The following is a 115,343-nucleotide window of genomic DNA, read 5'->3' on the forward strand; positions in this document are numbered from 1 at the left end:
CGATCGTCACCCGCTGGTACGACCACGAGCTGTATCCCACCGGCCGGTGGCGGGCACGACGACACCGCCTGGCCACCTTCAACCGAGACCACACGGCCACGGACGGCAGTTCGTGGGCACTGACGGCCCGGCCCGTGATCGTCCATCCCGAAACGGTCGTCCTCGCCCGCGCCCTCGCTCGTACGCGCCTGGCGGCGACATCCCGACCCGACCGACACCCGGCCGTGGGCGCTTTCCGCGAACACACCGCCCACACACTCGGACTCACACACCTCACGCCCGGATCCGACGACCTCCTGTGGTCCTGGATCCGCCACCACACCCGACCCTGAAAGACCCCGCCCCTCGGGCCGATCCCCCGGGGCCACCCGAAACGGGCCGCCAAACCCTGCCGCCGCCTATGGCATCCCCAACCGAACTGCACAAAATCTCAACGCATCCCACAACACCCGCGAAACCCAACAGAAGTGCGAAAACCCCAGCTCAGGCATACCACCGAGCCATACCCGAACACCCCACACCCGCACCCCGAAACCCACCCCGCCAGCCCTACACCCCCGAAAACATTCCGACACAACAGCGAAACCCCACCCCACACACACCACCCACACCCACCACCAACGACCACTCACAACCGACCCCGGCGGCGAGAGTGCGGGCGAGAGCGAAGAGGCGAACGGGCAGGATCGGGGCGAGGACGTCGGGCCGTCGTCGGACGCGCCCAGGGTCGGGTTCGGGCTGTATGACGCGCAGGCCGAGGCGGAGTCGTGGTGAACACCCCGGCCGGCGCGGCCCGTTCCCCGATACCTGTGGCGGGGACGGCGAAGGCGGCGCGTGTGTCCGGTGATGCGAGCGGGGCCGCGTGCCCTGCCCCGGAGGCGGGTGATCGGGCGGGGCCGCGGTCGCCGGCCACCTGGGAGGGCTGGCGGGACTTCGTCGACGCGCCCGTTTGCGTCCCTCCCCCGCCCGGCGCCGAACCGCGGGGCCCGGAGGAACGCCTCGCCTACCACTCCGACCGCCTCGTACCTGAACCGCCTCGCGGACGCCTATCGCGTGGAGGTGCCCCGGTTGCCGGCGGCATCGGCATCGAACTCCACGGCCCGGGAGGGCGGACGGGACCGGGACCGCCGCGCGTCGAGATCCACCTCGACCACGCGGCGCTACACCGCCTGGCCGCGTTCACCCGGATCCCCCACGACCACCTGGCACACGCCCTGCCACGTCTGATCACCACGCCCCGCGACCCGCCCCGCCGGGCGGAGGCCACCGGCCTCGACGACAAGGCCGCGGCGCGAACGCGGACGGCGAGCGCGCGGGTACGCGTCCTGGACACCGACGAACAACCCGTCCGGGCCTGCCCGCTGTGTGTACGGCGCCGGACCCGCGGGGCGGGCGATGTGGCGTGGACGTATCCGCCCGCGGACCGCATGTGGTGCCCCCGCCACCGGTATTGGGCGAGCGAGCCCCGACTGCCGGGCCCCCTCGACACGGATGGGCTCCCCGAGATCGACCTCGCGTACCGGGCCCACCGGCGCCTCGCACGAGGCGACGACGGCATGGCCGCGTACGCCTGGGCGGCGGCGGTCACCACTCGCCGGCAACGACCGCGGACGCCACATGGCGCGGCGCCGGCAGGGGCGGCTGGGCCGGCTCACCGCGGGCAACCCCGCCCTGACCGCGACCGACGGCGGCGTCTCGGCCGTTCTCCTGGCCCGCACCGTCGTGACCTATCCCGAAACCGTCGCCCTCGCCCGCGCGTTGACCACACTCCCCCACCGTGTTCCGCGGGACACACCCCACGAGGCGCGTTACGCACGGCGGCACACACGGGCCCTGGAACACATCGCCGGCCACCTCGAACTCCCCCGTCTGGTGGTCCCGCCCGACGACCTCCTGTGGGCGCGGCTCCACCACCACAACCCGGCCTGACCCGCTGCCCCGGGGACAATCACCGACCCCACGAAACACCAGGCCACGAAGCCGATCAGGCCTCGGACACCCACCTCGGGCGTCCCACACCGACACCCCGACACCCGAGAAGAACCCGCAGGTGCCTTACGACGCATCAATACATCACCGAGAAAACCCGGATCGTTCCCACGAAACTACGAAACCCCAGGCCACCACCACCGGACCCGCCCCGCGAAACCCCCGCCACCACAACCCGAAACCATCAACCCACCCGCTGGATTCTCAACCAACACACGAAACCCCAGACCCGCCACCAACCCACCCCACCACTGCAATGCCCCGCCACAGCTCAGAAGCAGGGTACGGGGGCGGGGCCGGGCCAAGTGTCGGGGTCGAGCATCTGCCACAGGGTGTGGGACAACCCGTCTACGCCGGTGTCCTCGACCTGCTTCATCCAGGGCGTCGCGGACAGCATCCGGTGGAGTTCGGGGGTGACGGTCTCCTCGATCACGGCGCGCAGGGTGTCGGGGACGGGATCGTCGACCAGACACAGCCATCCCAACGCGGCACTCACCCTCACTTCCGCAGGGCCGGTCGGATCGGACCACAGGGCGTGAGCCCAGGCGACGGCATCGTGCGGGTCGTGTTCGTGGGCGAGTTGCGCGATCGCCAGAACCAACCCCGCACGCACGCGGGCTTCCTCCTCGGCCCCGAGGCGCGTATGCAGGGCGAGGGAGATCTCCCGGGCCCCGCCGGAGGCCGCGGCCAGGACGTACCCGGCCATCTCCCGCACCAACGGGTCCGGGTCGTCCAGCAACCCGATCACGACGTCCGCGTCCGCAGCGACCGCGTCACGCGCCGCCCGGATCGACCAGTTCTGCACAGAGCCGTCCGTGCTGAAGCGCACATCGTCGTCCGCGTACGCGACCCGCAGCAGACCGGCCCGGGTTCCATCGTCCCAGAAGTCGCGGCGCGCCACCCTCGCACACAACTGGAGCACCGCGAGTCGCTCGTGCGTGGACGGGTCGGCCGCGATGCGCAGCAGGAAGGGCACCACCAACGCCCCCGCCGCCAGACGACATCCCTGACTGAACATTTCACCCCCCACGGCCTTCCGCGCCTCCCTTGCCGTGACGGGATCGGCGGAGCGCATCCGCTCCAACTCCACCGGCAGATCGGACTCGGGGGCAAACCGGGCAAAGGGCACCCGCTCGTAGCGGAAGCCATTCCGGACCTCGAACGGCATCCCCGCCACCACCACCCGGACATCCCAATCCGTCCCTTCAGACAGTTCGGGCGAAACGTCGAAACCCTCGACCTCCACCGGCACACACCCTTCGAAAGTCCATTCGACACAATCGGCCGGACGGCTTGGCCCGAGAAAACCCGGGAACGCTACGCCAACGACGGACCTGCTTGGCAGCCTCTACCGAGGCCACCAACCCTAGTGGCAACGTTGGTCTTTACGTAGCAGGGTCCGGTGACTCGGGGACAATTCAGGGCGAACGTCAGCCCGGCTCCGGTTGAAAAGAACCAGCCTGCACTACATACCAGCCAGGGAATACTTCGCCCACCTTACAAGAAGTCGTGCATGTTTGAATTCCCACGAACCGAATCAGAGCGTCGACCACGGCCCTCCGGGATCACTTTTTCTCCACAATTCCATGGAAAGTATGTGGTTTAACTCCTCCTTTACCGTCCGGATACCACACAGTCAAGGAGGCGCCTTTCGGGAGAAGGTATGGAACTGCGGTGACACACCCCAGCGCGGATTTATTGCAAGGGCCTTGCCAATTATTTATAACAACATCCAGGTGTGTCAGCCCCCCTCTCTTTTTATTGGGACGCATCATCCATGCAACCAGCGCCTCGACATGAGAGCCCGCCGGATGTTGGTCAACCGCCATTCCGCTCCGCCACGGAGCACCGTTTCGCTCAAGTTCGCGACTTATATTCTCAAAATCACCGGTCATACCACTGATGAGGGGTGTCTCAGTGAGTCGCTTACCGGAGCCGTCAAAAACCACCCCGCGCGTTTTGTCTCCTTCATTCCAATACGGAAGCTCGGTATTGACGACATTTTCGTATGCTTTACGAGTCTTGTCGGTGATCTCTTCGTCGTCGCAGTTGTGGACAAGGACCGGTGTCGTTCCCGCCAGCACGTGATACGTGTGGTCGGTGTCCACGGTGAGGTCGTGGGTGCGTTGGTGCTTCGTGTGGATCCGTACAGCGGAGACCTGCACCCAGGTGCCTGAGGCGGTTTGAAGCCACTGGCCAGGTTTGAGGTCACCGGCGTCGACCCATTGCCTCAGGTCAGGAACCCAGAACGGGTGGTTGGTGGTGGCGACAATCGAGGCGTCGCCTTGGTCCGTCCGGACCGTAATTTCGGCGAATTCCTTATCGTCCTCGGTGGTGATCGAGGCCAACACGATGCGAGGTTTGCTTTGGCCTGTCTGGGGATCGGTAGACAGCACCGATTCGCCAGGCTCAATCTCCTGAATGGGCTTGGTCGAGCCGTCGCCCATCAGAACTTCGGTGTCCGGGAGGAAACTGTGACAGGATTCGCCACCGCCACCTCCGAAGGGGTTCAACTTCCCCCAATCCCAATCCCGGAACCAGGTATTCGGGGAGCAAATAGCCCATTTTTCTTTCCGGCAACGCTCCCACGTGGTGGCGAGCGCATCGACCGCAGCCACAGCCGCTAGATAAGCCCCGGCTGCCAACGCGACGGGGGCCTGTTCGGGCGAATCAAACTGCTTCCATTTTCCGTTTCCTCTTCCTCCGGTTTTAAGGGAAACGGTCGTGACAGGATTGCTGCCGCTCTTACCACTTCCGCCCGAGCCCCCCGAGGAAGTAGGGGACGTAGAGGGAACGTAGTTGAAATCGTGCTCCTTTATCCCATCCATCACCTCCGATGAGAGCCCGGTGGGGTCGCTTTTGGTGGCCGGGTTGTTGTTGCTGTAGGTGTAGCCGTGCATCTGGCCCGCGTCGGTCAGGTCCATGATCGGGTCGACGCTGATGAAGCGGCCCAGGCTTGGGTCGTATTCGCGGGCGCCGACGTGGGTCAACCCGGTGGCGTCCATGGGCTTACCGAGGAAGCCCTTGTCGTCGGGCCATTGGCCGTTGGCCTGGGTGGGCTGCGGGCCGCGGGCCTCGCCGAAGGGTTTGGACTGGCGGCGGGTCGCGCTCAGGGTGGCCGCGTCGAGGGTGCTGCTCGGGGTGCCGTGGTGGTCGGCCGCCATGTACACCAGCGCGCCGTTGCCGCTGCGGACGACGGTGGCACCGCCGGCAGTCGGGTAGTAGCGCGTGCCGACGACCGGGCCGGACCCGTCGGTGTTGGTGGTGAGTTCGTCGCTACCGAGGTAAAGGGTCGTCTTGCCGGCCTCGCGGCGGATGATGCGGTTGCCGTCGGCGTCGTAGACGTATTCGCTCGTGCCGGTCGCGGAGGCGACCTTGGTGAGCTTGTCCTCTTCGTTCCAGGTGAGCGTCTGGAGGTTGGAGTCGGCACCGGGGCGGGTCTCGGTGTTGCCGGTCTGGTTGTAGGTCAGGCCGGTGGTGACGGCCTCGCGGGTGCCGGTCTTGACGGTGACGGTGTCGAGGCGGTGCGTGCGGTTGCCGGCCTGGGCGCCGGGGCGGTAGCCGTACTCCGTGGTGACGTTCTTGGTCGGGTCGTTGGTGGGGTCGTGGTCGACGAGTTTGGTGCGGTTGCCGACGACGTCGTAGTCGAAGGACTGCCAGTACGGGTCCGGGCCGCCGACCGTGGACGAGGTCGGGGTCTGGGTGGTGCAGCCGCCGATGCCGCCGACGCGTGGGACGGTTGGGGTGTTGGTGCCGGCGGTGTCGGTCCAGGCCTCCTTGAGGCGGCGGTGGCCGTCGTAGGTGAAGCACTGGGTGTCGATCGAAGTGCCGTCGCGGACGGTCTTGATCGAGGTGACGTCGCCGCTGGGTTTGTAGGTGTAGGAGGTGGCGTCGACGGGGGTGTCGGCGGTGGATTTGGCCCATTCGGTGCCGAGGAGGCGGCCGGTGGCGTCGTCGTAGGTGGTGGTGAAGGAGGCGAGGGTGAACTCGGAGCCCAGGTAGGCCCTGGTGTTGCGGCCGAATTCGTCGTAGTCGGCCCAGAAGAGGTAGGCATCCTGCCCGGCCAGGCCGCCGAGTTGGCCGGTGGCCAGGTAGCTGTAGCCCAGGCCCTCCGCGGGCAGGCCGCCGTGGGCGGGCAGGGTGAGGGAGGAGGGCCGGCCGGTGAGCTTCTCGTAGGTGCCCGTGGTCTGGTAGACGCCGGCGAGTTTGCCCTCGATGGACGGGATGGTCGTGCGGGTGCCGGTGGGGCGGTAGGAGTCGGTGTCGAATCCGGTGATCTCGCTGACGTACTGGGCGCCGGCGGCGCCGCCGACGTAGCGGATCGACTTGTCCTGTTGTCCCTTGGCCAGGGTGTCGTAGAACCATCCGGCGAGGAGGTTCTCCGGTTTGGCCTCGCTGCCCTTGTAGAGGCCGGTCTTGCGGCCGAGTTGGTCGTACTCGTAGTGCAGTTGCTTGCCGCGGGCGTCGGTGGTCGTGAGGACGCGGCCGACCTTGTCGTAGGCGGTGTCCGAGGGGCCCTTGTCGGGGTCGTCGGTGTGGATCTTGCGGCCGAGGAAGTCATACGTGTACGTCCAGGTGTTGCCGCCGGCGTCGGTGACGGACTTCAGTTCCTCGCGCGGGGTGTACGTGTAGGTGATCTTGGTGAAGTCGGCGCCCGTGGGGTCGTCGTTGCGGTACTCGCGCAGTTCGGTCGGCTTGCCGCGGGCGTCGTTGGTCGACATGGTCCTGTTGCCGCCGGCAGGGGGCGTGACGGTCACCTTGTCCGCGCCCTGGTAGGTGGTGAGGGTCTCCCATTGCTTGATCGTCTTGGAGGAGAACCCCTCAGCGGTCTTGCGGCCCTGCCCGTCGTAGGTGAAGGCCGTCTGCGCGGGGACCTGGGTGTCGGTGGCGACGAACACCGAGGCGTTCGGTTCCGCACCGGACTCGTAGTACGGCTGGTTGGTCTTGAGGGGGCGGCCGAGACTGTCGTAGAACGTGTCCGAGATCAGGCGTCCGCCGGCCTCGATGCCGGGGCTGGTCTGGGTCTGGCGAGGCTGCAGGAAGGCGCCCAGGATGCTGTTGGCGATGCTGTATTGGCCGTTGATCCGCAGTGTCCTGGTGGTAACCACCGAGGGGGCGGTCTTGTTCACCCGGTAGGCGAATTGGACGTCCGCGTCGGCGGTCTTGGCGTGTCCGGGCTGCCACACCGCAATCAGGCGGCCGAGGGCGTCGTATTCCTGCTGGACCACGAGGCCGTTGGCGTCGACGGCCTTCACGGGGAGGTTGCGCGGGCCGGCGAATTCCTGGACGGCCGTCCAGCCCTTGGCGTTGGTGACCCTGGTGCGGGTCGGCAGCGCCCCGCTGGCGGGCTCGTACGCGGTGGTGGTGACGTTGTTCTCGGCGTCGGTGGCCTTGACCACGCGGCCGTAGACGTCGTACTCCGACTTGCCGGTGACGAGCCAGTGCTGGGCGCCGGCCGTGTAGTCGGTGACCGCCTGGGTAGCCGTCACGTCGCCGATCGCGCCGACTTCGCCCAGGGCGAGGCCGTCGTAGTAGGTGCGTGACTGGGCGTAGACGGTGCTCCGGGTCGGGGCGGTCGCGCAGTCGCCGACGACGGCGACGACCTCGGTGGGTTTGCCGATGATCCACGCGGTGGTGTTGTGCGCGTAGGTCGTGGTGGTGCAGAACGTGTCGAGGTTGTCGGCGAGGTCCGCGACCGTGGTGGGCAGCCCATAGGTGGGGTCGTACGTGGTTTCCTTGCTCGTCTTGCGCCAGTTGCCGTCGGCCAGGAGGCTGCGGTCGAGCGTGCGGTCCGTGCGCGTCATCCGGGCGGTGAGATCCGGCAGGTTGCGGACGCGTTTGTGGGTCGCGGTGATCGCGGACATCCACGGCCGCGACGAGCTGGTGGCGACGACCTTGTTGCCGACATCGTTGCCGTCGAAGGTCTGCGTCTCGTAGGCGAACCCCGCGAGTTCGTTCGCGTCGGTGATCGCCGTGCCGGCGGAGTCGGTGACGGTGACCGCGCGCTTGGTGCCGTCCTTCTTGACGTCGGCGTCCATGCCGCGCAGGTACAGCGACTTGGACTTGGTCACCTTGTCCGTGCCGGCGCCGTTGCGGGTGATCACCTCGGCGTAGCCGCGGTAGTCGTTCCAGGTGCGGCGGTCCTTGGACTTGGGCTTGGACGCCTCTTTGTCCTCGGTGAGTTCGGAGTCGTCGCGGTGCCAGGCCGCGCCGCCGAGGTATTCGTAGCGGGTGGAGGTGTCGACGGCGCCGTGGGTGGTGGGGTCGTGTTGGGTGACCTGGGCGACGGTGTACTTGTGGAACCAGTGCTGGACGGGTTCGGAGTCGCCGTAGCTCCACCAGATGGGGTAGCAGGCCTTGGTGTTGGTGTCCGGGGTGGGCAGTGTGGTGGGGGTGCATTCGGGGTCGTTGTAGTCGACGGTGGTCTGGCCGCCGGTCTCGTTGGTGATGCCGGTGATGCGGCGTCGGTTCATCGGCGGGGCCATGTCGCCGCCGGCGTCGACGCGGTTGGGCTTGAACTTGCCGACGAAGTCGACGGAGGGTGTGTCGATCTTCTTGGTGCCGTCGTAGGCGGTGTGGGTGATCGAGTTGAGCCACAGGGTGGCGGTGGAGCCGTCCTGGGGGTCGGGGTAGTCCTGGTCGAAGACGTATTCGTCGACCGTCTGGAAAGCGGCGCCGACCCGGGACTGGGTGACGATCCTGGTGAGGCGGCGGGTGGAGAAGAACGTCTGGCCGTACTGCTCACACGTACCGGTGACGGCGCAGACCTTGTCGACGGGCACGTCGGGCCACTTGGCGGCGTTGGCCTTGGTCATCTTGGCCGGGTCGCAGTCGAACCCGTCCTTCTTCAGACAGCGCTCCGCCGTGTCGAAGAGGACCTGGGCGGTGGGTTCGGTGGTGTCGGTGGTCTTGGAGCCGTAGGTGATCCTGGCGAGGGTGCCGCCGCGGGTGTAGGGGGTGAGGGTGCCGGAGCCGACGAGGACGGCGCCGCGGGTGTAGTTGTTCTTCTCCTCGTTGTAGGTGAAGGTGACCAGGCCGCCTCGGGCGTCGACGACGTGGTCGAGGTTCCAGCGCCAGGCCTGTTGGCACCAGGAGGCGTCGAACCCGGAGGGCTTGTTGCAGGGTTCGCCGGTGTTGTTGCCGTAGACGGGCGCGGTCCAGGTGGCGTTGGTGGCGGGGCCGGTGTTGCCGCTGCCGGGCTTGTGGCCGGCGCCGAAGTGGTACTGGACGCCGTCGGTGGTGGTCAGGCGCCAGTGTTCGCCGTCGTCGTCGCCGTTGTTCGCGCCGGTGAGGAGTTCGATGCGGGAGCCGTCGTCGTCCTGCAGGCGCCAGGTGTTGGCGACGTCGTCGCGCAGGAGGGTGGAGGAGCGGCCGTTGAGGGACAGGGTGAGGGAGTTCTGGTTCGACCAGCACTTCTCGCCGGACTTGTCCTGGCCGTCGTTGGCGCAGGCCTGGTAGGAGCGTTCGACGTAGCCGGGTGAGTAGTCCCAGCCCTCGCCGATCCACGAAGCCTGGTTGTTGGTGGAGGTGGTGCGGCCGTCCACGGCGCCGGAGTTGTAGGCGAGGTTGATCTGGGGGGCGGTGCCGCCGATCGCGGGCGGGACCGGGATCGGGTAGCCCCAGTTCAGGGATCCGGAGTTGCCTCCTGCGGTCCAGGAGCCGGAGGCGGACAGCGAGGTCGCCTTGAAGTCGCCGGAGGGGCCGGCTTCCGCGGCGGTCGCGGCCAGCACCATGCGGCCGCTCACGCCCGGGGTGGCCGCGGTGCGGGTCTGGGGGGTGCCGGCGGGGAGGTCGACGTCGGCGCTGACGCGTTGGGTGGCGCGGTCGTTGCGGGAGTTGTCGATGGGGGTGCGGGTGCGGCAGTCGGCGCGGTCCGGGGTGGTCAGGGCGCACTCGGGCAGCGCGAACAGGCGCAGGCGGGCGGACCAGTCGGCGCCGAAGGCGTCGCGGAAGGCGGAGTAGTCGAGTGAGACGGTGACCCGGCCGGTGTCGGTGCGGCCGTCGGTGCGGCCGACGCTCAGGAGGACGCCGTCGATGCCGGCGCGGTCGGTGGCCGCCCGGTCGGCGAGGGTGACCTTGACCTTGGCGGGTGCCGGGGCGGTGTTGGGGGTGAGCGCGGTGCGGGGTTTGAGCGGGGAGGGCGCGTCGGCTGGGGCGGGGGTGGTGATGCGGATCGGGCTGTCGCCGACGCGGCCCTGGCCCGGGGCCGCGAGCAGGGCCGCCAATCCCGAGGAGGGGATGGCCGATTCGGGCGCGGGGGCGGTCTCGGCCTCCAGCGGCGCGGGCCATTGCGCCTTGGCCGGTTTCCAGGTGGGGCGTCCGTCGCCGGTCAGCGGTTGGATCCTGGGTTTCGGTGCGTCCGAGCCGCCGACCGAGGGCATGTGGTCGAGGGGGCCGGGGGACCACGCCGGTTTGTGTCTGGGGTCGACGAGCAGGCCCTGTGCCTGGGCCGGGCCCACGGACGCGAACAGCGCCAGGACGGTGCCGGCCACGATCAGACGCCGGGCTGTGCCTCGCCGGCCGCGCTCGTTTTTGCCGCCGGTCCTCCAGGACCCCACGCTCATGCCAGCCACCCTGCGTCCCGCCGTTCCCGCCCCCGAGAACGGGCGAAAGAGCAAATGAGAGGCGCAGGCTATGGGCCAAGCGTTTTGTTGACAATGACGGTTCCGGGGCCGGAAGTGATTTGGATCACTACAACGAAAAGGGGTCGTGGATGGTCATGGGATCGCGAGAAGTCGCGATCATCCCTTGCATCCGAAAGGCCTATCTGCACGAATGACGGACGGTGATCACGTGATCGCGATGGGGCGGCATGTGAGTCGGGTCACAGAAACTTATTGGTTGTGATCACTCGCCGTGACCCGCTACTTTCCCTCCGCCTATGCGCAGTCGCGCCGGGCTCCCCGGCCTTGCAAGGAGCAGCCGCGATGGGGCTTCCACCCCGCCACGCCCGAATACGACCCCGCATCCCGGCCACCGTGTGCACTCTGGTCGGTCTCGCCCTCACGTGCGGCGTGCTCGCGCCCGCCGCCGGCGCCGCGACCCCCGACGCCTCCGGGACCACCCGGGCCCCCGCCGCCTCCAACGCATCCGATGCCTCCGGGGCGTCGGGGGCGTCGGGGACGAATGCCGCGGGCACGTCGACGGAGCCCGCTCCGCCGAGCAGGCCGCCCGCGCAGGTCGAGGAGAGCGCGGCCGCGTTGGCGCAGAGCACGGGCACACCCGTCGCGGTCCCCGCGCTGACCACCGAGACGGACACCGTCACCGCGATGACCGACGGCACCTTGTCACTCAGGCGCACGGTCGAGCCGTCGCGAACGAACAAGACCGGGACCTGGGTCGACCTGGACCCGACGCTGAGGGTCTCCGCGGACGGGAAGGTGCGGCCGGCCTCCACCACGGGGGACCTGGTCCTGGGCGGCGGCGGGGACAACGTGCTGGCGTCGATGACCAGCGAGGGGCGCACGCTGGCGATCGGTTGGCCGTCGGTGTTGCCCCGGCCCGTCCTGGACGGGGCGGGGGCGTTGTACCCGGGGGTGTTCCCGGACGTGGACCTGAAGGTGACCGCGACCGAGAAGGGCGGCTTCTCCCACACGCTCATCGTCAAGTCCCCCCAGGCCGCCGGGAATCCCGCCCTGGCCACACTCCGGCTCACCGTCACCGGCGGCGGCGTCGCGCTCGCCGAGGAGGGTGACGGCACGCTCGTCGCCAAGGCCGGCGACGGCTCGACCGCGTTCGTCGCCCCGACCCCGCGCATGTGGGACTCGCGCACCGTCCCCAAGGCCGCGAACCCCGCCGCGGGCCCCGCCACGGGCACGAACACCGCAGCCGAGGCGTCGACGTCGGACGCCTCCGGTGTGCCGCAGGGCGAACTCGTCTCCGATGCGCACCGTCCCGGGGCGTTCGCCGAGACCGCGGACCTGGACACGAAGCTGGTCGGCGGCGCGCTGACCCTGGGCGCCGACGCCGCGCTGCTCTCGGGCGCGGACACCGTGTTCCCGGTCTACATCGACCCCAGTTGGACGCCGGTGAAGAAGACCGCCGGGATGTGGGGGTGGGTGCAGTCCGCCTACGACGACACCCCCGGCTGGGGGCGCACCGACTACCAGCCCGGCGTCGGCTACCAGCACTGGCGGGTCAAGACCGGCCTGGAACGCAGCTACTTCCGGGTACCGATCGGCCTGGACGGCAAGGTCGTCAAGTCGGCCACCTTCAACGCCAAACAGGTCTACTCCGCCATCGGGGAATGCAACACCAACCCGCAGCCGGTCCACCTCAAGGAGGTCTCCGACACCCTGACCACGCAGACCGACTGGATCAACAAACCCACCGAGGTCTCGCAGTGGGCCGCCGGTTCGTACGCCTGCGGGAATCAGCTCCTCGACTTCGACGTCACCGGCCGGATCTCCACACGCACCCACTGGACCTCGGTGACCTTCGGCCTCTACGGCAACGAGACCAGGAGCGACGCCAACAACGGCTTCAAGCGCGTCTCCCGCGAGGCCGACGACACGTTCCTGACCGTGGTCTACAACACCCGCCCCAACCCGCCCACCAACCTGCGCACCGACCCCGCCCCCACGGGCGACGCCGGGTCCGGCAAGTGCGGCTGGATCGGCCGCCTCAACCCCCAGGTGGGCCGGCTCGACCTGATGGCCGACCGCAACGACCCCGACGGCGACGACGGCGACCTGTGGTTCGCCCTCAACGACCTGAGCGACGGCGGGAAGGAGGTGTGGAACAGCGGCTGGGTCGCGTGGGGGCAGAACGGCGCCACCGGCCACGGCTACGCCCCCAACAGCGTCCTCGTGCCCGGGCACGACTACCGGTGGAGCGTCAAGGGCGGCGACGGCAACGGCGGCATGGAGTCCGCCTGGTCCGACAGCTGCGTCTTCACCGTCGACGGCACCGCGCCCGACGTCACCGGCATCGCCAGCACCGACTATCCCTCCAGCGGCAGCAACAAGCCCGCCGGCGACAAGGGCACCTTCACCGTCACCGCCGCCGACACCGGATCGGGCATCGCCCGCGTCGAGTACGTCCTCAACGCCGTCATGCCGGTCGGCCCCGCCAACCAGGCCACCTGGAACGAGACGAACAAGACCTGGGACATCGTCGACCTCCCCGTGCCGGGCTGGTCCGGCAACACCCTGACCGTACGCGCGGTCGACCGCGCCGGAAACCAGAGCCAGAACGCCACCTACAACTTCTACGCGCCGATGAACCCCGCCGCGACCATCCGCCTGGGCGACATCACCGGCGACACCCGCGTGGACATGCTCACCGTCGCCGACAACGGCGACCTGGTCATGTACGACGCGGGCTCCAACCCCGCCGACGGCGGCAGGACAGCCTCCCGCGCGGCCACCGGCCCGATCAACAACCCGGCCGCCCCGACCTGGCAGGGCGCCCTGTTCACCCACCGCGGCGGCGCCGGCGCACAGGCCGACGACCTGTGGGCACTGGCCGACGGCCACCTGTACACCTACCGCAACAGCGAGACCAGGGGCATTCCCGCCGCCAATCCCAAGGGCCTGGCCGCCAACGACAACCAGTACTACGGCCCCAGGAACCGCCGCGAGGTCACGCGGCCGCCCTACTGCGACAACCCCGCCGCCACCGACCGGGCATGCCCCGGCTACGACCCGAACACCTGGGGCGCGGTCCGCCAGATGGTCGCGGCCGGCGACGTGGACGGCGACCGCTACCTCGACCTGTTCGTCGTCGAACAGACCCCCGCCGAGAAGACCGCCGGAACCTCACGCCTGTACCTGATGCCCGGCAACCGCGTCCCCGGTCAGTTCCAGATCACCGCCCGCTTCCTGGGCAGCGGAGACTGGACGAACTACGACCTCCTCGCCCCGGGCGACGTCACCGGCGACCAACGCCCCGACCTGTGGGCCCGCGACCGCCGCGACGGCGCGCTCTACCAGTACCCCTCACGCGTGGTCGCCGGCGTCACCGACCCGGCAGCGTTGGCCGACAACACCACCCGCGTGCGCATCGCCTCCGACCTGACCGTCACCGCCTACCCCACCCTGCGCGCCGACGGAGACCTCGACGGCGACGACCGCGCCGACCTGTGGGCCCAGGCACTCGACGGCGCCATCTACGTCGTCCTGGCCAACAAACCCGGCAGCGCCACCGCATTCGCCCCCGGCATCCTCCTCGCCAACCACACCACCCCCGACACCACCTGCCAACCCTTCCCCTCCGCCACCCAGCGCACCACACCGAACGCCGTCAGCCTGTGCGGGCCCGTCCTCACCAAATACCTCGCCGCCGGGGGCCTGACCGGCGAACTGGGCTACCCCGTCACCGGGACCGTCCGCGACGCCGACGGCGACGGCTGGTGGGCCGACTTCGAAGCCGACAGCCACAACGCCACCGCCGCCGCCTCCATCAACTACTCCCGCTACACCGGCGCCTGGATCGTCCGCGGCAGCGTCCGCGACAAATGGCTCACCGGCGGCGGCACCCAAGGCCCCCTCGGCTACCCCGTCGGCGACGAGACACCCATCGTCGACGGCGCCGGCACCAGACTCGGCGCGATCAGCCGCTTCGCCGGCACCCCCGCCACGGGAGCGGGCGCCATCACCGCCGGCAATCCCGGCGTCCACGAACTCCACGGCGACATCTACGACCACTGGGAATCCCTCGGCGGCGCCCGCGGCCTCCTCGGCCTCCCCTCCACCGACCAGACCGACACCCCCACCAAACCCGGCGCCTACACCCACTTCCGCCTCCCCCAAGCCACCGCCAACCACGCCTCCATCTACTGGTCCGCCACCACCGGCGCCCAAGCCGTCCACGGCAACAACCGCGACCGCTGGGCCGCACTCGGCTGGGAGAACGGCTACCTCGGGTTCCCCACCACCGACGAACTCGACATCGCCGCCGGCAAACGCTCCACCTTCCAGGGCGGCTACATCCACGGCAGCACCTACGCCGCCACCATCGACGTCGCCTTCGCCAACAACCGCCTCACCACCGCCGGCGACTTCACCGGCGACGGCCGCCCCGACGTGATCTCCGTCGACGCCAACGGCTCCCTGTGGCTGCGCGCCGCCACCCCCGACGGCACCGCACTGCAGGCCCCGATCGGCATGTGGCACGACCTGCGGTTCAAGAACGTACGCGCCCTCACCGCCGGCGACTTCACCGGCGACGGGAAAACCGACCTCGTCGCGCTGGGCAACGACGGCGTCATGATGCTGTACCGGGGCGTCGGCACCAAAAACCCGGCCGACGCGTTCCTCGCGCTCGACGCGAACGCCCCCGACCGCACCATGTGGCCCGACGCCAAGTTCTGGGACGCCCGCCTGATCGTCACCGGCGACTTCACCGGCGACGGCAAAACCGACATCGGCGTGCTGTGGCAGGGCGGCAACATCACCGTCCAGCCCGGCGACGGCACCGGGAAACTCGGCCCCGCCGAAATCGCCGCCGTCCCCGGCTACTTCGGGTTCACCGACGCCACCCACCTGTTCGCCGGCGACTTCACCGACGACGGCAAACCCGACCTCGGCGTCATCCGCACCGGCGGTGCCATGTACGTCCACCCCGGCGACGCCGGCGGACACTTCACCGACACCACCGGCGCCATCGCCTCACTCACCGGCACCGACTTCCACGACGCACGCCAAGTCTTCACCGCCGACTTCACCGCCGACGGCAAAACCGACCTCGGCGTCGTCTGGCCCAACGGCAGCATCTGGACCCGCCCCCACGACCCCCAAGGCCACATCCTCAAAACCGGCAACCAACTCGCAGCCCGCGACACACCCCCCGCACTCCCCTAACCCCCCGACCCACCACACCCGACCACCACAACCGGTCACCACAACGGCCACACCACCGCGGCCCCGCACCCCCAACGGAGTGCGGGGCCGCGCCACACGACCCGACCACAAAGGCAGAAAGAACTCGAAAAGCGCCACCCGGACGAGAAGACCACGCGACCGGGCCGACAACAGCAACGCAGCAACAGCACGGGCATCGCATCGACCGACGAGAGCTTGCCGGGTGCAAGGCGCCGGACAGGCACGAATGAAAGCGACCCGAACAGGGCTCCCACCCCACACCATCGAACGCCCCCGCATCCAGACGCGAACGGAACCCCCGCGCAATCGACCGCCCCGCCGTCCCCCGGCCCCGGCACACACCACGATCACAGCCGTTCCCGCCCGGTTCCCAGCGCGTCGACGAGCACGCTGTCGGCGGCATCCGTCCGGTTCACCGGGGACGAAGCGGACAGGCCGAAAGCCGTGAGCGGTGTGGACTCCCGTGCGCTGGTGGTGCTCGGCCACCACCTGGGACGGCTGGCAGCGACGCTGACGTGGGAGTCGGGCCGCGGCGGCGAGGACACGCGCCATGCCCGCGCGGTCCTGGACCGTCTCGGCGGCGTCCCGCACGTGTGGATCGACCAGGACACCCAGATGCCCGGCGCGTTCGACGGCATGGGCCGCCCGGTGCCCGGCGACGAGCCCGGGCTCGCGTTGCTGGCCCCCGACTCCCGGCAGTTCCTGTATCGGCGCGCCGCCGACCGCAGGGACACGCTGGTGGCCGGCCATGGCGGAGACTGACCCCGCCGTTCGGCCACCTGGTGGATTTGGCCCGCCGGGACCGGCGGCGAGCGTTCGCGCACCTGCGCGGCTATGCGGCGCTGGACGGGTCCGACTGCCGGTGGCGCTGCGCCGCCTCGTGGAGGACCGCAGCTCGTATCCGGACATCTGCGCCGGTGGCGCGCCCGCCTGTTCACCACGGCGACGGGCACCGCGTGGGGATGGGAACCGGGACCAGCCGTGCCACGCTGGGTCTCGTTGCAGGCGCGGGAACTGCTGGCGGACGCCGTGGACTCGGAGGCCGGCCCCATGCACGCGCGGCGGCAACAGCACTACACGCACGCCGCGATGACGTGGGCGGCGATGGGACACCGCGCAAGCGCGCAGGCGGCCCGGCACGCCGGAGTTTTCGGGGCTCTACCCTACCTGGACCGGCCGGTCCTCGAAGTGTTCGGCGCGGTCCGCGCCGAGCAACGCCGCACCCTGTACGGCTACAAGCAGGCGCTGACCGTGGCACTGGCCGATGTGCGGACCGGCCCGCTTTCGCGGCGGCGTACCAAGCGGCTACACCCTCAAACCCCATCTGGACGCGGTCGCGCCGCAGGTCGCCGGTCTGCTCGCGGACAGCACGGCCGCTCAGCTTGGCGTTTAACGTGGTCGAGCTTGGTGTTCCTTGATTGACTCGGCGCGTTTGGCCGTCTTGCCGACGTTGTGGCGCCTGGCCCGGTGTCTGTTCTTCGAGCCGGCGGGCCGTCCCGGCCCTGGCCGGGACGGTTTCGGTGCGGCCGCCGGGCGGGCCGTGGTCGCGCGGACGTTGCGAAACCCCCGCCGCACCCGGGCGGGGGTGAGTCGGCGGGGCTCGGTCGGTCGTTCCCAGGGGCGGCGGAGGTCCTCGGTGAGCGGTCGGGCCAGGCGGAGCTGGGTGTGGGCGGCGATGACGAGCCAGGTCCACAGGTCGGCGGTGTCCGCGTGACGGATCTTCGGAGCGGTCCAGCCGAGGGTCTTGTTTCATGAGCCTGAAGGTGTGCTCGAGGTCGAATCTGCGGAGGAAGGACTGCCACCAGCGGTCTACGTCCGCCGGTGTGGCGGCGATGGCCGAGCACCACAGCCAGACCGGTTTCGGGTCGCGGTCGCCCGGGAGGCGCTCGACCTTCAAACGGATCAACGTGCCGTGAAGAATGGGGAGTTCCTCGTCCGCGTGGTCCAGCCAGGGACCGCGGTGGGTCAGCCGGGGGTGCATGCGGTCCCAGGCTTGGGCCTCGGCCTTGCCGTAGTGGGTGGTGTCCGTGACCGTGGTGACCTCGGGTTCGTGCCAGTTGTCCGGCTTGGCGAAGGTCAGGACGCCGCCGTGCCGACGCGGCCGTCCGCCCTTGGGCCCGGAGCGGGCGGGGCCGGGGTCGCGGAGCATGACACGGTCCGAGCGCAGGCGTCCGACCAGGACGGCGGGCAGGTCCGCCAGGGCGTGGGAGAGGTAGGCGACGTCGTAGCCGGAGTCCATGACGATCCAGATCTCCGGATCACCGGCCTGCCACTGCCGGGCCTGGATCAACCGCTCGACGACGCCTCGTAGTTGGGCGGCGGTGACGGCGGTCGCGTCGTCCGCCGGCCCGAGGCGCACGGCATCCAGCAAAGCGACCCAGGAGGTCCGGCCGGTCTCCAGGGCGGCGACGAAGGAATACGGCCAGCCCGGTACGAACTGGTCCGTCTTGCGGTCGCCGCGCCCGTAGACGTGGCAGAACAGCCGGTCGTCACTGGTGGGGGCGTCCGGGCGGAGCCAGTTGCTGACGTCCACAGCCAGCACGATTCGCCCGTCGGCCGCCCTCGGCAGCGGCAGCTCGGCCAGCGTCCGGCGCAATCGCGTCGGCTCCACCCAGCCCCGGTCCAACGCGGCATACAGGGCCCCGTGCCCCCGCCGGTACTCGACCGCCAGGCAGAGCTCGACCAGGGTCTTCACCGGCCCGTCCGCGCACAAGATCGCGTCGGTGAGCTCGAAGAGCGCATCGACACGGCGGTACAGGCAGTCGTAGAAGTCGACCCGAAAGCGGGACAACACGTTCAATGCCTCGCCTGCGGGCGCGTCGGCGGGGAGACTCATAAGCAGCGGCCGTTCTCTCGTGCTTCGTTACTCGACATCTCGAAGCGTGAAGAACGGCCGCGTCACGTGCCGCCGGTTCCCGGGTATCTCAGCCGGTCGAGTGACCTACGACGTTAAACGCCAAGCTCAGAAGCCGTTGTCTTATCGAAAGTAGTTCCTGCGTTTCCGCTGGTCAGGCATGAAGTCTGGTGCCGTGCGGGAGGGATGACGTGTCGCGTCGTTTCGTTCGTGGGGGTTGCCGGTGCCGTCGGTGATGGGGTTGCTGGAGGAGCGCGAGACGGCTGCCCGGGTGCGGGTGGAGGAGTTGCGCGCGGAGGTCGATCGGGTCTGGCCTTGTTGCGGGACGCCGAAGTGCTGCTGGAGCGCAGGGTGGTCGCCGTTGAGGAACCGGCCGAGGCTCTGGATGCGCGGGTGCCGGTCGAGCAGTCCGTGGACGTCGAGCCGGTGCCGATCGTCGTGAAGCAGGCGAGGTCCGGTTCGGTGGTGCCGCACCGGCGCGCGGAGACGGCGGTGGCGGTACTCGCGCCGGACTACCGGCGGATCGTCGCGTTGGTGGACGAGGGTGGTGGGGTCGGGCTGCAGGCGAGGGATCTGGCGCGTGAGCTGGGTCTGGAGCCGGTTCCGGCGAAGTTGGAGGGGGTGCGGTCGAAGGCGAAACGGCTGGTGACGCGGGGGTGGCCGGCCGAGGAGGTGCCGGGGGTGTTCACGCCGCGGCCCGCGGACGGGCCGCGGCCGCCGCGCGGCGGGCCAAGCGACGGGTCATGAGCATGCTCATCGACCACCGGATGAGTGCTTCGCTGCTGGTGGTGTTGGCGTACTTGGCAGAGTGCCCAATGAAGTACGGCTGAACGTGCTCAGCTACGGGTCGCTGCGCCAGGTTCGCCGAGAGGCTGCGACGATCTGCGCGTGCATGAGTTCGTCGAGGTTCTGAGGCAGGAGTTCCGGGCCGACGAGGGGAGCTTCCTTCTTCGGCTTCGTGGTGATCTGGAGTGGGATCGGGCCGCTTTCACTCGTCTGGAGCGGGCGATGCGGGCCGCGTGTGAGCGGTACCAGTCGAGCGAGAGACTCGATCGTTGGCTCGTCGAGGGTTTCCATGAGGTCGCGACGTGGGTGCCGTCGTGGACATCGCATCCGGATTTCCCCCGCCCGAGCCCGGACGCGTATTACCAGGCGTGCGTCGAACGCATCGGCGATCTGGCCGACTGGTTCTTCCGAGGCCGGCACAACTATTCGGAACAACATGCATGGGTCGATCTCTGAGGGACCGACGGCCTGTTCAGGCGACGCCGGCTTGGCCTTCGATGGCGGTGAGCCGGTTCTTGAGGCGGTAGCTTGGGCCGTTGATGGCGACGACGTCGCAGTGGTGCAGGAGACGGTCGAGAATGGCGGTGGCGAGGACTTCGTCGCCGAACACCTGTCCCCACTCGCCGAGGCTCTTGTTCGAGGTCAGCAAAATGGAACCCTTTTCGTACCTCTTCCAGACCAGCTGGAAGACGAGGTTGGCCTCGTCACGGTCCAGGGGCAGGTAGCCGACCTCGTCCACCACGAGGACGTTGGGTCGCAGATAGGTTCGCAGTTTCGTGTCCAGGCGGCCGATCCCGTCGGCGGCTTTGAGCTGGCGGACCATGTCGTCGAGCGTGGTGAAGTAGACGCTGCAACCGGCCCGGCAGGCCGCGACCGCGAGCGAGACCGCGATGTGGGTCGTGCCGACCCCGGGCGGCCCCAGCAGGGCGACGTTCGCCTTCGACTCGACGAAGGGCAGCGCCGCCATGTCGCGGATCTTGCGCGGGTCGAGATCGGGTTGGAACGAGAAGTCGTACTGGTCGAGCGTCTTGTGGTGGGGCAGTTTCGACAGCCGCAACGCGCCGCGGAAGCGGCGGTCCTCGCGAACGGCCAGTTCCTCCTCGAGGACCAAGTCCAGGAGGTCGAGGTAGCCCATCTTCGCGGCGTCCGCGCGCGAGAGGTATCCGTCCAGTCCTTGCGCCAGGTGGGGCAGTCCCAACTTGGTCGCGGTGGCGCGGATCCGGGTGGTGACCAACTCGCTCACGCGGTGTCCTTGTCGTCGATGGGTGCGGGGTTGAACGGGCGGGTGCCGGCAGCTTGGTCGTAGACCGACAACGGGCGGCGGCCGACGACGACTTGGGCTGCGGCGGCCCGGTTCAGCAGGGCGGCGAGCGTGCCCGGAGCGGCCTCGGCCGGCCGGGCGGCATCCGGTTGTGGGCCGGGTTCGCCGGTTGTGACGGAGCGGGTGTGTCCGTCGGGCAGGCCGTCCCAGTGCCGGGGATCCACGACGCGTGAACCGCGTCGACCGGCCCGCGGGTGGGAGGCAAGGAGGGTGGCGCCGTCGGTTCCGGCGACGGGCAGGTGCAACTCGACGGTGTCGCGGGTGGCGCGGACTTCGACCAGCTGGCGGGCGCGGACCCTGCGGGCGGGCACCGAGTAGAGGCAAGCGTCGAACGCGACCAGGCAGTCCTTGCCGACGTGTCGCAGGTGCCGATCGGAGACCTGGTAGAGCCTTTTCGGGAGCGGTCGCATTGCCGCGTGGTCGCGTTCGGCCCGGATGCCGATGACCTCGCCGTGGGTGCGGTGCGTGCGCGCTCGGCGCATCGGCACCCAGGCCGCGAACGCCGCGTCGAGTTCGGCGAGGGAGGCGAAGCCGCGACCGGCGAGGACGTGGTCGCGCACGATGGTGACCTGCCGCTCGACCCTGCCCTTGCCGGGCCGGTAGGCGGCGAGGACGTCGATGTCGAAGTCGTAGTGCCCGGAGAACGCGACCGCCTCCGGATGCAACGGAACCGCCTGTCCAGGGGCGACGTGACGGCGAACCACGGTCTTGGTGCGGTCGTAGACGATCGCCTTGGGTACACCGCCGAAGTGCTCGAACGCCCGCACGTGGCTGCCCCAGAACGCCGCGAGATCCATGCTCGTGGTGAAACAGCAGAACGGATCCCGCGAATACGACAGGACCATGTGGAAGGAATACACCTTCGGGATCCCGACGTGGGCGAGGATGGCGCCCTCGTCGCCCCAGTCGACCTGGGCCTGGACCCCGGGCGCCACCTCGAACCTTCGATGCAGACCCGCGAGTTCGTCGGGGGCGATGCCCAACTCGGCGGCGATCCGCGGCCTGGCCCGCTGCAAATAGATCTTGACGCGCTGGTAGTTGCCGGTGAACCCGTACTCCTTGACGAGGCGTTCGTGGATCACCGAACCCTTGAGCAGGATCTCGCGCCGCAACCAGACATCGACGATCGGCTCGACCTCGCCGATCACCCGCCGACGACCCCCCGACGGTGGGACGACAACCTTTCGGGGCGGCCCCGGCGGAACATCGCTCGACAGATACTTGCGCACCGTTCGCCGGTTGAGCCCGGTCTCACGAGCGATCTCCGAGATGCTCATCCCCGATTCGCGCAGCGCGCGGAAACGCCGAAGCTCCAACCACCGCTCCGAGTCCAGGACCACTCCGCCGCCCTCCGCCGCAACCTCACCCGACCGGCCCAGCGTTCCCGCACCCCAACGCGCATCAACTACGACACGCCGCCCAACTGAGCACGTTCATCCGTACGTGGCTGAGCACATTGATTCGTACGCCGACACCTGCTGCTCGGCGGGTCCCGCGGACGTCTGGGTGAACGAGCCGCCGACCGTGTTGTCCTCGGCCGACTGGCGCCTGGTCCGCGCGGCCGGCACCGGCTCGCCAGCCCGTCCCGCGTGTAGTCGCCGGACCTCAAGCGCCCGAGGACGACGACATGGCCCTGACATCGTTGGCGATTCACGATCTGACGGAGAGCGTCCTCGGGTGCGTGTGCGCTGCGAATCCATGTACCGGTGAGCCCGATGTCGGCCAGTTGTCCGTGTCGGTCGCGAGGATCTACGCCTCGTCCAGCGACGACTTCCCGCTGGAAACGCGCGTGGTGCAGGGGATGCGTGGGTGTGTGCCGCCGCCCATCACCGCGGTCGAACTCGTCGTCGCCGTCCTGCGGTGCGCGCCCTCGTTCGACGAGTCGGGATGCCCGCCCACCTGCGAAGAACTGGCCACCACGGCGCGACGGCTGCACGTGGACATGGTGACGGTGTACAACGCGCTGCTGTGCTGTCTGCCCTCGACGGACGCCACTCGCCGGCGTGGTCGGATGTTCGTCCTCGGCCCGCAGCGCACCGTCGGCCCGGAGGGTGGCTGTGCCGGCTTGGAGCAGCGGATGACCGTGGGTCTGCCGGGCTGCGGATGCCCGGAGGAGGCGGTGGTGGTGTCGTGAGTGTCGAGGTACGGATCGAGCCGGGTCGGATCGCGCGAGCCCTGCGGCTGCGGAACGGGATCGTCGCGAGGCGCCTGGCCGAGCGGACCGCGCGGACCGCGCGGACCGCCGAGCGCGAAGCCCCGGGACACATGGGTGAGTTCATCTCATGGACGGTCCAGGAGGGGCGGCAAGACTTGGAGGGCGTGATCACCTGCAACCACCCCGCGACGCGCTTCCTCCTGGAACGGGACGAGGCCGCACATCATCCGGCCCGTCGCGCGAAAGCGCTGCGGTTCGTCGTCGACGGCGAGGGGTGCTGCGCCCGATCTCGGTCGACGAAACCTGGATCGAGCACATCGCCATCGGTGTCGACGGTCCGCCCGAGGTCGAGGCGGTCAACCGGGAACGACTGCGCATCCACGAGCACGTCCAAGGACCCTTCGGTTTCGGCACCCCCGACGACGCCGAAGGCTGGGACCGTGTCCAGCGCGGCGCCCGGGGTGCCCCCGAGATGCCGATCCTGATCAACCGCGGCCTGGCCCGGGAGACCACGGGGCCCGACGGCCGACCGACCTCCCACGTCACCGACGAGACGGGCATGCGCGCCGCCTACGCCAAATGGAAGGAGATGATGAGCGATGCCTGAGCGCACCGACGTGCCTGCCCCCATCCCCATGACCGACCCGCGCGTGACCCGGGCCGTCGAACTGGTGTGGCGTGAGGCCGAGTTGCTCGACCACAAGGACTACGTAACGTGGAACGAGCTGTTCACCGACGACGGCCTCTACGTGATTCCGGTCGATCCGAGCGGCGACGACTTCGCCGACACGCTGAACATGGTCTACGACGACGCGCGCATGCGGCGCATGCGCGTGGGCCGGATGACCGAGGGCTACGCCATCGCCGCGGTCGACGCCGCGCGCACCGTGCGAACCGTGTCCCGGTTCGTGCCGCAGTCGGCGTCCGACGAGGAGGTCGTGCTGCGATCCGCACAGATCCTGATTGCCTACAAACGCGGCAACCACGATATCTGGGCGGGCGACGTACTGCATCGGATCCGATTGTCTCCCGAAGGCCCCGGAGGCGACCGGATCACACGCAAGGTCGTTCGGCTTGTCGACAGCGAAGAGGCCGTCCCGGCCGCGGGATTCCTGCTGTGACCGCCGACCCGAATCCCCGAATCGCCGTGGTCACCGGCGGTGCCCACGGACTGGGTGAGTTCATCGTGCGGCACCTGCACACCGAGGGCTACCGCGTCGCGATCGCGGATCTCGACGGCGACGCGGCGGCCACGCTTGCCGGGAACCTGGACGGCGCCCGTAGGTCCGCCCGGGCCTACACCGTCGACGTCGGCGAACGCTCGGCCCTGGAACGGCTCAAGACCGACGTCGTCCGCGACTTCGGCGCGGTGCACGTCCTGGTCAACAATGCCGCCCGAACCCGGGCGACGCCGCTGCTGGAGATCACGCCCGACGAACTCGACGCCGTCATGGCGGTCAACTTCACCGGAAGGTTCGTCGCCTGCCAGATCTTCGGCGCGCACTTCGCCGAACAACGCCACGGACGGATCGTCAACATGGCGTCGCTGGCCGGCCAGAACGGCGGCACGGCGACCGGCGGACACTACGCCTCCTCCAAGGGCGCCGTCCTGTCCGCGACCAAGGTCTTCGCCCGCGAACTCGCACCCCACGGCGTGACCGTCAACGCCGTGTCGCCCGGGCCTCAGGATGGCTCCACAGTGCGGTCGATCGTCGGCGTGGACGATCTCGAGGCCTTCTCCAGGAACATACTCGCTGTGCGGCCCACCCGACGACCCCACGGCACTGCTCATCGCAGTCAAACGCGAAGCAGCGTCGCGAGGCGGCTCGGCGGCGCTGCACACGGTCGCGGAGGGTGACGAACTCCGAGTCGGCGCGCCTCGAAACCTGCTGACGCTCGCCGCCGATGCCGACAGGCACGTGCTGGTCGCGGGGGGAATCGGGGTCACCCCGCTGCTGGGTATGGCCCACCGACTGCACCGGGACGAGGCGGACTTCGAACTCCACTACTTCGCCCGCAGCCGCACCGACGCGGCCTTCACCGAACTGCTCGAACGACGTGTGGACTTCCGAGATCGCGTACACCTGCACTTCGGGGTTCCCCGCGACGATCATCCGGCCGTCCTGGCCGGGGTCGCCGCCGACCTGACGTCCGGCTGTCATGTCTACACGTGCGGGCCGCGGGGATTCATGGACCGGGTCGCCGGCGTGTTCGCGCCCGTGGTCGGCGAAGCGCACGTGCACATCGAGCACTTCGTCGCCGCCGGGATCGACACAAGCGCCGATCGGCCGCTCATCGTCGAACTCGACACCGGGGAGGTCTTCGACGTCCCCGCCGACCGGTCGATTCTGTCGGTGCTGACCGAGAACGGCATCGACGTGTTCAAGTCCTGCGAGGAAGGCATCTGCGGCTCGTGCGTGTCGGGTGTCCTGGAAGGCACACCCGACCACCGGGACGCCTGCCTGTCCGTGAGCGACAAGGCCGCCGGCGATCAGATGGCGCTCTGCGTGTCCCGCGCGCTGACGGACAAGCTGGTGATCGAACTTTATTGAGCGGCCACCTCGGCCCGCCCCGGCGTGCGAAATCCGGTGCTCGCGCCGGAAATCGCACCACGGGTTGCGCGGCTGTCGGACCGCGGGCCGTCCGTCCATTACCGGCCGTTCCCACTACCGGCCCTTTGAGAGGCACTGGTGAAAATAACCGGCGTGGAGGCGATTCCGTTCGCCATCCCGTACCGCAAGCCACTGAGGTTCGCCTCCGGTGAGGTGCACGTTGCCGAACATCTGCTGGTTCGGGTTCGGACCGACGACGGGATCGTCGGCGTCGCGGAGGCACCGCCTCGCCCCTTCACTTACGGCGAGACTCAGACCGGGATTCGAGCCGTCATCGACGGAATCTTCGCCCCGCAACTCGTCGGGCTGAATCTGCTGCAGCGTGAGCTGATCGCGGCCCGTCTCGCCCGCACGGTCGGCAATCCGGCCGCGAAGGCCGCGATCGACATGGCCGTGTGGGACGCGCTCGGCCGCAGCCTCGACGTCCGGGTCACCGAGCTGCTGGGCGGCTACACCGACCGGATGCGGGTGTCGCACATGCTCGGTTTCGACGAGCCCGCGGCGATGGTCGCCGAGGCCGAGCGCATGGTCGACCGGTACGGCATCACCACGTTCAAGGTGAAGGTCGGCCGCCGGCCCGTGTCGCTGGACACCGCGGTCGTCCGGGCCCTGCGCACCGGGCTCGGCGACGACGTCGATCTCTACGTCGACGGCAACCGCGGTTGGACCGCGGCCGAAGCCGCCCGTGCGATGAAGGAGATGAACGACCTCGGGCTGTCGTTCGCCAAAGAGCTCTGCCCCGCCGACGACGTCCTCGGCCGACGATGGCTGGTCTCCCGGCTCGACGTCCCGTTCATCGCCGACGAGTCCGCCGTCACCCCGGCCGATGTCACGCGGGAGATCCTCGGCGGCTCCGCGACCGCGGTCAACATCAAGACCGCACGCACCGGATTCACCCGATCGCAGCGTACTCACCACCTCGCCGAAGGTCTCGGACTCGAAGTGGTGATGGGCAGTCAAATCGACGGGCAGATCGGTTCACTGTGCACCGTCGCGTTCGGAGCCGCGTACCCCCTGACCGCGCGACGCGCAGGCGAGTTGTCGAACTTCCTCGACATGAGCGACGACCTGCTCACCGAACCTCTCGAGATCACCGACGGTGAGCTGGCCATCCGTCCCGGCGCCGGGCTCGGTTTCGAGATCGATCCGGACAAACTCGACCACTACCGCCAAGACCACTGAACGAAAGCGAACACGTCCCTGCCCAGGTGCACGTAGGCGTTCGGCAACCGGGCGCCGTCCAGGCGGGTTTGCTCCTGCTCCAACGCGACAGACTTCCCGCTGCCCCGCTCCCCCGACACCACGACCACCGGCACGTCCCCGGTCTCGTCGAGACCCTCCGCCCACACACGCCGCCGGTCGGACTCGAAAGCGTCCGAGTCGGAGACGTTCGACGCGGAAGCATCCGACGCTGCGACCGTCAACAGGTGCAGGGAACGCCGCCACTCGTATCGCAAGGCGTAGCCGTTCGTCGAGTCGGTGCGCCCGAGAGGCTCGGGCAACGAAGAGGTCATCCCAGGTGCCGGTCGCCGCCTGCCATCTACTCGAGGTGGCGGCGCGGGTCAGGAGCGGGTCCGCGAACGCGATGACGCCGGATCGAACACGAACGTGTTCGTGTTCGATATCGCGAACACCTCCAGGGGCACCCCCAGTTCACGGCAGTAGTCGGTGCTGACCGACCACTGCGGAAGCATCGCCGGTCCGGCGTTGAAGTACTGGCCGGGCGCGAAACCCGCCCGTTGCGTCACGCCCTTGATGTCGGTCAGCGTGTCGCCGCCGCGCACCGTGAGACTGCGCCCGCCGATCCGCGGACGGGCGTCCAGCACGGTCACCTCGTGGCCGGCCTTGCACAATTCGTACGCGGCGGTCAGCCCGGCCACACCCGCACCGACCACCGCCACCCGGGCCGGACGACGGCCCGTGAGCGTGAAGTCGGACGCGCGCGGCGCACGGAACGGCGGCGTGGCGGCGCTCGCCGACGAGGGCGCGAGACCGAGCGCGCCCATGGCGGACAGTGCCGCCCCGGCGCCGCCCACCGCACCCACGGTCTGTAGGAATCCTCGGCGGCTGGTCGGCCGGCCGAACTCTCGGGAATGGTTCACGTACGTCTCTCCTCTGCGACGAGGGCGTCGATGATCGGACGAGCCCACAATTCATTCATCGACCCGTCGGTCTATCATTAGGGCAGGCGCCCCCAGGACGCGTCGACCCGGACGTTCGAACGAGGGATGAACGCGCCATAAAGGCGCACGATCGATCCCGTCGAGCACGCCGCCCAGCGCCACCGGATCCTGAGGGCCGCCTCGACCTGCTTCGCCGACAAGGGATTCCACCGCACACGCACGGCCGACATCTGCGCACGCGTGGGCATGAGCCCCGGAAACCTCTTCCACTACTTCCCGAGCAAACACGCGATCATCACCACGATCCTCGAACGGGAAGGCACCGAGACCGCCGCCCACCTCACCGAACTCGGACGCGCAGCGGACCCGTTGGCCGCACTCTTCACCCTGGTCGACGCAGCGGTGGCCCTGCCGTCGACCCCACCTACGCGGTCCTGACCCTGGACACCGCCGCCGAGGCCCGCCGCGACCAGAACATCGGAGCCCTGAACGACAACCGCGCACCGGCATCGCCGACCTACTCCGCCGTGCCGCCGATCGGCCGGGCGAATCGACGACACACTCGACCCGGACCGGGCCGAGCGGAACACACGTGAGCCGTCGAGACTGCGGCGGTCACGGGATGAGCCCGGCACGTCCGGCCGAACCGGACACCAAGCGGCCGCGCGACCGACCCGGCCGCACCATCTGCACGGAGCGACGCCGACGAGCGCATCCGAAACGGCATCGAGTCCGACCTCGCTTACACCGTCCGTCCCGCGCCCGCATCGTCCAGGCGAGGCGGTGCGCACGGTGGTACGGGTGCAGTCGGTCGGTGTCGGATGCGCACGCTGGTGCCGTGCGCCGTGCGCCGCCGTCGGGTCGCCGCCCCCGGCGCCTGGGCTCCGACGGCGGGGTCGGATCGCCGGGGCCGGCCGGAAAGTGGTGGCCGTGGGGGCTTCCTCATCCTCGTCGCGCTCGACCGGCACCCCACGGGCCGCTCATTCGGGTTGTGTCCGCGCCTCGGCCGGCGTGACGACCGGATGCCAGCAGGCGACGCGGCGGGCGGCGTCGATCCTCTCCAGAGCCGGCTCGTCGGTGCGGCAGCGGTCCGTCGCCAGGTCGCAGCGCGGCGCGAACGGGCAGCCGGGTGTGTCCTCGCCGGGCCCGGGCGGGCGCCCGGCGATGGTCACCAGGGGCAGCCTGCGGTCGGTCGTCATGTCGGGCACGGCGCCGATCAGGGCTCGGGTGTATGGATGTGCGGTGCCGGTGACCAGGTCGCCCGTCGGCAGTTCCTCGACCACCCGCCCGGCGTACATCACCATCACGCGCTCGCAGACCTGGGACACGACGGCGATGTCGTGCGAGATCATCAGCACGGCCGCACCCGACTTCTCGCGTACGTCGCGCAGCAGGGCGAGCACCTGGGCCTGCACCGTCACGTCGAGCGCGGTGGTGGGTTCGTCGGCGATGACGAGTCTGGGCTCGCCCATCAGGCCCATGGCGATCATGGTGCGTTGCCGCATGCCTCCGGAGAACTCGCCGGGGCGCATGCCCGAGCGGTGCTCGGGGTCGGCGATACGTACCGCGCGCAGCCGATCCACGGCCCGCTTCATGGCCTGGGTTCGGTTGTGGCCGAGGTGCACTTCGGCCACCTCGGAAAGCTGTTTGCCGATGGTGAGGGCCGGGTTGAGCGACGCCATCGGGTCTTGGAACACCATCGAGAGCGATGTGCCGAGCCTGGTGTCGGCCGTCGGGTCGACACCGTCGAAGGTGATCGACCGCGCGGCGGCCCGCGCCGGATGGGGGACCAGGCCGGCGACGGCCAGCGCGGTCAGGCTCTTGCCGGAGCCCGATTCTCCGACGATGCCGACCGCCTCTCCGGGCGCGACCGACAGGGACACATCGCGCACCGCCACATGGCCACCGGGGAACGTGACCCGCAGGCGGTCGACCTCGAGCAGCGGGGTGGGGCCGGTCTTCTCGGCGGCGGCCGTGACGTCCGGGTCGCCCGACGGCGTCGACGCGGCGCCCCGGTGGTCCCGGTCGGGCGCCGTCCGAAGCCCGCGCCGGCCGCTCGCCTGCGACACCACCTCGCCCACCAGGTTGAACACGAGTCCGGTCAGCACGATCGCCACCGCCGGTCCCACCGCCGACTCCGGGTGCGTGTAGACGCGGGCGAGTTGCTCGTTGAGGAGTCGGCCCCAGTCGTAGTCCGGCGCCTGTACGCCCAGGCCGAGGAACGACAGGCCGGAGAACGCGACGAGGATGCCGGCGCCGGCCTGGAAGAGGAACAGCGCGACCGGCTCGGCGATGTTGGGCAGGATGTGCCGCACGATCAGCCGGAAGCGACCCACCCCGAGGATGCGCGCAGCGGCGACGTAGTCGGCCCCGGCCACCGACGCCGCCAGGTTCTGAATGAGTCGGGCGAAGGTCGGCACGACTCCGATGCCGATCGCCAGTACCGCGCCGCGGGTGCCCACGCCGAAGACGATCGCGAGGAACAGCACGAACAGCAGGGTGGGAAACGCAATGAGCAGGTTGACCAGGGCCGTGACCAGGCGGGCGACGCGCGGGCTCAGCACGGTCGGCAAGGCGCCGAGCACAAACCCGCCGAGGCCGCCGATGACGGTGGCGGCGAGGGTCAGTTCGAGGGTCAGGCGGGTCGCCACGACCGTACGCGCGGCGATGTCACGGCCCAGGGCGTCGGTGCCGAACCAGTGCTCGGCGCTGCCGCCCTGCCCGATCGCGGTGGTGTCGACACGATCGGCGGTGTCCTGCCACAGGATCGGCCCGACGATCGCGACGACCGGCAGCACGAGCACGGCGAACATGGTGAGGATGCCGAGCGGCGTGCGCAGGGTTCGGCACAGGCGTTGGGTGAACGACATGGTCAGCTCTCCCGGATCGTGGAGTTCGGGTCGGCGATGGCGAGGAGGACGTCGACCGTGAAGTTGATCAGCAGCGCGATGGTGCCGTAGACGAGGACGACCCCCTGCACCAGCGGATAGTCCTTCTGGATGATGGCCTGGACCATCGTCATGCCCAGGCCCGGCCACGCGAAGACGTTCTCCACCAGGACGGTCCCGGTCAGCAGCCCGGCGAGCATCAGCCCGCCGAGGGTGAGCGAGGACGTCAGCAGGTTCGGCAGCGCGTGACGCACGTAGAGGATCCGTGTGGGCAGTCGCTTGGCGCGGGCAGTGCGCATGTAGTCCTCGTCGAGCACGCGCAGCGTCTCGACCCGCACGATCCGCGACAGCGCGGCCACCGGGCCGATGGCAAGCGCCAGTACCGGCAGCACGTACGATTCGGGTCCGTCCTTCAGGGCCACCGGCAGCCAGCCGAGTTGGGCTCCGAAGAGCGCGGCCAGCCCGACCGCGAGCAGGAACTCGGGCAGGACTGCCACCACACCGGTGGCACCGACGAAGGCCAGTTCGAGGCGCCTGTGGCGGCCGTGGCGGGTGAAGACTCCCGCTGCCATGCCGAGTGGGACCGCCGCAAGAATGGTGGTGACGAACGCGATCGCCGCGATCTGCATGGTCGAGGGCAGCCGGTCGGAGATGATGTCGGCCACCGGCATCTGAGCACCGATCGACTCGCCGAGATCACCCTGGAGGAGTCCGGCGAGGAAGCTCCCGAACTGGTCGGGCAGGGACCGGTCCAGGCCGAGCGCGTGTTCGCGTGCCTGGACCAGTTCGGGGGAGGCCGAGACGCCGAGCGCGGCGCGTACCGGGTCGCCCGGGACCAGGTGGATCATCGCGAACGACGCCGTGATCAGCACAGCGAGGGACACCGTCAGTCGACCGAGGCGTCTGAGTGTGAACGTCACCCACGGGTTGGTCCGGGTACCGGCGAAACTGCTTGTCCGTGTGGTCGTCATCGGGTCTTCGTCGACCACGTCGACGTGATGTCGCCACCGTTCCCGTCGAACGCAACGCTACTGCTGCGGTGAGGCATTGCGCCGTTCGCGGACGGGATCGTGCCGACACGCTGCACGAGGACGAACTCGGCGGCGTTCGGGTCGGCGACGTCCCGCGCCGCGACCTGGATGGTCTGTGCCATGGGGACTCCTTGCAGGAGATGGACCGCCCTCGGCCGGACATGGCGGCCGAGGACATGGGGCCAGGCGTCATCCCTGGTTCCGAGAGGTGGTGCGGAGAGCGAAATTCCGGATGTATGGGCCCGATCGGCGCCACCGACGAAGGACTGCGTCTCGTGGCGACCGTGCTGGTGGCGGATGCGTCACCGCCGTCGGGCGGCACTTCGCGCCCCGGCCGGCCGAGGCCCGGCTGTCGGCCGGTAGTGGTCGCGTCGCCGGAGCGGCGTCTCGGAAGGACGCGGCTGCCGCCGGGGCCGTGCTCGGGGTCGGTGTGAGCGGTGTGGGTACGTCGCTACCGGCCGGCCGGACGCCGATGATTCGACGAGGTTGCCGATCCGTGGTCCCGGGCCAGGACGATCCGTGGCGGGCGTGCCGGGCGTCGATTCTCTCGGCGGTGTTCCGCCGAGGTGCGGCCACCCTCCTCTCGGCGGGGTGTCGGCACTACCTCGAACGCGCCTTCCGTAAAGGCGAGTTGCCGTGCCGTGGCTCGGCGGGTTCCGCACCGGGAAGGTTCCCTATGGTTGTGCGGTCTCCCCGTTCAGGGATCGCGACGGCACGCGCGCGAGTGCTTGTCGTTCACGCGGGGCGGATCGTCAGTCCTTGCGCAGCGCGGTGGGGACGATGGCCCCTCGGTCGAGGCGGAAGGTGACGCCCTTGCCGAACATGGTCACCCGGGTGTCCACGAAGGGCACGACGTCGACGCGCTTGAACAGCGCGACCTCGGCGGCGTTCCAGTCGGCGCAGCTGGCCGTGTCCGGCTTGAGCCGCGCGGCGGCGACCAGGCGCTGGTGGTCGGGATTGTCCGTCCCGCCGAAGTTCATACCCTGTGGTGGCCGGGGGCCGCTGAAGAACGGCACCAGTTGGTCGGGAAGCGCTGCGGTGAACGGCGGCCAGGAGACGTCCCAGGCGTCGCCTCCCACGACCGAGGTGAGCGTGGTGCCGGTGAAGGTGGACGTGGTCACCTTCACGCCGAGCGCCTTCCACTGCTGCACGGTCAACTCCGCGGCGGCGAGGACCTGTTCGCCGCCGCTCAGGTAGGTGAACCTGATCTCCAGCGTCTTGCCGTCCTTGGTCCAGGAGTCGCCGGATTTGGTCCAGCCCGCTGCGGTCAACTCGGCGGCGGCTTGGGCCGGATCGTGTGCCGGCAGGTTGCCGGTGGTGTTGTCACCGGGGCACATTTTGGGTTCGGCGAGTCCGAGTCCCTTGGAGGGGGTGCCTTTTCCGCCGGTGGCGACGGCGCCGATCTGACCGAGGTTCAGGGCGTGGATCAGGGCCCGCCGGACGTGTTCGTCGGCCGTCGGGTGCCCCGGGGTCTCGGCGAAGACGAGTTGCCCGAGCAGCAGGTCCACGCTCTGCTGTTTCAGGCCGGAACCCTGCAGACGTTCTCGGTCGGGGCCCAGGACCTGCGTGATGTTGAGCCGACCGGACAGGAGGAGGTTGGCCGCGGTCGTCTCGCTGGAGACGACTTTGAAGATCACCTTCTCGGGGGACTGGTCGTTGCCGGCGCCGGCCGGGCCCCAGGTGTAGCCCTTGCGCTTGACGTACGTGTAGTGGTCGCCCGGCACCACGTCGGAGAGGATGTACGGGCCGGTGCCGTTCGAGGCGCGAGCGAGGGTGTCCGGCGCCTTCAATCCCTTGGGGCACGCGATACCGACCATCGCGGACATGCGCAGCAACATCGGCGCGGGGTCCCGCGTGGTCACGAACAGTGTACGAGTGGCGTCGTCGGCGGTCGCGGTGGTCGTCCGGGGCACGGACAGGCCCAGCAACGGCGATTGGTTCTTCGGGTCGGCGATGTAGTTGAACTGGTTCGCGACATCGGAGGCCCCGAGGGGCGTACCGTCGCCGCACGTTACCCCTTCGCGCAGCTTGAACTCGACCTTGTCCACGCCGTGGACCGTCCAGGACTGTGCCAGTCCGGAAACCACCTGCCCGTCGGCCGCGATGCTCACGAGGGAGTCGTACGCGAACGCGTTCATCACGCCGGCGGCCGAGTTTGCGCCGGCGAACGGATTGAGGGTGCCGGGGTCGGACCCCAGGCCGATGGTCACGGTGTCGGCGGCACCACCGGGGCCGCCGCCCCCGCCGCCGCACGCCGCGGCGGTCAGACAGGCCGTGGTGGCCAGCGCCACAATCCTGGACGTTGTTCTTGTTTTATGTATCAAGTGCACAGGCGTCATTACGGACTTGGCCATCCTGGGGAACCTCCTGAGCGGCCGACGGCAGAACATCGTCGGCGGGGGGATGGCTGACTTTAGACACCCGAGAGGGAGGTCGTGAATCGTCCGTTTCGACGAAACTCACGCGTCATTGTTGTGCGGGAGGACAAGGGGCCTGCTCCGGGCTACGCGTCCGGGCTCTGCGAGGGGGTCGGTGCCTGTCCGGGGAACAGGATCAGGCTGAGCATGTGTCGCACGCGTTCCGGCGACGGCTCGTTGCCGGCTCGGGCCATCAGCACTTCGCGCAAATCGACCATCATTTCCGTGAGTTCGTCCCGACTGAGCCAGAACGCGTGCTGGCGAAAGCCCACCAGGTCGCGGACGGGGTCGGCACCCTCGCGATCGAGGTAGGCGCTGAACTCGGCCTGCAGGGTCGCCGAGGCCACCGCGAACGTCCGGCGGTAGTCCTCGATCGACATCGACGAGGCCGTGTCGACGTCGATCACCGTTCTGCCGCGGCGCAACACGTATCGGCGTTCGACGGCACCGCGGACCCGCTCCTCGCTCTCGACCGCGAGGACACCGCCGCCGGCCAGAAGGCCGACATGCCGGTACACGGTGGCCTGGGAGACGTCCGGCAGCAGGGCGCACAACTCCGAGGTGGTGCGCGCCAGTCCGTCGTACATGGCGTGCACGATGCGCATTCGCACAGGGTTCAGAAACAGATCGACCGTATCCATGGACAGGACAATGTCACCGCCGCTACCTTTCTCAAAAATGAGAACAGTTAGGACGCAGACCATGCCGAACTCGTCGCCCGCACTTCGCCCCGATGCTGCGCTCTCGCTGCCTGCGCCCCCGCTGGGGCGCCGGCACGTCGTCGCCGGCCGACGACTGATGCTGCATCGCTCCGGTTCCGGCGGCCCGGCCGTGGTGTTCCTCCCAGGGGGCGGGATGGTCGGTTTGGACTACCTCAACATTCACAACCGGACGGCCGAGTCGACCACCAGCGTGCTCTACGACCGCGCCGGTACCGGCTGGAGCGACCGGGTCGAACTGCCGCGCTCCGCCGGCGAGGTCGCGGACGAACTGCACGACCTGCTGTGTTCCGCGGACATACCCGCCCCCTACATATTGGTGGGCCACTCCCTGGGCGGGTCCTACGCGCGCATGTTCGCGCAACGCTTCCCCGCTCGGGTGGCGGGGCTGCTCCTGCTGGACCCCTCCCACGAGGACTTCCTCGCCCGGGTGCCCGAGGAGGTGCGGCAACACGCGGAGCAAATGCGGCAGCAGGTGGAGGAGCTGCGACTCGGGGGACTGCCGGAGGTGACACCGGAGCAACTGCAGCAGGCCCTCGATCAGCTGGAACCGGTCTCAAGGAGGTGGCCCGAGTCCGTTCGCCGGCCACTCCTCGACTACCACCTCGACGCGTGGCGGACCGGCATCGACGAGGCGTGGAACCTCGACAGCGAGGTCGCCGGCGAGTTGCGGAGCGGTCCGGGTCTTCCGGATGTGCCGTTGATCGTGCTCACCGCTCTGGCCGAGGAGGAGGCCGAGGCGCGCACGTGGCCCGCCGAGACGCGGCAGAAGTGCAGCGATGCCAAGGCCGCGCTGCACGCGGAACTGGCACGCTCCGTACCCAACGGCGAGCACCGAACCCTCGACGACGCCGGACACGTCTGGCTCCACCAGGAACGCGCGGACGCGGTGCTCCAAGCCGTCGACGATCTTCTCCACATGGCACGATGACACCCCGACCGGCCCACCGCCCCGTGTCACACCCGGGACCGACACACGCCACGGACCATGCGGAACCCCACCGGCCGAACCGCAACATGGTCGGCGCGGACCGGTAGGCGGCAGCGTCGAGGCGATACCCACGGAGGCTCCGCAGCGCGCCTGCCCCCGTCGAACCGCGATCCAGGACTTGGCGCTGCGCCGGCGCGTGTCCCCTATATACGCGCCACCGTGCTGTCGGGGCACGTTCCCTTTATATACGTCGCGCAAGGGGGCAAGGACTGGCCCGCACCATGCCGGCCCACGTGCTGGACAGACGGCCAAGACCACGACGTGCTCGACGTGGACGCCGACGCCGACGCCGAAGACCGCACCGGCGCCCTCGGTCTGGGCCGGAGCCTCGGCCTCACCGTCACCGACCGCCGATCACTCTCGTCACATGCTTGCGACCTCCCCCGACCGCAGCCGAACCGGCCCCCGTCCAGCGGCCGTTGACGCGCCGCCGTCGCCAACGTCTCAGCGAGGCGTCCCGCGACACGACGTGTGGCCGTCGCCCGGCCCCGGACCGCGACGCCCAGAAAGCACCCGACATGTTTCCTTCCACCATCACCGACTTCTGGCTGACGCCCTCCCCCACGAGTCGCCTCCTCCACGAGGACGGCGCCTTCAGCGTCACCGTCGACGCCGCGCTCGACGAGAGCGAACGGCTCACCATCCTCACCGCGACCGGCGGGAGGACGCGCGTCCTGCTCACCCCCGCGGTCGCTGAGGCAGTGGGCCTGGAAAACGGACAGCCGGTCGACGAAACCGGCTTCCGGCAGCGGTTGGAAAAGTCCGGCATCTCCCTGCACGGAGCCGACAACCTCTTCTATTTCACCGTCGGGGCCCAGGAGAAGTTGCTCGGCGAGCCGGACACCTGCTCGATCCGCCCGCTCACCGAGGCCGACGCAGGCGTGTTCGGACGGTTCGAGAAAGAGGCGTCGGCACAGGACCGCGACGACGCATCAGTCGAGCTGGATCACTGGGCCGTCTACGGGGCGTTCGAGAACGGGCGACTGGTGTGCGTGGCGAGCATGTATCCGTGGGACGACGGGCCGCCGGCTGATCTCGGCGTGCTCACGCTCCCGCCGTTCCGGGGCCGGGGCCACGCTCGCCGTCTTGTGCGCGCAATCTCCCGGCGCGCCCTCGCACGGGGCTACCAGCCGCAGTATCGCTGCCAACTCGACAACCACGCCTCGGTGGCGCTGGCCGGATCGGCCGGCCTGACCCGATTCGGGACATGGGACGTGGTCGACCCGGACTCTGCCGTGTGAGCAAGGACGCGCCGTGCAGACAACGCAGTCGGTGTCCACGTCGGTGCGATCACCTCATCCGTGCGAAGGAGACGAATTCGTTCTCACCGACTCACCGGCGTCGGGGGTGGACGACGGTGCCATGCGCGGCCTCCTGGACCGGAAGTCGGTACGACCTCAAGCGCATTTGGCCAAGGGCCCCTGCCGCAGCCCCCGCGGTGAACGTCACAAGGCGCGACCACAAGCGATTTCGTGGCGCACCTGGGGTAGACGTCACCGGGCCCTCTCGCGCCGCGTGGCCCACCTCTGCGACGAGGGTGTCGACGATCGATCGAGCCTATCTATTCATTAATCGACGCGTCGGTCTAGTATCGGTCCCGGCACGCCCCGACGCGTCGACATCTGCGAACCTCGCGAGAGGGGGAACACCCCACATGCGCACAATTGAGCACCCGCTTCCTGGGCGCGGAACCCACGTAAGCCGTCGAGACCGCGGCGCGCACACCCTCGTGCATCGAGCCGGCATCGTCGCGTTCCGCTCCCCCGGGCCGATCCCCCGCTCGAACGGTTCGACCAACGCGCCGATCGACTCGCGCGACACGCGATGTCGGGCTCCACGCCCAGCAATCGGACGTTCCCGGATTCTCTCGACCGTGCCGTCGCCGCAATCGAGCCAAAGGCCGTGTTCGGCGACCGTGTTCCGGCCGCACCGCGCCGCACACGCACGCTTTGCGGAAATAGCAAGCCCATTTGCCAACGAGGCGACCGTCGGTGCACGCTCGAGGCGGAGGTGACCGCCGTGGGCAATACGACGGAGGATGTACGCATCATCCCCGCCGACAACGGCGCCTACGACGTGGTGGTCGTGGGTGCCGGTGCCGCGGGACTGAGCACGGCGCTGCTGTTGGCCAGGGCTCGGCGGCGGGTTGCGGTGGTGGACTGCGGCAACACGCGCAACGCCGCGCACACGCACGGCTTCGCCTCCCGGGACGGTATGGCCGCGGCCGACCTGCTCGCCGTGGGCCGGGCCGAAATCGGCGGACACGGGGTGGACCTGATCAAGGGCAGGATCGACCGGATCGATCCGGGTTTCCTGGTCCACCTGGACGGCGGCGCAACCATCGGCGCCCGGCGAATCGTGATGGCCACCGGGCTGCGCGACGAACTGCCCGCCATCCCCGGCGTCCGCGAACTCCGGGGGAGCGACGTACTGTTCTGCCTCCACTGCCACGCACATGAGATACGCGGTCGGCCCATCGGTGTGTTGGGCACCCACCCGGGCGCGGTGCGGCACGCCCTGCTGTTGTGCCAATGGTCGTACGACGTCGTCTACTTCCCCCACGACCGGGATCTCGCCCCGCGCGATCGCCGGGACCTGGAGGCGCACGGCGTCACCGTCGCCGAGGGAACGGTCAAGCGCCTGGTGACGGAGAACGACCGGCTGCGCGGCGTCGAGTTGGTCCAGGGCCGCGTCTTCCCACGCGGCGCGGTTTTCGTCGTCCCGGCCACGGTGCCCCACGACACGCCCCTCACCGGCCCGGGCTGCGAGCGGCCCGCCGACGGCTGGGCGCGCACCGACGCCGCGGGCCGGACCGGCGTTTTCGGTGTGTGGTCGGTCGGCAACGTGGCCGACCCGAAAGCGCTGGTGATCACCGCGGCGATACAGGGCGCGGCGGCGGCGTTCGCCCTCGACCAGGACCTCGTCTCGGAGGACCTCGAGCAGGCCGTGGACACTTACGACACGACCGCCCGCACGTCCCGAGACGCCCCTCGGCCAGTGCCGCAGGTCCCCTTCCCAAGCTGACGTCGCGCCATCCGGAGGGCGCTCCCGTGCAACCGGGGTCGAGCGCCGCCCCGAAGCGCACCCTTCAACGAAACCGCGGATCCTTCCCTGCCGAGCCTCGCCCGGTTGAACCTCGTCATGCCCGGCCGTCCCGGCGAGCCCGCAGCCGGCGCGACCGAGATCGGCTCGGATACCCGATGCCTGTCGGCCAGGTCTGCGGTGGCTCCCCACCGCGACGGGCGCGCACCGTCGCGGTGGCACGGCATCAAGCGCGTTGCTCGAGCGGAGCTCCGTTTCCGCCCCACTGCTGCCAGGAGGTTCATCCGTGCAGGTCCCGACCACGATGCGCAAGCGAATACCGGCCCTGGCCGCCCTTGCGCTGCTGCTCCTGACCGCTGTCGCGGCCCTGTTGCCGTTGCGTACCTCCGGGACCCGGTCGACCTCCGCCCCCGTCGGCGGCTTCTCGGCGGACCGTGCGGTCGCCCGGCTCGACACGATCGCGAAGGTCCCGCACCCGACGGGTTCGTCCGCACAGTCGGATGTACGGGAGTATCTCGTCGGCGAGTTGCGGAAGCTGGGACTCAATCCCCAGGTCCAGGCCCGGGTCGCGCCCTCCCACGCCGACGACGCCCCGGCCGTCGTGGGATCCGTCTCCAACATCCACGCCAGGATCCCCGGCAGGGAGCCCACCGGCCGCATCGTCCTCGTCGCCCACTACGACTCCGTGCCGATCGCCCCCGGCGCCTCCGACGACGGTGCCAACGTCGCCGCGATCCTCGAAATCGCCCGCGCGCTCAAGACCGGACCGCAGTTCCGCAACGACCTCGAGATCCTGTTCACCGACGGCGAGGAGCAAGGACTGCTCGGCGCACGGGCGTTCGTCGACGCCGAGACGGGCACGGACCGAGCCGCCGACCCTTCGCGGACCGTCGTGGTGAACATGGAGGGCCGGGGTCCCTCCGGGCCCGTCGTGATGTTCCAGATGGCGGGCACCGGCCTCGTCCCCGCCGTGCGCGCCTCCGGCGCGTTCACCACGTCGTTCTCCGCGGCGATCTACGACCGACTGCCCAACGACACCGACCTGACAGCCTTCGAAGAGGCCGGCATGCGAGGGCTCAACTTCGCCTTCATGGAAGGCTCCGGGCACTACCACACCGCCCACGACGACATCGCCCGGCTCGACCGCGCGAGCGTGCAGGACATGGGGGAAGCGGCACTCGCAGCGGTCCGACAGCTCGGCGGGACGGACCTCTCGCAAACCGGTCCGGACGCCACGTACTTCTCCCTGTTCGACACGGTCGTGTCCTACCCCGCATGGCTGGTCCTGCCCCTCGCCCTGGCAACCCTCCCGGGCGTGCCTGTGCTGCTGTGGCTCGGCCGGCGCCGTGGGCTCTCCCCCACCGGAGTCGGACGGGCCGCCGCGACCTTCCCGCTCACGCTGATCGGCGCGGCGGTCCTCGGCTCGGCAGGATGGTGGGTACTGAGCCTGGCCCGACCGGACTTCGCGCTCGCCGAGGGCAGCGTGTACCACCTCGGCCGATACGCGTGGGGCGGGGCTTTGCTGCTCCTGGTGCTGATCGTCGCCTGGTACCGCTGGGCCCGCCGCGAGGCGTCGCCTCTGGACGTCATGACGGGTGTGCTCGGCTGGTTCGCGCTGCTCGCGCTGCTCTGCGCGGTGCTGCTGCCTCAGGGCGCCTACCTCTTCACCTGGCCGGCGTTGATCGGGACGGTCGTCGTAGGCGTGACGTTGAGGTTCACCGGTGTGGACTCCCCATGGCGAGCCGTGACCGGAGCGTTCACCGCCGTACCGGTCGTGGCACTGGTCCTGCCGGTCGTGCTCGTGCTGCTGCCCGCCCTGGGGCTGGCACTCATCGCCGCGCCGCTGGTCCTCGCGGTACTGCTCGCAGCGTTGTTGCCGAGTCTGCTGGAGCCCCTTCCCCCACGCCGAACGGTCACGGTCGGGATGCTCGCGGTGGCGGCGGCAGCTGCGGGCACGCTGGTCGTGGGTACGGCCCTCGACGGGTACAGCGCCGACGAGCCTCGACCGGTCAGCCTCGGATACGTCCTGGAAGCCGACACCGGCAAAGCCACCTGGGTCAGCCTCGGCGACACCTCCCAGCCCACCGTCGGCAGGCTCCTCACCGGTGAACCGGCACGCTACGACGACCGCGTCCCCTCGCTCGGCGACGTCACACTCGCGAACGGAGCGGCCAGGACCGCACCCCTGGACACACCGTCGATCAGGAACACCTCGGTCGTCGAGACCGACGGCGTACGAACGATCCGCGTCCGTATCCAGGCCCCCGCCGACGCCCACACCATCGAGGTCCACGCCGACACCGGCGCCCACGAGATCCTCGACGCCACCGTCGAGGGCGCGAAGCTTGCCGGCGGCGCCGGACGGCCGGAGGGCGGCTGGTCATGGAGCTTCAGCTACGCCGCCCCGCCCGCCGACGGCATCGACGTCGTCATCCGCGCCCGCGGCACGGGCGCCCTGCCACTACGCGTGATGTCCACCGCCGTCGGCCTGCCGAACGGAGCCGACGCGCCCGCCCTTGCCGCGGACGAAAGCTGGGCGAGTTGGCCGTCGATAGCCGGACAGACCTTCGTCGTGAGGACCTTCCGGCTTTGACCACACCCCGCCGGGGTCGGCTCACGGAACCATCCGTTCCGGCTGTGACCAGGCGAATCCACTTCGGCGGACGGCGCAAGGGGTGCGCCGGATCGGCACCGTCAGGAAATCGACGGGCATCATCAGAGATTTCATGGGCCTTCTTGGTCCGTGACACTTCGGAACACATCGAAACGAGAGAAGGAAAGATCGTCATGCGCATCGCCATCGCCGGCGCGACCGGGAACATCGGGGCCCTGACCGCCACAGCCCTCGCGAAGCGCGGGCACGACGTCGTGCGGATCAGTCGCTCGCTCGGCGTGGACCTGTCGACCGGGGACGGGCTGGACGACGCACTGACCGGCGTCGACGCGGTCGTCGACGCGACCAACGCGCCGGTGACCGACCGAGCCGGGACGGTGGCGTACTTGGGCACGACCACCCGGAACCTGCTGGCAGCCGAGCAGCGGGCCCGCGTCCGCCACCACGTGCTGCTCTCGATCGCGGGTGTCGGTCGAAACGAGGGCAACGCACACCACTTCGGCAAGCGCGAACAGGAACGCCTCGTGGCCGCGGGGCCGGTGCCGTGGACCATCGTCCCGGCCACCCAGTTCCACGACTTCGCCGCGACGGTGACGAGTTGGACCGAACGTGACGGGGTCGCCGAAGTCGCGCCGCTGCTCGTCCAGCCGATCGCCCCTGCGGACGTCGCCGACATCCTCGCCGAGATCGCGGTCGGCGAGCCCCGGGGACGCTACGTCGACGTGGCCGGACCCGATCCGCAGGACCTGGTGGACATGGCCCGGCGCACCAACGAGGCACGCGGGCGCACGGTGAGGCTCGTGCCGACCTGGTCGTCGGTGTTCGACACGTCGATGGCCGGCGACGTGCTGCTCCCGGGCGAGGGCGCCCGCATCGCACCGACCACCTTCGACCAGTGGCTCCGGGAGCAGCGGTAGCGCCCCTGCGGTCGCCTCGGTCGTCTGCCGAAGCGTCGCGTCGCGGTCGGCGGTGGGTTGTGGTCGCGGGTGCCCCTGCGGTCGGGGGTGGCAGCGGCTCTCGGCGGCCACCCCCGACCGCGAATTCGCGGTCGAGCGTCGGGGCGCGCAGGACGTGTTCCTGAACGACCCGAACCGGTCGTGTCCGCGAACCACGCTCGGCGTCGGGCGGAGCGTTGCCGCCCGCCGCGCCGACGCCCGGTTCAGTGCCCCGACCGGACGCCGTCCGGGAGCGGATGCGCCGATCCGTCCCCGAGTGCCCGTCCCTGAATAGCATCTCGAAAACCCCGGCTCTCCCGCGCCTGCGCGCCGCTCACGGACATGCCCGAACGTTCGGACACCACCTCCCCGGGGGCGGCGGAAGGCGGTTCTCGGCGGTGGGGGTTCAGGGGTGGACGTGTGGGCGTTCGTGCTGCGCCCGCCAGGAGGGCGTGGCCACGCCGGACATGACGATCATCACGATGTCCTCGGCGAGGGTGTCGGTGATCGGGAGGTGGCCGAAGAGCGCCCGGTAGTACGTGGTGGAGGCCAGCAGGTCGAGGAGTAGGTCGAGATCGGCGTCGGGGCGGATGTCGCCGCGGTCGATGCCTCGGCGCAGGGCGGTGGCCGTGGCGGCGCGGCGGGGGTCGAAGAGGCGGGTGAAGAAGGTTTCGGCCAGGGTCGGGTCGGCGGCGATGTCGGCGACCAGGGCGGGCCACACCCGACGGGTGCCGGGGCCGGCGAAGGCGGCGGTGAGGGTCGCGATGCCGGCAATGAGGTCGCAGTGGGTGCACCCGGTGTCCGGGGTGGGGGCGTCCCCCATGGTCGCCAGGAGGGCGTCGACGATCAGGTGGCGGCGCGACGGCCAGCGGCGACGGATGGCCGGCTTGGTGGTGCCGGCGCGTACGGCGACCGCCTCCAGGGTGAAGTCGGCGTAGCCGCCTTCCTCGAGGAGTCGCATGGTGGCCGCGAGGACTGCCTCGTCGATGCGGTGGTCGCGGGGGCGGCCCCGATTGGTCGGGATCAGTCGGGTACCGGAGCTGGCCATGGTCACGAGTATAGTGCGGGGCTACTATCGTTCCGTTCCGGAACGGAACATAATTCACGGACGACTTGGAGTCGACCTTGTCAGCCGAGCTGCGGCGCGACCCGATGCCGCCAACGACAGTCGAATCGAAAACGGACGGGACACGCATGGGGATGCCCGCAGGGCTCCGTCGGACGGAGGGAGAGGGGACGGCTTCGCCTCCGGGATCGGGAACGGCCCCGCCGCCGGCGATCACCGGCGGCGGCGTTACCCCCGACCCCGCGGGGCGCGCGGCGGTGTGGGATCGCGGACATCGGGCGCTGTCGTCGGGGTTGTTGATCTCGGTGGGCCTCGTCGCGTTCGAAGCCATGGGTGTCGTCGCGATCATGCCGCACATCGCACGGCGGCTCGGCGGAATGGAATCGTACGGCTGGGGCCTGTCCGCGTTGATGCTCGCGAGCATCCTGGGCGCGGTCGTCGCCGGTGCGGCCGGAGACCGCGTGGGCCCGCGCCGGCCGCTCGCGGTGGCCCTCGCCCTGCTGGCGGCGGGTTGTGTGGTCGCCGGTGTCGCGCCCACGTGGTGGGTGTTCGTGGTCGGCAGATTCGTCCAGGGGCTGGGGGTCGGCGCGATCATGGGTCTGGCCTACCTGGTGATCGGCCGGGCCTACCCTGATCACCTGCAAGCACGCATGGTGGCACTCACCTCCTCGGCGTGGACACTGCCCGCGCTCATCGGTCCGGTGATCGCGGGTACGCTCGCCGATCGGCTCTCGTGGCGTTCGCTGTTTCTCCTCCTGCCGATTCCGATCGCGCTCGCGGCCCTGCTGACGCTGCCGGCACTTCGTGCGCTGGGCGGCTCGGCTGGTTCGACGGGGCCGGGGGCGAGCGGGGATGCCCCGGAAGCGGTGGGCGATCGGGCGGGGGCCGCGGACGCGGCCGGCGAGGCGGGGAAGACGACGGGGCGGCGGCTTCGGGACCTGGCGTCGAGTCTCGTGCTCGCCTTGGGGATGGCGCTGATGATCGTCGCGTTCGAGTTGGCCTCGTTGGTGCCGGTGCTGCTCCTCGCGTCGGTCGGCGCGGTCGTCGCCGTGCTTTCCTATCGCGCACTGACTCCGGCCGGAACCACACGCGCCCGACGCGGTCTGCCGGCCGGGATCGCCATGCGATGGCTACTCGCGGGGGCCTACTTCGGGGCGGACACCTTCCTTCCCCTGGGGCTGACCGAGCTGCGCGGGTTGAGCACCGTCGAAGCCGGATTCGGGCTGTCCGCGGGCGCGTTGACGTGGGTGGCCGGCTCCGCGCTCCAGGCGCGCTGGGACGATCGGTACGGCGCGCGGCTTCGTCCGACGCACAGCGCGGTCGGCAGCGTCGTGCTGTTCCTCGGCATCGCGATCCTGGCCGGCGCCGTACTGGTCGACGCCGTACCGCCGTTGGTGGCCGTACTGGGCTGGGCGATCGGCGGGTTCGGAATGGGCATCGCGTACAACGCCGCCTCCGCCGCGGTCCTCGCCCAGGCACCGACCGACCAACAGGGCCGCACCGGTGGGGCGCTCCAGTTGTCTCAGACCTCCGCCATCGCCGCGCTCAGCGGCCTCGGCGGCGGCGCCGTCGCCCTGACCCACGACCACGGCGCGGGCATGGGTACCGCGCTCGGCGTGACGTTCGGACTGACGGCGCTGCTCGCCTTGGCGGCCGTGGCGGTATCGAGCCGCATCAAACCGCCGACCGAGGGCTGAGAGCCGGCCGGTCGGGCCGGGGGCCGGACGGGGGCGGTGGTGAGAGTGCCGAACGGCAGGAGCGACGGGACCTGGTAGAGCGCTTCGTCCGGGACCGCGTCCGGGTGTGGATGGGCTGCGACCTTGGCCCACCCGTGAACAGGAGTTCACGGGTGGGCCTCGGGCACGCAGTGCAATGGGGATCGGGTCGGGCAACGACCACCGGCGGGAGCGGAGGCTGCCGAAACCGTCCGCCTCCTCGTCGTTGCCCTCGAAAATCGGGGCGGTCGGCCGGCCCGAGGTCACTGGTGTCCGGAAGCGGGATCGCCGGCGGCGCGGCCGGGACGGTGGTGGCCGGCCGGGGTGTTCCCCAGAGCTGGTGACGCGGCGAGGTGGTGATCTGGGCACAGACGATGCGGTAGCGCGGACCGGCCGCCACCGGGGGCGGCGGCGGCCCGCGGAACCGCGACGTCGGATGGATGCTTGAGGTCCCGAGCGCGGGATATGGGACGTCCGCAGAGCGGGCTATGCGCGGGTGCGGACGGTACCGCCTGTGCAAGGGAGGATCTGGCCGGTCAGGGACGGGAGGCGGGGGTCGCCGAGGAAGGCGATGGTCTGGGCGACGTGGTGCGGTGTGGGTTCGGTGAACCCGTCCTGGGGTGGTGCCGCCACTGCCACCGCGTTGACCGCGACGCCTACCGGACCCAGTTCGCGAGCCAGGGACTTGGTCAGCGCGATCGTCGCCGACCCGATCGTCGCGTCGATGGTGGCGCCCGCCTCCCCCGTCAGGCCGCGTGCGTCGAGCACGAGCACGATCCGTCCCCCGCCTGCGGCGGCCAGGTCCCGTCCCGCCGTCTGGGCCAGGGCGAACACCGCGGACAGCCGCCGCTCGACGGCGGCCCACCAGGTCGTCGGGTCGGTGTCCGCGAAGTCCGCGGCCGACCCCGGCTCGGTGGTACCGATCACGAACAGGTCGGGCACCGGCCGGTCCGCGTCGGTGGAGGGCGACGTCACCCGTCGGCCTCCCGCTTCCAGCACCTGTGTCGCGGCCCGGCCGATCTCGGTGGGCAGGCCGACGAGTACGGCGTGGTTCGAGATCGACTGCATCAGATCACCGTTCCTGCGTTGGGGGACACGACCTGCCCGGTGAGAGCGCCGCGGCCGGACAGCAGGAACGCCGCGGTGACGGCGATTTCCTCGGGCCGGACCAGCGCGCCGGTGGGCAGCGTGGCCAGGTACGCCGGGTCGCGCCAGATGGTGCCGGGGGCCAGCATCGCGGTGTCGGTGGGGCCGGGGGCAACCACGTTCACCAGCACCCCGGTCGAGGCCAGTTCGGCGGCCAGCGCCCGGGTCAGTCCCAGGAGGGCCCCCTTGGCGGTCACGTAGTGGGCGGCGTCCTCGCCACCGGTGATCGCCAGTTCGGAGGCCACCGCGACGATCGCGCCGCCGCCTCGGTCCACCATGGTCGGCAGGGTGGCGCGGGTGAGGTTGTGCAGGCCGCCGAGGTGCACGCCGAGCATCCGCCGGAAGGCCGCAGGCGAGATCTCGGCGAGCGGGATCTCCTCGACGTAGCCCGCAGCACTCAACACGCCGGTGGGCGCCCCGAGTTCGGTGGTGACACGGGCCACGAAGCTCGCGACGGCCGCCGGATCGGCGACGTCCACCACCGCGTCGAGGTCAGCCTCGCCGCCGGCCCGCAGGTCGCATCCCGCCACCAGGCGGCCTTGTCCCCGCAGTTCGCGGACACAGGCCAGGCCGATCCCGGCCGCCGCGCCGCTGACCACGACCACTTCGGCCGTCCCGCCGCCGCCCGTACCCCTGATCATCGCCCTACTCCCTCGGCCACGCCGAACTCTGCCTCCACCACGGCGGCGATCGCGTCGGCGGCCCCCTCGAAGATCGCCTCGCCGATCGCGGCCGAGCTGCCGTGCGCGGTGCGCAGCACGCCGGAGGAATCGACCAGGCCCGGCCGTTCCGGCAGCACCGTGTACGGCGGCGGAGTGATCGCGACCGTCAGCGGGCTGATCGCGTCGGCGTGTACCCGCCCCGGATCCAGGTGCATCATCAGCGACGTCTCGACGATCCCGGCGTGTTCGGCCTCCCAGCCGGGGAAGTCGCCTGCGAAGATCCGGTCGAGCGCGTCGGCGCCGATCACCTCCCACCAGTTCACCATCAACACCCGCGCGTCGGTTCCGCGTTCGAGGGCGAGGTCGACTCCCTCGACGGCCGGCGCGGTGTTTTCGAAGTGACCGTTGACCAGCACGATGCGTCGGTGTCCGTGCCGGGCGTAGTTGACCACCAGGTCGCTCACGATCGCGCTGTGCGTGGCGGCGCTCAGCGAGACCGTGCCGGGAAACCGCTCGCCGCCGCCGCTGATCGGCCGCGATCGTGATCCGTAGGTGTACCCGGGGGCGACCAGACCGCCCGTGCGGGCGCAGACAGCGGCGGCGAAGCGCTCGGCGATGTGCGTGTCGGTGTCCACCGGCAGGTGCGGGCCGTGTTGCTCGATCGAGCCGAGCGGCAGGAACAGCACCTCGTTCGCCGCTCGGGCGGCGATTTCGGGGCCGGTGAGGTCGCGTAGCCGGGTCCGGTCGGTCATGGAGTCCTCCGGTGCAGATCGTGGTGATGCCGGGTGAGGAGGTCGGTGAACCGCCCGCGCGGTTCCCAGCCCAAGGCGGCGCGCGCGCCGTCGGCGCGGATCGCGCCGGCGTGCGGGTCGCGGGTGAAGCGGTCCCGGTCGAGGTCGGCGGGTACCTCGCCCACCTCGCGGGTGTACCAGTCCAGTGTCGGGTCGGGGTGGGCGCAGTCCGCCGCGGAGAGCAGGTACGGCCCGAAGGTCGGTGCGGTGGTTTCCACGGCGGCCCGGAAGGCCCGCGCGACGTCCTCCGCCGTGACGTAGTCGTGCAGGGTGCGCGGGCCGGCTTCGTGTGCCGGGTCGACGAAGGTGTGCAGGTTCTCCGGGAAGACCACCGCGCAGGGACGCAGGCACACCACCTCCAAGCCGCCCGCGTCGGCGAAGCCACGCGCGGTCACCTCGACCATCGCCTTGCTGATGCCGTACGCGTCCACCGGCCGGCTCGGGTGCGTGTCGTCCACCGGCAGCCGGGTCGGGGTCCATCCGGCGCGCAGCTCGTGCAGTCCGGTCGCCGCGACGCTGGAGCACACCACGACCCGGACGACGCCTTGTTCGCGGGCCGCCTGGAGCACGTTCCAGCAGCCGAGGATGTTCACGCGGACGCAGGTCAGCGGGTCGGTCGCCCAGTCGTAGTCGATCCCGGCGAGGTGGACCACGGCGTCGGCGCCGGCGAACGCCGAGGCAAGGGTCGGGGGTTCGAGGATGTCCGTGCGGTGGAAGGCGACATCGGGGCCGTTCGTTCCGGGGGCGAGGTCGGCGTTCAGCACGTCGTGCGCGTCCGCGAGTTCGGCCAGTACGTACCGGCCCACCCGACCGGAACCACCGGTGACCACGACCCGCTTGCCCACAGCGCTCATCGGGCCGGCACCGCGGTCGCGTCCGGACGTTCGGCCTCGGGCGGCTCGTCGTCGAGCCCGCGCCTGCGGACGAGGAGCAGGACGAGGCCGCCGACCATCCACACGACCACCACCGGCAGTGCCCACACGAACGGGCTCTCCGGCAGCGGATCGAGTGATTCGTACGCCACCAGGATCAGCGCTGCGCTGCCCAGGAACGGCACCACGGCGTGCTTGACCACGTTGAACTCGTGCCGGGCCATGGTCCGGTACATCCGCCACACCGCGACGCTGCCCATCACGTACACCACGGCGAGGGCGAAGGTGAACATCAGCCCGGTGAACGAGTAGACGTTGTACAGCCCGACGGTGGCGATCATCGCCAGTCCGACCACGACGTTGATCACCGTTTGGGCTCCGATCGCCGCGACCGGCGTCTGATGCCGGCTCAGCCGGGCGAGCGGTTCGGGCAGCGCACCGGATCGGGCCATGCCGTACATGAACCGGGCCGAGGCGTTCATGCACGCGATGGCGCCGCCGATGATCGAGTTGAGAAGTGCCAGCAGGGCCAGGAACCACAGCGGGCCCCAGTACTTGTGCGCGAGGACGAACACCGGGATCTGTTCGGAGTCGACGAAGCCCTGGATGTCGCGGGTTCCCCAGCCGGCCAGTTGCCCCCAGGTGGTCAGGACGACGAAGACGCCCAGGATGACGATCGAGCCGAGCACCGCCTTGGGGATGTTCCGGCGTGGGTTCGCGGTCTCCTCGCCGAGGGAGGCCGCGGCGTCCCAGCCGGTGTAGGTGTAGATGCTGAACACGAAGCCGAGGAAGAAGCCGTTGCCGGTGGGTGCTCCGCTCCCGGTGAGCCAGTTCAGGCTGGTGCCGCCGTCGCCGGGCTGGAACAGGCCCCAGACGGAGAGCGCGACCATCACCACGATCTCGAACACGCCCAGCGCGACGGTCACTCCCACGGCCAGTTCGACGCCCTTGTAGGCCAGTGCGGCGATGGCCACCAGGAGCAGCATCATCGGCGCCCACCACGGCACGTCCCAGCCGTATTCGCTCAGCAGCACCCGGTGCGTCGTCGAACCGAACAGCCCGCACAGCATCGCGGTGGCGACCGGGTAGAACAGCAGGTACGCCCACGCGGCGAGGAAGCCCCAGCGCGGACCCAGCAGTCGGCTGACGAAGCTGTGGTAGGTGCCCGCGGAGGTTATGTGTCGGGCGAGTTGGGCCAGGGAGTAGCCGAGCAGGTAGGACACCACGGCGGCGAGCAGTACCACCAGCGGGCTCGCGACGCCGGCGGTGCCGGCCAGGAAGGGAACGGTGAAGGCGACCGTGATGGCCGGGGACATCGTGGTCACCGACTGCATGAGGGCGCCGGAGAGCCCGATGGCGTTCTCCTTCAGGCCCGGCGTGGGCGGCTGCCCCGCCGGGGCTCGGTCGTCGGTTCTCATCGTCGTGCTCCTCGCGTGGCCGGGGTGGAGTCGGAGTGGGCGGGACGGGCGTCGGTGCCCGGTGGCGTGGTCATTCGCCGTCGGTGCGTTGCGTGTGAGTGGGCGCGAACATCCGCAGCAGGGCGGACAGGACGACCACCCGGGGGCCGGGCGCGGCCAGGGCCGCGGCGAGATCGCGCCTCAGTGTGGCGGGCGTGGCCTTTGTGGCCGGGACGCCGAAGGATTCGGCGAGCCGGACGAAGTCGGGGCGGGCCAGTTCGGTCCCGGTCGTGTCACCGAAGGTGCCCGTCATGTACTCGCGCAGGATTCCGTAGCCGCCGTCGTCGACGATCAGCCACGTCACGTTCAGGTTCTCCTGGCGGGCGGTGGCCAGTTCGGCGATCGAGTACATCGCGCCGCCGTCGCCGGAGACCGCGAGCACCGCACGCGCCGGGTCGGCGGTCGCCGCGCCGAGCGCGGCCGGGTAGCCGTAGCCGAGGCCGCCCGCGCCTTGTGCGGAGTGCATCGCGCCGGGCCGTCGGGCATCCCAGGCGGACCAGGCCCAGTAGCCGAGGATGGTCATGTCGAAGAAGACCGGCGAGGCGTCGGGCAGCGCGGCCCGCACCGCGGCGAGCACGCCCTGTTCGAGTTCGAGGCCTTGGTCCGCGATCCGCGCGCCGACCCGCTCGCGCAGGGTACGGGCGATCTCCGCGCCCCGGCCGGGCGGTCGCGGCGAGACCGAGTCGCCGAGTACGGCCAGCGCGGTGCGCGCGTCGGCATGGATGCCGAACGCGGGATGGACGGACTCCAACGTGCTCGGGTCGGCCTCGATCTGGACGATTCGACCTCGCGGGGCCAGCGTGTGGTAGTTGGTGGAGAGTTCGCCCAGTCCGGAGCCGACCACGAGCAACACGTCCGCGTCGTCCAGGAGTTCGGTGGTGTGCCGATCCTCCAACCAGGACTGGAGCGAGAGCGGGTGCGTCCAGGGGAAGGCGCCCTTGGCGCCGAACGTGCAGGCGACCGGCGCGTCCAGGAGCTCGGCCAGGCGCAGCAGTTCCGCACTCGCGCCGGCCCGGACCACACCGCCGCCGGCCAGGATCACCGGCCGTTCGGCGGCGACCAGCAACGCCGCCGCCTCGGCGAGCAGTTCGGGTCGGGCGAGCGGCACGCGAGGGCACACCCGCAGCCCCGTCACCCGCGGCACCTGCGTGGTGGCGAGCAGTACGTCCTGGGGGATTTCCACCCACACCGGACCGTACGGCGGGGTGAGCGCGGACTCCCACGCCGCCGCGAGCGCGGAGGGGATCTGCGAGGCCGCGCCCACCAGGTGCACGGACTTGACCACGTCGCGGAAGCTCGCCTGTTGGTCCACCAGTTCGTGCAGGTAGCCGCGTCGTCGACCACCGAGTCCGGCCGAGGGGATCTGGCTGGAGACGGCCAGGACCGGCACGGAGGCGGCGGCCGATTCCTGGAGCGCCGGCAACGCGGTCAGCGCGCCGGGGCCGGTGGACAACAGCAGCGGGGCCACCGTGCCGGCGCTGCGCGCGTAGCCGTCCGCGGCGAAGCCCGCGTTGTTCTCCACGCGCAGTCCCGTGTAGCGCAGCGGCGAGCGGCGCAGCGCGTCGAACAGTGCGAGCGCGTGTTGTCCGGGTACCCCGAAGACCCGGTCCGCGCCGAGGTTGACGAGCGATTCGACGACCAGGTCACCGCCGTTGCGGGTCGCGGGCGTTTCGGGTTCGTGGTGGGGATTCACGCGCGTTCACCGGCGATCCGCCGAGCCATCAGCGTGGTCAGTTCGTAGGCGGTGTGCGCGGCGGCCACCGAGGTGATGTCGGCGTGGTCGTACGCGGGGGCGACCTCGACCACGTCGGCGGAGACCACGTTGCACGCGGTGAGGCCGCGCAGGATCTCCAGGAGTTCGCGCGAGGTGAGGCCGCCGGCTTCGGGGGTGCCGGTGCCCGGCGCGTGCGCGGGGTCCAGGACGTCGATGTCGATCGAGACGTACAAGGGGCGGTCGCCGATCCGCTCGCGCAGTTGCGCGGACACCTCGTCGACGCCGCGGCGCATGACGTCGACCGACGTGACGATGCCGAAGCCCATCTTCTGGTCGTCGGTCAGGTCCTGTTTGCCGTACAGCGGGCCGCGGGTGCCCACGTGGGAGAGCGCCTCGGTGTCGAGGATGCCTTCCTCGACGGCGCGACGGAACGGGGTGCCGTGGGTGTACTCGGCGCCGAAGTACGTGTCCCAGGTGTCCAGGTGGGCGTCGAAGTGCAGGAGGGCCACCGGTCCGTGTCGGCGGGCGACCGCGCGCAGCAGGGGAAGCGCGATGGTGTGGTCGCCGCCGAGGGTCATCAGCCGGGTGCCGGCCGCGAGCAGTTCGTCGGCCGCGGCCTCGACGGTGGAGACCGCCTCGTGGATGTCGAAGGGGTTGACCGCGATGTCACCGGCGTCGGCGACCTGGGCGAGAGCGAACGGCGAGGCGTCCTGGGCCGGGTTGTAGGGGCGCAGCAGTCGGGACGCCTCGCGGATCGCGTTGCCGCCGAACCGCGCGCCGGGCCGGTAGGAGACGCCCGAGTCGAAGGGCACCCCGACCACCGCGATGTCGGTGTGCGGGACTTCGTCCGTACGGGGCAGGCGGGCGAAGGTGGCGGGGCCGGCGTAGCGCGGGACGCGGGAGGAGTCGACGGGGCCGCGGGGGGTGGTGGAACTCATGACGGAGGACCTCGCAAGGACGGCAGGAATCGCCTGCGGAAGGGGAACGTCGGGGTGCCGGGGAAAGCGCGGGCGCTGCCCGGGGCCGGGGCCCGAGCCGGAAGCGGCGGGGTCGGCGGTGGTTGTCGTGCCGGCGTCGGCGCGGCGACCGCTCGCCTTGTGGGTATGAACCTACGTCCGGGCGACGGCACCGGAGAAGTGGCATTTTTGTCCATTATGATGAGCCAAGATAGATGAATCGTCCCGAGTGGAAGGTGTCGCCATGCCGTCGGTCGACCCGCCTCGTCCGGCCGATCCGGCCGAGGACGGACTCGGGATCGGTCTCCCCGACGACCCGAGCGTGCCGAGTGCCCCGAGTGTCCCGCTGAGCGTGTTGCTCGCCGACCCGACGCTGGGGCTGCGGCAGATCGCCGGCCCGCGTGAGGACCGGCCGATCTCCACGACCGGCGTCACCGAGTTGGAGGACCCGACGCCGTATCTGATCGGTGGCGAACTCCTGCTCACCGCCGGGGTGCCTCTGCCCAGGACGCCCGAGGGGATCGACGCGTACGCGGGTCGGATCGCTCGGGCGGGCGCCGGCGCCCTGGGCTTCGGCGTGGTGCCGGTGTACGACGAGGTGCCGACCGAACTGATCGAGGCGTGCGACCGGCACCGGCTACCTCTGTTGCGGGTTCCCGACGGCACCCCGTTCGTCGCGGTCAGCCGGGCGGCGTACGCCGCGATGACCGAGTCGCGCTTTCGGGACCTTCGCCGGATCAGCCGGGCGCAGGGCGCCTTGGTCACCGCCGCGGTCCGCGTCGACGCGCTGCGGTCCGTGCTCACGCGGCTCGCGACGCAGCTCGACGCGTGGACCGTGCTGCTCGACCCGGCGGGCAACGAACTGGTGGCCGCCGGCATGCGGCCGGATCCCGCGGCGCCGGAGCGGCTGCGCGCGTTGATGGCACGCACGATCGCCCAGCCGCGCGAGAGCGGGTCCGGTGAGGATCGGGTGACACCCTCGACGGCCACGGACCACCACGGCGGGCTGCATCTGACCGTGCACGCGTTGCCTGGCGGGGACGCCGGCGGCGTGCCGCCGGCGATCGGGGTCGTGGCGGGCATCGCGCCGACGGCGGTACAACACTCGGTGACCGCGGTGGCGGCCGTGCTGTTGTCCCTGCTGACCAGCCCGCGGCACGCCCTCGGCGGCGACAGCCGCAGCTCGGCCGCGCTGGTGCGGCTGATGCTCGGCGGGTCGCCGCGGGATGTGGCGTCGCTGCTGTTGCCCTCGACACCGGGTGCCGGTTGGGTAGTGGTCCGCGGTCGGCTCGATCGCCGGCAACCGGGCCCGGGAGCGGATCCGGGCGAGGATCCGGTGCAACTGGCCGCGTTGGGTACCGCGTTGGCCACGTCGTATCTGGATCTGCGCGGGCGCGACGTGTACGCGCTCGTGCCCGTTACGCCCGGCTCGCCGACGGCGGATCCGGCGGCGGCGAATCGGCTCGGGTGGACGCTCGGTTTCAGCGCGCCGTCCGCCACGGCCGACCTCGCGGTGGCAGCCAATCAGGCCGAGCGCGCATTGCGGCATGCCCTCGCAGCGGGGGCGCCGTCCCGGCGGCATCAAGACCGGGATCTGAGCGTGCACTCGCTCGTCCCGGCGGCCGACTCGACCGCCCTGGCGCGCGCCCGATTCGCGGCGCTGGCCGATGCCCCCTCGCCCGGCTACGACGTACTGCTCGAAACCCTGCGCACGTGGCTCGCGCACCACGGAAGTTGGGACCGCGCCGCAACCGCGCTCGGCCTGCACCGCAACACCGTGCGCCAACGCGTCGCGAGGATCGGCGATCTGCTGGGCCTGGACCTGCACGACCCGGACGTTCGAATGGAACTGTGGTTCGCCCTGCACTGGCTACCGGGCGAACGACCGAGCACCGAGCAGGCGCCGCCCGCGACGGGTTCGGACAGTCGGCAACGGAACATACACCCCTGATCGACGGGCGAACAGGCGCGGCCGTCCGAACGCTCCCGAACCCGACTCCGTCAACCGCTCGGCGGCGAACCCGCCGAACCCGCCGAAGAACGATCATCGGCTCGCCCGCCGCGCGTGCTTCTCCACTCGCGGCTCAGCAGCGCCGCGTCGCCGGGTCGGTATCGGCCGCGGGGTGTTGTGAGGCGTGCGGGTCGAGGTGGAGGTGCGGTGGTTGTCCACGGCCCGCTCGACGTCCTCGGCGGCGAGGTCGTGGTCGAGGGCGAACGCGGCCGCGGCGCCCTGTCCCGCGGCGATGATCACGAGCGCCTTCGTGTCGGATACGTTGCCGACCGCCCACACCCCGGACACGCTGGTGCGGCCCGCATCGTCGGTGCTCACCCAGTCGTTCGGGTCGCGCTCGCAGCCCAGGCCGGTGAGCAGGGTGTCGCGGGGCACCATCTCCGGAACGACGAAGACCGCGCCGCGGGGGAAGACATGGCCCCCGGCCAGTTCGACACCGCGCACCTGGTCGGCTTCCACCACCACCCGCTTGACCGTGCCGTCGGCGACGACGATGTCACGCGCGGCCGGCTGTTCGCGCTCCCCCGCGTCGAGATCGAGGGTGTGGGCGAAGACGACGACATCGGAGGACCACTGCCGCAACAGCAGGGCGTGCCGCACCGCCCCCGGGTGCGTGCCCAGCACCGCGATCGGCCGGTCGCGCACCTCGTACGCGTGGCAGTAGGGACAGAACAAGACGTCCCTGCCCCACCGCTCCCGCACACCGGGGATCGCCGGAAGCTCGTCCCGCAGTCCGGTGGCCACCACCACCCGCCGAGCCTTGAGCACCGCGCCGCCGTCCAACCGGACGAGGAAACCGGGGTCGATCTGATCCACCCTGCACTCGAACAGGTCCACCCCGTACCCGGCGACCTCGGCCCGACCCACCGCCAGCAGATCCGCCGGGGACATCCCGTCCCGCGACAGGAAACCGTGCGCGTGCGCCGCGGGGGCGTTGCGCGGCGCTCCCGCGTCGACCACCGCCACCCGGCGGCGCGCCCGACCCAGCATCAGAGCGGCGCTCAGCCCCGCCGCACCCGCACCCGCACCCGCACCCGCACCCACGATCACCACGTCGTACCCGTCGGCGTCGGGAGCGTTTCGTACATCGTTCGCCCGCGCTCGTCCGGCGAGCGCGGTGTTCAGCCCGAGCGCGATGCTCTCGCGGTCCCTGAGTTGCCCGGCACGTTTGCAGGGAATCGCTGCGGGGCGGTTGCTTCGGCGAGTAACGTGCGCGGGCACAGCAGCCCACCGAGCCCGAGGAGCATGGGTCATGGCCGTCGGTGCCTCGAACAGGACATCCAGGAAAGCCCTCAGAGGCGTGAGCGCGATCCCACCTCGTCCTTGTGCGTCGTCGTCGCACGGGCCTGTCCGGCTGCTGGTTCTGGCGCTGAGCAGCACCCCGCACTTCAGTCGTCGTGCCTCGGTCGTGGCAGCCCGACTGAGCGGCTTGACGAATGTCCAGGTCGTCGGCGGCTGCGCCAGGTTGTGCCGTCCTGAGGACGTGCCGGGCTTTATGGCCGCCGACGTAGATGTGATCTACGCCTGCGGACACAGTTTCCGTTCCGAGGATGACGGCCCCGTTGACGCGTTCCTGGGGACACGCCTGGCGGATCTCGCAGGAGTCAACGCTCCCGCTTTGATCCTCGATACCTGCCGGAGCGCAACACGCGAGTTCCTTGCGGGCATTGCCTCGGTTCGTGATGCGTCGCTGCCACCTGCAACGGTGCTCGCATGCACGGACATTGCCCCGTTCGCACACGAGCCGCTGTTCGCGCCTCTCCTGGAGGCGCTCGTGCGAGACGGCCGCCCCACAGCCTGGCAGGAACGCCTGCAGACGGCGTTGACACAGACGCTCGCCAGCGCCGAACTCGAACCTCATGCGCGCCGGGAATGGGGCCGCTGGGTCCCCAAGCAGGTCCCGGGCACAGCCTGAACCGGAACCCTGTGCAACAGGGCCGAGTCCCGTCCACACGAAGGGGTTCGGCCGTGATCGGTCGTCGGGTTGGCACGAGTAGCACTGCAAGGTGGGCGCGTTCGCGCTCAGCGCTGGTCTCGGCCGCCTCTGTCCGCCGTGGTTCCCCCTGTGGCAGGCCAGGACACGGCCGGCCAGCTTGGGGCGTTCCACGATCACGTTCAGTGCCGCAGCCCGAGCAGCCTTCCAGGCGTGCGGATCGGCGGTTTCGATCAGCAGGAGCCGCATGTCCTCGGGAGCCAGGATGCCTGCGGCTGCACGCTGCACCGCGGCATGTGCCAGGTCGGGGTCGAACGCGTTGTCGTCACACACGCTTCGCAGCTGTTCGGTGAACGTGGGCGCTTCCGAGGTGTTCCCGCCGAAGGGGGGTGACGGGTGTGCCCCCGGCTTGGGGCCACGTCGTTGGTCGAAGGATCGCCGGACTTCATGGGGGCTCGTGGCGTTTCGGGACCCGGGAACGGGGGCGAGCGGACGAACGGGCGGTGTCTGTGGGTCGAAGGTGCACGGACGGGCTCCTGCGCGGAAGACGACATTCGGATGATGGTTTCTGGGACTCGCAGTTCCGGGACTGATGACGGCCGTGATCGAGGTTCGGCAATGTGGATCGCCCGTGTGGCCTGAGGGATCGCTGCATGCACCGGGTGGCCGGTGCGAGTGGTTCCGGCAGGTCTCGTGCCGGCGTCGCTCGGCTCTACGGACTTCGCTGCCCCGAAGGAAAGGGGATCACGCCCGCAGACGATTGCGTGGCGCCGGTTCGTGTCCACGTGACGCGTGTGGTGTCCCGGAGGGGAAGACAGCGTCCGAACGTACAGCGGACAGGTCGCCTGTTATCGTGCCCGGCACCCGGCATGGTTCGTCAACCGCAGGTACGGGGTTGCGTCGTTCACAGGCGACGACTCAAACAGTAGCGCCCTCCGCGCCGTGAGTGGTCGAGTTTCGACTCCGTGGCCGCGCGTCGTTCGAACCGCCCCGCGCACCGCGGGTGTTCCCGACGTACCGGCTCGGCGCCGGATCGTTCCCGTTCCCCACCCTCGCGCATCGGCCGGCTGCCACGCAAGGCAATCTCTGTGCCGTCGCATCGGTCCGAACAAATGCCGCGCTCTTCGTCGTCTTCGTCCACTTGCCGTTACCCGTGCGAGGGCTACGTTCCATCGGATCGGAGCAACACGGGCACCGCCCGAATGCTGCCGCGTCTGCTGAAATGCCGAACGCGGGGGCCGGTGTTCGTCATCCACCGCCGGCCGGGACCCGGGACGGGCGTCGGGCCTGGCGACGTGTGCCCGGACACCTGGCCGGCCCGACTGTCGTACGGCCGGGCGCGCGGCGCTGGATGGGTACTCCGCGGTGCGCGGGCCCGGGACGGACAGGGGTCTGCGCGAGTACCGCCATTCGAGCCTGACACCGCTGGGCCAGGCGGGCGTGTCGCTCATGATGCTGATGGCCGAGTTCAGGCACGAGCAGCCGGAGAACGTCCGCTGCTCCTTCAAGCCGTCCCCGCAGGCCGTCGCCGAACTTGCGGGCCTGCTCGCCCCTGGGCGACAGCCGCATCGGGGCAAAGGTTGCGGGTCCAAGACGCTCGGCCGGGGAACTCCGGCCGAGCGTCTGTGTCTGAACCGCACGTCAGTGAGCACGTGTTGCGACGATCACCGGAATCCGAGCAACGCGGAAGAACCTGCCCGTCTCCGAGTTGTCGAGGAGCGCGACCCCGCAGCCATGAGTGTGCGTCAGGCCCGGTTGTCGGTGCGGCCGTTCCTGCCGGCCATCCAACGGAAACTCGTGGCGAACTGTATGGCAAAGCCGACTGCCCCGATGCAGAAGCCGATGTTCATCCACCGCACCGCCACCCGATCGGACGCGTCCACGATGAGGGGGATCGTGCCGACCAACATCGCGACGAAGGCGAGAACGAGTGCGACACCGGCCCACCGTGAATTGAACGAGTGCCGCTGTGAACGTGGTACCCAGCCACGGAACAGCGCGACGATCATCGGAATCGCCACCGTGCTCGCGATTCCTGTCAATACGGCCCAGATAATCTGATCTTTGTCCATGCGCACTCCGTCGTAGACCGGTGGGCCTTCATCATGGTCTGCCCGGGGTAGCCGTGACAGTTCGACCCAGGATGCGGAGAGGCCGTGCCCAGCGCCCGCTTTCGACATCGCAGTCGCGCCGACGTGCCTGGACGGGGCTGCCACCGGTGATTCGGCGTTCGGCTCGCGCAGCGCCGCACCGACGCCCTGTTGCGCCCGCCGGCAGTTGACCGACCGGTCGATGGGCACCGTCCGCGAGGTGTCCCGTATCCCGAAGCTTCATCCCCCGTCGAAAGGCCGGGATGGCGTTGCGTCCGATTCTTCAGAGAGTGGCCGTCCGTGGGTTACGGGCCGTGTCGTGCGGATGGATACCGGTCCATTCCGCGAGTGGGGCGCAGTGCCAGCGCCAGTGCGTTTGGTGGGGGTGCCCTGGGAGGTCCGTGCGGCCGTTGGCCCACAGGAGCGTTTGCCAGGGGTCGGGGTGGGCGGGGGCCCAGGGGAAGAGGCGTTCGACGGTGGCACGGGCGAGGGCGGCGGGTGGGACGAACTCCGCGTCCAGGCCGCGGAGAGCATCGTGGGTGTGCACCAGGATCTCGTCGCAGGCCATGGCGGCGAAGCCGGAGGGGTCGGCGAGGCCGTGGGGATGGAAGCCTCGGGCGTCGTCGGTGGCGTTGTCGATCACGCCGGCCAGTACGGTGGCGAAGGCGCCCAGGGTGCGTGCAAGGTCGGTGGGCGGTGTGTCGGGGCGGACCTTGAGGTCCATCGTGCTCAGTTCCCGGGGTCCGCCGGCGAGGTCGGTGGCGTACCACAGAAGCGTGTCGCAGGTGTGCGCGATGGTCTGGGCGACCGTCCAGGTCATGTGTGGGACGGACTGGTTCCAGTCCCGATGCGCGTGTGTTTCGAGGGCCGTCCGGCCCGATTCGGCCGCGGCCGAGAGCATCTTCGCATCCATGGCGTGATTATCTCGGCGCGATGCGCAGCCGGTGTGTCGTAGAGGTGGGTCGGGCGGGTCTCGACCGTTGACGTCAGCCAGGAATGCGCACGGGTCCGACGTCCAGGGCCGGTCGGGGCGTCGCCGTGGCGGACGTATTTCGCCGGGGTCGTCTTCACGGTTTCGAAGAGGCGGGCCATGCCTGTGCTTGCCGTGACGGATTCGGGGTGGCCGGGCGGTCGTTCCAGCGCATCGCGGCGTTCGGCCAAGGCGTGCAATTCCGTGGCCTGTTCGAACTCCAGGCCGCTTGAACCGGCAACGCCCTGTCGCCCCCCGCCAAACCGAGGCCCCCTCCCAGGATCGGCGTCGTTGACGCCGGTGTACCCGCTGCCTAGCTTCGACTGGCAGGGCGGCACCCTTGCTCGACCCCTCCAACACCCCCATCTTTCAGTGGAGTTCGGCATGTCATCAGACTTCGAGGCGTCTCCGCCTCCCATCTTCGGTCATTGCTCGCGGGTCTTCGCGGGTCATCGCGGGTCATCGCGGCAAGCCCTTGCGTCTGGGGTGGCTCCGCAAGGTTCACGTGTCGTGGTCGATGCTCAGCGCGTCGGCCGAGGCGATAGCCCCCGGTGGTGCGATCGCGGCCGTCTTCGACGAGGTCTGGGGCCTGCACCTGGTGCGCAACGGACAGGAGGACTCCGACACGCCCAAGCTCGGTCCCTCGCGCTACGGGGGCAAGAACCTGCCCGGCAGCGATCGGGTACCGGATGGCTGCTCGCCGCGATTCTGGAGCGGCCCCACCGTGCTGGTGTGTGCGAACGCCCGGGCCGTCGTCCGGGTCACCTTCGCGGCCGAGCACGGATCGGTCACCCGGGTCGAGAGCCTGCTCCCGGAGAACGACCGCGACAACAGCGAGGCCGTCCTGGCCGCCGACGGCCGCACCGCCTACTTCGTCTCCCGCGCCGGATCCGGGCCCCCGCCCCTGTACCGACTCGCCCTGGACACCCAGAACGCGGTCCCGGCCAAGGTCGTCGACCTGATCGGCCCGGCCAACGCACACGGCGCGCAACTGCACCTGCTCGCCGCTCAGTAGCAACACCGGCAACACCCGGAGCCGGCGCGCGGCGGGATCGCGGGTTCTTCGGCCGGATTGTGGGCATCAGGGCGCCCGGGGGGTCGATGTCCGCCGATCCTCGTCCCGGGTCGGTCCGTATCGGATACGTTCCGGCCGAGCGGTCCGGATGTCGAGGACCCGCACGAGAGGGGATGGCGTCGGTCGACGCACGTACGTACGGACTGTGGGGTGCGCCGGCGTGTCGTGAGGATCTGCCCGACGCGGCTCTGTCGTGCGTGGTGCGCGCACTGACCGTGCCCTGCGTCGGCCCTGAACACACCGATCGGTGGCGGCAGGACACGTCGCCGGCGGCCATGTCGGCATTGCTGGGGCGGGTGCGGGAGCCGGGCGAGCGCGCGGAGTTGATCCGGGCCGCCGGACGCGAGCAGGTCGTGTCGCACCTGCGGAAGGGTCTGCTCGGCGCAGAGGACCTCCCGGCGGTCACCGCCGCCCACGGGGTGTGGCCCGACCTGATTCTGGCGTTGGCCGATCGCGACGAGCACGTGCGGGCCGCCACCGATCTCGTCGCCGTTCTCGACGACCACGACCTGGCCGCCGTCGTCACGTTCTGGGACACGCGCCATCGCCGCGATGCGTCCGGCGACCCGGCAGGCCGTCGGATCGGCGCTGTCGGACCAGCGCCTCGAGGTACGCGTTGGCGGCGCAGTAGGGACTCTGTCGCAGGTTGCCGACCGAAGCGGTCAGCGAGGAGCAGACGAGGAAGAAGTCGAGGTCCCGGTCTCGGGTGAGCTCGGACAGCACGTTGGCACCGCGCACCTTCGGGTGCAGGACCGCCTCGATCCGCTCTGCCGTCAGCTCTGCCAGGGGCGCGTCGTCCAGCACCATGGCGGCGTGCAACACGCCGCGCACCGGGTGCCCGGCCGTATCGGCCTGGGCCAGGACCCGTTCCATTGCCGCTCGGTCGCCGACGTCGGCGGCGGCTATCGGCGACGCGGTCAACCTCGGCTGGAAGCTCGCCGCCGTGCTGACCGGCTGGGCCCCCGCCGCCCTCCTGGACAGCTACGAGGCGGAGCGCAGGCCGATCGCCGCCCAGACGATCGAGGAGGCGGCCCGGAACATGGCGACCCTGGCTCCCGAACTCGCCGACCCGCGCCTGGCCGGTACCGACGCCGAGTTCGCCGCCGTCCGCCCGGCCGTGGCCCGTGCCGTCCAGGAGACCAAGGCCGGCGAGTTCCACAGCCTCGACCTCGTCCTGGGCTACACCTACCGCGGCACGCCTCTCGTCACCGGTCGGGCCGGCGAACGCCTCGCCCATCACTGGCTCGCCCTCGGCGACTCCTTGTACGACCACCTCGGCCGCGACTTCACCCTGGTGGGCGACCTGGACCGCCCCGAAACCGAGGAGTTCGCGAAGGCCGCCGACACCGAGGGCATCCCGCTGCACCTGCTCCACCACCCGCCCACCACGCTCGCCCTGGTGCGCCCCGACCAGCATCTCGCCTGGACCGCGACCCACGACGAGCCGGTGAACCCCGCGAGATCCTGCGCCGCGCCATCGGCCATCCCTGACAACCGGTGACAGCGGTCAGTGGATACCGGCTCCGGCGCGAGTTCGGTGAAACCCGAGATGTGGATCTTCAACGATCGAGCAGGACGCGCTTGCGGAGGAGACCGGGCCTTGCCCGTCCGAACCCGTCTCTCTTGATCCCTTTCACCCTGCCGACGTGACCCTCGACGGTTGCGAAACTCCACGGAAAGGTCAGGCCGGCCATGACCGCGTCCCAGTCCTTGCGCCGTCCGTTCGCGAAGCCGCGTGGTTCGAGCCGATCACAGCGCCGGACTGCGGTTGTCCAGGGTTCGAGTTCGTCCGGACCGCGCCGGTGGACGAGCATCGTGGCAAATGCCCGCACCCGGCGTGCGAGATCGTCCAATCGACGCTTCGGGCACGTAGTTCCTTCAGCATGACCTGGTTCTCCGGAGTGCGGGCGTCGGGTCGGGTCGTCAGCACGGCCACCACTTCGCGAATCCGACGGCACCGACGCACGACCGGGGCCGGAACCGTCGTTGAACCCGCGTGACCTCTCCCCCACCACCTCGCCGCCGCCGCGGCCACCTGCGACCTGTGCGGCCACCGAGCCTCGGTCGACAGGCCGGTGGCGGCGTTCCGGCCCTGCGTCGGGGCACACCGAAGAGTGCGGCGCGGCGATCCCCCGGGTCGGCCGCACCCGCGGCCGACCCGGACCGGTCGCGGCAGGCGGATCCCGGCGAGCACGGCGTCGAACGCCGGCGCGTCCCCGGCCTGCGGGGCTGTGACGCACCCCCGCCTCGCGTCCAAGCTCCTTTCGTTCCGCACCGGTACGCGGGGCCGGGTCCGCGCGTCCTCCCCCGGCTCCTGCGCTACTCGGCTTCGACGCCTTCCAGGATCCGCGCCAGTCTCGCGGTGTCGGCGAGGTAGCGCTCGTAGGGGAAGTCCGCCCTGAGCAGGCCCTCGCGCAACTCGTCGTACAGCGGCTTCCCGCTGTCGTGGAACACCTTCCGGCCCGCGTCGGTCGTCTCGACCAAGCGCCGCCGCGCGTGCTCCGGATCGACGCGCACCCGCACGAGTCCCGCAGCCTCCAGCGGGCGCAGCGCGCGGCTGATCGCCGGGTCGGACACCGACATCGCCTGTGCCAGGCGGTGCTGGGTCGCGGGCTCGATCTCCTCCAGCGTGCCCAGCAGGCGCATCTGGCTGTAACTCGGGCCGGCCGTGTCGTCGGTGCGTTTGCGGGTGGCGTCGCCCAAGAGGTACACCACGCGGTGCAGCAGGTCTGCGAGTCCGTCGTCCATGAGACGAATCTAGCAGAAATCTTGCGCGGTTAATATTAACGATGCAAGACTCGAATCATGGACGCTATGACCTACACCATGAAGTCCGCGTTTCCCCTGTTCTGGGTGCTGTTGGCGGTAGTCGGTGCGCTGCTCCGCACCCGCCGGAGCCCTTCGCGGCGAGCCGCGCTGGAGACCTGGCAACGCTGGTGGGCCGTCGCCGCGCTCGGGTGCGGCAGCCTGTGGATGACGGTGGCCTTCCTCGTCGGACCCGGCACGATGGCCGACACCATCGGTTTCACGCGCAGCCCGTTCCAGTTCGAGATCGCCTTCGCGAACCTGGGCCTGGCCGTTATGGGCTTGCGGGCGGCCTCGCGCTCGGCAACGCCCCGCGAGCGCGTCACCATCGGCCTCGGCGCCGGCATGTTCCTGTGGGGCGCGGCCGTCGGCCACGTCCACCAGTGGTTCGCCCAGGGTGACCACGAGCCGGGCAACACCGGCGGCGTGTTGATCGCCGACATCCTGCTCCCCGCGGTCATGATCTTCCTCGCGTGGCGCGAGCAGCGACTCCCGGTTGCCGGGCCGGCCGAGGAGCAGACCGACGGCGCCGCCGGGCATGGCACGTCGCCGGCGCGGCTCGCCGAGCGCACGTGACCGCGGCGGCGCCCGCGAAGCAGGTCGGGCGCAGGCCCGCAATCGGCTGCGGTTCGCCCACCGTCGTCTCGCTCGGGCGTACCGGGCTCCCGTCGGGTCGGGCGAACGCCGAGTGCGGCACAGGCCCCGGTTCTCCATCGGCCGCCCTCACCGGGAACGAAGCACGAGCACGAGGCAGCCGACCACGCCGTCGCGGCCGAAGCAGGACGGCGTCGGGTGTCGAGGCTCAACAATGCGATCAACCGGGTGAGTTCGGCGTCGAAGAGCTTGTCCGGCGAATGTGTCTGCGCGCGCAGGTGGCCGTAGACCTCCGGCGCGACCAAGCCGTGGAGGTGTCCCCAGATCCGCAGCGCCAGGGCCGGCCCGGCCGGCGGTAGGGCGGGGAACGCCGGGCGGACCTTGTCGAGCAGGCCGCGGTCGAAGTCGTCCCAGTCGAAGTCGCCGTCGCCGCAGGCTCGTTCGGCGCCGTCCCAGGCCGTATTCGCCGGCGCGGCGATGCCGAGGCAGACCCGCCGGGCCGCGTCCGGCGCGGCGTCGCCGTCGGGGGCTCGACAGCCGGGGACGGGGTCGCCGTAGACGAGTCGGAAGCCCTCGGGGTCGGCCGGCGTCCAGATGCGGAAGGCGTGCGCCCAAGCCCGTATCCGCTCTGCGGGGGCGTCGCGCGCGGAGGCGGCCCGGGCGGCGTCGACGGCGTCGGCGAGCGCGGTGTAGGACTTCGCGGACACCGTGGAGCGCTCGATCGCGGACCCGACCGCCTACGCGGCTGCTGCCCGAGCCCTGCTCAAGGCCCTGGAGAGCCACACCCGTGCCGACTGATCGTCATCGGTGGCGCCGGCAGCCTGGAGATCGAGCCGGGTATCGTCCGCGCCGACCACGAGGAGCTCATCCACGCGTCGCTCGACGAACTCGGTCTGCCTCGCCGGTACGCCGCCGCGATACGCGGCCACCGGGAGGCGCCGAATGTCCTGCGCACCTCGAACCGCTCTGGACCTGCTTCAGCCCGGCCGAGCAGATCGGCCCCGGTGAGCGCGCCGGCCGCTTCCGCATCGGCGGTGACCAGCCCGTGCCGGACGCCGACGGCCCAAGCCGGATCTCGGCGGAGGACGCCGCAGTCGCCTTGGTGGACGAGGCGGAGATACCTCGCTTCGTCCAGCGCCGGTTCACTGCCGGGTACCGAGTCGACTCCCGACGCAGCGTCCGTCCGGCGGCGCCCGAGGCCCGGATTCCGAACGTCCCTCGGCCCCGTGATCCGACATGACCGGCTCCTCCGTGCCGACCGCCTTGTGGGCGTGGAGGAGCGGTGTCGGGTCGTTCGAGACGTGGCCGGTCATGGGTGGCTCGGGCGCCGTCTTCGGTGGGTCGGACGGGAAGGATTTCCGGGCCCGGGCGGCTGCGGTACGCGGTGGCCGGGAGCCACCGGGTGAGGATGTCGCGCCACAGTCGTACTGCGTGCGTACTGCGTGGCGCCGTCCGCATCGCGCCCCCGGCAACCGTGGCAGCCCCGCTCACTCCATCGTGCTCCACGCGATCGCAGCACACGCGGAGCGCCCCGCGGCGGGCACGGGGCCGACGGGCGCGATCCGGTTGCTCTGCCCGGTCGGGTCCACGACCGGGTGGCGTTGCCGGGTTGCGGCGGGCGTGAACCGTTCCGTATCCCACCCCTGCCCCGCGCAGGGGACAACACGGCGCTCCGATCGCAGGGGTGGTAGCTTCGCGGCGAGGTGGTCGAGGCGGTGAATGGGGGAAGTGGCATGCCTGGATCGGCCGTCTACTTTTTCGGGCTCGGTGGCTTGGCGCTGCTGCTGAGCGTGGTCGATCTCCCCTGGTTGTACCGGAAGTTCGCGGGTGCGGGTGACGGCTCGCAGGCCGCGCCGCGCTGGGGGGAGTCGTTCGGGAAGGGCCAGGTCGGTGGGATCCTGACCGCGCTGTGCGGTTTCGGGTTGGGCGTACTGATGGTGAACCTGCACGATCGGTCGACGTGGGACCGGGACTCCGTCCGGTCGGCAGCGGACCGGTTCGCGACGCAGTTGTCGAGTGGGACGGTGCTGGAGGGGTTCGCCGGGTCCATCGACTACACCACACTCGTGGGGACCACGCTCGATTCGCCGAACGGTTCGCGGTCGGCCTTGCGGATCGAAGGCGTGTCGGGGACGACGGCGGGCGCGCGGTTCACGATCGCGACAGACAGCGGGCGCTATCCGGTATGCCTGACCGTGGAGAACGCAGGGCGCGATCCGGCGGATGTCCCGATGCCGATACCCAACGCGCCGGAAGATCGGATTTCCCACCACGACCTCATACACGCATGGGTCGACAACGGGGCGTGCCGGGCGACCTGACCGCCGCCGCCCCGCTCCCCCGGCTCGGGCAATCCGGGTGCCGGACCGCGCCACGGTGGCGGTTCGGGGCCGGGTGCGAGGATGTCGGGCTCGGTCACCGGCGGTCCGGGGGCGCGATTCCATGGACAGGATGTTCGAGGCGGGGCCAGGTCGTGGGTGATCTCGTGTTCGTGGTCGACGGTGGGGTGGTGGGTGTGTCAACGGCTCGGACGGGGGCGGCGGACACGATCGCAAGACGTGCCAGGATTCGGCTGGAACGGGACCACCTGCGGCCGTGGGCACACCACGTCTCGGTTCCCTGGGTGCTTCGGCCGCGTCGAGGGTGTGGTTTCCCGAACCCCGATACGAGGGGGCTGCGCCCTCGGCCGGGGGCCGGTCGGGCGGCCACGCTGGAGACATGAGAACCACAGCGATGCCGGGCCTCGCGTATGCCGGGATGCGGGCCCGTCCCATGACGTTCGCCGGGGTCGCCACCGCCGTCTTCCTCACCATCGCATCCGTGACGCTGTTCGGGACGCTCGTCGCGACCCCGGCACCCCCGGCCCCCGACGGCCGGGCCGGACTCGCGCTCCTCGGCGGCGCGTTCGGCGAAATCGCCGTCGTCGCGGCGGTGTTCGTGGTCGCCACCACCCTCGGCTACGCCGCCCGCCAGCAGCAGCGCGAACTCGTCCTGCTGCGCGCCGCGGGCGCGACCCCACGCCAGGTGCGGCGGCTCGTCCGGCTCCAGATCGCCGCGGTCGTGGCCGTGGTCGGTCCGCCGGCCTGGGCAACGGGAGCGTACGGCGGGCGGTGGTTCGTCGACGCTCTGGCCGCGCACGGGTTGGCCGCGCACGGAATCGACGTCCCCGCCGCACCGGTCCCGATGGCGATGGCGTCCGCCGTGGCGGTACTGGTGGGCGCCGTGGTGGTGCCGATCGCCACACGCGGTGCCACATCCGGGCGGCCGGTGGCGCCGGCGCCCGCCCGCAGCCTGATCCGGCTCGCCGCGGGTGTCGTCGTACTCGCAACGGGCGGTTGGTTCTGCATGTTCCTGCGCGGCCGATCGCCCGACGAGGCCGGCCAGGGCGCGCTGCTCGCAGCCCTGATCCTGCTGCTCGCTGTGGCGCTGCTCGGGCCGTTCCTGGTCCACGCCGCGGCCGCGGTGCCGCTGCGCCCGTACGCGCCGCGAGTCGGCAAACTCGTGGCGGCCAATCTGCGTGGGCACGCCCGGCGGGTGTCGGCCGCGGTGGTCCCGGTGGCTCTCCTGACGGGTCTTGCCTGCACGTTCCAATTCGTCTCGGACACAATCGATCACACGTCGCGTCTCGACGCCGGGGCTGCGCTCGCCGGCGTCGCCTCGCCCGGCGACGTGTGGCTGCGGCAGGCCGAACTCGTCCTGCTCGCCTGCTTCGGCGCCGTCGCCACGGTGAACTCGTCGGCGGCGCTGACCCTGGAACGCCGCCGGGAGTTCGCACTCCTGCGGCTGATCGGCGCCCCGCGCGCCCTGGTGGCACGCATGTTGGCGGTGGAGACGGCGCTCACGGCCGCCGTGGGCATCGCCGCCGGAACCGCCGTCGCGTGGGCCGCGGCGGCCGCGTTCGGCGCCACCCTGCCGGGCGCGCCGCTTCCGACGATCGACATGGGCGGGACGCGATCGCCGCGGACGCGCACATCCCGATCGCGCTCCTGGACGACCCGGACCCCGAGATCCGCGAGGCGGCCGCGTACGTCCCGGCGGCGTCGACAAGCCGGGCGGGCGAGATCTCCACCGCGCTGCACGACCGCTTCCTGGCCGAGACCGCGGGCGTGTCCGCACGAGCCTGATCCTGGCGATCGCGCAACCGGCCCGGGAACACCGGCACGAGGACGCTGCCGCCTTCACCCACGCCCTGTGGTCCGACCCCGCCCGCCGCGCCGAGGATCGTGTGGGCGCGGCCCTGGGGTGGCTGTGCCTGGTCGACGATCCCGTGCCCGACGCGCTGCGCGCGGTTCTCGACGAGTGCGTCACGGTCGAACTCGGCCGCGCGATGGGCTCGGTGCCGTGGATGCGGCAGGTCGACCACGACGGCGACGGACTGGACCGCACCCTGGCGCGGATGTTCGACCCCGACTCGTGCCGACGCCCGGCGAGCGCCGACGACCCTTGGGCAGAGGCCGGGGGATGCGCCGACGACCCGCCCCTTTGACGGCTCTGCGACGAAGCCCTCCTTGAGGTGCCCCGCCCTGTGGATCCGCAGGCTTGGTGCGGTCCTCGACGTCCGGTGCCGCTCGTCTCGGGTCCACCCGCGAAGCGATCGGATTGCGCATCGCCTTCCGCACCGCAGCCGTGCCCCGGGCCGCCCCCGCAACACCCCATCCGACAGCACGCATTGCGCAACGTGCGATCCACTCGTGCAGCGCGATGTCCGGGAGCGGACTTCGACCAAGAGACCGAAGGTGGCTGTGCCGGGCCCGATGCAACTCCCGCCCATGCCCGTGAAGTCCGGCGGCGCGTTCGGATCGTGACCGGTCCACCTCGCCCGGGGGTGCCGTCCGGTCGCGGTTCGTCACCGTCCGGAACCACGGTCCGGCTCCGACGCCCCCGCGCCGTTACCGCTGGCCGACCTCGATTCCCCGTACGGGCGCATCGCCGCGCACTGGCGCGTCGAAGGCGGCCGCTTCCACCTCACCCGGTCGTGCCCCCGGGTACGACGGCGACGATCACGCTCCCCGACGGCACCGGCGTCGACGCGACGCCAGGCTCACACAGCCACAGCTGCGTCCTGCCCTGACCCAGCCCTCGACGCCACCCGAACAAAGGAGTTGACCGCGATGCCGAGCAAAGCCTTCGAACTCGTCGAGAACATCATCAAGGCCGGCCAGGGCGGGGCACCACAAGACCTCGCCACCGAACGCCGCCAAGCCGCCGAACATGCCGCGATGTACCAGCCTGTACCCGGAGTCCGTGACGAGCCGATCGAGGCACCCCGCGCGGGCTCCTGCCTGATGACGCCCGACGACGCCCGTGACGACCTGGTCGTCCTCTACGTCCATGGCGGCGGGTTCCGATCGGGTACCGCGGCAGTTGCCCGGCACATCGCCGCACAACTTGCCCTGCACACCAAGGCGCGCGTACTCCTCCCCGAGTACCGGCTCGCACTCGAATACCCCTACCCCGCCGGACTTGACGACTGCGTGGCGGCATTCGAGCACGCGGCTCGCACCGCGGATCGTCGTCGCCGGGGAGTCCGCAGGCGCCAATCTCGCAATGGCCGTGCTCCTGGCCCGTGCCGGGCACGACGATCACCGAGCCCTCGCGGGAGTCCTGTTCTCCGGGGTCTTCGACCTGCGTGCCGAGCGCTACACGAGCGGGAGTTGGGTGGGCCGCGCCGACGCCGATCTCGTACTCGGCGGCGCGGACGATGCCATGAGCACGGACTATCTGGGCGGCCACCCCGCCGTGACCCCTTGGTGTCGCCGCTCCTGGCCGATCTCGGAGCCGTGCCGCCGCTGTTCATCCAGGCCTCCAGCGCCGAACGTCTGCTGGACGACTCGCTGGAACTCGCGGCCCGCGCCGCGCGGGCCGGAGTACACACGGAGATGGAAGTGTGGCCCGGCATGACTCACGCCTGGCAGCTCATCGCAGGCTTCCTACCCGAGGCCACCGAAGCGGCCGCCCGCGCGGCCGCGTTCGTCAACCGCATTGCCGATGGCCGGATGGTCGATGGCGCGGCGCTACTGGGTGGGCCCGCGACTCTGGAGGAGGCATTGTGACCGCGCCCGCTGTGGAACCGCCGCGTTTCGAGCACCGCCGCGAACCTCTCGGCATCGGCGAGGCCCGTCCCCGCCTGTCCTGGACAACCGTCACCGGGACGCCCGACTGGCGGCAGGCTGTCTACGAAGTCGAGCTGCTGAGCGCCGAGGGGGGACCGCCCGGCGCCATCGGGTCGAAGACGACGAATCCGTGCTGGTGCCCTGGCCGTTCGTGACGTTGGGCTCGCATGACCAGGTAGGTGTGCGCGTACGGGTACTTGGCTCAGACGGGCAATAATCCGACTGGAGCACCCCCACGTGGGCGGAGACCGGCCTGCTGGGCCCTGGCGACTGGTCCGCCTCATTCATCGGCCCTGACTGGGACGGGGACGCGGAGCCGGCGCGGCAGAGGTGTCAGTTCCTCGGGCCGAGGGTTTGCAGTAGGGGAGGAAAGGAGGGCGTGCGGATCACCTGGCTCGGAAAGATGAGGCCCGGGTCACCGGAGTAGCTTCCGGGCGTGCGGAATCCCCGTGGGCCGCCGGCTCCCTCCCCCGGCCGCACGAAGGTGGGAACCGGTCCGATCGGCTCATCGCGGCCCTGATTCGGGTCGTACAGGGCGACGTAGAACCCGACCACCACGGCCCCCACGACGAGCGCCCCCAGCGTCAGGGCACCGAAGATGGCCTGGGCCTTGAGCTCTGCCCGCGTTCGTTGGGGGAAGAACACCCGTTGCCACCGCGGAACGACAACGATCCCGACCTCTTCGACCTCGCTCGTGCCGAGCGACGCCTCGCCGCCGTGCCGCCGCGGTGGGGGGCCGGCATCGACGTCGACGCCGACCGAGGCCAGGAGTTCGCGAAGGCGGTTGGCCGCGTCCGGGTCGCGCGGCGCCGCCCACACCAGGTGCAGGTACGGCGGCATCGACCCGTACGCCTGCGCCAGGTGGGGCTGCGTCCACGACGGCACCCAGTGGACCTGGCCCGCGTCGACGAGCGCCTCGTTGACCAGAGCCGCCAGGTGGGTGGTGAGCTCGTCGTGGTGCGGCGACGGCGCCGCCGGGACGAGCGTGGCGTTCGTCGCCACCTCGGCCGCCAGTGTGGCGGCCAAGCCGGCGCCCCGGCCGGCGCGGAGCAGGTCCAGGACCGCGCCCACGCCGGGGTTCGCCAGGCTCGACTGTTGCGCGGCGGCGGCGCGTAGGCGATCGGCGGTGTCGACGGCGAGCAGCTCCGTGACCCGACGCCGCCACTCGTCGTTGGGCAACTGCTGTGCCGCGTCCGGGGGCAGGCCGATCTCGGCTTTGTCCCGAAGGTCGCGGGCGGCGACATGCCAGTCGCCCAACAAGGTCACGGCCGGCTGTCCGGCCCCGAAGGAACCGCCGGACGCACCGCCCAGTGCCGCGATCCTGCGGGCGAGGGACGGGTGGGTGTCCCAAGGGGTGCGTGTGGGCTCGGGTGGGTCCATCTTCAACTGATCGACGGTGGCGCGGAAGGCGACGTCGTCGAGCATGGCGGCGAACAGGTCGAAGGGTCGTTCGGGCACGATGCCATGCTCGCGCCCCGGCTTCACGTATCCCGTGATCAGCCGGTCCCAGGAACAGGTCAAGGCCCCCAGGGCCCGCAGCGCGTCGGCGACGACGCCGCGGCCGTCGCCCGCGGTCGTTCCCGGGTCGGCGACCGATGCGTACGGCGCGGAAGGCACGACCACGCGCGCGGCGACCGCGTCCGCCTCGAACTCCTGTCGCCGGTGCGTCGCCAGCGTCAGAAGGTCGAAACACTTGGTGTAGCCGACGAAGAATTTGCGCAGCAGCCAGACGAAGGCGGCGGTGTACTGGGCGACCCGCGCGGCGATGTCCAACCGCTGGACGATCTCACGCAGCGACTCACGTGATCGACGGGTGATCGCGAGGAGCCGTGTATGCCGGCCGGCGTAGTGGCCCAGTTCGTGTGCGATCACCGCGCGCAGTTCGTCGTGGGTCAGGCCGAGCACCAGGGGTAGCCCGAGGTACAGGCGTCGGCGTCCGCCGACGAGGCCCAACAGCCATGCTTCCTCGGTGACGGCGGCGTTCACCTCGGTCACCAGGTGGATCTCGACCGGCGGCGATGTGCCGACCGCGTCGGCCAGTTGGCGGGTCGTCCGCCACAACAGCGGCGCCTGGTCGGGCGTGAGCTGCACGGAGGCCGTGTCCGTGAACGTCGGCCGGCTCACCGCGGCGAGTCCCCAGACGAGCGCCCCCACAGCCGGCACTGTGATCAGCGCGCCGACAGGGCTCGACGAATCCTCGGCGTCCCTCGTCTCGGACAGCAGGACCTCGAAAACAAGTACCGCGTCCAGCACGACCAGACCCAGAACCAGCACGTAGACGCCCACCAGAAGCACGACGGCCAGCAGCGCCCGCGCCGTGATCACCACGCCGTTCACCGCGGGGCCTCAGCGTCGGGAAAACGAAGCTCCGCAGCCACCCGGTTCGCGAGTCGACGGCATCCCTCGTCGTCGTTCTCGAACGAGCGGCGCAGCCATGCCTGGGTTCGGTACAACCAGGCCCGGAGCAGGTCGTACAGTACGTCCGCGTCGCCGTCGGCCGGTCGCGCCACCAGGTTCTCGCCGAGCCGGCGGTTCCCGCCGTCTGTTCCGGCCAGCAGCGGCTGCCGCAGGGCTCGGCGGGCCTTGTCCAATTGAGCGGCCACAGTGCGCGTACCGGTGCCCACTTCGCCGGCGATCGTCGGTACCGGCAGCCGTTGCAGGCAGTTCAATTCGATCGTGACGCGCTGCCGGCGCGACAGTACGGCCATGGCCGCGAGTGCCCGCAGGGCTTCGCTGGTCTGGCTCGCGGTCGCGTCGTGCGGCGGGACGAAGCGCAGGTCGGTCCTTGTCCGGAAGAGGGATCGCTTGGGGATCTGCCACCCGTTGCGGCCGAGCCGGCGATGGAGCCAGGCGTCGGGTCGGGCTTCGGTGGTGGGATCCATCTCTCGCGCCGCCGTCAGGTACGCGCGGCACAGCAGGTCTTCGGCTTGCCGCCGATCGACGCACATCATGACGGCCTTGGCCGCGGCGGTCGGATACGTCCTGCGCACGAAGTCGTCCATCCATGCTGTCTCGGGGGCCCACGGAGCGCGTTCGACCGGCCCGGTTCCCGCCGCCGGCCGCGCGCGGGCACGCGCGCGTTCGAGTTGCAGCGAGGCCACGGTGACGGCGTCGTCCGGCATGACATCGGGGGTGGGCGAACCGGGGGTGTCGGGACCGCTGCCGTGGAACGCGAGCAGCGGCGCGGTGGTGTCCGCCGCGGCCAGATACCGTGTCGCGACACCGCCTTCGACGCCGGCCGAACGCAGACCTTCCACCAGGATGCGCAGCCCTTCGGTGCACATGGGCGGGCCCATCGCGGCGGCCGCCGTGAATGCGGCGCGCACGGCTTCGGCCGAGCGGGCCTGGGCTCCGGTGCGCATCCGCTCCAGCAGGTGTCGCGCGGCGATGATCGCGCCGTCCGGGGTTCCCGCGAATCGTTCGAGGACTGCGGGCGGCCACGAGTGGGGTGTGCGCCGGGTGCGCAGCAATTGATAGCCCAGCGCGATCGCCTGCGTCCCGGTTCGGGGTTCGCCGATGTACTCGGCGATCGTCTCCGCCTGACGCGAGGCCCCCGTGGCGAGATAGCCCAGCAGGGCGTGCGCGGCCGGATCGGTGCCGAGGACGGCGCTGACCAGGCGCGGCGGATCGGGCCACGAGGGTCGCACCGTCACCGAGGGCTGCGGTCCCGGTGGCAGGCGCAGCAGTTCCCACGGCGTGTGGGGGCTGCCCACCTGGATCAGGGCCGGGCCCGGCACCGGCCCGTCGAGAACCAGCCGGATTCCTTCAGGCGCCTCGTCGATCGCCGGCTCGGCGAACGGCGCCGGCCGCCATCCGTGCGTACCGCGAATCCACAGGCGCAGCCAGACGGCGGCATACCGCGGGTCCTCCAGGCTGCCGAAGCGCATGGTGTGTTGGGGTACCAGGAGGGCGGTCCGGGCCAGCCACGGATGCGGTGCCAGGTCGGCGAGGGAAAGGACGTACTCGCGCCACCCGGCGGCTCCGGGGGCCACCCGCGCGAACTCTCCGCCGATCCGGCAGCCCGAGGGCAGCAGGGCGTGTACGGCGTAGGCGCCGGGCTCGAGTTCGATCCGGCACGGGTGCCCCACGACGAGGAGTGCGTGGGCAACCGTGCGATGGCCGAGGTCGACGACGTCGACGCAGATCGGTGTGCCGGTCGTTCCGTGGTCGGGCGGTTCGAGGGTGACGATCAGTCCGGTGGTCACGGCGGCCCCTGGAAGCCGGCTCGGGAGTGGGGCGGGTAGACGCTGTGCGGTCGCGAGAGGTCGGCGGCGGCCGACTTGGCGCGCAGTGTGTAGATGCCCGCCCGGACCGACATCCGCCACTCGTCGGCCGCCGATCGGCCCGCGTCCTCGGGCACGTGCCGTACCGCGCCGCAGTCCACGGGTGGAAGATCTCCCGGGTGCAGGGGCGTGCAGGTCAAGGAGGCGGGTGCGGCGCGTTCGGCGGGACGGAAGCTGACGGTCAGCCGGGCCGAGGGGGCCCGGTCGAGGACGTACATCACGGCGTCGCCGAGGTTGTTCGCCTCCACGCCGCGATGGAGGGAGGCGACGTTCATCTCCTCCATCAGCAGCAGGTCGATGGATCGGCGGATGCCCGCCATGCTGACCACCCATCGCCCGGTCTCGTCCGTGGTGGCCGCCTGCCCGTCCAGTGCGCGGATCACCGCCCGGGTGAGGTAGGAGACCTCCTCACGCCGACCCCCGGCCTCACCGAAGGCGGGCAGCCGCAGCGTCAGTTCGTTTTCGCACACGCCCGACGCGAACAGGCGGGGACGAGCAAGCGGCTGAACGCCGCTGGGTCTCAGGTCGAAGCAGTCGGTACGGCAGGCGTCGATGACGAAGCATTGGGTGCGGGGGCCGGTCTGTTGCAGCGCGAGTCGCGTCTCGTCGAAGTCGATGGCCTGGGCGAATGGCGTCTCACCGTGTCGGTTGAAGTCGCCGGCCAAGAGCAATTGGGTGTCGCTTTGCAGGCCGTGACCGCAGAAGTAGAGGACGGCGGCGTTGTCCGGGTCGGCCGCACAGCGCGCCGACCATGCTTCGAAGGCGTCCCTGATGTTGTCGATGGTCGCTTCTCGCGGAGCGGGGTCGGGCGGGTCGGACCCTCGATCGCCCGCGGCCCACGACAGCAGCAGCTCCACGCTGCCGAGCGGTAGGTTCCCGACGCTTGGACCGCCGTCGATCAGGCGCCGGGCGAAGGCCAGTGCCGAGCGCGGGGGCGAGGTGAGTTGGCTCATCCCGTCGAACGCGAGGCAGTAACGCGGGTCGGCCTTCTCTCCGCCGGGCAGATACGGATATCCGCCGACCCCGATGACCAGCGCGTGCACGGCCGGCCCGGCCGAACGCGAGTCGTGGAGCAGGGCGCTCATCGCCCCGGCCCCACCCTGGGCGCGGCCGTCGACGGCTCGTCGCCCGCGTCCGAGGGCCCGGCTTGCCCGGTCGTCGGCGCGCCGGCCACCCGCGCCGCGAGCAGACGATGGAAGCTGGGCCTGAGGAAGTAGGCCGAGTGCGCGCCGAGCAGGCCCGCTCCGGTGGAGTAGCGGTAGTCCTCGGCGTTGTCGAAGATGTCCCCGACCACGAACGCCATGACGTCGTCCGGATCGAAAACGTTGATCCATCGCCCCACATTGGGCAATGCCGGGACACGATCCACGCTCGGGTCGCCCGGGGCGATGACGGCCGGGAACAGGTCGAGTTCGGCGAAGACCCCCACCTGGGAGCCGACCGTCACCAGGGTGTCGCACGCCAACTCGGACCGCAGGCAGGACAGGAGGTCGTAGACGATGTTCCCGCCCATGCTGTGCGCGACGATCACCAGCCGCGGATCCGCGACGGTACGGGCCCGATCGCCCTCCTCGATCGCCTCGGCGACAACCCGCGCGATCGCACCGTCGCGGCCGTGCTGTTCGCGCTGACGCAGATAGCTCAGGACATCGCCGAGGAACCGGGAGACCGCGCGGTGTGTCCGTGAGCGGCCGACCGACACCAGTCCCGTGGTGGCGGCGCGGGGCGCGGCGGCGGCGATGCGGGCGAGCCCCTCCTGGAGCCGACCCACCGCGGCCCGCCGGCGGTTCCCGCCGAAAGTCTCCGTCGTCGCGTCCGCGCCGTGGGTTCGCTCCCGCGACCGCGAGAGCAACCGGTCCAGGAACACGCGGTCGTCGGCGACCTCGGTCAACCACATCGGGTCGGGTAGGTGGTCGGCGTAGGACACGGCTGCGGCGGCGAGTTCGGCCAATTCCCCCGCCTCCGCCGCTTGGGCCCGCTCCGCGCTCACCGCCCACAGCAGGTCGATCGCGTCGGCGAGGGACGTCCGCGCGATCGCGCTGACCGGCGCATTCGCCGCCGTCTCGGGATGGGCCGCGAGGGCGAACCCCAAAGCGGGCCAATCTTCGGGCGTCACCACGCCGAACCTCTCCTCACCACCGTCGGGCAGCGACGCGTGCTCCCAGGCGAACGTACTCGCGACGTCTCCCCAGTAGGCGTCGACCACGGTCAGGGCGGCCGCGGATACGCCCAGCGCGGGCGCGAGAAACGAACTCAACAGGGCGGACCGCTGCGCCGCCGACCGGTCATACGCCGGCGAGCGCCGAGTAGCCACCCCATGCACGAACACGACGGGCACGCTGTCCCCTCCCCCTGGGCCCCGGACCGTAGGCCGGATTGACGCGCGAACTCCCCGCCCACCGACCGCCGACCACGCCCGCTGCCCCGCCTCGTCACGCCCGACGCGCTCGGTTGTCGGGTACCGTACGAAAAGCTATCTGCTGCCGGCCCGTCCCGAAGGTCTTTCGCCCGACCCGCTCCCCCACCACCGCGGCGCCACCCGGCATCCCTGCCGGCCGGGAGCCTCCGGCGCGGCCCGCCTTGCCCGGCTCGTTCCCGCCGCTGCGGCCCGAAACGCGCACGTCGACGCCGGTAGGCGCGACGTCGAGTCGCCACACCGACCGCAGGTGCCGACACACAGTCGAAAACGTCGCGCGCATCGTCGATTTCCTGTCCGTCGCCTCCTCGCGCATCCGACGCCGAGCCGGGGTGGCGTCGACGCGATTTCAGCGCCCGGAGGTTGGGTAGGAGAGCCCCGGGGAAACGGCGGGGGGCGTTCGCATGGGCTTCGGCAGGGTTGCCGGGAGCGCGGGGAAGCTGGGACCGCGTGATGCGGCTGCGCTGTGCGGGGCGGTGGCGCGGCTCGAGTCCATCGCCGCGAACGCCGAGGGCCGCGAGGACGGTTGGTTGTCGCTCATCGAGCCCGCCTCGTCGGAAGCGCTGGCCGAAGTGGACGAACTCGTTCCCGTGCCCTTCGACAACCTCGACGCCTCATACGCCGCCGGCCGCGTGCTGTGGCTGCGCCGGCGCATGCTGGGCGACCTCGTCGATCCCCGGGACCGCGATGCCCTCGAACTGCGCCTCGGCGCGGTCTGCCTGCGCTCCCCCGACCTCCTCGACCCGGAGACCGCCGCGTACTTCGCCGAGAACGCGCCCGCCTGTTGCGTGGCCCGGGCCCTGACGGAGGGCGCCGGGACCCGGGCGCACGCCGCGGAGCGCATGATCGACGCGGCCGTCGAGACGGCCCGGACCCTCGACGGCGCGGACCGGTGGCCCTGTCACAGTCACGCCACCCACCTCGCTCTCCTGGCCCAGTGCCATGTTGTGCGCTTCGACTGGTTCGGTCGGCACGAGGACCTGGCGGAGCTGATCCGTCTGGGCCGCGAGGCGAACCGGCTCGTCACCGGCGACGATCCCTTTCACGGCCACGTCCGTGTCGTGTACGCACACTCCCTGTTCTACGGCCTGCGCGTCGGCGGATCCGGCCGTGACCTCAACGAGGCAATCGAGATCTGGGACGAGGTCACGACCGGCGCAAGCGAGCACGACACGAACCTCGGCCCCTATCAGTTGAACGATGCTCGGGTGCTGCGCCTGCGCGCCGAGTGGACAGGATCCCGGAGCGACCTGGAGGCGGCGATCCGCCGCTACCGGGAGGCCGTCACGACCATGACGACCCGCAACCACCCGGATCTGGGAGCCGCCGTCTCCGGGCTGGGGAACACCCTGCGTGTGCGGTACGAACTCCTCGGCCACCGCACAGACTTGGATCTGTCGATCGAGATCGCCGAGCGGGCGGTGCAACTGCCCTTCCTGAGCCGTGCGACGAGCGGCCTGAGCTTCGCCCATCTGGCGCTCGCCCGGTACAGCCGACACACGCGCACGGGAGACGTCGACGACATCAACGGTGCCGTCGCCGCCTCCGAGGCGGCCTTGGACCTCTTCGACCGGCGCAGCCCCGAGCGAGGTGGTCTCCTCGCCACCCACAGCCGGTATCTCCAGGTCAGGGCCGGGGCGACCGGCCGACCCGAGCACGAGGACGCCGCTGTCGCCGCCGCCGCCACGGCGCTGCGCGTCCTCGAAGCGATCGGGCTCGACGAGAGCGTCGTCGGTTCCTGGGTCGTCGCCCATCTTGCCCACTGCGACACGCTTCTTGCGCGGGCCCGCCGCACCGGGTCGACCGATGTGGCCCGAGATGCCTTGGCGGCCGCTCGGGAGGCCGTCGAGCGCTGCGAACCCACGTCCACGGCGTACGCCGACGCTCTCACCGCGCTCGGCAACGCCCACGCGCACCTCGCGGAGGCAGCGGACCGCTCCGGAACGAACGGCGCGCGCGAGCGTGTCCTCGCGGACGAGGCCTACCGTCGGGCCGCCGCGCACGACAGGGCGAGCCCCACCATGGCGGCTCAGGCGGCGGCGGCCCTCGGATTGAACGCCGCGCGTGGCGGCGACTGGGACACGGCCGCCGACGCCTACACGGAAGCCGTCGAACGCCTGCTCAGGATCGCCCCGGCGGCACTGCGCCGCGCCGATCGCGAGTACCGGCTGACCGCGCTGCGCGGTATCGCGTCCAACGCCCTGGCCTGCTGCCTGGCCGCCGGCCGTGTCGCAGACGGGGTGCGACTTTTCGAGCGCGGGCGCGGCGTCATCCTGCGACAGGCACTCGACGCCCACGCCGACCTCGCCGAACTCGACTCCCTCGCCCCCGAACTGGCCGTCCGATTCCGTGCCCTCCAACACGCGCTGGCCGAGTCCGAGTCCGTCGCAGTCGGGACGATCCGCACTCGCAGCGAGGGCACCCTCCCGAAGGGGCCCGCCCTCGGCGAACTGCCCGACACCAGCGGGCTCCCGAGCGACCCGGTCGAACGCCGGCAGTGGATCGAGACCGAAATCGACGTCGTGGTGCGGCGGATCCGGACCGACGCCGCAATGCCCGGCTTCCTCGCACCGCCCGATCTCGACGCCCTGAGCGCGGCGGCGGGCGCCACCGGCACGATCGTCGTCGTCAACGTTTCGGAGTTCCGTTCCGACGCCGTCCTCCTGCGCGCCGGCCGCGCCCCCGAGGCCCTTCCACTGCCCGGGCTCACCCCCGCGTTCGCCGCCGGGCAGACCGCCTCCCTCATGGACGCTCTCGACGTCGTGGTCGCCCCCGGCGTCGACAAGGCTGCCCGGGAAGCCGCCGAGGACACCATCGGCGAAGTCCTGGGCGACCTTTGGGACATCGTCACGGGCCCCGTCCTGGAGCATCTCGGCCACCGCACCGTCGCCGACGGCGCGATCACCGACCGGCCCCGCGTGTGGTGGTGCCCCGCCGGCCCGCTCACCGCCCTGCCCCTGCACGCCGCCGGGCATCACGAGACGCGCTCCGACGCGACCCCGCTCACCGTTCCCGACCGGGTCGTCTCCTCCTATACACCCACCCTCGACGCCCTGTTGCGTGGCGCCGGCCCGCCCGAGTCCGCCGCCGGCCCCGTGCGGACCCTCGTCGTCGCCACCGCCACCGACCACGGCGCCCCCGCCGACGCCGAGGCGCCGAACACCCTGCACGAGGCCAACGTCGTGACCGGTCTCGCCCCCGGCCCCGTCGACCGGCTCGTCGGGCCCCACGCCACCCACGACCGGGTCCGCGCCGCGCTGCTCACCGCCCGCCGAGCCCACTTCGCCTGCCACGCGGACACCGACCCGATGGACCCGGCGGCGGGACGGCTGCGGCTCGCGGACCACACGGAGCGCCCGTTCGACGTGACGGCGGTCTGCGCCCTGCACCTGGCCGACGCCGAGTTCGCCTTCCTCGCCGCCTGCTCCACCGCCGCCCCCGGCTTCCGCAACCCCGACGAGGCCGTCCACCTGACCTCCGCGTTTCGCCTCGCCGGCTTCCGTCAGGTCGTCGGCACCCTGTGGCGACTACGCGGCAAACCCACGCTGCCGGTCGTGGAGGCGGTGTACGAGACCGTCGCCGCCGAGGGCTTGGGCGCCGCCGCCGGAGCCCTGCACGAGGCGGTACTGGGCCTGCGCGACAACCTGCCCGGAAAACCGTCGATCTGGGCAACCCACCTGCACGTCGGCGGCGCCGAGCCGACCGCCGACCGAGAGGAGTCTTCTTGAGCGTGGACGTGGACGGCGTGTACGCGGCCGCCCGGAAGGTGCATCCGTACACGGCAGACCTGATGGGGCCGCACGCGGCGCAGTTCGAGGCGGACCTGGCGGCCGCGCTCGCGGACCCGCCCAGCGAGACCGGCGCCGAACACCTGAAGGCCCTGTTCGGGCGCCGCCGCGCAACGAGGACCTACTTGAGCAGCGTGCTCGCCGACGCCCCGCTGTACCGCCCGCCCGGCGAACAGGAGGACACGGGCGACGTGCGCGGCGGGCCGGTCGGGGATGCCGATCCCGTCGCGGCCGTATCGACGTGGAAGTGCTCGGCCTGCGGTCGCCTTTGGCACCGGCCCGACGCGGCCCTCCCGGTACCGCCCTGCCACGACTGCGGTCACGCCCCCCTGGATCGGGTCGTCGTCGGCAGCACCCCCTGAGCGAGCCGTCGTGCCGGGAGAAGGAGTACGCCCTTGCTGGAACAGGTCCTGAGCGTGATGGGCGGTCGCACCCTGGAGCGGTGGTTGGCGCTGGCCCTCCAGCCGATGGTCTTCGCCCTGTGCTGTGCCGGGGCGGTCTTGTGGTCGGACGGTGACCTGGACCGGGCCCAAGCCGTCACCGCCTGGTTGGAGAAGGCCGGCACCCCGGTCACGGTGCTGGTCACGATTGCCACCCTGCTCGGCCTCGCCGGCTCCGGCCTCGCCGCCCTCGCCCTCGCCGTTCCGCTGCTGCGCTTCCTGCACGGCACCGGACCACTGTGGCGCCTCGGCGGTCACACGCTCGCCCGGGCCTCCGGCCGCCGTGCAGAGAAAGTGGACCGACAATGGCAACTCGTGTACCCCCTGGTCATGGTGCGCGGCGCCGACCCGCGCGACGTGTCCCGCTACCAACGCCTCGAACGCGCCCGCCGCCGACGCCCCCTGGACCCGGCCCACGCGTCCCCGACCCGACTGGGGAACATCGCGCGCGCCTCGGAACGCCGGATCGCCGACCGCTACGGGCTCGACGCCGTGGTCCTGTGGCCAAGCATGTCCCGAGTATTGCCGGAAGCCGTGGTGTTGGAGGCCGGGCAAACCCGGGCGGCCCTCGACCAGGCGGCGGCGGCCGTGCTGTGGGCAGTCGCCTTCGCCGCATCGATGTGGGCCTTCACGTGGTGGGCGATCCCCCTGGGGCTCCTGGTCGTGCCGATAGTGGTCTATGGCGTGTTACCGGGGCGGGCACGACGATTCGGCACAGTGCTGGAGGCCGCGTTCGCCGTCCACCGCGGCGAGTTGTACCGAACCCTGCGTCTGCCGCTGCCCGCGTCCCCCATCGACGAACGAGCCGCCGGCCAGGCGCTCACCTCGTACGTACTGCGCGGCTCGGACGACCCCACATTCCGCTTCGCGCCGTGACACCAAGCCGCCCCGGCGTGCCCGCAGGTGTGTGATACCGGGCATTGCGGTAGCACGCACCTGCCTGCCATCAGGCACGGCGACCGCCCCCGCACGTCGCGGGTGGCCGTCGGTCATCCTCGACGCACCTTCGCCCGAAAAGATTTCGGCCTCGACGTTTTGCCTTCCGGTGAGCGGCGACCGCCCGAGGACGGCGCCGCCCCAGCGGGTGGCTGCAAACTCGGCCGGGCGGGCTTCGGTCTCGGCGAGGGCGGCGGGGAGCCGCTAGGTCTGCTCGCGCAGGCTGTCGGCACGAAGCCAAGCACTACCAGAAGCATCAAAACCGCAGGTCATCACCACAACCGCGAGTCTCTAACAAACCCGGAGCGGTTCATGAACCGTTCCCATCCAACCTGCACCCCCAGCCCACACCGCCGCCCGGACACCAACCAACCACCCCCCAGGCTCAGTCGGGGCGAGTGTCGGTGAAAGCCGTTCCCGGCGGATGGGCGACCGTTACCGTGGTTGCGGGGGGGTGGCGCGATGTCACCGAGAAAGTGGTCTCTGGTCGTCTATCAACTTCTCGCCCTGGGTCTGCCCGTGGGTGCCATGATCGGCTACGCCTTGCAGTTGCGCGCCTATCAGGACCGGTGCGATGCCTCGCAGATCGAGCGTGGCCTGGTGGGCGGCGGCATGGTTGTGTTCCTCGTGTTCGAGTTGGGCATCCCGTTGCTGCTGATCTGGGTCGTCGGGACCCTGCTGGCGCTCGCGACCACCGCGGTGCTGCGTGGTCGGCGTGCTGTGATCGCGGCGGTCGTGTGGGGGTGGTTGGCCGGAAGCCTGGCCGTGGCCGTGATGACGCTGATCGTGTGGTTGGAGAACCTGTATCCGCTCGAGGGCATGAAGTGCTGAGTCCGCCCGACCCCGCGCCCGTCGGTGGCCACGTCGGGTCGGGCGCTTCGGGACGCCTGGGAAGTCCCTTGGCTCGGAGCTCGGGGCCTCGACGTGGACGGCGATATCGAGTTCGCGACATCGGCCGCCGCGCCGGGCCCCCGGGGCGGCACGTCGGGTCCGTCGAGTTCCGCTCGATCGCGGCGACCGGGTAAGTGCCGGTCTCGTCGGTGGCGGCGTCCTCGATCAATCGGTGGGTTTGGTCCGTGCCTGGCGTACGAGGCGGATGAGTTCGTCGTGTTCGAAGCCTCCCGAGTGCTTCACCGTCGTTTCGTGCGCGACCAGGATCGCCTCACCTCGTTTCCAGGACGTGGGAGAAGGGATCGCGATCACATACGGGGAGTCGAGGCTTCCCGCGACCCACACGAGGTTCAACGACGCGTCGGTCGGAAGGGGGCCCTTCAGTTCCCTCACGCTGTTGAACTCGGCGACGGAGCGACCCTCCGGGTCGAGCAGCGTGTAAGTGGTTGCCACCACTATGCCGTCCATCTCGTTGACGGTGCGCAGGCACGGCCAGACCTGCCGGGGATGTTGCAGGAGCGGCAAACGACGACCCACGCGGCGGCCAGGAGAATGGCGGTGACGGTCGTGGCGCGTTCGGACAGTCGTACCGCCAGGGTGATCGCGGCCCCGGTCAGCAGGTCGACGCAGGACACCAGGGACTTGAGCGCGATCAGCGTCGGTGACGCCTCGGATCGGCGGTGGGTCGGTTCGGGCCCGACGTCTGCGGGGCTCCTCCTCCGACAGCCGGAGCCTCTCCTCGAAGAGATCGGGCGACTCCTCGGCGGCGGACCGGAGCGAGACCCGATACCGAAAGCGAAGCACCGCCGGGCCGTTCCGGTGTCGTCCGAACCCGGCCGCTCTTTCGGCGTCGGGGAAGCGGGGGCGTCCGCCGCGACCCGCGTTGCCGTGCGAGCAACGACGCTCTCGGGCGTGGGTCCTTCGCGTCTCCTCCTTGCTCAGCGCGTCCACTTGGCGGCGCAGGACGCCCACTTCGCGGCGCAGCAGCTCGATCGTTGTCCGGTGTTCGGCGAGTTCGCCTCCAGTTCGCGCGTTGTAGGCGGCTTCGGCGTCGAGGCTTTTGTCGCGCTCCCGAACCCGCTCGCGCAGCGCGTCGCGTTTCGCGAGCGTCGCGGCTCCCGCAATGTCGGCCTGTTCCAGGCGCTCGCGCAGCTCGCCGTGTTCGAGTTCGAGGACGCCCATGGCCTCGGTCGCGGCGTGGCGGTCCCGCGCGCCGCGGTCGCGTTCCTCGTGCCACCGGGCGGTTGTGGATCCGTCGCGGCGGCCATGCGTGACGGCGTGGATCGACGGCCTGTCCATGCTCGGCACGGCCCCCGACGGCACCGCGACCGGGTACGCGCTGCTCACCCGCTGCCACGTCGACGGCGCACCCGCCCTTGCCCTCGCACCCTGCGCGGTGCCGCCCTCGGCCCAGCGCACCGGCGCCGGCTCCGCGGCCATCCGCGCCGCGCTCGACGCCGCCCGGGCCATGGGCGAAACCTCGTCCTCGTCCTGGGGCACGCCGACTACTACCCGCGGTTCGGCTTCACACCGGCCTCCCGCTTCGGGATCCGCGCACCCTTCGAGGTACCGGACGAGGCCATGATGGCCATGGCCCTCGACACCACCCGCACCGTCCCCGTCGGAACCATCCAGTACCCCGCCGCGTTCGGCGTCTGACCCCTCCTGTGCTGCCCGGGGCTCAACACCCGGGGCACCACAGCGCCTTCCATCGAGGAGCGGACCGGCACGACGATCGGAGCCATCCCGCCATGCGGGACGCGAACCGAGGCAGGCCCGGTCGCCGCGCGGCCAAGAGCTCGCCGGCGTAGGCCAGGCGCCGTTGCCAGGACATCGGCACACCCCTGGCCCTGTTCGGGCGACCCTGATTGACGGCGGCCGCGCGGCGGTTTCGCTCGATGAGGTCGCCCAGTCGGCCGATGTTCCACTCCGATCCGACGCTGGAACAGCAGCGGCATCGGTGGGTTTCACGTCCTTTCCTGAACGTCGTAGGACATCACGAGCGGGACGGATCCGCCTTGGTCGCGAATCCGGCAGATGAGTGTGCTGAGCACGTCGGCGAGTTCGGGGCTGATGACCAGAAGCCGTTCCGCGTCGGTCTTGGACGGGGCGACGTGCAGCAACGGGACGAGTTCACCGTTCCCGGCAGGAGGTACTGGACGAGGCTGTGCTGCGAGAGTTCGCACAGCTCCTCGATGCATATGCCGGTGTGCCGCAGGACTCGACCTCGGCGGGGCGCCGGAGCACGGGCACAAGGACATGCTGCTCGTCGAATCTCGGGGAACATCGAGTTGCGCGCCCGAGGCGCAGGCGGCCACGCATGAGGCCGACGGTCTGTACATGCCCCGGCTCTCCCGTGGTCGTCGATGCGGTCGGCGGCACCGGTCACGACGCCGAGGACCGCCGCAACCCGTTCGCGGTTGTCGACGCCGTGCGCATCCCCGTCGAGTACCTCGCCGAGTTGTTCACCGCCGGCGATCCGGCACCCGTCGACGCCGTGCCGAGGCGGCCGGCCACCATGCCCGGCTGCATGCGCGACATCAACGTCGGGTGCGAACCCGACGCCGCCATTCTGCGGCCGCGTCAACAGGGGCGAAGAGTAGATGCACACGACATGTACCGGCTCCTGGCGCCGGCGACACCCGGCACCTCGGCCGTCGTCCCGTTGGTGAGCGGCTTGCGGGTGACCTTCACACGCCGAACGACATCCACTGTTCGATCGGGGCCGATCCCAACCATCAAACGGACGGCGGCCCACCGAACCTACAAGGGCGGCACATGAACGACGTCGTGGTGCTCGTTCATCGCGTGCGTTCCCACCCTCGCCGGGGTCCTCGCGAGCCCGAGAGCGGCCCGCGGGCGGCGGCTCGACGGTGGGTTTTCGCCGTCGAGCCTGACCGCCTCGGCATCCGGCGGGGTTTTAGAACAACGGTCGGGCAACGGTCGGCCGGATGTCCGAGGGTGCAGGTTCGAAAGAACCACGCCCTCGGACACCGATATTCGCCTGTCGCTCACGCCGCCGGTCCCGAATGTACGGTTGTCCAACCATGGGGAACGACGGGCCCGCCGCGTCGGGGTCAGTCCTCTCCGAGCCAAAGGTCCGGTCCGAAAACCTCGTAGCGGATCGCCTCGGCGGGCACGCCGCGACGCAGCAGGTCGCCGCGTACCGTGCGCATGAAGGGCAGCGGACCGCAGAGAAACGCGGTCGAACCGTCGGGGAGTTCCAGTGCGCCGAGGTCGGCCCGGCCGACGGAGGCTTCCTCGTCGCCGGGCTCCTCGTACCACAGGTGGAGGCCGGCGTGCGGCAACGCGTGGACGAGACGCCGCTGTTCGTCGCGGTGGGCGTGATCGGCGGGGCTGCGATCGGCGTGAACGACGACCACCGGGCGCGTCGCACCGGTGGCCACCAAGTGGTCGAGCATGGCCAGCATCGGAGTGACGCCGATTCCGGCGGAGGCGAGAAGCAAGGGATTGTCGCCGTCGGGCAGGACGAGGTCGCCGAAAGGCGCCGAAACGGCCAGGACATCGCCCACTGCGGCGTTCCGGTGCAGCCAGGAGGAGACCTCGCCGTCCGGGCTCGCCCCGCCGTGGACTCGCTTGACGGTGATACGCCAGTGCGTGGTGTCGGGCGCGGCCGAGAGGCTGTACTGGCGGATCTGCCGTGCGCCGTCAGGAAGTCGGATCTGGACGCTGACGTACTGACCAGGCCTGAACGAGCCCGCGGAGCCGCCGTTGGCGGGCTGCAGCGTGTAGGAGACCGCGTCGGGGGTCTCCTCACGCCGCCCGGTGATCTCCATCGGTCGCCAGACCTCTCCCTCGGCAAGCCGGTGTTCCTGATAGAGGCGTCCCTCGGCGGCGATGAGGGCGTTGGCCATGAGCCAGTAGACCTCGTCCCAGGCTGCGGCGACGTCAGGGGTGACGGCACTGCCGAGCACGTCCACTATCGCGGCGAAGAGGTGGTGGTGGACGATCTTGTACTGCCCGGATGTGATGCCCAAAGAGGCGTGCTTGTTGGCGATCCGCGCGAGCATCGCGTCGGGCCGGACGTCGGGCTGCTCCACGAGCATGGTGGCGAACGCCGCGATGGATCCGGCCAGCGCCTGCTGTTGTTCTCCGTTGGCCTGGTTGCCCCGGTTGAACAGGTCTCGCAGCAGTTCGGGATGGGCGTCGAACATACCGACGTAGAACCGTTCGGAGATGTCCCCGAGGGCCGCGCCGACGACGGGCAACGTGGCACGAATGACCGGAGTGGATTGCTCGGACAGCATGATTTCCTCCAAATTGGTGATGATCTGCGTGGTCGCCGCAGGCGTGGGGGCGGGCGTCTGCCCGCATGGTGGTGTCGGGGCGCGAGCGCGTCAGAGCAGGCTGTTCTCGGGGTAGTTGCCGCTGGGAGTGACGATGGTCCCGGCGTTGCCGCGCAGGATCTCTTCGGTCTGGTCGAGTGCGCCGATGGCGGCCATGTCACCGGTCGTCTCGACGAATCGGCAGGCGGCGTCGACCTTGAGGCCCATGGAACCGACCGGGAAGTCCTCGGCGCGTAGTTGGGTGGGGGTGGCGTTGGCGATCTCGCGCGCTTCGGAGGTGCCGAAGCCGCGCATGACCCGGGGGACGTCGGTGAGCAGCAGGAGGGCGTCGGCGTCGAGTGCCTCGGCGAGGAGTGCGGCGGTGGGGTCTTTGTCGACGACGGCCTCGACGCCGGTGACGTGGTCCAGTTGCCCGAGGCGCAGGTTGCGGGGTTGCGGGGTGTGGTGTGGTCAGTCCCCAAGGGTGGCGACCAGGACCGCCTTGATGGTGTGCAGTCGGTTCTCCGCTTGGTCGAAGACGATCGAGATCTCCGATCCGAAGACCTCCTCGGTGACCTCCAGAGCGTCGAGTCCGGTCCTTTGAAAGATCTCCTCGCCGATCTGGGTGGCGCGGTCGTGGAAGGCGGGGAGGCAGTGCAGGAACTTGACGGCAGGGTTGGCCGTGGCCTTCACGACATCCGCGTTGACCTGGTAGGGCTCGAGTTGGGCGATACGGGTGTCCCGGATCTCATTGGGTTCGCCCATGGAGACCCACACGTCGATATAGAGGAGATCGACGCCCCCGACACCCTGGGTGACGTCCTCGGCGTGGGTGACGGTGGCGCCGGTGCGGGCCGCTCCTTCGCGCGCGCGACGATCTCGTCGTCGTTCCACAGTGCCTTGGGGGCCACCATGCGCACGTCCATGCCCAGCATCGCACCCGTGATGAGCAGCGAGTTGCCCATGTTGTTGCGGGCGTCGCCGACGTAGGCGAACGAGAGCCGGTGCAACGGCTTGTCGCCGTGCTCGCGCATGGTCATGGTCGCAGAAATATTTCGGTGCCGACGACCTGCCGACGACCTGCCGACGACAAGCGCCGTGACCTGCGAGAGCCCGAGTGTCCGTGAAAGTTCGTCGGTGTCGGCCGGTGACGTGGGTTTTGGCGATGTCGTCGCGCCGACGGGCTCGGCCTTTTTATTCATCGCTCTCCTCGGTGTGCTGTCAGCGCGACCGGAATCCACGCTTGCGGTTGCATCCTCTACCCGGGTCGGGTCGTCGGACATCGGCCGCACGTCACCCGTCGAAGGGCAGGTTGTCCCTGTCGGACACAGGACTTACGACCCTGGCGCACGCCTTCCCGACCATGTCTTTCGTGACTTCGATATCGCGCGGATACACACGAACGCGGGTACGCCGTCTCCCAGATGCTCCCCGAGGTCGGCATCGACGCCTCACGGCTGCCCCAGCAACTGACCGTGCTGCGCCGCGCCAACCCGGTGGCGGTCGGTCGTCGATCGAGTCGGTGTCACCCGCGTCCATGAGCACCGGCGGGCCCGCGACGCTGCGGCTTCGCGACTTACGGCGTGTCGGCGCGAGCTGTGGACAGAACGCCTATCGGGCCGGCGTGGAGGCCGCGTCGGTGACGCGGGCGCGTACGGCGTCCATCATGTCCCACTGCTCAGAGGTGAGGATCGTCAGAGCTGCTGGGAACACTCCGTCCTGTTCCTTGAGGATGTGCTCGCGCAGCAGGCCCAGCGCGTCCATCAGTCGGTCGGGCCAGTCGGGATCAGCCGGGATGCCGTCGGCGGCCTCGCCCAGTACCGTCTCGAAGCGGCGGTGTTCGTCCTCCAGCGCGGCTATGTGGTCGGGGAACTCGTCCGACATGGCTGGGAAGAGGCCGTGCTCCTCCACCTGCGTGTGTGGGCGGAGGATTGCCGTGATCAGGCATGCCCCCCGGGCCATCTCCGCGATGTCTCCGCTGCGACGGGCGGTCCGCACGTTGCTCATCAGATTGACAACGCTGTCGTGCTCGGCGGTCAGTTCGGCGATGGCGTCGATCGACTGGCAACCGCAGTACTCACACATGGGGATTCCTCTTTCACTGCGCGGCTGGGGGCACGGTGCCGGTCGCTGCGGGCCGGGTTGTCGCCCGGCGCACACCGGTGACGGTGTAGACCAGCGCCGCCAGTGCCACGACTGCGAGCAGAACCAGTCCCAGGGCGTACGAGGCGGTGGCACCGTAGATGGTGCCCATGACCAGCGGCGGGATGAATCCGCCCAGGCCGCCGGCCGCACCGACCATCCCGGTGACGGATCCCACCATGTTCGCCGGGGACAGCAGGGCAACCAAAGCGAAGGTGGCACCGCTGCCGGCGCCCAAGGCGGCGGCCATGGTCAGGAATGCGATTGTGCCCACGGGAGCCAACGTCGGCGTGGCGGCCTGCACGGCTGCGCCGACGACCACGACCGCCATGGCCACACCGAGCACGCGTGTGGGCCCTACGCGGTCGGACAGCCAGCCGCCTACCGGTCGCATCGCAACCGCCACCAGCACGAACCCCGCCATGCGGTTCGCCGCGTCGGCCTGGTCCAGCCCGTAGCCGGTCTTCAGGTAGGTCGGCAGGTATACCGAGAACGCCACGTACCCACCGAAGGCAACCGCGTACAGGGCGGACGCCTGTCGGGTGATGCCCAGACGGGCGGTGGCGGCCAGTCGCCGGCCGAGTGGCTCCGTCGGCGCCGTACGCCCGGGAGCGTCTCGCAGCAGCACGGCGGCCAGCACCGCGTAGGCGGCCAGCGCCAAGGCGGTGATCAGGAAGGGGTTGGCCATGCCGTGGGCGTCGACCAGCTTCACCGTGGTGAGTGCGCTGATCGCGGTGCCGCCCATTCCCGCTCCGAAGATCCCGATGGCCAGGCCACGCCGCTCGGGCGGGAACCATGCGCTCACAAATGGCACGCCGACGGCGAACGACGTGCCGCCGATGCCGAGGAAGAACCCGCCTATCAGCAGTGCGGCGAGCGAGGAGTGGCCGGCAAATCCGAGGAACAGCACCGGCATCACCGTCGCCGCGGAGACCAGCGGGAACATCACCCGCCCGCCGAACCGGTCGGTCAGGGCCCCCACCGGAATCCGGCCCAGAGAACCCACTATCACCGGCACGGCGACCAACAGCGACTGCTCGAACGAGCTGAGGAACAAGGTGTCCTTGAAGCGTGGCCCCAATGGACTCAGTAGCGCCCATGCCCAGAAGTTGATCGCGAATCCCAATGTCGCCAGCAGCAGCATCACCACCGGCCGGGCGCCGGGCGGAACCGGGCCACTCCTGTCCGCCCGCTCATCGACCGCCGCTTCCTCCACCTGGCGCATCAAGGTTTCCTCTCGGTCTCGCCGGCAGCCGGACGGCCCGAAGCATGGTCCGGGACATGGCGCCTGCTTCTTCCGGCAATGGCTCCACGCCCAGATTCGGCGACCGGCCGAGCGCGGGCCAGGGCCGTTCGGCCCGGCCAGACCCGCCAACATGCTCCGTCGTGTTGAGGAATTCGCGTGTGCTCCACCGCAGATACGTACGTGCGAGGTCGGCGAGATGGCAGCCTTCGCGAATGCGGTGCCACCCAACCAGGTACCCCGCGCGCTCAGGGAGCGAATCCGACCCTCCCGCCGGGCGGCCGAACTGCGAAGTACCCGATCGTGTAGTGCCACAAGTCCCAAACACACGTGGACGAATGCCGCCGCCGGCAAGGTCGAGCGGGGCATTGACGGTCATCGAATGAGTGACAGACTCGGCGCCATGCAGAAGTTCTCTCTGGATGCCCGGGTCCGCGAGCACATGCAACGCGCCGCAGGGACGGCATCGGGGCGTAGCGCGCAAACCGTGTACGGCGGTCACGAACACGTGCTGCGTCAGACGCTCGTGGCGCTGGAGGCGGGAGAGTCGCTCACGGAACACGAGAACCCTGGCGAGGCCACGCTGCTCGTGTTGCGTGGCCGGGTCCGTTTGCAGTGCGCGGAGGCGTCGTGGGACGGGGTCGCCGGCGACATGATCATTGTGCCTCCGGCCCGGCACAGCCTCGAGGCACTCGAGAGATCCGCCATTCTGCTCACTGTTGCCACACACCCGGTGAACTCGGCATCGGTACAGCCGGCTTGAGGACGCCGGCGACTTGCCTGGCGCCGACGCACGTCGTAGAGCAGCGCGGCGGCGGGTGGCAGTCCGGGCCCGGCGGAATGCGAGGGGCCCTGGTTGACGGTGGGCGACGCCCACGGCCGGACCGACTTCATATCCGATCGGTTCGCCGTCGGCGGTCATCGTGCCCCTCACGGCGGCCGGTGCGTTGATCATCGTCCGCTGAGCCACACGAGGACAGGGAGTGCCATGAGCAAGGATGTCGGGATGGACGGGACCGTGGCCGAGGCGTTGGTGCGCAGCCGGCGGTTCTTCACCCGCGGCACGGTCTCCGCCGATCTGAGGACCCTGTCGCAGACCGGGGGTCGTGATGCCGACGACTTCTATCGGGACCGGTGGAGCCACGACAAGGTCGTCCGCTCCACCCATGGTGTCAACTGCACCGGTTCCTGTTCCTGGAAGGTCTACGTCAAGGACGGGATCATCACCTGGGAGACCCAGCAGACGGACTACCCTTCGGTCGGCCCGGACTCCCCGGAATACGAGCCCCGCGGCTGTCCGCGCGGCGCGGCCTTCTCCTGGTACACCTACTCGCCGACCCGGGTGCGTTACCCCTACGTCCGCGGTGTCCTGCTCCGGATGTTTCGCGAGGCGAAAGCCCGACACGACGGGGATCCGGTGCGGGCGTGGGCGCACATCGTCGAGAACCCGCTGCGGTCCAAGGCTTACAAGTCCGCGCGGGGCAAGGGCGGTCTGGTCCGTGCCACCTGGGAGGAGGCCGCGGAGATCGTCGCGGCCGCCCACGTGCACACCATCGAGAAGTACGGCCCCGACCGGGTGGCCGGTTTCTCACCGATCCCGGCCATGTCGATGGTCTCCCATGCGTCCGGTGCCCGGTTCGTCAACCTCATCGGCGGCTCGATGCTGAGCTTCTACGACTGGTACGCCGACCTCCCGGTGGCCTCGCCCCAGGTGTTCGGCGACCAGACCGACGTCCCGGAGTCCGGGGACTGGTGGAACGCGGGCTACCTCATCATGTGGGGCTCCAACCTGCCGGTGACGCGCACGCCGGACGCGCACTGGATGACCGAGGCCCGGTACCGCGGCCAGAAGGTCATCGCGGTCGCCCCCGACTACGCCGACAACGTGAAGTTCGCCGACGAATGGCTGCCGGCCAAGCCGGGCACCGACGCCGCCCTGGCCATGGCCATGGGCCACGTCGTGCTCAAGGAGTTCTTCGTCGAGCGTCACACCCCGTACTTCACGCAGTACGTCAAGACCTACACCGATCTTCCCTACCTGGTCAGGCTCGACGAAGCAGCCGGACCGAGTGCAAACGGCGAGAAGACGTACACGGCGGGCAAGTTCCTCACCGCCTCCGACCTCACCGAGCATCGGCACGAGGAGAACGCCGCGTTCAAGACCATGCTCGTCGACGCGCGGACAGGGCAGCCGACCATTCCAGGCGGATCTCTGGGGCACCGCTACGGCGACGCCGGTGTGGGCAAGTGGAATCTGGAACTCGGTGATGTCGACCCCCAGTTGACGCTGATGGACACCTCGCGGGAGAGCGTGCTCGTCCGCTTCCCGCGCTTCGACACCCCCGACGGTGCGGCGGCCGATCTGCCGCGCGGTGTGCCGGTCCGGCGGGTCGACGGCCACCTGGTCACCACTGTCTACGATCTGCTGCTCGCGCAGTACGGCGTGGGCCGGGACGGCCTTCCGGGAGAATGGGCCGCCGGGTACGACGACGCCGAGTCGCCCTACACCCCGGCATGGCAGGAGACGATCACCGGTGTCCCGGCCTCCACCGCGGCCAGGGTCGGACGCGAATTCGCCGCGAACGCCGAGGAGTCCAAGGGCCGTTCGATGATCGTGATGGGCGCCGGAACCAACCACTGGTTCCACTCCGACACGATCTACCGCGCGTTTCTCACCCTCACCAACCTGACGGGCTGCCAGGGGGTCAACGGCGGTGGCTGGGCGCATTACGTCGGCCAGGAGAAGGTCCGGCCGCTCACCGGCTACACCCAGATCGCCAACGCGCTGGACTGGAACCGGCCGCCGCGCAACATGATCCAGACCGCGTACTGGTATCTCCACACCAACCAGTTCCGCTACGACCAGTTCGGTGCCGACACTCTGTCCGCCAGGACCGGCAGCGGGCAGCTCGCGGGCATGAGCACCGCCGACGTACTCGCGCAGAGCGCGCGCATGGGCTGGATGCCGTCCTATCCGACGTTCAACAAGAACCCGCTCGACCTGAGCGACCGGGCCGCCGCGGCGGGGACCCCGGTGGGCGAGTACGTGGTCGAGCAGTTGAAGTCGGGTGCCCTGGAGTTCGCGGGGCAGGACCCGGACGCCCCCGAGAACCATCCGCGCATCCTGTCCATCTGGAGGGCCAACCTGCTCGGCTCGTCCGGTAAGGGCAACGAGTACTTCCTCAAGCATCTGCTCGGCGCGGACTCCTCGGTACGGGCCACCGAGACACCGCAGAACCTACGTCCGGTCGACGTGAAGTGGCACGCCGAGGCCCCCGAGGGCAAGCTCGACCTGCTGATGACGATCGACTTCCGGCAGACCAGCACCACGATCTTCTCCGACGTCGTGCTGCCCGCCGCCACCTGGTACGAGAAGCACGACCTCAACACCACGGACATGCACCCCTTCGTGCACTCCTTCAACCCGGCCATCGCACCGCCCTGGCAGACCCGCACGGACTGGGATGCCTGGCAGACGATCGCCGAGAAGTTCAGTGAACTCGCCGCCACCCGGCTGGGGGTCCGCAAGGACGTGGTGGCCCTTCCGCTCACCCACGACACCCCGGACGCGATGGCGAACCCGCACGGAACCGTGCGGGACTGGAAGAAGGGCGAGTGCGAGCCGATCCCCGGGGTCACGATGCCCAGGCTCGTCGAGGTCGAACGCGACTACGGGGCCGTGGCCGAGAAGATGAACGCACTCGGCCCGCTCGTGGACACGCTCGGCGCGACCACCAAGGGCGTCACCTTCGAGCTCGGCGCGCAGGTGGACTACCTGCGGCGCAAGAACGGCGCGGTCCGGACCGGCGTCGCGGCCGGCCGGCCGTCGCTGAAGCGCGATGTGGACGTCTGCGAGGCGATTCTGGCGCTGTCCGGCACCACCAACGGGGCGCTCGCCACCCAGGGGTTCAAGACTCTCGAGAAGCGTACCGGCGTACGGCTGGCCGACCTTGCCGAGGAGAACGAGGGCAAACGGATCACCTTCGCCGACACCCAGGGTCCGCCCGTCCCGGTGATCACCTCGCCGGAGTGGTCGGGATCGGAGAGCGGCGGCCGACGGTACTCGCCCTTCACCATCAACGTCGAGCGCAAGAAGCCGTGGCACACGCTGACCGGGCGGATGCACTTCTACCTCGACCACGACTGGATGACCGAACTCGGTGAGGGGCTCCCGGTCTACCGGCCACCGCTGAACATGGCGGCGCTGTTCGCCGAACCCGCCCTCGGTGACATCTCGGACGGCTCCGAGGGTCAGGGCGTCGAGGGGCTCACCGTGCGCTACCTCACCCCGCACAACAAATGGTCCATCCACTCCGAGTACCAGGACAACCTGTTCATGCTCTCCCTCTCGAGGGGCGGCCAGAACATCTGGATGAGCGACCGGGACGCCGCGAAGGTCGGGATCGAGGACAACGACTGGATCGAGGCGGTCAATCGCAACGGCGTCGTGGTCGCCCGGGCGATCGTGTCGCACCGGATGCCCGAGGGAACGGTGTACATGTACCACGCACAGGACCGGCTCATCGACGTACCGATCGCCGAGACCTCCGGCAAGCGCGGAGGCATCCACAACTCGCTCACCCGCCTGCTGGTCAAGCCCACGCATCTGATCGGCGGCTACGCCCAACTCACCTATGCGTTCAACTACCTCGGCCCCACCGGCAACCAGCGCGACGAGGTCACCGTCATCCGCAAGCGCTCGCAGGACGTGACCTACCGATGAGGGTCATGGCGCAGATGGCGATGGTGATGAACCTCGACAAGTGCATCGGCTGCCACACCTGCTCGGTGACGTGCAAGCAGGCCTGGACCAACCGTTCCGGTACCGAGTACGTCTGGTTCAACAACGTCGAGACCAAGCCCGGGCTCGGCTATCCCCGCACCTACGAGGACCAGGAGAAGTGGAAGGGCGGCTGGACGCTCAACAAGCGCGGCCGGCTCACGCTCAAGGGCGGAGGCCGGTTCAAGAAGCTGCTGACCATCTTCTCCAATCCCAAGCTCCCCTCGATCGGCGAGTACTACGAACCCTGGACCTACGACTACTCCACGCTCACCGACGCTCCTGCCCAGGAGCACACGCCGGTCGCGCGCCCCAAGTCGCTGATCTCCGGCAAGGACATGAAGATCGAGTGGTCGGCCAACTGGGACGACGACCTCGGCGGCTCCACAACCAACGGCCACCGCGACCCGCTGCTGACGAAGATCGCCGACAAGGTGAAGTTCGAGTTCGAGCAGACCTTCATGTTCTACCTGCCGCGCATCTGCGAGCACTGCCTGAACCCCTCCTGCGCCGCCTCGTGCCCCAGCGGTGCGATCTACAAGCGCGAGGAGGACGGCATCGTCCTCGTCGACCAGGACAAGTGCCGCGGCTGGCGGATGTGCGTCTCGGGCTGCCCCTACAAGAAGATCTACTTCAACCACCGCACCGGCAAGGCCGAGAAATGCACCTTCTGCTTTCCCCGCATCGAGGTCGGACAGCCCACCATCTGCTCCGAGACCTGCGTCGGCCGGCTGCGCTACATCGGCCTGATGCTGTACGACGCCGACAAGGTGCTCCAAGCCGCGTCCACCACCGACGAACAAGGGCTCTACGAGGCCCAGCGCGACGTCTTCCTCGACCCGTCCGACCCCGAGGTCGTGCGCGCGGCCGAGCACGCCGGCATCCCCCGGGATTGGATCGACGCCGCCCGGCGCTCCCCGGTCCACGCCCTGATCAACACCTACAAGGTGGCACTGCCGCTGCATCCGGAATACCGCACGATGCCCATGGTCTGGTACATCCCGCCGCTCTCCCCGGTAGTCGACGTGGTCAAGGAGACCGGCGAGGACGCCGAGAACCGGGGCAATCTGTTCGCCGCGATCGACGCGCTGCGCATCCCGGTCGAGTACCTCGCCGAACTCTTCACCGCCGGCGACATCTCGCCTGTGGACGCCGTGCTGAAGAAGCTCGCCGCGATGCGGTGCTACATGCGCGACATCAACATGGGCCGCGAACCCGACGCCTCGATTCCCGCCGCCGTCGGCATGAGCGAGGAAAACATGTACGACATGTATCGACTGCTGGCGATCGCGAAGTACGACGAGCGCTACGTCATCCCGTCCGCCCACGCGGAGCAGGCCCACTCCCTGGAAGAACTCGCCACCGAGTGCTCGCTCGACTACGAGGGCGGGCCCGGGATGGGCGGTTCCGGCCCGTTCGGCGAAGGATCAGGCGCCCCGACACCGATCGCGGTGGAGAACTTCCGGATGCTGCAGGACCGCCAGACCTCCGACTCCCTGGCAGGACCCGACGACAAGGGCAAACGGGTCAACCTGCTCAACTGGGACGGCAAGGGCTCTCCCTCCGGGCTCTTCCCCTCGAAGGGGTCGGACTCTTGAGCAGGGCTCGTGTGAAGCCTGCGCCGGCTTCGCACCAGCGGACCATCGTGTGGCAGTCGGTCTCCCTCCTGCTGGACTACCCGGACGAAGAGCTCCCCGCACGGATCGCGCTGGTCCGGTCGGCGCTACGGGAATTGCCCTCGGCGCTCGGCGGGTCGATTCGCGACTCCGTGGAGCGGCTGGAGGCCACGCCACCGGCGGAGTTGCAGGCACAGTACGTCGAGACCTTCGACACCCGCAGACGCTGCAACCTGTTCCTGACCTACTTCGCCCACGGAGACACCCGCAAACGGGGGGTCGCTCTGCTTCGCTTCAAGCAGGTCTACATGCGCGCCGGCTTCACGCTCGACGATGCGGAGCTGCCCGACCACTTGTGCGTCGTGCTCGAGTTCGCCGCAACGATCGACGGGGAGCTCGGCCGAGGGCTGATGCTCGACCACCGGGCCGGCCTCGAGCTGCTACGGCTGTCGCTGCGGGACATGGACTCTCCGTGGGCCGGCCTGGTCGCAGCCGTCACCGCGACCCTGCCGCCGTTGCGCGGCGACGAGCGAGATGCCGTAAGCCGCCTCGCCGCAGAGGGTCCGCCCGAGGAAGAGGTGGGGCTCGCACCCTTCGCCAACCCCGGATTCAGCCCCGCCGCGTCGGGCGGGACGACCCTGCTACCCACGCCCACCTTCCCGGGAGCCCGCACGTGAATCAGTTCCTGTACGTGGTCTTCCCCTACATCTGCCTGACGGCCTTCGTCCTGGGACATCTGTGGCGCTACCGCTACGACAAGTTCGGCTGGACCACCCGCTCCTCCCAGCTCTACGAGAACCGCGTCCTACGAATCGGCAGCCCCCTGTTCCACTTCGGCATCATCGGGGTGTTCTTCGGCCACGTGATCGGACTGGGCATCCCCAAGAGCTGGACGGAAGCGGTCGGGGTGTCCGAAGGGCTCTACCACTTCCTGGCCTTCTCGGTAGGCGCGTTGGCGGGGTTGGCCACAGTCGTCGGACTGATCATCCTGATCTACCGCCGGCGCACCGTCGGTCCGGTCTTCTCGGCCACCACCCGGATGGACAAGGTGATGTACCTCTTCCTCACCGCGGTGATCCTCCTTGGCCTGTTCAACACGGTGGCGGCCAATATCTTCGAGCACTACGACTACCGAGACGGTGTCTCGGTCTGGTTCCGCGGAATCTTCCGCTTCGACGCGCACCCCGAACTCATGGGCGAGGCGCCACTGGGCTTCCGGCTCCACGGGCTGATCGCGATGGCGCTCTTCGCACTGTGGCCCTTCACCCGACTCGTCCACGTGTTCAGCGCCCCGCTCGGATACCTGACCCGCCCCTACATCGTCTACCGCAAACGCGACGTCACACAGCTCGGCAGCCACAAACCGCGTCCGGGCTGGGACCGCGTGGGCTGACACTCGACGCGTTCGGTGAAGCGAACGCGTCGAGGAGCCGAAAGGGCGGATCTCATGCGGCGCTCCCGCCTGGATCCGACGAACAGTGGCCAGTAGAGCGTGTCCTGCGGATCATTGGACAGGCACCGGGGGATGTCGGGGTCGGCTCGGGTGGGGCCCCCGGGGAGGGCCACGTCGGGTGGGCAACCACGCACTGGGGAGTGGAACACGTGACCACCGCCGCCGGACTGCCCGCCGTCCGTGAACCTCTCCACCTCGCCCGCGCCGACGACCCGCGCCCTCGCAGGCTCTCGTCGATCTCGCCGACGCGGCCACGGCCGCGGAACACCGTGCGCCGAACTACCCGCGCCACCCACCACAGGTCCTGTCCGACGAACTCCACCGGGTACGCGGCATGTCGGTCCCCTACTCACACACCGCCAACGGGTACGGACGGACACGGCGACGGCCCGGCTCACGGCGCTGTCGGGCAACGACGCCCTGGACGCCGCTCCCGCGCAGGCTTTGAAACGGTTCGGCTTCGATCACGCCGAGCATCTCCCGCACACGGCCGAGACCCACATCACCCTCGGGCAGGGCGAATGCGCGAGCGGGCACGCGCACGTCGATCACCGCCGGCCCCGCGCGCGTCACCGGCCGGCGCGGCGACCACCGCCGTCCTCGCGCTCGCCCAAGCCCCCACCGCGCCCGGCGACGCCGCGCTTGTTCACGGCCTCCTCGACCGCGTCCGCCGGCGGCGTGAGCGCCCGCGCCCCGGCCGAGAAGCTGGACGCCGTCCCCGGAATCGGCCCGGCCACCGCGCAGATCATCCTCGCCAGATCGGCGCGGACATGAGCCGCTTCCTCACCCCCGAACACCTCGTCTCATGGGCGACGTTGTGCCCCCGCACGATCCAGTCCGGAGCGAAGAACACCGCGGGCCCGGCCGGGCAGGGCAACCCCTGGCTCAAGGGCGCCCTCGGCGAGGCCACCAACGCCGCAGCGCGCACCGACACCTCCACGGCGCCCGCTACCGGCGCATCGTCAAACGCCGCGGCCACGCCAAAGCCCTGGTCGCCGTCGCCCGCTCGATACTCGTCATCGCCTGGTACCTGATCAACGAACCCAACGCCTCCTACCGGGACCTCGGCGCCGACTGGCACCAACGGCATCTCAACCCCGCCCGCAAGACCCGCGACCTCGTCCGCCGGCTTTAAGCCCTCGGCCACCAGGTCACCCTCGAACCCATGCCGCCTGACCGATCTCACCCACATCCGGTCCGCAAGCGGCCCGGATGCTGCCGCCTGCCTGGCTGAGCATTGATTTTCTTCACCGCCCAGCCGAAACCGCACGTCGCCCCCGAGCGCCCTTCCTACCGCCTCGCTCCGCTGCCGGAGCGAGGCGGAGGCCCCAACGAAAAGTCGGCTCCGGCCCCTTCGGCGACTCCTCCGGCGGCGCCTGCCCGGTCGCCTCGGCAGGCCGACCGGCTCGAACGGCCGCGGTCCGGCACCGGCTCCGCGACACGGCGTCTGCCTCGAACGGCGGAAGCGGCCCCGAGCCGGTGCGCGTGGTGCGGACGCGCCCGTCCATGGCGATCGCGGCATACGTCCTTCATCACTTGACGAATTGCATTTTTCTTCAATTCCATACACTCTAGTGTCGAAGGTGGGCGGTCCGCCGTGCGCGTACGTGCCGCAAGGACGGTGGCGGACGTGGCCGTCGGGAACGACCCGCCGGGATCCCACCCCGACGGCCCGAGCGGGTTCGGCGGGAGGCGGCCCCCGCCGGACGGAGTCCGCAGGGAGGCGGATGTTGTACGCGTCGGAGGACGGCGACGTCGGTGACACGAGCAAACCGTGTGTCAGTCCCCGGGTCGGAAACGGCCCAGGCCGGGCCCGCGAGCGAGAACGAACACGGAAGGGACTGAGGATGGCGCCGGTTCCGCTGTATCAGGCGAAGGCGGAGTTCTTCCGCATGCTCGGGCACCCGGTGCGCATCCGGGTCCTGGAACTGCTCCAGGACGGACCGCTGCCCGTGCGTGATCTGCTCGCTGCGATCGATATCGAGGCGTCCAACCTGTCGCAGCAACTCGCGATCCTGCGCCGCTCCGGGATCGTGACCTCCAGTCGCGACGGATCGACCGTGGTCTACGCGCTGGCTGGTGGGGACGTCGCCGATCTGATGCGCGCAGCGCGACGCATCCTCACCGAGATGCTGGCCGGACGCAACGAACTGTTGGAAGAGTTGCGCGAGGCGGAAGCCGACGCACGGTGAGCACGCCTCCGCTGTTCCGGATGTTCGCGCGGGTGGGTTCCCTGTTGCCCGGGCGCGCCGATGTCGCGGCGATGCGCTGCGCGCCGCGTCGCGATCTGCTCGCCGGGTTCACGGTGGCGATCGTGGCACTGCCGCTGGCGCTCGGGTTCGGGATCTCCTCGGGACTGGGCGCGGAGGCGGGGCTGGCGACCGCGGTGGTCGCCGGAGTGCTCGCGGCGGTGTTCGGCGGGTCGAACCTCCAGGTCTCCGGGCCGACCGGGGCGATGACCGTGGTGCTGGTGCCCATCGTGCACGAGTACGGCGCAAACGGCGTGTTGACCGTAGGCTTTCTCGCCGGTCTGCTGCTGATCGGCCTGGCGTTCGCCCGAGCCGGGCGGTACATGGCGTACGTCCCGGCCCCGGTGGTGGAGGGCTTCACCCTCGGGATCGCCGGGGTCATCGCCCTGCAGCAGGTCCCGGCCGCGCTGGGGGTGCCCAAGCCGGAGGGTGACAACACCGCGGTGGTGGCGTGGCGGGCAGTCGAGGCGTTCGTGCGCGAACCGCACGGCATCGCCTTGGCGTTGGCCGGGTCGGTGGTGGTGGTGATGCTGCTGGGCGCGCGCCGCCGGCCGACCGTTCCGTTCTCGCTGCCGGCGGTCGCGGCGGTGACCGTCGTCGCGCAGACCGCGCATCTCGACGTGGCGCGCATCGGTGAACTGCCCGCCGGATTGCCCGCCCCGAATCTCGGGTTCCTCGAGGTTTCGGCGTTGTCCTCTCTGTTGGCGCCCGCGCTGGCGGTCGCCGCGCTCGCGGCGTTGGAGTCGCTGCTGTCCGCGACCGTGGCCGACGGTATGACGGTCGATCAAAGACACGACCCGGACCGCGAGTTGTTCGGTCAGGGCATCGCCAATCTGGTGGTGCCGTTGTTCGGCGGGGTCCCGGCCACCGCGGCGATCGCGCGGACCGCGGTGAATGTACGTACCGGCGCAGCCTCGCGGCTGGCCGCGATCACGCACGCGCTGGTGCTGGCGGCAGTGGTGTTCGCCGCCGCGCCGCTGGTGGCGAAGATCCCTCTGGCCGCACTCGCCGGGGTGCTGCTGGCCACCGCGATCCGCATGGTCGAGGTCGGCTCGGCGCGGGCGATGGCTCGCGCGACCGGCTCCGACGCGCTGATCCTGGTACTGACCGCGGCCGCCACCCTCGCCCTGGACCTGGTCAAGGCGGTCGTCCTCGGCCTGCTGGTCGCCGGGGCGCTGGCGCTGCGGGCGGTCGCCCGGAACGTCCGGGTGGAGAACGTGCCGCTGCGTGAGGATCTGCCGAAGGACCACGGCGCGGAGGAACATGCCCTGTTGGCCGAGCACATCGTGGCCTACCGCCTCGACGGCCCGCTGTTCTTCGCCGCCGCGCACCGCTTCCTGGCAGAGTTGTCGCAGGTCGCCGACGCACACGCGGTCATCCTGCGCATGTCGCGGATCAGTATGCTCGACGCGTCGGGGGCACTGGTACTCAAGGAGGTCGTCGAGCGACTGGAGCACCGCGGCATCACCGTCTATGTATCCGGCATCCGTCCCGGCCACCACCGCACCCTCGACGCCCTCGGCGTGGTGGATCGACTGCGCGCCGAAGGGCGGGTGTTCGCGGCTACGCCCGAGGCGATCGCGGCGGCCCGGCGTCGTCTGCACGGCGCGGGGATTCTGCCCGGCGAACCTCCCGAGCAAGGCCGGGGGAACGCCCGTCTGGAGAACGTCCCCTGATCGGGAACCGCGCTCTTGCGCCCCCACCCGCCTCGGGTCTCGAAGGCGCGGCCCGTGGCTGCTCGAGGTCACCGGCTCCCCAGCCGAACACGCAGGCATCGACATCGCCTGCCACGACATCGACCACAGGGGCGAGACCCCGTGGATCACCCCACCGGCGCCCAACGGCGGCTCGGTGCGTCCGATCATCCTTTACGGGAGGCCTCCACCATGACATACGAGATCACCGTCATCCCCCGGAACGGAACTCCACGGCCTGCCAGGCGAGTCGATGCCGCCGCCGTGCGCACCGCACTCGCCCGAGCCGCAGTCGATGGCACACGGCTGCGTATCCGCCCGGCCACGACCGACTCCGCGGAAGACGCGCCCACTTCGCAAGGACACCCGTCGTGATCGATCGACCGCCCGAGACTCCCCGAACCCCCGCATCCGCGCCGCGTCCGCCGGTGAGGGTCGGCGAATCCCAGAAGGACATCGAACGCGGCATCATCCGCTGGATGCTCCTGTTCCTGTTCGGCACCCACCTCATCGGCGGGGCGATCTGGCTCGCCATGTATCTCACCGGCCACGGCTGACACCACCCGAACAACGTGTGTCCCGTCACAGGGCCTCGGGGTCCGAAGCGGTGCCGTTCGGATGGAGCGTGGTGTGGTTCGGCTCGGCAACGTACAGCGCAGGGCCGAATGACCCTGAGAAAGACCTCGTGACCGGGCCGGGAGACCCTGTGCGGAACGGTCGAGCGGGAGCAGGGTGGGGACGTACCCCTCACAGAGGAGGAACCCATGGACACGCGTCTGTCGCAGAACCGGCCGCCGTGCGTGGTCGTCGGACTGGACTCGGACCCCTTGGTCAATCACGGGTCCGTCCGGTGGGCCGCTCACGAGGCGGCCCTGCGCGGGGCCGTGCTGCACTTGGTGCACGCCTGGGAACCGATGTCCGTCCACCGGGCGCACTACGCGCCGATGCACACCCTCGTCGACCCGACCGTGCAGCGCCGGGGGGTCCGCGAGCTACTGGACGCGGCCGAGCAGAGCGCACACCACATCCGGCCGGACCTCACCGTCGTCCGTCGCCCGATCGAGGGGCCGACCGTGCCGGTGCTGCTCGGCACGGCTCACGAAGCCGCCCTGCTGGTCTTGGGCAGCCTCCCCCGCCGCGTGGATGGGCGCCCGCTCGGGCCCGTCACGCGCGAGTGCCTGCGCTGCGCACCCTGTCCGGTGGTCACCGTCGGTGCCGCGCCGGACGGGGAAGACCGCCGCCCGATCCCCGTGGCCACACACATGACAGGAGTAACGCAATGACCGAGACGACGCAGTTCACCCCGGACGCGAATACGCGCGTTCCGACCGTGCGCGAGGTGATGCACGGCCCCCTCGTTTCGGTGGCCCCCGAGGACACGTTGTGGGCGGTGATGGACAACATGGTCACCACTCGACTGCACCACGTCGGTGTCGTCGACGGCGATCGGGCCCTCGGCCTGATCAGCGACCGCGACCTCGCCGCCGTCTGGACCCTGGACCCGTTGGGGCTCAAGCAGCACACCGCCGGACGCGTCGTCGCCGACACCGAGACGACCTTCGTCTCCCCCGACATCGACGTGGTGACAGCGGGAGAGCAGTTGCTCAAGCACCGCCGCGACGCGCTGCTCGTCGTCGACGCCGGCGGCGCCGCGCTCGGGATTCTCACCGACCGCGACCTGTTGACCGTTCTCCTGAGACTGCACCGCCCGATACGGTGACAGCGTGACCCTCGGGCGTCGGCGACGTCCGACCATGGAGCTGCGTGCGATCTCGGGAGGAGGGCTGTGTCGACACCGCCCATCCGCGTGTTCCTGCTGGACGACCACGAGGTGGTTCGCAGAGGCCTCGCCGACCTGCTCGGTGGCGAACCCGACATCGAGATCGTCCGCGAGTCCGGCTCGGCCGCCGAAGCCGCCCGGCGCATCCCGGCGTTGCGCCCCGACGTCGCCATTCTCGACGGCCGCCTGCCGGACGGCAGCGGGATCGACGTGTGCCGCGAGGTGCGCTCGCGCTTCCCGGAGATCAACGCGCTGATCCTGACCTCGTACGACGACGAGGACGCGCTGTTCGCGGCGATCATGGCCGGCGCGGCGGGCTACGTGCTCAAGCAGATCCGCGGTCGGGACCTGATCGCCGCCGTGCGCACGGTCGCCGCCGGACAGTCGCTGCTCGACCCCACGATGACCACGCGCGTCCTGGAACGGGTACGTCGGGGACCGGCCGCGGAGCCGGGGCCGACCGGACTCAGCGAACGGGAACAACAGGTCCTGGAGCACATCGCCCAGGGGCAGACCAATCGCGAGATCGCCGAGAGCCTCGGCCTGGCGGAGAAGACGGTCAAGAACTACGTCTCGGCGGTCCTGAACAAACTCGGCCTCGAACGCCGCGTCCAAGCCGCCGTATACGCGACCGAGTTGCACCAAGGCAACGAGCGACACCAGACCTGAGACCGACGGATCCCGGCGCACCCCCACCTGTGTCCCACGTCCGATATCGGCCAACGGGCATCCGTGGTTCCGCCGTCGTTGGCAACGAAAGTGCGCATCGGCGGGATGGGGCGGGAACCGCGTCAGCCCACCTCGGTCCGTCGGGTCGCGCGACGTCGGTGCCCGCGACCCGCACACGGCCGGTCCCGCCGCGTTACGACGTCGACGAGGGTGGGGTGGTCGACCTCGCCCGTGAGCTGTACGACGGCGTCGCGGATCTCGACCTCGATCGTTCCGGGATCCAGGCACCGCGCCTCGCCGAGGACCTCGCGCTCGATCTCGGTTCTGATCTCCGCGTCCGACCGCACGAGGGCACCCAGCAGGTCGCAGCGACTGACGATGCCCACCAGTCGCCCGGACCGGTCCACCACCGGTAGGCGCTTGACGTGGTGGCGGTCCATCAGCCGAGCCGCCCACAGGGTGCTCGAGGTCGTTGCCACGGTGATCGCCGGCGCCGTCATCAGTCCCCGGGCGGTGAGCGCCTCGTCGGGTGGCGGTGCCTCGCGTTCCCGCGCCGAGTCCTGCGGTGTCCGCGACGTCGTCGTCGCCGACATCACGGTCGCCGCCACCCCGACCGCCACCGCCTTCCGTCGTGTACGAGGTGCCGTCCGGACGGCCCTCGCCGCCTTCACCCCGGCCTGGCCGTATGTCCCGGTGACGCTGTATCACCGCACACCCGAAATCCGGCGCGAGTGATCCGGCCGAACGCCTCGCAGGTCCCCTCGGACCCGGCCATTTTCCGTACGAGCGGGTCCAACGGCCCTGCCGGAACCCTCCCTGTGGCGCAACCGTCGGGGGAGGCAGCGCATCCATCCACGGAGGCGGCACACATGGACGACGAAACGGCGGGCACACACCGCCCCGACCACCTTGTCCTGGCGGTCGGCGTGCGACGGCGGCGGCGTGATCTCGGACTGACGGTGCGGCAACTCGCGCGCCGTACGGACCTGTCGGTGGACTGGCTCGAACACTTGGAGGAAGGGTCGGCGCCGGTGTCGTTCGCGGCGCTCACCGGTTTGGCGGCGGCATTGGGTACCAGCGCCCAACACCTGTTGCGCGGCATCGAGGAAGCACCGCCCTCACCGGAACCGGCACCCGCAGTCCCTCCCGCACCCGAGACCCGGGAACTGATCGTGATGACCGAGGAGGAGTGCCGGGCCCGACTGTTCCTGCACGATGTCGGGCGCGTTGCCCCGGCCATGACCCGGGAACCGTTCGTGCTGCCGGTCGACTACCTGATGGACGGCACGGATGTGCTCTATCGCAGCGCGGCGGGCTCGCGGCCGGCCACACTGGTCGGGCGGGTGGCCTTCGAGGTGGACGAGCTGATTCGGATCGCCCGATGGGGATGGAGCGTGCTCGTGATCGGCGACGCCGAGCCCGTGACCGATCCGGCCGACACGGCCCGGTTGGCGACAGCGGAGGCTCGTACCTGGTCCGAAGGTGTCCCGGAGGTTTGGACCCGGGTCTGTCCGAGGGAGGTCACCGGCCGCAGGTTGCGTCCCCGGAGGGGTGACGCCTGAGCCCGTGCGAGTCTCGGTTGCCGAGACTGTGCCGCGGATGCGATCCCCGTGCCCGCACATCGAATCCAGATCAATCGCGAGGGAGTACACATGATGAACCCGGATCGAGTCCTTGTCGTCGACGCGGGGTCGTCGACAGTGAAATTGTCGGTACTGGAGCCGACTGACAGGGTCGTCTGCGCGTCGACCATCGAGTGCCCCGACGTGATTCCGGACGGGGCGGTTTCCGGATTCCTGCGCGATGCCGGCCCCGTCGACGCGGTCGGTCACCGGGTGGTGCACGGCGGGGCGGAGTTCACCGGTGCGACGCGCTCGACCCGTCGGTGTTCGCGCGGATCGCCGGCCTCGCGCCGTCGGCGCCGCTGCACCAGGGGCGAGCGCCAGCGGGGATCGACGCGGTTCGCCGGGCCCTGCCGGGCGTGCCGGCGGTCGCCTGCTTCGACACGGCGTTCCATCGCACCCTGCCGGCGGAGGCGAGCACCTACGCCCTGCCGGAGGGCTGGCGTACGAAGTGGGAACTGCGCCGGTACGGCTTCCACGGCCTGTCCCACGCGTACGCCGCCCGGCGCGCCTGCGAACTGGCCGGCGTCGAACCGGCATCGGCGCGCGTGGTGAGCTGCCACCTGGGCGCGGGGGCCTCGTTGGCCGCCGTACGCGGAGGCGCTCGCCGGGCACGGCGGGGACATGCAGGCCATCCGCGCCGCCGCCGAGGCCGGCGATCGGCGCGCCGGAATCGCCCGCCGGATCCACGCCTACCGACTCCGGACGAAGATCGCCGCCATGGCCGCCGCGATGGGCGGCCTGGATGTCCTCTCCTTCACCGGAGGAGTGGGCGAACACGACGACGCCATCCGCGCCGACGCCGTCCGCGAACTCGCCTTCCTGGGCGTACGCCTCGACCCGCGGGCCAATGCCGAGGCGCGCGGCGACGCCGACGTGAGCGCCTCCGACGGCCCCGTCCGCACGCTCGTCGTCACCGCCCGCGAGGACGTCGAGATCGCCCACCAGACGCGTTCACTCGTCGCCTCCGAAAAGAGCACGCGACCTCACCCGGCGGCCCGGCTCGGCCCCTCCAAGCGGGCCGTTCGGCAGGGTCGGTCGGGCCCTCCGCCCCTGCCGGGCGCCTGAGGACGCGGCCAGTGTGTGAGGTGTCGAGAACGAGTCGATCGAGCCCATCGAGAGGCCACCATGACGACTACCACCACACACCCTTCGGACGTCGACCTCGCGCCTTGGCGCGACTTCCGCCTCGGAGCGTGGCAACACGACATCGACGTCCGCGACTTCATCCGCACCAACCACCTGCCCTACACCGGCGACGCGGACTTCCTGTGCGGCGCCACGCCGCGCACGCTCGCGGTGTGGGGCCGGGTGTCCGCGCTGTTCCCCGAGGAGCGCCGCAAGGGCGTGCTGGACATGGACACCACGACACCCTCCACGATCACTTCGCACGCCCCCGGCTGGATCGACCGCGACCGGGAGTTGATCGTGGGCCTGCAGACCGACGCCCCGCTCAAGCGGGCGATCATGCCCAATGGCGGGCTGCGCATGGTCGAGGCCGGGCTGCGCGCGTACGGCTACGAGATGGACCCGTTCGTGCGCGCGGTGTTCGGCACCTACCGCAAGACGCACAACGACGCCGTCTTCGACGCGTACACCCCCGAGATCCTGCGGGCCCGCCGGGCCGGACTGATCACCGGACTCCCGGACGCCTACGGCCGCGGGCGGATCATCGGGGACTACCGGCGCGTGGCCCTGTACGGCGTGGACCGCCTGATCGAGGAGAAGAGAGCCGATCGCCGTGCTCTGGACGCGCTGCCCGCCACGGGTGAGGTGATCCGCGATCGGGAGGAGCTGGCCGAACAGGTGCGTGCCTTGGGTGAGCTGAAGGAGATGGCCGCGAGCTACGGCTGCGACGTCTCGCGTCCGGCGGCGACCGCGCGCGAGGCCGTGCAGTGGCTGTACCTGGCCTACCTCGCGGCGACCAAGGAGCAGAACGGCGCAGCAATGTCGCTCGGCCGCACCTCCACGTTCCTGGACGTCTACCTGGAGCGGGACCTGCGCGAGGGCCGCATCGACGAGAGCCGCGCCCAGGAACTGATCGACGACTTCGTGATCAAACTGCGGATCATCCGCTTCCTGCGCACCCCGGAGTACGATGCGCTGTTCTCCGGCGACCCCACCTGGGTCACCGAATCCCTCGGCGGAATCGGCACCGACGGACGTCCGCTGGTCTCCCGAACCTCCTTCCGCTACCTGCGCACCCTCTACAACCTCGGCCCGGCGCCCGAACCGAACCTGACCGTGCTGTGGTCGCCCCGACTCCCGGGCGCCTTCAAGCGGTACTGCGCACAGGTCTCGATCGACACCAGCTCGATCCAGTACGAGTCCGACGACCTGATGCGCCCGATCACCGGCGACGACACCGCGATCGCGTGCTGCGTGTCGGCGATGGCCGTGGGCAAGGACATGCAGTTCTTCGGCGCCCGAGTCAACCTCGCCAAGGCCCTGCTGTACGCGATCAACGGCGGCCGGGACGAGATCAGCGGCGAGCAGGTCGGCCCGAAGTCCCCTCCGCTGGCCGGCGATCGACTCGATCCGGCGGAACTCGACGCCGCGTTCGACCACGTGCTCGACTGGCTCGCCGGCACCTACGTGGACGCGCTGAACATCATCCACCACATGCACGACAAGTACGCCTACGAGCGCCTGGAGATGGCCCTGCACGACCACCCCGTGCACCGCACCATGGCTTGCGGCATCGCCGGACTCTCGGTGGTCACCGACAGCCTCTCGGCGGTCCGGCACGCCGGCGTCGAGGTGATCCGCGACCCCGACAACGGCCTGGCCGTCGACTACCGCGTCCTGGGCGAATACCCTGCGTACGGCAACAACGACGACCGCGCCGACACGATCGCCGTCGACCTGGTGCGCTCGTTCCTGACCAAATTGCGGCGCCACCCGACCTACCGGGACGCCGAGCACACGCTGTCCGTGCTGACCATCACCTCCAACGTGGTCTACGGCAAACACACCGGCAACACCCCCGACGGCCGCCGGGCCGGCACGCCGTTCGCCCCCGGTGCCAACCCGATGAACGGCCGCGACCGGCACGGCATGGCCGCCTCCGCGCTCTCGGTCGCCAAGATCCCCTACGACCTGGCCCGCGACGGCATCTCGCTGACCTCGACCGTGACCCCGGAGGGACTCGGCCACGACCCGACCGAGCGCGCCGACAACCTGGTCGGCCTGTTCGACGGCTACTTCGCCTCCGGCGGCTTCCACATGAACGTCAACGTCCTCGACCGGGCCACGCTCACGGACGCCATGGAACACCCGGAGCGGTATCCGAACCTGACCATCCGCGTCTCCGGATACGCGGTCCGCTTCGTCCGCCTGACGCGCGAGCAACAGCTCGACGTGATCAGCCGGACCTTCCACGAGGCCCGGTGAGCACGTTGCGACAGCTCCCGGGCCCTCTCCCGCACGGCCTCCGGGCGCGCAACGACGGCCACATGGGCATGGTGCACTCGTGGGACATGTCCACGGGCGTGGACGGACCCGGGACCCGCTTCGTGCTCTTCGTGAACGGCTGCCCGCTGCGTTGCCTGTACTGCTCCAACCCGGACACCTGGCACCTGCGCGACGGCCGTTCCACGGACGTCGAGGAGGTGATGGACAAGATCACGGCCTGTCGGGAGTTCCTGCTCGCGAGCGGCGGAGGCGTGACGGTCACCGGCGGCGAGCCGCTGCTCCAGGCGCGCTTCGTCGAAGCGGTGTTGTGCCGCTGTCGCGAACTGGGCCTGCACACCGCCCTGGACACCTCCGGATACCTCGGCGCCCGCGCCGGTGAACGGCTGCTGTCCGCGACCGACCTCGTCCTGCTCGACATCAAGTCCTTCGACCCCGACGCCTACCGTCGACTCACCGGCCGCGAACTCGCGCCCACCCTCACCTTCGCCCGGCGGCTCGCCGACATCGGCACCCCCGTGTGGTTGCGCTTCGTCCTGGTACCGGAACTGACCGAGGACGCCGCGATGATCGACGAACTTGCCTCCTTCGCCGCGGGGTTGGGCAACGTCGAACGTGTCGATGTGCTGCCCTTCCACAAACTCGGTGCCGCCAAGTACGACGATCTGGATATCACGTTCGCGCTCCGGGACACACCGGCGCCGACGGCCGAACTCGTCGAGCGGGTGCGCGCGCAGTTCCGCGCGCACGGCCTCCGTGCCCACTGAGCGAAAGAAACGGCGGTAGGGACCGGGATCGGGAGCCGACGGCGCGTGCGAACGTGACCGGTACACCGCACGCACTCCGAAAGCCGGGGAGCCATGGCCGCGTCCGAGGTCACCGTCGCATGGATCGCCGCAAGCGGCACACCCGCCGGCGCCCTGGCAGGCGCCGCCGCGATGCGATTCGGGGCGTTGGCCGCGGTGCGCGCTGCGGTGGTCCACGAGGTGCACCAGGCGGAGACAGATCTGAGCACATTCCTGAACCCTTTCCTCGACCTGCGCCGCCGACTCGCGCCGGTCGCGGCCGCGATGACCGTCGGACCGTCCTGGTAACGCCTGGCACCGATGGTCCCCACCACCGTGCCACCGTGGCGCCTGCTCGCCGACGAGGCGCCGAGGCTGCTTGTGATGCCCGGCGAGGTCGCCCGCTGCGCCGCGGCCGTGGACGACGAGATAATCGCCCGCCAAGCCCGGTCCGAGCCGGTGCTCATGCGTACGGGCAGCCGCGGTAGAGGAGTTGGCCGCCGTGCTCGACCGGTTGATCCGGGCCTTGCCACCGGCCGTCAAGCGGTACGTGCAGGCGGGGATGGGCACGATCCATTGATGCGCATCCACGACCGGGAGGTCGTCCGCCTGCACAGGGCGGGACTGCCCTGTCGGGCGTCCGCGGTGAGCGGGACGGTGAGGCAAGGCGCCACCCACTCGTGTGAATGGAGGGTGACCGGACCGGACACCGCTCGTCGTCGCGGCGACCGACGGCTCGCCCGAGGCGACCGCGGCCGTGATCGAGGCCGCGGACGAAACGGCCCGACGCCGCGCGGAGTTGGAGATCGTTTTCGTTTGGCACGGCTCGGCGCACGAGCGGCACGCCGTGGTGGTCGGCGTCGCCGGTGAAGACAGCCGCGCGCGCCGGGTGGGAGCGATCGCGGTGCACGCCTGGACTTCCCCGAGATCCCGCGGGCGTTGTGGGAGCCTCATGGGGCCGAGTCGCCCTACCACCGGGCCGAGGAGTTCGCGCGGCGAGTGCTCGCCACGGTGGTGGCGCCGCTGCGGGAGGCCAACCCGCAGATGACAGTCGAGGAACGCGTGGTGTGGGCCGGTACCGGCGCCGCACTGGTTGCGGCGTCGCGGGACGCGGGCCTGGTCGTCGTCGGGCGGAATCCCTCGCCACACCACTTCGGGCCCCCTCTGGGACACACGACGATCGCACTGCTGCACCACGCGCACGCACCGCTCCTGGTCGTGCCGTCGGACTGAGTCCCCGTCGCCGAACGCGCGAGACCGCCGGGTGTTGCGCCACCCGGCGGTCTCGGTCTATGCACGCGGGACGGATCAGCCGATGGGGATCAGCAGAACCGGTGCCTTGCTGTGGTGCAGCAGGACATGGGCGACGTGGCCGAGGTTGGGACCGAAGCGGCCGTGGCGGCGGTGGGCGGCCAGCACGATCAGGTCGGCCTCGTCGGTGGTGTCCAGGAGCGCGTGAGCGGGAACATCGCAGGCGACCTGCTCGGTGACGGACACCTCGGGATACTTGTCCACGAACGGGGCCAGGGCCGCGCCGAGCGTGGACTCGGCGGCCTTGCGACCTTCGTCGCCGGACCATAGCGGAGCGGCGTAGGGCGCCGCGGGGGACAGCGGCGGCGTCCACGCGTGCACCGCGCGGAGGGACACGCCGCGTGCCTGTGCGGCGTCGAACGCGGCCTCGACGGCGAGGTGGCAGTCGAAGTCGGAGATGCCCACGACGACCGTGCCCGGCTCGTCCGCCGGGGCGTTGGTGTTTCGCGCGTGGACGACGAGGATCGGGCACCGCGATGTGGCGGCAACGGACAGCGAGACCGAACCCAGCAACAGGCCGACGAAGCCGCCCCGACCGCGATTGCCGAGGACGAGGAGCGCCGCGCGCCCGCCGGCCTCCTCAAGGGTCGGGACGATCGGAGCGAGGGTGACGGTGCTGACGATCACCAGGTCGGGGTGCCGCCGACGGGCCCGGTCGGCGGCCTTGGCGACCAGGATCTCCGCCTCGCTGCGTAACTGCGCCGCGTAGCCGTCCTCTTCGCGCGCCGGAGCCCATTCGACGACGTGCAGCACCTCCAGCGGTACGTGTCGCAGCGCCGCCTCGTCGGCGGCCCGGTCGATCGCGAGGTCCGAGATCGGGGAACCGTCCACGCCCACGACGACGTGACCGCGCACGGTCGCGTCGTCGGCACCTGCGGTTGCGCCGGCCGAAATGTCGTCGTTCACGTCGAACTCCCGGGATCGAGTGAGTATGAGGTATGGGTCAAGCAGCGGAACCGTGATCCCGCCGCGGTGCGCTACGAAGTGTTTCCGGAGCCTGCGTGGTCTCAGCCTTCTGCGGGGTCGTCGTTCGCCGAGCGGTGTGGTCCGTACAGGTCCAGCAGTCGCAGTCGGCTTGCCTGGAGGCGGCCGGCGATCACCTGTGCGCAGGCGAGGGTGATCGCTCGTCCGAAGTCGGGGTCGCGTTCGCATTCGGCCCGCACCGCGCCCGCGTCGAACTCCACGGCCCGCACGGTGCCGACGGCTCGGCCGCTCAGATGCCACCGATAGGGCGGGAACAGCCGGCTCCAGCCGACGAGTTCGCCCGGTCCCAGCGTCTCGACGGTCGCCGCGTGCCCGCCGGGGACGTGCATGTCCAGGCGGACGGCGCCGCCTTCGACGAGCCAGAAGGTGCGGGCCGGGCGCTCCTCCTCGAACAGGCGGGTGCCCGGTTCGAGCACGACCGGTCGGCCGAACGCCAGGAGCCGGTCCAGGTGTTCCCTGGGATGCGGCCGATACGGCCGGAGACGTGGAACACGGTGTCCTCCTCAACGGCCGGGCGAGCGGTGCGCCGGGTCGGGCCTGATGTGGCTGTCGTCGAAGTCGAAGGTCAGGGTGTGCGTCACGTTCTCGACGCCGTCGACGGCGCGGCACAGCCGCACCACGATGTCGATGAGACTGCGGTTGTCGACCGCCCCGGACAGGCACACCACCGCGTCGCGCACGTCGACCACGATCGTGCCGGGCTCCAGCCACAGTGCGCTGCGCAGTACGTCGCGCTCGATCTCGGTCCGGATGTCCTCGTCCGGGCGCAGGAAGGTGCGCAGTAGGTCGCAGCGGCTGACGATGCCGATCAGCCGCCCGTCGGCGTCGACCACCGGGAGGCGCTTGACGTGGTGGCGGTCCATCAGACGAGCCCCTTTGAGGGTGCCGGCGACGGGTTCCACGCTCACTACGGGCGTGGTCATCAACTCGTGCGCCGCGTGGCCCTCGCCCTTGCTGTGCCGGTTCGCCAGTCGGCGCAGGCCCGGGAGGAGGTGGGTGTCATCGGCCTGCTCCACTTGGGCGCGCAGCAGGTCGGCCTCCGAGACGATGCCCAGGATCCGCCGTTCGTCGTCGACGACCGGTAGTGCGCTGATCCGCCAGGCGTCCAACGCGGCGACGATGTCCTGGAACTCGGCGTCGGGACCGATGGTGACCACGTCACGGGTCATGACGTCCTCGATCTTGCGTTGCAACATGCGAACCCCCTGGTCGATATTCGGCGGGTCACCGAGACGTCGGTGGTGACGTCTTCGGCCGGACACCACGAGCGTGTCGCCGTAGAGAATGCCGGGACAGGGCCGCGTTGCCCGGTACACCGGGCCGAACGGCCCGGTGCGGACCGCGCCCCGGCGTCGGTGTGCCGTACGCCCGCGCGGGCGTGATGACCAACGGCGCCACCATCGGGACCTTCGGCACCGGCGCGTCGGCGCGCGGGCGGCCACGCTGCAAGCGTTCGGCCGGAGCAGTTCCGCCATGGCACCCCGCCCCGTCCGGTCGAACCTCATCGCGACGACGAGGATGCGCCATGCTCGGGAAAAGAACGACCTCCGCCCACCGCACAACCGAGGAATCGGTTTCGCCCGCCGATGAAGCAGGCCGCTCCGGCTCCACCTTCGGACTGCCCACGGCCACGGCCCTGGTCGTGGGCAGCATCATCGGCACCGGCGTGTTCGCCCTGCCGGCCGCGCTCGCGCCGTACGGGCCCATCTCCCTGGTGGCCTTCGCCATCGTCACCGTCGGCGCCCTGGCCCTGGCGGTCACGTTCGGCCGGCTGTCCCGGCGGGTGCCCGGCAGCGGGGGCCCTACGTCTATGCCCGGGAGGCGTTCGGCGAGTTCGCCGGCTTCCTCAATGCCTGGTCGTACTGGATCACCGCATGGGCCGGCAACGCCGCGATCGTGGTGGCCTGGGTCGGCTACGTCGAGGTCTTCGTCAACACCAACCACAACACCTGGGGTTCGGTCGCCATCGCACTGACGGGCCTGTGGATCCCCGCCGCGATCAACCTGGCCGGCCTGCGCAGCATGGGCGCCTTCCAGATCGTCACCACCGTGCTCAAGTTCGTTCCGCTGATCCTGATGGGCACCGTCGGCCTGTTCTTCCTGGACACCGACAACCTCGGCACCTTCAACGCGCACGGCGGATCACCGATGGGCGCGATCTCCGCCGCCGCGGCCATCGCGTTGTTCAGTTACATCGGGTTGGAGACCGTCTCGGTCGCCGCCGGCCGGGTCCGCGAGCCCGCCCGCAACGTGCCGCGTGCGACCGTGTACGGGACGCTGGCCTGCGCGGCGGT

General features: G+C 70.3%; 86 protein-coding genes and 13 pseudogenes (1 of these 99 running past the window's edge). 57 read left to right on the forward strand and 42 right to left on the reverse strand.

Annotated features, from left to right (window positions below):
• Positions 1–332: pseudogene (locus ACFZBU_RS39880) on the forward strand (hypothetical protein); the annotation flags it as partial.
• A gap of 1,285 nt (positions 333–1,617) precedes the next feature.
• Positions 1,618–1,929 carry a hypothetical protein gene (locus ACFZBU_RS39885; protein ID WP_391588678.1) on the forward strand — a complete coding sequence of 104 codons (312 nt, stop codon included), beginning with the start codon at positions 1,618–1,620 and terminating at the stop codon, positions 1,927–1,929.
• A gap of 331 nt (positions 1,930–2,260) precedes the next feature.
• On the opposite strand, the gene ACFZBU_RS39890 is transcribed toward ACFZBU_RS39885, so the two are convergent.
• Both ACFZBU_RS39890 and ACFZBU_RS39895 read right to left on the reverse strand, forming a co-directional pair.
• The gene (locus ACFZBU_RS39890; protein ID WP_391588679.1) at positions 2,261–3,157 is read right to left on the reverse strand and encodes a hypothetical protein; all 897 of its coding nucleotides are present in this window, start codon (positions 3,155–3,157) and stop codon (positions 2,261–2,263) included.
• A 397-nt stretch (positions 3,158–3,554) separates the two neighbouring features.
• Entirely contained in the window at positions 3,555–10,553 is a 6,999-nt protein-coding gene (locus ACFZBU_RS39895; RefSeq protein WP_391588680.1) for a DddA-like double-stranded DNA deaminase toxin, read from the reverse strand.
• A 363-nt stretch (positions 10,554–10,916) separates the two neighbouring features.
• Between ACFZBU_RS39895 and ACFZBU_RS39900 the strand changes: the two genes are divergently transcribed.
• The gene (locus ACFZBU_RS39900; RefSeq protein WP_391588681.1) at positions 10,917–15,791 is read left to right on the forward strand and encodes an FG-GAP-like repeat-containing protein; all 4,875 of its coding nucleotides are present in this window, start codon (positions 10,917–10,919) and stop codon (positions 15,789–15,791) included.
• Between the two features lie 465 nt (positions 15,792–16,256).
• Positions 16,257–16,574, forward strand: coding sequence for a hypothetical protein (locus ACFZBU_RS39905; RefSeq protein ID WP_391588682.1), 318 nt, complete (start codon positions 16,257–16,259; stop codon positions 16,572–16,574).
• Between the two features lie 627 nt (positions 16,575–17,201).
• Here the strand turns inward: ACFZBU_RS39905 and ACFZBU_RS39910 are convergent.
• Positions 17,202–18,648: pseudogene (locus ACFZBU_RS39910) on the reverse strand (NF041680 family putative transposase).
• Between the two features lie 351 nt (positions 18,649–18,999).
• Here ACFZBU_RS39910 and ACFZBU_RS39915 point away from each other — a divergent pair.
• Positions 19,000–19,413 carry a hypothetical protein gene (locus ACFZBU_RS39915; RefSeq protein WP_391588683.1) on the forward strand — a complete coding sequence of 138 codons (414 nt, stop codon included), beginning with the start codon at positions 19,000–19,002 and terminating at the stop codon, positions 19,411–19,413.
• A gap of 141 nt (positions 19,414–19,554) precedes the next feature.
• Positions 19,555–19,908 (forward strand): hypothetical protein, encoded by a 354-nt coding sequence (locus tag ACFZBU_RS39920; protein WP_391588684.1) that lies wholly within the window; start codon positions 19,555–19,557, stop codon positions 19,906–19,908.
• Positions 19,909–19,924: 16 nt separating this feature from the next.
• Here ACFZBU_RS39920 and istB read toward each other — a convergent pair whose 3' ends face one another.
• Positions 19,925–20,695, reverse strand: a complete 771-nt coding sequence (gene istB / locus ACFZBU_RS39925) for an IS21-like element helper ATPase IstB (RefSeq protein WP_391588685.1) — start codon at positions 20,693–20,695, stop codon at positions 19,925–19,927.
• The gene (gene istA / locus ACFZBU_RS39930; RefSeq protein ID WP_391588686.1) at positions 20,692–22,113 is read right to left on the reverse strand and encodes an IS21 family transposase; all 1,422 of its coding nucleotides are present in this window, start codon (positions 22,111–22,113) and stop codon (positions 20,692–20,694) included. The genes istB and istA overlap by 4 nt, the downstream gene beginning before the upstream one ends.
• A 287-nt stretch (positions 22,114–22,400) precedes the next feature.
• Between istA and ACFZBU_RS39935 the strand changes: the two genes are divergently transcribed.
• From ACFZBU_RS39935 to ACFZBU_RS39960, 6 genes are all read left to right on the forward strand, one after another.
• On the forward strand, positions 22,401–22,907 hold the full coding sequence (locus ACFZBU_RS39935) for a hypothetical protein (RefSeq protein WP_391588687.1): 507 nt from the start codon (positions 22,401–22,403) through the stop codon (positions 22,905–22,907).
• 295 nt (positions 22,908–23,202) lie between these two features.
• A complete protein-coding gene (locus ACFZBU_RS39940; protein ID WP_391588688.1) occupies positions 23,203–23,535 on the forward strand; it encodes a hypothetical protein in 333 nt (110 codons plus the stop codon).
• Positions 23,528–24,049, forward strand: coding sequence for an aromatic-ring-hydroxylating dioxygenase subunit beta (locus tag ACFZBU_RS39945; protein WP_391588689.1), 522 nt, complete (start codon positions 23,528–23,530; stop codon positions 24,047–24,049). Before ACFZBU_RS39940 ends, ACFZBU_RS39945 begins: the two co-directional genes overlap by 8 nt.
• On the forward strand, positions 24,046–24,786 hold the full coding sequence (locus ACFZBU_RS39950; protein WP_391588690.1) for an SDR family NAD(P)-dependent oxidoreductase: 741 nt from the start codon (positions 24,046–24,048) through the stop codon (positions 24,784–24,786). Before ACFZBU_RS39945 ends, ACFZBU_RS39950 begins: the two co-directional genes overlap by 4 nt.
• 61 nt (positions 24,787–24,847) lie before the next feature.
• A complete protein-coding gene (locus ACFZBU_RS39955; RefSeq protein WP_391588691.1) occupies positions 24,848–25,480 on the forward strand; it encodes a flavin reductase family protein in 633 nt (210 codons plus the stop codon).
• Positions 25,481–25,618: 138 nt separating this feature from the next.
• A complete protein-coding gene (locus ACFZBU_RS39960; RefSeq protein WP_391588692.1) occupies positions 25,619–26,722 on the forward strand; it encodes a mandelate racemase/muconate lactonizing enzyme family protein in 1,104 nt (367 codons plus the stop codon).
• Here ACFZBU_RS39960 and ACFZBU_RS39965 read toward each other — a convergent pair.
• Together ACFZBU_RS39965 and ACFZBU_RS39970 are read right to left on the reverse strand one after the other, a co-directional pair.
• On the reverse strand, positions 26,704–27,042 hold the full coding sequence (locus ACFZBU_RS39965) for a hypothetical protein (RefSeq protein ID WP_391588693.1): 339 nt from the start codon (positions 27,040–27,042) through the stop codon (positions 26,704–26,706). The genes ACFZBU_RS39960 and ACFZBU_RS39965 overlap by 19 nt on opposite strands.
• A gap of 60 nt (positions 27,043–27,102) precedes the next feature.
• Entirely contained in the window at positions 27,103–27,642 is a 540-nt protein-coding gene (locus ACFZBU_RS39970; RefSeq protein WP_391588694.1) for an FAD-dependent oxidoreductase, read from the reverse strand.
• Between the two features lie 189 nt (positions 27,643–27,831).
• Between ACFZBU_RS39970 and ACFZBU_RS39975 the strand changes: the two genes are divergently transcribed.
• Positions 27,832–28,101 carry a TetR/AcrR family transcriptional regulator gene (locus tag ACFZBU_RS39975; RefSeq protein ID WP_391588805.1) on the forward strand — a complete coding sequence of 90 codons (270 nt, stop codon included), beginning with the start codon at positions 27,832–27,834 and terminating at the stop codon, positions 28,099–28,101.
• A gap of 542 nt (positions 28,102–28,643) precedes the next feature.
• On the opposite strand, the gene ACFZBU_RS39980 is transcribed toward ACFZBU_RS39975, so the two are convergent.
• Genes ACFZBU_RS39980 through ACFZBU_RS39990 form a run of 3 tightly spaced genes read right to left on the reverse strand, consistent with a single transcriptional unit; the run spans position 28,644 to position 31,704 of the window.
• Positions 28,644–30,533, reverse strand: a complete 1,890-nt coding sequence (locus ACFZBU_RS39980; protein WP_391588695.1) for a dipeptide/oligopeptide/nickel ABC transporter permease/ATP-binding protein — start codon at positions 30,531–30,533, stop codon at positions 28,644–28,646.
• Positions 30,534–30,535: 2 nt separating this feature from the next.
• Positions 30,536–31,471, reverse strand: a complete 936-nt coding sequence (locus tag ACFZBU_RS39985; protein WP_391588696.1) for an ABC transporter permease — start codon at positions 31,469–31,471, stop codon at positions 30,536–30,538.
• Between the two features lie 47 nt (positions 31,472–31,518).
• Positions 31,519–31,704 (reverse strand): hypothetical protein, encoded by a 186-nt coding sequence (locus ACFZBU_RS39990; RefSeq protein ID WP_391588697.1) that lies wholly within the window; start codon positions 31,702–31,704, stop codon positions 31,519–31,521.
• Positions 31,705–32,218: 514 nt separating this feature from the next.
• Between ACFZBU_RS39990 and ACFZBU_RS39995 the strand changes: the two are divergent.
• Positions 32,219–32,524, forward strand: a pseudogene (locus ACFZBU_RS39995) (hypothetical protein); the annotation flags it as partial.
• 92 nt (positions 32,525–32,616) lie between these two features.
• On the opposite strand, the pseudogene ACFZBU_RS40000 reads toward ACFZBU_RS39995, so the two are convergent.
• Together ACFZBU_RS40000 and ACFZBU_RS40005 are read right to left on the reverse strand one after the other, a co-directional pair.
• Positions 32,617–33,972: pseudogene (locus ACFZBU_RS40000) on the reverse strand (ABC transporter substrate-binding protein); the annotation flags it as partial.
• Between the two features lie 113 nt (positions 33,973–34,085).
• Positions 34,086–34,640, reverse strand: a complete 555-nt coding sequence (locus ACFZBU_RS40005; RefSeq protein WP_391588698.1) for a helix-turn-helix domain-containing protein — start codon at positions 34,638–34,640, stop codon at positions 34,086–34,088.
• Between the two features lie 61 nt (positions 34,641–34,701).
• On the opposite strand from ACFZBU_RS40005, the gene ACFZBU_RS40010 reads away from it, so the two are divergent.
• From ACFZBU_RS40010 to ACFZBU_RS40030, 5 genes are all read left to right on the forward strand, one after another.
• A complete protein-coding gene (locus ACFZBU_RS40010) occupies positions 34,702–35,649 on the forward strand; it encodes an alpha/beta fold hydrolase (RefSeq protein WP_391588699.1) in 948 nt (315 codons plus the stop codon).
• Positions 35,650–36,227: 578 nt separating this feature from the next.
• Positions 36,228–36,950, forward strand: a complete 723-nt coding sequence (locus ACFZBU_RS40015) for a GNAT family N-acetyltransferase (protein WP_391588700.1) — start codon at positions 36,228–36,230, stop codon at positions 36,948–36,950.
• 778 nt (positions 36,951–37,728) lie between these two features.
• A complete protein-coding gene (locus tag ACFZBU_RS40020) occupies positions 37,729–38,733 on the forward strand; it encodes an NAD(P)/FAD-dependent oxidoreductase (RefSeq protein WP_391588701.1) in 1,005 nt (334 codons plus the stop codon).
• A gap of 304 nt (positions 38,734–39,037) precedes the next feature.
• On the forward strand, positions 39,038–41,344 hold the full coding sequence (locus tag ACFZBU_RS40025; protein ID WP_391588702.1) for a M20/M25/M40 family metallo-hydrolase: 2,307 nt from the start codon (positions 39,038–39,040) through the stop codon (positions 41,342–41,344).
• Positions 41,345–41,538: 194 nt separating this feature from the next.
• Positions 41,539–42,282: an SDR family oxidoreductase gene (locus ACFZBU_RS40030; protein ID WP_391588703.1), complete on the forward strand. Its 744-nt coding sequence runs from the start codon at positions 41,539–41,541 to the stop codon at positions 42,280–42,282.
• 424 nt (positions 42,283–42,706) lie between these two features.
• Here the strand turns inward: ACFZBU_RS40030 and ACFZBU_RS40035 are convergent, their stop codons facing one another.
• Entirely contained in the window at positions 42,707–43,348 is a 642-nt protein-coding gene (locus ACFZBU_RS40035) for a TetR/AcrR family transcriptional regulator (RefSeq protein WP_391588704.1), read from the reverse strand.
• 275 nt (positions 43,349–43,623) lie between these two features.
• Between ACFZBU_RS40035 and ACFZBU_RS40040 the strand changes: the two genes are divergently transcribed.
• Positions 43,624–45,063: an MFS transporter gene (locus ACFZBU_RS40040; RefSeq protein WP_391588705.1), complete on the forward strand. Its 1,440-nt coding sequence runs from the start codon at positions 43,624–43,626 to the stop codon at positions 45,061–45,063.
• 504 nt (positions 45,064–45,567) lie between these two features.
• Here the strand turns inward: ACFZBU_RS40040 and ACFZBU_RS40045 are convergent.
• The 7 genes from ACFZBU_RS40045 to speB all read right to left on the reverse strand — a co-directional run bounded on the left by ACFZBU_RS40045 (position 45,568) and on the right by speB (position 52,661).
• Positions 45,568–46,149 carry an SDR family oxidoreductase gene (locus ACFZBU_RS40045; protein ID WP_391588706.1) on the reverse strand — a complete coding sequence of 194 codons (582 nt, stop codon included), beginning with the start codon at positions 46,147–46,149 and terminating at the stop codon, positions 45,568–45,570.
• Positions 46,149–46,868 (reverse strand): SDR family NAD(P)-dependent oxidoreductase, encoded by a 720-nt coding sequence (locus ACFZBU_RS40050; RefSeq protein ID WP_391588707.1) that lies wholly within the window; start codon positions 46,866–46,868, stop codon positions 46,149–46,151. The genes ACFZBU_RS40045 and ACFZBU_RS40050 overlap by 1 nt, the downstream gene beginning before the upstream one ends.
• Complete coding sequence (locus ACFZBU_RS40055; protein ID WP_391588708.1) at positions 46,865–47,641, reverse strand: creatininase; 777 nt, start codon at positions 47,639–47,641, stop codon at positions 46,865–46,867. The genes ACFZBU_RS40050 and ACFZBU_RS40055 overlap by 4 nt, the downstream gene beginning before the upstream one ends.
• On the reverse strand, positions 47,638–48,534 hold the full coding sequence (locus ACFZBU_RS40060; RefSeq protein ID WP_391588709.1) for an NAD-dependent epimerase/dehydratase family protein: 897 nt from the start codon (positions 48,532–48,534) through the stop codon (positions 47,638–47,640). The genes ACFZBU_RS40055 and ACFZBU_RS40060 overlap by 4 nt, the downstream gene beginning before the upstream one ends.
• Positions 48,531–49,970, reverse strand: coding sequence for an APC family permease (locus ACFZBU_RS40065; RefSeq protein ID WP_391588710.1), 1,440 nt, complete (start codon positions 49,968–49,970; stop codon positions 48,531–48,533). Before ACFZBU_RS40065 ends, ACFZBU_RS40060 begins: the two co-directional genes overlap by 4 nt.
• A gap of 70 nt (positions 49,971–50,040) precedes the next feature.
• Positions 50,041–51,702, reverse strand: coding sequence for a thiamine pyrophosphate-binding protein (locus tag ACFZBU_RS40070; protein ID WP_391588711.1), 1,662 nt, complete (start codon positions 51,700–51,702; stop codon positions 50,041–50,043).
• Positions 51,699–52,661, reverse strand: a complete 963-nt coding sequence (gene speB, locus ACFZBU_RS40075; protein WP_391588712.1) for an agmatinase — start codon at positions 52,659–52,661, stop codon at positions 51,699–51,701. The genes ACFZBU_RS40070 and speB overlap by 4 nt, the downstream gene beginning before the upstream one ends.
• A 262-nt stretch (positions 52,662–52,923) precedes the next feature.
• Here speB and ACFZBU_RS40080 point away from each other — a divergent pair, with 262 nt between their 5' ends.
• Positions 52,924–54,630, forward strand: a complete 1,707-nt coding sequence (locus tag ACFZBU_RS40080; RefSeq protein WP_391588713.1) for a PucR family transcriptional regulator — start codon at positions 52,924–52,926, stop codon at positions 54,628–54,630.
• A gap of 93 nt (positions 54,631–54,723) precedes the next feature.
• Here ACFZBU_RS40080 and ACFZBU_RS40085 read toward each other — a convergent pair whose 3' ends face one another.
• Positions 54,724–55,743 (reverse strand): NAD(P)/FAD-dependent oxidoreductase, encoded by a 1,020-nt coding sequence (locus ACFZBU_RS40085; RefSeq protein ID WP_391588806.1) that lies wholly within the window; start codon positions 55,741–55,743, stop codon positions 54,724–54,726.
• 376 nt (positions 55,744–56,119) lie between these two features.
• On the opposite strand from ACFZBU_RS40085, the gene ACFZBU_RS40090 reads away from it, so the two are divergent.
• Both ACFZBU_RS40090 and ACFZBU_RS40095 read left to right on the forward strand, forming a co-directional pair.
• Entirely contained in the window at positions 56,120–56,605 is a 486-nt protein-coding gene (locus ACFZBU_RS40090) for a hypothetical protein (RefSeq protein WP_391588714.1), read from the forward strand.
• Between the two features lie 1,202 nt (positions 56,606–57,807).
• Positions 57,808–58,180, forward strand: a pseudogene (locus tag ACFZBU_RS40095) (site-specific integrase); the annotation flags it as partial.
• 188 nt (positions 58,181–58,368) lie between these two features.
• Here ACFZBU_RS40095 and ACFZBU_RS40100 read toward each other — a convergent pair.
• Together ACFZBU_RS40100 and ACFZBU_RS40105 are read right to left on the reverse strand one after the other, a co-directional pair.
• Positions 58,369–58,695 (reverse strand): hypothetical protein, encoded by a 327-nt coding sequence (locus ACFZBU_RS40100; RefSeq protein ID WP_391588814.1) that lies wholly within the window; start codon positions 58,693–58,695, stop codon positions 58,369–58,371.
• A 301-nt stretch (positions 58,696–58,996) separates the two neighbouring features.
• Positions 58,997–59,626, reverse strand: coding sequence for a maleylpyruvate isomerase N-terminal domain-containing protein (locus ACFZBU_RS40105; RefSeq protein ID WP_391588715.1), 630 nt, complete (start codon positions 59,624–59,626; stop codon positions 58,997–58,999).
• 562 nt (positions 59,627–60,188) lie between these two features.
• Between ACFZBU_RS40105 and ACFZBU_RS40110 the strand changes: the two genes are divergently transcribed.
• The gene (locus ACFZBU_RS40110) at positions 60,189–60,698 is read left to right on the forward strand and encodes a hypothetical protein (protein WP_391588716.1); all 510 of its coding nucleotides are present in this window, start codon (positions 60,189–60,191) and stop codon (positions 60,696–60,698) included.
• 582 nt (positions 60,699–61,280) lie between these two features.
• Here the strand turns inward: ACFZBU_RS40110 and ACFZBU_RS40115 are convergent.
• Positions 61,281–61,679, reverse strand: coding sequence for a ketoreductase domain-containing protein (locus tag ACFZBU_RS40115; RefSeq protein WP_391588717.1), 399 nt, complete (start codon positions 61,677–61,679; stop codon positions 61,281–61,283).
• Between ACFZBU_RS40115 and ACFZBU_RS40120 the strand changes: the two genes are divergently transcribed.
• Positions 61,564–62,259 carry an FAD-dependent monooxygenase gene (locus ACFZBU_RS40120; protein ID WP_391588718.1) on the forward strand — a complete coding sequence of 232 codons (696 nt, stop codon included), beginning with the start codon at positions 61,564–61,566 and terminating at the stop codon, positions 62,257–62,259. The genes ACFZBU_RS40115 and ACFZBU_RS40120 overlap by 116 nt on opposite strands.
• An 818-nt stretch (positions 62,260–63,077) precedes the next feature.
• Here ACFZBU_RS40120 and ACFZBU_RS40125 read toward each other — a convergent pair.
• Positions 63,078–63,506 carry a MarR family winged helix-turn-helix transcriptional regulator gene (locus tag ACFZBU_RS40125; RefSeq protein WP_391588719.1) on the reverse strand — a complete coding sequence of 143 codons (429 nt, stop codon included), beginning with the start codon at positions 63,504–63,506 and terminating at the stop codon, positions 63,078–63,080.
• A 66-nt stretch (positions 63,507–63,572) separates the two neighbouring features.
• On the opposite strand from ACFZBU_RS40125, the gene ACFZBU_RS40130 reads away from it, so the two are divergent.
• Entirely contained in the window at positions 63,573–64,139 is a 567-nt protein-coding gene (locus tag ACFZBU_RS40130; protein ID WP_391588720.1) for a DUF6790 family protein, read from the forward strand.
• A gap of 251 nt (positions 64,140–64,390) precedes the next feature.
• Here ACFZBU_RS40130 and ACFZBU_RS40135 read toward each other — a convergent pair.
• A pseudogene (locus ACFZBU_RS40135) lies at positions 64,391–64,864 on the reverse strand (TetR-like C-terminal domain-containing protein); the annotation flags it as partial.
• Positions 64,865–65,860: 996 nt separating this feature from the next.
• Here ACFZBU_RS40135 and ACFZBU_RS40140 point away from each other — a divergent pair.
• The 5 genes and pseudogenes from ACFZBU_RS40140 to ACFZBU_RS40160 all read left to right on the forward strand — a co-directional run bounded on the left by ACFZBU_RS40140 (position 65,861) and on the right by ACFZBU_RS40160 (position 70,210).
• A complete protein-coding gene (locus ACFZBU_RS40140; RefSeq protein ID WP_391588721.1) occupies positions 65,861–66,478 on the forward strand; it encodes a hypothetical protein in 618 nt (205 codons plus the stop codon).
• A 451-nt stretch (positions 66,479–66,929) separates the two neighbouring features.
• Positions 66,930–67,997 (forward strand): annotated as a pseudogene (locus ACFZBU_RS40145) (FtsX-like permease family protein); the annotation flags it as partial.
• A gap of 38 nt (positions 67,998–68,035) precedes the next feature.
• Positions 68,036–68,281, forward strand: a complete 246-nt coding sequence (locus ACFZBU_RS40150; protein WP_391588815.1) for a hypothetical protein — start codon at positions 68,036–68,038, stop codon at positions 68,279–68,281.
• 101 nt (positions 68,282–68,382) lie between these two features.
• Positions 68,383–68,643, forward strand: coding sequence for a hypothetical protein (locus tag ACFZBU_RS40155; protein ID WP_391588816.1), 261 nt, complete (start codon positions 68,383–68,385; stop codon positions 68,641–68,643).
• Positions 68,644–69,442: 799 nt separating this feature from the next.
• Positions 69,443–70,210: pseudogene (locus ACFZBU_RS40160) on the forward strand (alpha/beta hydrolase fold domain-containing protein).
• Positions 70,211–70,603: 393 nt separating this feature from the next.
• Here ACFZBU_RS40160 and ACFZBU_RS40165 read toward each other — a convergent pair.
• Genes ACFZBU_RS40165 through ACFZBU_RS40180 form a run of 4 tightly spaced genes read right to left on the reverse strand, consistent with a single transcriptional unit; the run spans position 70,604 to position 76,810 of the window.
• On the reverse strand, positions 70,604–72,598 hold the full coding sequence (locus ACFZBU_RS40165) for a M48 family metalloprotease (protein ID WP_391588722.1): 1,995 nt from the start codon (positions 72,596–72,598) through the stop codon (positions 70,604–70,606).
• A 5-nt stretch (positions 72,599–72,603) separates the two neighbouring features.
• Positions 72,604–74,475 (reverse strand): RNA polymerase sigma factor, encoded by a 1,872-nt coding sequence (locus ACFZBU_RS40170; protein ID WP_391588723.1) that lies wholly within the window; start codon positions 74,473–74,475, stop codon positions 72,604–72,606.
• Positions 74,472–75,638 (reverse strand): caspase family protein, encoded by a 1,167-nt coding sequence (locus ACFZBU_RS40175; protein ID WP_391588724.1) that lies wholly within the window; start codon positions 75,636–75,638, stop codon positions 74,472–74,474. The genes ACFZBU_RS40170 and ACFZBU_RS40175 overlap by 4 nt, the downstream gene beginning before the upstream one ends.
• Positions 75,635–76,810 (reverse strand): hypothetical protein, encoded by a 1,176-nt coding sequence (locus ACFZBU_RS40180; RefSeq protein ID WP_391588725.1) that lies wholly within the window; start codon positions 76,808–76,810, stop codon positions 75,635–75,637. Before ACFZBU_RS40180 ends, ACFZBU_RS40175 begins: the two co-directional genes overlap by 4 nt.
• Positions 76,811–77,445: 635 nt before the next feature.
• Between ACFZBU_RS40180 and ACFZBU_RS40185 the strand changes: the two genes are divergently transcribed.
• The 4 genes from ACFZBU_RS40185 to ACFZBU_RS40200 all read left to right on the forward strand — a co-directional run bounded on the left by ACFZBU_RS40185 (position 77,446) and on the right by ACFZBU_RS40200 (position 82,964).
• Entirely contained in the window at positions 77,446–80,697 is a 3,252-nt protein-coding gene (locus ACFZBU_RS40185; protein ID WP_391588726.1) for a CHAT domain-containing protein, read from the forward strand.
• Positions 80,694–81,119 carry a hypothetical protein gene (locus tag ACFZBU_RS40190; protein ID WP_391588727.1) on the forward strand — a complete coding sequence of 142 codons (426 nt, stop codon included), beginning with the start codon at positions 80,694–80,696 and terminating at the stop codon, positions 81,117–81,119. The genes ACFZBU_RS40185 and ACFZBU_RS40190 overlap by 4 nt, the downstream gene beginning before the upstream one ends.
• Positions 81,120–81,152: 33 nt before the next feature.
• Positions 81,153–82,073, forward strand: coding sequence for a hypothetical protein (locus ACFZBU_RS40195; protein ID WP_391588728.1), 921 nt, complete (start codon positions 81,153–81,155; stop codon positions 82,071–82,073).
• A 522-nt stretch (positions 82,074–82,595) separates the two neighbouring features.
• Positions 82,596–82,964: a hypothetical protein gene (locus tag ACFZBU_RS40200; RefSeq protein WP_391588729.1), complete on the forward strand. Its 369-nt coding sequence runs from the start codon at positions 82,596–82,598 to the stop codon at positions 82,962–82,964.
• 225 nt (positions 82,965–83,189) lie between these two features.
• Here the strand turns inward: ACFZBU_RS40200 and ACFZBU_RS40205 are convergent, their stop codons facing one another.
• Entirely contained in the window at positions 83,190–84,206 is a 1,017-nt protein-coding gene (locus ACFZBU_RS40205) for a hypothetical protein (RefSeq protein ID WP_391588730.1), read from the reverse strand.
• Here ACFZBU_RS40205 and ACFZBU_RS40210 point away from each other — a divergent pair.
• Positions 84,205–84,683: pseudogene (locus ACFZBU_RS40210) on the forward strand (GNAT family N-acetyltransferase). The gene ACFZBU_RS40205 and the pseudogene ACFZBU_RS40210 sit on opposite strands and share 2 nt — an antisense overlap.
• 308 nt (positions 84,684–84,991) lie before the next feature.
• Here ACFZBU_RS40210 and ACFZBU_RS40215 read toward each other — a convergent pair.
• Entirely contained in the window at positions 84,992–85,147 is a 156-nt protein-coding gene (locus ACFZBU_RS40215; RefSeq protein WP_391588731.1) for a hypothetical protein, read from the reverse strand.
• Positions 85,148–85,380: 233 nt separating this feature from the next.
• Between ACFZBU_RS40215 and ACFZBU_RS40220 the strand changes: the two genes are divergently transcribed.
• Positions 85,381–85,806 carry a hypothetical protein gene (locus tag ACFZBU_RS40220; RefSeq protein ID WP_391588732.1) on the forward strand — a complete coding sequence of 142 codons (426 nt, stop codon included), beginning with the start codon at positions 85,381–85,383 and terminating at the stop codon, positions 85,804–85,806.
• A 295-nt stretch (positions 85,807–86,101) separates the two neighbouring features.
• Here the strand turns inward: ACFZBU_RS40220 and ACFZBU_RS40225 are convergent, their stop codons facing one another.
• The 5 genes and pseudogenes from ACFZBU_RS40225 to ACFZBU_RS40245 form a co-directional block, all read right to left on the reverse strand.
• Positions 86,102–87,292 (reverse strand): globin domain-containing protein, encoded by a 1,191-nt coding sequence (locus ACFZBU_RS40225; protein WP_391588733.1) that lies wholly within the window; start codon positions 87,290–87,292, stop codon positions 86,102–86,104.
• Between the two features lie 90 nt (positions 87,293–87,382).
• On the reverse strand, positions 87,383–87,754 hold the full coding sequence (locus ACFZBU_RS40230; protein WP_391588807.1) for a hypothetical protein: 372 nt from the start codon (positions 87,752–87,754) through the stop codon (positions 87,383–87,385).
• 27 nt (positions 87,755–87,781) lie between these two features.
• Positions 87,782–88,362, reverse strand: a pseudogene (locus ACFZBU_RS40235) (ornithine carbamoyltransferase subunit F); the annotation flags it as partial.
• Between the two features lie 559 nt (positions 88,363–88,921).
• Positions 88,922–89,395, reverse strand: a complete 474-nt coding sequence (locus ACFZBU_RS40240) for a hemerythrin domain-containing protein (RefSeq protein WP_391588734.1) — start codon at positions 89,393–89,395, stop codon at positions 88,922–88,924.
• Positions 89,396–89,408: 13 nt separating this feature from the next.
• Positions 89,409–90,596: an MFS transporter gene (locus ACFZBU_RS40245; RefSeq protein ID WP_391588808.1), complete on the reverse strand. Its 1,188-nt coding sequence runs from the start codon at positions 90,594–90,596 to the stop codon at positions 89,409–89,411.
• Between the two features lie 502 nt (positions 90,597–91,098).
• Here ACFZBU_RS40245 and ACFZBU_RS40250 point away from each other — a divergent pair.
• The 5 genes from ACFZBU_RS40250 to narI all read left to right on the forward strand — a co-directional run bounded on the left by ACFZBU_RS40250 (position 91,099) and on the right by narI (position 98,484).
• Positions 91,099–91,458, forward strand: a complete 360-nt coding sequence (locus tag ACFZBU_RS40250; RefSeq protein WP_391588809.1) for a cupin domain-containing protein — start codon at positions 91,099–91,101, stop codon at positions 91,456–91,458.
• 225 nt (positions 91,459–91,683) lie between these two features.
• Positions 91,684–95,418 (forward strand): nitrate reductase subunit alpha, encoded by a 3,735-nt coding sequence (locus ACFZBU_RS40255; protein WP_391588735.1) that lies wholly within the window; start codon positions 91,684–91,686, stop codon positions 95,416–95,418.
• Positions 95,415–97,073, forward strand: a complete 1,659-nt coding sequence (gene narH, locus ACFZBU_RS40260; RefSeq protein WP_391588736.1) for a nitrate reductase subunit beta — start codon at positions 95,415–95,417, stop codon at positions 97,071–97,073. Before ACFZBU_RS40255 ends, narH begins: the two co-directional genes overlap by 4 nt.
• Positions 97,070–97,768, forward strand: a complete 699-nt coding sequence (narJ, locus tag ACFZBU_RS40265) for a nitrate reductase molybdenum cofactor assembly chaperone (RefSeq protein WP_391588737.1) — start codon at positions 97,070–97,072, stop codon at positions 97,766–97,768. The genes narH and narJ overlap by 4 nt, the downstream gene beginning before the upstream one ends.
• Entirely contained in the window at positions 97,765–98,484 is a 720-nt protein-coding gene (narI, locus tag ACFZBU_RS40270; protein WP_391588738.1) for a respiratory nitrate reductase subunit gamma, read from the forward strand. The genes narJ and narI overlap by 4 nt, the downstream gene beginning before the upstream one ends.
• Positions 98,485–99,113: 629 nt before the next feature.
• Here narI and ACFZBU_RS40275 read toward each other — a convergent pair.
• Entirely contained in the window at positions 99,114–99,341 is a 228-nt protein-coding gene (locus ACFZBU_RS40275) for a hypothetical protein (RefSeq protein WP_391588817.1), read from the reverse strand.
• On the opposite strand from ACFZBU_RS40275, the gene ACFZBU_RS40280 reads away from it, so the two are divergent.
• From ACFZBU_RS40280 to ACFZBU_RS40310, 7 genes are all read left to right on the forward strand, one after another.
• The gene (locus ACFZBU_RS40280; RefSeq protein ID WP_391588739.1) at positions 99,315–99,578 is read left to right on the forward strand and encodes a transposase; all 264 of its coding nucleotides are present in this window, start codon (positions 99,315–99,317) and stop codon (positions 99,576–99,578) included. The two genes, ACFZBU_RS40275 and ACFZBU_RS40280, sit on opposite strands and share 27 nt — an antisense overlap.
• A gap of 813 nt (positions 99,579–100,391) precedes the next feature.
• Positions 100,392–100,736, forward strand: a complete 345-nt coding sequence (locus tag ACFZBU_RS40285) for an ArsR/SmtB family transcription factor (protein WP_391588740.1) — start codon at positions 100,392–100,394, stop codon at positions 100,734–100,736.
• Positions 100,737–100,756: 20 nt separating this feature from the next.
• The gene (locus tag ACFZBU_RS40290; RefSeq protein ID WP_391588810.1) at positions 100,757–102,469 is read left to right on the forward strand and encodes a SulP family inorganic anion transporter; all 1,713 of its coding nucleotides are present in this window, start codon (positions 100,757–100,759) and stop codon (positions 102,467–102,469) included.
• Between the two features lie 389 nt (positions 102,470–102,858).
• Positions 102,859–103,044, forward strand: a complete 186-nt coding sequence (locus ACFZBU_RS40295) for a hypothetical protein (protein ID WP_391588741.1) — start codon at positions 102,859–102,861, stop codon at positions 103,042–103,044.
• 207 nt (positions 103,045–103,251) lie between these two features.
• On the forward strand, positions 103,252–103,770 hold the full coding sequence (locus ACFZBU_RS40300) for a universal stress protein (RefSeq protein WP_391588742.1): 519 nt from the start codon (positions 103,252–103,254) through the stop codon (positions 103,768–103,770).
• Complete coding sequence (locus ACFZBU_RS40305) at positions 103,767–104,207, forward strand: CBS domain-containing protein (protein ID WP_391588743.1); 441 nt, start codon at positions 103,767–103,769, stop codon at positions 104,205–104,207. Before ACFZBU_RS40300 ends, ACFZBU_RS40305 begins: the two co-directional genes overlap by 4 nt.
• Positions 104,208–104,273: 66 nt before the next feature.
• Entirely contained in the window at positions 104,274–104,936 is a 663-nt protein-coding gene (locus ACFZBU_RS40310; RefSeq protein WP_391588744.1) for a response regulator, read from the forward strand.
• Positions 104,937–105,058: 122 nt separating this feature from the next.
• On the opposite strand, the gene ACFZBU_RS40315 is transcribed toward ACFZBU_RS40310, so the two are convergent.
• Positions 105,059–105,556 carry a CBS domain-containing protein gene (locus ACFZBU_RS40315; RefSeq protein ID WP_391588745.1) on the reverse strand — a complete coding sequence of 166 codons (498 nt, stop codon included), beginning with the start codon at positions 105,554–105,556 and terminating at the stop codon, positions 105,059–105,061.
• 249 nt (positions 105,557–105,805) lie between these two features.
• Here ACFZBU_RS40315 and ACFZBU_RS40320 point away from each other — a divergent pair, with 249 nt between their 5' ends.
• From ACFZBU_RS40320 to ACFZBU_RS40350, 7 genes and pseudogenes are all read left to right on the forward strand, one after another.
• Positions 105,806–106,498, forward strand: coding sequence for a pyridoxamine 5'-phosphate oxidase family protein (locus ACFZBU_RS40320; protein WP_391588746.1), 693 nt, complete (start codon positions 105,806–105,808; stop codon positions 106,496–106,498).
• Positions 106,499–106,821: 323 nt separating this feature from the next.
• Positions 106,822–107,098 (forward strand): annotated as a pseudogene (locus ACFZBU_RS40325) (acetate/propionate family kinase); the annotation flags it as partial.
• A gap of 72 nt (positions 107,099–107,170) precedes the next feature.
• Positions 107,171–107,626, forward strand: a pseudogene (locus tag ACFZBU_RS40330) (hypothetical protein); the annotation flags it as partial.
• Positions 107,627–107,686: 60 nt separating this feature from the next.
• The gene (pflB, locus tag ACFZBU_RS40335) at positions 107,687–109,951 is read left to right on the forward strand and encodes a formate C-acetyltransferase (RefSeq protein WP_391588747.1); all 2,265 of its coding nucleotides are present in this window, start codon (positions 107,687–107,689) and stop codon (positions 109,949–109,951) included.
• A 62-nt stretch (positions 109,952–110,013) separates the two neighbouring features.
• On the forward strand, positions 110,014–110,736 hold the full coding sequence (gene pflA, locus ACFZBU_RS40340; protein ID WP_391588811.1) for a pyruvate formate-lyase-activating protein: 723 nt from the start codon (positions 110,014–110,016) through the stop codon (positions 110,734–110,736).
• A 93-nt stretch (positions 110,737–110,829) separates the two neighbouring features.
• Entirely contained in the window at positions 110,830–111,063 is a 234-nt protein-coding gene (locus ACFZBU_RS40345; RefSeq protein ID WP_391588748.1) for a hypothetical protein, read from the forward strand.
• A 630-nt stretch (positions 111,064–111,693) separates the two neighbouring features.
• Positions 111,694–111,987, forward strand: a complete 294-nt coding sequence (locus tag ACFZBU_RS40350) for a universal stress protein (RefSeq protein ID WP_391588749.1) — start codon at positions 111,694–111,696, stop codon at positions 111,985–111,987.
• Positions 111,988–112,062: 75 nt separating this feature from the next.
• Here ACFZBU_RS40350 and ACFZBU_RS40355 read toward each other — a convergent pair whose 3' ends face one another.
• From ACFZBU_RS40355 to ACFZBU_RS40365, 3 genes are all read right to left on the reverse strand, one after another.
• Positions 112,063–112,971 (reverse strand): universal stress protein, encoded by a 909-nt coding sequence (locus tag ACFZBU_RS40355; RefSeq protein WP_391588750.1) that lies wholly within the window; start codon positions 112,969–112,971, stop codon positions 112,063–112,065.
• 101 nt (positions 112,972–113,072) lie between these two features.
• A complete protein-coding gene (locus ACFZBU_RS40360; protein WP_391588751.1) occupies positions 113,073–113,465 on the reverse strand; it encodes a Crp/Fnr family transcriptional regulator in 393 nt (130 codons plus the stop codon).
• 87 nt (positions 113,466–113,552) lie between these two features.
• A complete protein-coding gene (locus ACFZBU_RS40365; protein ID WP_391588752.1) occupies positions 113,553–114,245 on the reverse strand; it encodes a CBS domain-containing protein in 693 nt (230 codons plus the stop codon).
• 329 nt (positions 114,246–114,574) lie between these two features.
• On the opposite strand from ACFZBU_RS40365, the pseudogene ACFZBU_RS40370 reads away from it, so the two are divergent.
• Positions 114,575–115,343 (forward strand): annotated as a pseudogene (locus tag ACFZBU_RS40370) (amino acid permease); it runs 688 nt beyond the window's last position.

The sequence above is a fragment of the Embleya sp. NPDC008237 genome, assembly GCF_042956465.1.
Classification (GTDB): Bacteria; Actinomycetota; Actinomycetes; order Streptomycetales; family Streptomycetaceae; genus Embleya.

Excerpts from the sequence above, each read along its gene's own strand:
- pflA (WP_391588811.1), top strand. The coding sequence starts at position 110,014 with ATGGGCATGGTGCACTCGTGGGACATGTCCACGGGCGTGGACGGACCC.
- ACFZBU_RS39990 (WP_391588697.1), bottom strand. The coding sequence starts at position 31,704 with ATGGCACAGACCATCCAGGTCGCGGCGCGGGACGTCGCCGACCCGAAC.
- ACFZBU_RS40280 (WP_391588739.1), top strand. The coding sequence starts at position 99,315 with ATGAGCCGCTTCCTCACCCCCGAACACCTCGTCTCATGGGCGACGTTG.
- ACFZBU_RS40005 (WP_391588698.1), bottom strand. The coding sequence starts at position 34,640 with ATGGATACGGTCGATCTGTTTCTGAACCCTGTGCGAATGCGCATCGTG.
- ACFZBU_RS39980 (WP_391588695.1), bottom strand. The coding sequence starts at position 30,533 with ATGTCGTTCACCCAACGCCTGTGCCGAACCCTGCGCACGCCGCTCGGC.
- ACFZBU_RS40320 (WP_391588746.1), top strand. The coding sequence starts at position 105,806 with ATGGACGACGAAACGGCGGGCACACACCGCCCCGACCACCTTGTCCTG.
- ACFZBU_RS40245 (WP_391588808.1), bottom strand. The coding sequence starts at position 90,596 with ATGCTGCTGCTGGCGACATTGGGATTCGCGATCAACTTCTGGGCATGG.
- ACFZBU_RS40250 (WP_391588809.1), top strand. The coding sequence starts at position 91,099 with ATGCAGAAGTTCTCTCTGGATGCCCGGGTCCGCGAGCACATGCAACGC.
- ACFZBU_RS39900 (WP_391588681.1), top strand. The coding sequence starts at position 10,917 with ATGGGGCTTCCACCCCGCCACGCCCGAATACGACCCCGCATCCCGGCC.
- narH (WP_391588736.1), top strand. The coding sequence starts at position 95,415 with ATGAGGGTCATGGCGCAGATGGCGATGGTGATGAACCTCGACAAGTGC.
- ACFZBU_RS40285 (WP_391588740.1), top strand. The coding sequence starts at position 100,392 with ATGGCGCCGGTTCCGCTGTATCAGGCGAAGGCGGAGTTCTTCCGCATG.
- pflB (WP_391588747.1), top strand. The coding sequence starts at position 107,687 with ATGACGACTACCACCACACACCCTTCGGACGTCGACCTCGCGCCTTGG.
- ACFZBU_RS40100 (WP_391588814.1), bottom strand. The coding sequence starts at position 58,695 with ATGGACAAAGATCAGATTATCTGGGCCGTATTGACAGGAATCGCGAGC.
- ACFZBU_RS39895 (WP_391588680.1), bottom strand. The coding sequence starts at position 10,553 with ATGAGCGTGGGGTCCTGGAGGACCGGCGGCAAAAACGAGCGCGGCCGG.
- ACFZBU_RS40045 (WP_391588706.1), bottom strand. The coding sequence starts at position 46,149 with ATGCAGTCGATCTCGAACCACGCCGTACTCGTCGGCCTGCCCACCGAG.
- ACFZBU_RS40365 (WP_391588752.1), bottom strand. The coding sequence starts at position 114,245 with ATGTTGCAACGCAAGATCGAGGACGTCATGACCCGTGACGTGGTCACC.
- ACFZBU_RS40255 (WP_391588735.1), top strand. The coding sequence starts at position 91,684 with ATGAGCAAGGATGTCGGGATGGACGGGACCGTGGCCGAGGCGTTGGTG.
- ACFZBU_RS40050 (WP_391588707.1), bottom strand. The coding sequence starts at position 46,868 with ATGATCAGGGGTACGGGCGGCGGCGGGACGGCCGAAGTGGTCGTGGTC.
- ACFZBU_RS40240 (WP_391588734.1), bottom strand. The coding sequence starts at position 89,395 with ATGTGTGAGTACTGCGGTTGCCAGTCGATCGACGCCATCGCCGAACTG.
- ACFZBU_RS40175 (WP_391588724.1), bottom strand. The coding sequence starts at position 75,638 with ATGAGCGCCCTGCTCCACGACTCGCGTTCGGCCGGGCCGGCCGTGCAC.
- ACFZBU_RS40030 (WP_391588703.1), top strand. The coding sequence starts at position 41,539 with ATGCGCATCGCCATCGCCGGCGCGACCGGGAACATCGGGGCCCTGACC.
- ACFZBU_RS40080 (WP_391588713.1), top strand. The coding sequence starts at position 52,924 with ATGCCGTCGGTCGACCCGCCTCGTCCGGCCGATCCGGCCGAGGACGGA.
- ACFZBU_RS40055 (WP_391588708.1), bottom strand. The coding sequence starts at position 47,641 with ATGACCGACCGGACCCGGCTACGCGACCTCACCGGCCCCGAAATCGCC.
- ACFZBU_RS39945 (WP_391588689.1), top strand. The coding sequence starts at position 23,528 with ATGCCTGAGCGCACCGACGTGCCTGCCCCCATCCCCATGACCGACCCG.
- ACFZBU_RS39890 (WP_391588679.1), bottom strand. The coding sequence starts at position 3,157 with ATGCCGTTCGAGGTCCGGAATGGCTTCCGCTACGAGCGGGTGCCCTTT.
- ACFZBU_RS40300 (WP_391588742.1), top strand. The coding sequence starts at position 103,252 with ATGGACACGCGTCTGTCGCAGAACCGGCCGCCGTGCGTGGTCGTCGGA.
- ACFZBU_RS40200 (WP_391588729.1), top strand. The coding sequence starts at position 82,596 with ATGTCACCGAGAAAGTGGTCTCTGGTCGTCTATCAACTTCTCGCCCTG.
- ACFZBU_RS40035 (WP_391588704.1), bottom strand. The coding sequence starts at position 43,348 with ATGGCCAGCTCCGGTACCCGACTGATCCCGACCAATCGGGGCCGCCCC.
- ACFZBU_RS40205 (WP_391588730.1), bottom strand. The coding sequence starts at position 84,206 with ATGGGCGTCCTCGAACTCGAACACGGCGAGCTGCGCGAGCGCCTGGAA.
- ACFZBU_RS40125 (WP_391588719.1), bottom strand. The coding sequence starts at position 63,506 with ATGGACGACGGACTCGCAGACCTGCTGCACCGCGTGGTGTACCTCTTG.
- ACFZBU_RS40015 (WP_391588700.1), top strand. The coding sequence starts at position 36,228 with ATGTTTCCTTCCACCATCACCGACTTCTGGCTGACGCCCTCCCCCACG.
- ACFZBU_RS39935 (WP_391588687.1), top strand. The coding sequence starts at position 22,401 with ATGGCCCTGACATCGTTGGCGATTCACGATCTGACGGAGAGCGTCCTC.
- ACFZBU_RS40225 (WP_391588733.1), bottom strand. The coding sequence starts at position 87,292 with ATGCTGTCCGAGCAATCCACTCCGGTCATTCGTGCCACGTTGCCCGTC.
- ACFZBU_RS40060 (WP_391588709.1), bottom strand. The coding sequence starts at position 48,534 with ATGAGCGCTGTGGGCAAGCGGGTCGTGGTCACCGGTGGTTCCGGTCGG.
- ACFZBU_RS40010 (WP_391588699.1), top strand. The coding sequence starts at position 34,702 with ATGCCGAACTCGTCGCCCGCACTTCGCCCCGATGCTGCGCTCTCGCTG.
- ACFZBU_RS40120 (WP_391588718.1), top strand. The coding sequence starts at position 61,564 with ATGGCGGCGTGCAACACGCCGCGCACCGGGTGCCCGGCCGTATCGGCC.
- ACFZBU_RS40130 (WP_391588720.1), top strand. The coding sequence starts at position 63,573 with ATGACCTACACCATGAAGTCCGCGTTTCCCCTGTTCTGGGTGCTGTTG.
- ACFZBU_RS40345 (WP_391588748.1), top strand. The coding sequence starts at position 110,830 with ATGGCCGCGTCCGAGGTCACCGTCGCATGGATCGCCGCAAGCGGCACA.
- ACFZBU_RS39885 (WP_391588678.1), top strand. The coding sequence starts at position 1,618 with ATGGCGCGGCGCCGGCAGGGGCGGCTGGGCCGGCTCACCGCGGGCAAC.
- ACFZBU_RS40065 (WP_391588710.1), bottom strand. The coding sequence starts at position 49,970 with ATGAGAACCGACGACCGAGCCCCGGCGGGGCAGCCGCCCACGCCGGGC.
- speB (WP_391588712.1), bottom strand. The coding sequence starts at position 52,661 with ATGAGTTCCACCACCCCCCGCGGCCCCGTCGACTCCTCCCGCGTCCCG.
- ACFZBU_RS40105 (WP_391588715.1), bottom strand. The coding sequence starts at position 59,626 with ATGGATGCGAAGATGCTCTCGGCCGCGGCCGAATCGGGCCGGACGGCC.
- ACFZBU_RS40305 (WP_391588743.1), top strand. The coding sequence starts at position 103,767 with ATGACCGAGACGACGCAGTTCACCCCGGACGCGAATACGCGCGTTCCG.
- ACFZBU_RS40290 (WP_391588810.1), top strand. The coding sequence starts at position 100,757 with ATGTTCGCGCGGGTGGGTTCCCTGTTGCCCGGGCGCGCCGATGTCGCG.